Annotated in this window: 115 protein-coding genes (1 of these 115 running past the window's edge); 61 read left to right on the plus strand and 54 right to left on the minus strand. The window is 72.8% G+C overall.

Annotated elements, in window-relative coordinates:
* Positions 1–272: 272 nt before the first annotated feature.
* From QI554_RS31095 to QI554_RS31115, 5 genes are all read left to right on the plus strand, one after another.
* Entirely contained in the window at positions 273–3,452 is a 3,180-nt protein-coding gene (locus QI554_RS31095) for an AfsR/SARP family transcriptional regulator (RefSeq protein ID WP_281474619.1), read from the plus strand.
* Positions 3,453–3,552: 100 nt separating this feature from the next.
* A complete protein-coding gene (locus QI554_RS31100; RefSeq protein ID WP_281474620.1) occupies positions 3,553–5,154 on the plus strand; it encodes an MFS transporter in 1,602 nt (533 codons plus the stop codon).
* Positions 5,155–5,373: 219 nt separating this feature from the next.
* Positions 5,374–6,249 carry an alpha/beta fold hydrolase gene (locus QI554_RS31105; protein ID WP_281474621.1) on the plus strand — a complete coding sequence of 292 codons (876 nt, stop codon included), beginning with the start codon at positions 5,374–5,376 and terminating at the stop codon, positions 6,247–6,249.
* Positions 6,250–6,336: 87 nt separating this feature from the next.
* Entirely contained in the window at positions 6,337–7,371 is a 1,035-nt protein-coding gene (locus QI554_RS31110) for an aldo/keto reductase family protein (RefSeq protein WP_281474622.1), read from the plus strand.
* Between the two features lie 458 nt (positions 7,372–7,829).
* The gene (locus QI554_RS31115) at positions 7,830–7,997 is read left to right on the plus strand and encodes a hypothetical protein (protein ID WP_281474623.1); all 168 of its coding nucleotides are present in this window, start codon (positions 7,830–7,832) and stop codon (positions 7,995–7,997) included.
* A gap of 26 nt (positions 7,998–8,023) precedes the next feature.
* Here the strand turns inward: QI554_RS31115 and QI554_RS31120 are convergent, their stop codons facing one another.
* The gene (locus QI554_RS31120) at positions 8,024–8,446 is read right to left on the minus strand and encodes a MarR family winged helix-turn-helix transcriptional regulator (protein ID WP_281474624.1); all 423 of its coding nucleotides are present in this window, start codon (positions 8,444–8,446) and stop codon (positions 8,024–8,026) included.
* Between the two features lie 173 nt (positions 8,447–8,619).
* Here QI554_RS31120 and eno point away from each other — a divergent pair, with 173 nt between their 5' ends.
* The gene (eno, locus tag QI554_RS31125) at positions 8,620–9,897 is read left to right on the plus strand and encodes a phosphopyruvate hydratase (RefSeq protein ID WP_281474625.1); all 1,278 of its coding nucleotides are present in this window, start codon (positions 8,620–8,622) and stop codon (positions 9,895–9,897) included.
* Positions 9,898–9,921: 24 nt separating this feature from the next.
* On the opposite strand, the gene QI554_RS31130 is transcribed toward eno, so the two are convergent.
* Positions 9,922–10,566: a hypothetical protein gene (locus QI554_RS31130; protein WP_281474627.1), complete on the minus strand. Its 645-nt coding sequence runs from the start codon at positions 10,564–10,566 to the stop codon at positions 9,922–9,924.
* Positions 10,567–10,746: 180 nt separating this feature from the next.
* Between QI554_RS31130 and QI554_RS31135 the strand changes: the two genes are divergently transcribed.
* Positions 10,747–11,106 carry an MmcQ/YjbR family DNA-binding protein gene (locus QI554_RS31135; protein WP_281474628.1) on the plus strand — a complete coding sequence of 120 codons (360 nt, stop codon included), beginning with the start codon at positions 10,747–10,749 and terminating at the stop codon, positions 11,104–11,106.
* 28 nt (positions 11,107–11,134) lie between these two features.
* On the plus strand, positions 11,135–11,857 hold the full coding sequence (locus QI554_RS31140; RefSeq protein WP_281474631.1) for a hypothetical protein: 723 nt from the start codon (positions 11,135–11,137) through the stop codon (positions 11,855–11,857).
* Between the two features lie 33 nt (positions 11,858–11,890).
* Here the strand turns inward: QI554_RS31140 and QI554_RS31145 are convergent, their stop codons facing one another.
* Positions 11,891–12,778, minus strand: a complete 888-nt coding sequence (locus QI554_RS31145) for a LysR family transcriptional regulator (RefSeq protein WP_281474633.1) — start codon at positions 12,776–12,778, stop codon at positions 11,891–11,893.
* A 94-nt stretch (positions 12,779–12,872) separates the two neighbouring features.
* Between QI554_RS31145 and QI554_RS31150 the strand changes: the two genes are divergently transcribed.
* Together QI554_RS31150 and QI554_RS31155 are read left to right on the plus strand one after the other, a co-directional pair.
* A complete protein-coding gene (locus tag QI554_RS31150) occupies positions 12,873–13,610 on the plus strand; it encodes an SDR family oxidoreductase (RefSeq protein ID WP_281474635.1) in 738 nt (245 codons plus the stop codon).
* Positions 13,611–13,976: 366 nt separating this feature from the next.
* On the plus strand, positions 13,977–14,354 hold the full coding sequence (locus QI554_RS31155) for a hypothetical protein (protein ID WP_281474636.1): 378 nt from the start codon (positions 13,977–13,979) through the stop codon (positions 14,352–14,354).
* 1,590 nt (positions 14,355–15,944) lie between these two features.
* On the opposite strand, the gene QI554_RS31160 is transcribed toward QI554_RS31155, so the two are convergent.
* Positions 15,945–17,459, minus strand: coding sequence for an MFS transporter (locus tag QI554_RS31160; protein WP_281474638.1), 1,515 nt, complete (start codon positions 17,457–17,459; stop codon positions 15,945–15,947).
* A gap of 101 nt (positions 17,460–17,560) precedes the next feature.
* On the opposite strand from QI554_RS31160, the gene QI554_RS31165 reads away from it, so the two are divergent.
* Positions 17,561–18,292 (plus strand): TetR/AcrR family transcriptional regulator, encoded by a 732-nt coding sequence (locus QI554_RS31165; RefSeq protein ID WP_281474640.1) that lies wholly within the window; start codon positions 17,561–17,563, stop codon positions 18,290–18,292.
* Between the two features lie 98 nt (positions 18,293–18,390).
* Entirely contained in the window at positions 18,391–19,224 is an 834-nt protein-coding gene (locus QI554_RS31170) for an ABC transporter ATP-binding protein (protein ID WP_281474641.1), read from the plus strand.
* 69 nt (positions 19,225–19,293) lie between these two features.
* Here the strand turns inward: QI554_RS31170 and QI554_RS31175 are convergent, their stop codons facing one another.
* Both QI554_RS31175 and mug read right to left on the minus strand, forming a co-directional pair.
* Positions 19,294–20,067: a hypothetical protein gene (locus tag QI554_RS31175; protein WP_281474642.1), complete on the minus strand. Its 774-nt coding sequence runs from the start codon at positions 20,065–20,067 to the stop codon at positions 19,294–19,296.
* Positions 20,068–20,251: 184 nt separating this feature from the next.
* On the minus strand, positions 20,252–20,827 hold the full coding sequence (mug, locus tag QI554_RS31180; protein ID WP_281474645.1) for a G/U mismatch-specific DNA glycosylase: 576 nt from the start codon (positions 20,825–20,827) through the stop codon (positions 20,252–20,254).
* A gap of 165 nt (positions 20,828–20,992) precedes the next feature.
* Here mug and QI554_RS31185 point away from each other — a divergent pair, with 165 nt between their 5' ends.
* Complete coding sequence (locus QI554_RS31185) at positions 20,993–21,739, plus strand: SDR family oxidoreductase (RefSeq protein WP_281474646.1); 747 nt, start codon at positions 20,993–20,995, stop codon at positions 21,737–21,739.
* Here the strand turns inward: QI554_RS31185 and QI554_RS31190 are convergent.
* Entirely contained in the window at positions 21,699–22,247 is a 549-nt protein-coding gene (locus tag QI554_RS31190; RefSeq protein ID WP_281474647.1) for an SRPBCC family protein, read from the minus strand. The two genes, QI554_RS31185 and QI554_RS31190, sit on opposite strands and share 41 nt — an antisense overlap.
* A gap of 89 nt (positions 22,248–22,336) precedes the next feature.
* A complete protein-coding gene (locus QI554_RS31195; protein ID WP_281474649.1) occupies positions 22,337–22,495 on the minus strand; it encodes a hypothetical protein in 159 nt (52 codons plus the stop codon).
* Positions 22,496–22,662: 167 nt separating this feature from the next.
* On the opposite strand from QI554_RS31195, the gene QI554_RS31200 reads away from it, so the two are divergent.
* From QI554_RS31200 to QI554_RS31215, 4 genes are all read left to right on the plus strand, one after another.
* A complete protein-coding gene (locus QI554_RS31200; protein ID WP_281474650.1) occupies positions 22,663–23,775 on the plus strand; it encodes a hypothetical protein in 1,113 nt (370 codons plus the stop codon).
* A complete protein-coding gene (locus tag QI554_RS31205) occupies positions 23,772–25,190 on the plus strand; it encodes a sensor histidine kinase (protein ID WP_281474651.1) in 1,419 nt (472 codons plus the stop codon). Before QI554_RS31200 ends, QI554_RS31205 begins: the two co-directional genes overlap by 4 nt.
* Positions 25,187–25,792 (plus strand): response regulator transcription factor, encoded by a 606-nt coding sequence (locus QI554_RS31210; RefSeq protein ID WP_281474652.1) that lies wholly within the window; start codon positions 25,187–25,189, stop codon positions 25,790–25,792. Before QI554_RS31205 ends, QI554_RS31210 begins: the two co-directional genes overlap by 4 nt.
* A gap of 172 nt (positions 25,793–25,964) precedes the next feature.
* Positions 25,965–26,369, plus strand: a complete 405-nt coding sequence (locus QI554_RS31215; RefSeq protein ID WP_281474653.1) for a DUF6461 domain-containing protein — start codon at positions 25,965–25,967, stop codon at positions 26,367–26,369.
* Here QI554_RS31215 and QI554_RS31220 read toward each other — a convergent pair.
* The 4 genes from QI554_RS31220 to QI554_RS31235 all read right to left on the minus strand — a co-directional run bounded on the left by QI554_RS31220 (position 26,276) and on the right by QI554_RS31235 (position 29,670).
* Complete coding sequence (locus tag QI554_RS31220; RefSeq protein ID WP_281474655.1) at positions 26,276–26,854, minus strand: GNAT family N-acetyltransferase; 579 nt, start codon at positions 26,852–26,854, stop codon at positions 26,276–26,278. The two genes, QI554_RS31215 and QI554_RS31220, sit on opposite strands and share 94 nt — an antisense overlap.
* A gap of 65 nt (positions 26,855–26,919) precedes the next feature.
* Positions 26,920–28,077, minus strand: a complete 1,158-nt coding sequence (locus QI554_RS31225; protein WP_281474657.1) for an ROK family protein — start codon at positions 28,075–28,077, stop codon at positions 26,920–26,922.
* A gap of 67 nt (positions 28,078–28,144) precedes the next feature.
* The gene (locus tag QI554_RS31230; protein WP_281474659.1) at positions 28,145–28,930 is read right to left on the minus strand and encodes a GntR family transcriptional regulator; all 786 of its coding nucleotides are present in this window, start codon (positions 28,928–28,930) and stop codon (positions 28,145–28,147) included.
* A gap of 200 nt (positions 28,931–29,130) precedes the next feature.
* On the minus strand, positions 29,131–29,670 hold the full coding sequence (locus QI554_RS31235) for a GNAT family N-acetyltransferase (protein ID WP_281474660.1): 540 nt from the start codon (positions 29,668–29,670) through the stop codon (positions 29,131–29,133).
* Between the two features lie 67 nt (positions 29,671–29,737).
* Between QI554_RS31235 and QI554_RS31240 the strand changes: the two genes are divergently transcribed.
* The 3 genes from QI554_RS31240 (at position 29,738) to QI554_RS31250 (ending at position 32,843) form a co-directional block, all read left to right on the plus strand.
* Positions 29,738–30,505 (plus strand): DNA alkylation repair protein, encoded by a 768-nt coding sequence (locus tag QI554_RS31240; RefSeq protein ID WP_281474661.1) that lies wholly within the window; start codon positions 29,738–29,740, stop codon positions 30,503–30,505.
* A 34-nt stretch (positions 30,506–30,539) separates the two neighbouring features.
* On the plus strand, positions 30,540–30,893 hold the full coding sequence (locus QI554_RS31245) for an MmcQ/YjbR family DNA-binding protein (protein WP_281474663.1): 354 nt from the start codon (positions 30,540–30,542) through the stop codon (positions 30,891–30,893).
* A gap of 333 nt (positions 30,894–31,226) precedes the next feature.
* Complete coding sequence (locus tag QI554_RS31250) at positions 31,227–32,843, plus strand: ABC-F family ATP-binding cassette domain-containing protein (protein ID WP_281474664.1); 1,617 nt, start codon at positions 31,227–31,229, stop codon at positions 32,841–32,843.
* 88 nt (positions 32,844–32,931) lie between these two features.
* Here the strand turns inward: QI554_RS31250 and QI554_RS31255 are convergent, their stop codons facing one another.
* Together QI554_RS31255 and QI554_RS31260 are read right to left on the minus strand one after the other, a co-directional pair.
* On the minus strand, positions 32,932–33,885 hold the full coding sequence (locus tag QI554_RS31255; protein ID WP_281474665.1) for an esterase/lipase family protein: 954 nt from the start codon (positions 33,883–33,885) through the stop codon (positions 32,932–32,934).
* Between the two features lie 159 nt (positions 33,886–34,044).
* The gene (locus tag QI554_RS31260) at positions 34,045–34,434 is read right to left on the minus strand and encodes a DUF2568 domain-containing protein (protein WP_281474666.1); all 390 of its coding nucleotides are present in this window, start codon (positions 34,432–34,434) and stop codon (positions 34,045–34,047) included.
* Positions 34,435–34,490: 56 nt separating this feature from the next.
* On the opposite strand from QI554_RS31260, the gene QI554_RS31265 reads away from it, so the two are divergent.
* Entirely contained in the window at positions 34,491–35,459 is a 969-nt protein-coding gene (locus tag QI554_RS31265; RefSeq protein WP_281474667.1) for an ADP-ribosylglycohydrolase family protein, read from the plus strand.
* A gap of 918 nt (positions 35,460–36,377) precedes the next feature.
* Here QI554_RS31265 and QI554_RS31270 read toward each other — a convergent pair.
* Entirely contained in the window at positions 36,378–37,688 is a 1,311-nt protein-coding gene (locus QI554_RS31270; protein WP_281474668.1) for a tetratricopeptide repeat protein, read from the minus strand.
* A 192-nt stretch (positions 37,689–37,880) separates the two neighbouring features.
* Here QI554_RS31270 and QI554_RS31275 point away from each other — a divergent pair, with 192 nt between their 5' ends.
* A complete protein-coding gene (locus QI554_RS31275; protein ID WP_281474669.1) occupies positions 37,881–38,525 on the plus strand; it encodes a maleylpyruvate isomerase family mycothiol-dependent enzyme in 645 nt (214 codons plus the stop codon).
* Here the strand turns inward: QI554_RS31275 and QI554_RS31280 are convergent.
* A complete protein-coding gene (locus tag QI554_RS31280) occupies positions 38,479–38,892 on the minus strand; it encodes a hypothetical protein (protein ID WP_281474670.1) in 414 nt (137 codons plus the stop codon). The genes QI554_RS31275 and QI554_RS31280 overlap by 47 nt on opposite strands.
* A gap of 97 nt (positions 38,893–38,989) precedes the next feature.
* Here QI554_RS31280 and QI554_RS31285 point away from each other — a divergent pair, with 97 nt between their 5' ends.
* From QI554_RS31285 to QI554_RS31305, 5 genes are all read left to right on the plus strand, one after another.
* Positions 38,990–39,409 (plus strand): RidA family protein, encoded by a 420-nt coding sequence (locus QI554_RS31285; protein WP_281474673.1) that lies wholly within the window; start codon positions 38,990–38,992, stop codon positions 39,407–39,409.
* Between the two features lie 62 nt (positions 39,410–39,471).
* Positions 39,472–40,254, plus strand: a complete 783-nt coding sequence (locus QI554_RS31290; RefSeq protein WP_281474675.1) for an MBL fold metallo-hydrolase — start codon at positions 39,472–39,474, stop codon at positions 40,252–40,254.
* Positions 40,255–40,407: 153 nt separating this feature from the next.
* The gene (locus QI554_RS31295) at positions 40,408–40,815 is read left to right on the plus strand and encodes a YciI family protein (protein ID WP_281474677.1); all 408 of its coding nucleotides are present in this window, start codon (positions 40,408–40,410) and stop codon (positions 40,813–40,815) included.
* An 8-nt stretch (positions 40,816–40,823) separates the two neighbouring features.
* Positions 40,824–41,969, plus strand: a complete 1,146-nt coding sequence (locus QI554_RS31300) for an RNA polymerase sigma factor (RefSeq protein WP_281474833.1) — start codon at positions 40,824–40,826, stop codon at positions 41,967–41,969.
* Between the two features lie 409 nt (positions 41,970–42,378).
* Positions 42,379–43,185, plus strand: coding sequence for a putative hydro-lyase (locus tag QI554_RS31305; protein WP_281474679.1), 807 nt, complete (start codon positions 42,379–42,381; stop codon positions 43,183–43,185).
* Between the two features lie 4 nt (positions 43,186–43,189).
* Here QI554_RS31305 and QI554_RS31310 read toward each other — a convergent pair whose 3' ends face one another.
* Together QI554_RS31310 and QI554_RS31315 are read right to left on the minus strand one after the other, a co-directional pair.
* The gene (locus QI554_RS31310; protein WP_281474681.1) at positions 43,190–43,762 is read right to left on the minus strand and encodes a hypothetical protein; all 573 of its coding nucleotides are present in this window, start codon (positions 43,760–43,762) and stop codon (positions 43,190–43,192) included.
* 3 nt (positions 43,763–43,765) lie between these two features.
* Positions 43,766–45,499, minus strand: coding sequence for a hypothetical protein (locus QI554_RS31315; protein ID WP_281474683.1), 1,734 nt, complete (start codon positions 45,497–45,499; stop codon positions 43,766–43,768).
* A gap of 1,171 nt (positions 45,500–46,670) precedes the next feature.
* Here QI554_RS31315 and QI554_RS31320 point away from each other — a divergent pair.
* The gene (locus tag QI554_RS31320; protein WP_281474686.1) at positions 46,671–47,570 is read left to right on the plus strand and encodes an aldo/keto reductase; all 900 of its coding nucleotides are present in this window, start codon (positions 46,671–46,673) and stop codon (positions 47,568–47,570) included.
* A gap of 124 nt (positions 47,571–47,694) precedes the next feature.
* On the opposite strand, the gene QI554_RS31325 is transcribed toward QI554_RS31320, so the two are convergent.
* The 3 genes from QI554_RS31325 to QI554_RS31335 form a co-directional block, all read right to left on the minus strand.
* On the minus strand, positions 47,695–48,480 hold the full coding sequence (locus QI554_RS31325; protein ID WP_281474688.1) for a GNAT family N-acetyltransferase: 786 nt from the start codon (positions 48,478–48,480) through the stop codon (positions 47,695–47,697).
* A 111-nt stretch (positions 48,481–48,591) separates the two neighbouring features.
* Positions 48,592–49,851 carry a phosphodiester glycosidase family protein gene (locus QI554_RS31330; RefSeq protein WP_281474689.1) on the minus strand — a complete coding sequence of 420 codons (1,260 nt, stop codon included), beginning with the start codon at positions 49,849–49,851 and terminating at the stop codon, positions 48,592–48,594.
* Positions 49,852–50,019: 168 nt separating this feature from the next.
* Positions 50,020–51,573 (minus strand): serine protease, encoded by a 1,554-nt coding sequence (locus QI554_RS31335; protein WP_281474691.1) that lies wholly within the window; start codon positions 51,571–51,573, stop codon positions 50,020–50,022.
* A 130-nt stretch (positions 51,574–51,703) separates the two neighbouring features.
* On the opposite strand from QI554_RS31335, the gene QI554_RS31340 reads away from it, so the two are divergent.
* Both QI554_RS31340 and QI554_RS31345 read left to right on the plus strand, forming a co-directional pair.
* Complete coding sequence (locus QI554_RS31340; protein WP_281474693.1) at positions 51,704–52,432, plus strand: RNA polymerase sigma factor; 729 nt, start codon at positions 51,704–51,706, stop codon at positions 52,430–52,432.
* Complete coding sequence (locus QI554_RS31345; protein ID WP_281474696.1) at positions 52,429–53,535, plus strand: CU044_5270 family protein; 1,107 nt, start codon at positions 52,429–52,431, stop codon at positions 53,533–53,535. The genes QI554_RS31340 and QI554_RS31345 overlap by 4 nt, the downstream gene beginning before the upstream one ends.
* 100 nt (positions 53,536–53,635) lie before the next feature.
* Here QI554_RS31345 and QI554_RS31350 read toward each other — a convergent pair whose 3' ends face one another.
* From QI554_RS31350 to QI554_RS31400, 11 genes are all read right to left on the minus strand, one after another.
* Positions 53,636–53,821: a KOW motif-containing protein gene (locus QI554_RS31350; RefSeq protein WP_281474697.1), complete on the minus strand. Its 186-nt coding sequence runs from the start codon at positions 53,819–53,821 to the stop codon at positions 53,636–53,638.
* 43 nt (positions 53,822–53,864) lie between these two features.
* Positions 53,865–54,242: a hypothetical protein gene (locus QI554_RS31355; protein ID WP_281474698.1), complete on the minus strand. Its 378-nt coding sequence runs from the start codon at positions 54,240–54,242 to the stop codon at positions 53,865–53,867.
* A 224-nt stretch (positions 54,243–54,466) separates the two neighbouring features.
* Positions 54,467–54,910 carry an NTP pyrophosphohydrolase gene (locus tag QI554_RS31360; RefSeq protein WP_281474700.1) on the minus strand — a complete coding sequence of 148 codons (444 nt, stop codon included), beginning with the start codon at positions 54,908–54,910 and terminating at the stop codon, positions 54,467–54,469.
* 1,169 nt (positions 54,911–56,079) lie between these two features.
* Complete coding sequence (locus tag QI554_RS31365; RefSeq protein ID WP_281474702.1) at positions 56,080–57,186, minus strand: DUF1214 domain-containing protein; 1,107 nt, start codon at positions 57,184–57,186, stop codon at positions 56,080–56,082.
* A 39-nt stretch (positions 57,187–57,225) separates the two neighbouring features.
* A complete protein-coding gene (locus QI554_RS31370; protein ID WP_281474704.1) occupies positions 57,226–58,389 on the minus strand; it encodes a sulfotransferase family protein in 1,164 nt (387 codons plus the stop codon).
* Between the two features lie 73 nt (positions 58,390–58,462).
* Positions 58,463–59,164: a response regulator transcription factor gene (locus QI554_RS31375; RefSeq protein ID WP_281474706.1), complete on the minus strand. Its 702-nt coding sequence runs from the start codon at positions 59,162–59,164 to the stop codon at positions 58,463–58,465.
* The gene (locus QI554_RS31380; RefSeq protein ID WP_281474708.1) at positions 59,161–60,450 is read right to left on the minus strand and encodes a sensor histidine kinase; all 1,290 of its coding nucleotides are present in this window, start codon (positions 60,448–60,450) and stop codon (positions 59,161–59,163) included. Before QI554_RS31380 ends, QI554_RS31375 begins: the two co-directional genes overlap by 4 nt.
* Positions 60,447–61,559, minus strand: coding sequence for a hypothetical protein (locus QI554_RS31385; RefSeq protein WP_281474709.1), 1,113 nt, complete (start codon positions 61,557–61,559; stop codon positions 60,447–60,449). Before QI554_RS31385 ends, QI554_RS31380 begins: the two co-directional genes overlap by 4 nt.
* Positions 61,560–61,736: 177 nt before the next feature.
* Positions 61,737–62,327 (minus strand): hypothetical protein, encoded by a 591-nt coding sequence (locus tag QI554_RS31390; RefSeq protein WP_281474711.1) that lies wholly within the window; start codon positions 62,325–62,327, stop codon positions 61,737–61,739.
* 92 nt (positions 62,328–62,419) lie between these two features.
* Complete coding sequence (locus tag QI554_RS31395; protein WP_281474713.1) at positions 62,420–63,064, minus strand: MBL fold metallo-hydrolase; 645 nt, start codon at positions 63,062–63,064, stop codon at positions 62,420–62,422.
* 23 nt (positions 63,065–63,087) lie between these two features.
* Complete coding sequence (locus QI554_RS31400; protein WP_281474716.1) at positions 63,088–63,531, minus strand: MarR family transcriptional regulator; 444 nt, start codon at positions 63,529–63,531, stop codon at positions 63,088–63,090.
* Between the two features lie 116 nt (positions 63,532–63,647).
* Between QI554_RS31400 and QI554_RS31405 the strand changes: the two genes are divergently transcribed.
* The gene (locus QI554_RS31405; protein WP_281474717.1) at positions 63,648–64,526 is read left to right on the plus strand and encodes an alpha/beta fold hydrolase; all 879 of its coding nucleotides are present in this window, start codon (positions 63,648–63,650) and stop codon (positions 64,524–64,526) included.
* On the opposite strand, the gene QI554_RS31410 is transcribed toward QI554_RS31405, so the two are convergent.
* Complete coding sequence (locus QI554_RS31410) at positions 64,506–65,186, minus strand: DUF4386 domain-containing protein (RefSeq protein ID WP_281474719.1); 681 nt, start codon at positions 65,184–65,186, stop codon at positions 64,506–64,508. The two genes, QI554_RS31405 and QI554_RS31410, sit on opposite strands and share 21 nt — an antisense overlap.
* 149 nt (positions 65,187–65,335) lie before the next feature.
* Here QI554_RS31410 and QI554_RS31415 point away from each other — a divergent pair, with 149 nt between their 5' ends.
* The 3 genes from QI554_RS31415 to QI554_RS31425 all read left to right on the plus strand — a co-directional run bounded on the left by QI554_RS31415 (position 65,336) and on the right by QI554_RS31425 (position 68,649).
* Positions 65,336–66,034, plus strand: coding sequence for a TetR/AcrR family transcriptional regulator C-terminal domain-containing protein (locus tag QI554_RS31415; RefSeq protein WP_281474721.1), 699 nt, complete (start codon positions 65,336–65,338; stop codon positions 66,032–66,034).
* Between the two features lie 186 nt (positions 66,035–66,220).
* Entirely contained in the window at positions 66,221–67,027 is an 807-nt protein-coding gene (locus QI554_RS31420; RefSeq protein WP_281474723.1) for a helix-turn-helix transcriptional regulator, read from the plus strand.
* Between the two features lie 449 nt (positions 67,028–67,476).
* Complete coding sequence (locus tag QI554_RS31425; protein WP_281474835.1) at positions 67,477–68,649, plus strand: outer membrane protein assembly factor BamB family protein; 1,173 nt, start codon at positions 67,477–67,479, stop codon at positions 68,647–68,649.
* A 77-nt stretch (positions 68,650–68,726) separates the two neighbouring features.
* Here the strand turns inward: QI554_RS31425 and QI554_RS31430 are convergent, their stop codons facing one another.
* Positions 68,727–69,557 (minus strand): class I SAM-dependent methyltransferase, encoded by an 831-nt coding sequence (locus tag QI554_RS31430; protein WP_281474725.1) that lies wholly within the window; start codon positions 69,555–69,557, stop codon positions 68,727–68,729.
* Positions 69,558–69,636: 79 nt separating this feature from the next.
* On the opposite strand from QI554_RS31430, the gene QI554_RS31435 reads away from it, so the two are divergent.
* Complete coding sequence (locus QI554_RS31435) at positions 69,637–70,242, plus strand: TetR/AcrR family transcriptional regulator (protein WP_281474727.1); 606 nt, start codon at positions 69,637–69,639, stop codon at positions 70,240–70,242.
* 99 nt (positions 70,243–70,341) lie between these two features.
* Here the strand turns inward: QI554_RS31435 and QI554_RS31440 are convergent, their stop codons facing one another.
* Positions 70,342–71,148 carry an NAD(P)-dependent oxidoreductase gene (locus QI554_RS31440; protein WP_281474728.1) on the minus strand — a complete coding sequence of 269 codons (807 nt, stop codon included), beginning with the start codon at positions 71,146–71,148 and terminating at the stop codon, positions 70,342–70,344.
* A 58-nt stretch (positions 71,149–71,206) separates the two neighbouring features.
* Between QI554_RS31440 and QI554_RS31445 the strand changes: the two genes are divergently transcribed.
* Positions 71,207–72,139 carry a LysR family transcriptional regulator gene (locus tag QI554_RS31445; protein WP_343230828.1) on the plus strand — a complete coding sequence of 311 codons (933 nt, stop codon included), beginning with the start codon at positions 71,207–71,209 and terminating at the stop codon, positions 72,137–72,139.
* Between the two features lie 122 nt (positions 72,140–72,261).
* On the opposite strand, the gene QI554_RS31450 is transcribed toward QI554_RS31445, so the two are convergent.
* Positions 72,262–72,573: a hypothetical protein gene (locus tag QI554_RS31450; protein ID WP_281474732.1), complete on the minus strand. Its 312-nt coding sequence runs from the start codon at positions 72,571–72,573 to the stop codon at positions 72,262–72,264.
* Positions 72,574–72,748: 175 nt separating this feature from the next.
* Here QI554_RS31450 and QI554_RS31455 point away from each other — a divergent pair, with 175 nt between their 5' ends.
* Both QI554_RS31455 and QI554_RS31460 read left to right on the plus strand, forming a co-directional pair.
* Positions 72,749–73,555, plus strand: coding sequence for an aminotransferase class IV family protein (locus QI554_RS31455; protein WP_281474734.1), 807 nt, complete (start codon positions 72,749–72,751; stop codon positions 73,553–73,555).
* A gap of 66 nt (positions 73,556–73,621) precedes the next feature.
* Complete coding sequence (locus QI554_RS31460; RefSeq protein WP_281474736.1) at positions 73,622–74,902, plus strand: trypsin-like serine peptidase; 1,281 nt, start codon at positions 73,622–73,624, stop codon at positions 74,900–74,902.
* 67 nt (positions 74,903–74,969) lie between these two features.
* Here the strand turns inward: QI554_RS31460 and QI554_RS31465 are convergent, their stop codons facing one another.
* Complete coding sequence (locus QI554_RS31465) at positions 74,970–76,172, minus strand: epoxide hydrolase family protein (RefSeq protein ID WP_281474738.1); 1,203 nt, start codon at positions 76,170–76,172, stop codon at positions 74,970–74,972.
* Positions 76,173–76,374: 202 nt separating this feature from the next.
* Here QI554_RS31465 and QI554_RS31470 point away from each other — a divergent pair, with 202 nt between their 5' ends.
* A complete protein-coding gene (locus QI554_RS31470) occupies positions 76,375–76,896 on the plus strand; it encodes a GNAT family N-acetyltransferase (RefSeq protein WP_281474740.1) in 522 nt (173 codons plus the stop codon).
* Positions 76,897–76,972: 76 nt separating this feature from the next.
* On the opposite strand, the gene QI554_RS31475 is transcribed toward QI554_RS31470, so the two are convergent.
* Complete coding sequence (locus QI554_RS31475) at positions 76,973–77,326, minus strand: zinc ribbon domain-containing protein YjdM (protein ID WP_281474742.1); 354 nt, start codon at positions 77,324–77,326, stop codon at positions 76,973–76,975.
* 93 nt (positions 77,327–77,419) lie between these two features.
* Positions 77,420–78,391: a GlxA family transcriptional regulator gene (locus tag QI554_RS31480; RefSeq protein ID WP_281474744.1), complete on the minus strand. Its 972-nt coding sequence runs from the start codon at positions 78,389–78,391 to the stop codon at positions 77,420–77,422.
* A 128-nt stretch (positions 78,392–78,519) separates the two neighbouring features.
* Between QI554_RS31480 and QI554_RS31485 the strand changes: the two genes are divergently transcribed.
* A complete protein-coding gene (locus tag QI554_RS31485; protein WP_281474746.1) occupies positions 78,520–79,485 on the plus strand; it encodes an NADP-dependent oxidoreductase in 966 nt (321 codons plus the stop codon).
* Between the two features lie 599 nt (positions 79,486–80,084).
* Here QI554_RS31485 and QI554_RS31490 read toward each other — a convergent pair.
* Positions 80,085–81,035 (minus strand): zinc-dependent alcohol dehydrogenase, encoded by a 951-nt coding sequence (locus QI554_RS31490; RefSeq protein WP_281474748.1) that lies wholly within the window; start codon positions 81,033–81,035, stop codon positions 80,085–80,087.
* Between the two features lie 126 nt (positions 81,036–81,161).
* Positions 81,162–82,025, minus strand: coding sequence for an ArsR/SmtB family transcription factor (locus QI554_RS31495; RefSeq protein ID WP_281474837.1), 864 nt, complete (start codon positions 82,023–82,025; stop codon positions 81,162–81,164).
* Between the two features lie 178 nt (positions 82,026–82,203).
* Between QI554_RS31495 and QI554_RS31500 the strand changes: the two genes are divergently transcribed.
* Both QI554_RS31500 and QI554_RS31505 read left to right on the plus strand, forming a co-directional pair.
* Positions 82,204–83,124: an oxidoreductase gene (locus QI554_RS31500; protein ID WP_281474749.1), complete on the plus strand. Its 921-nt coding sequence runs from the start codon at positions 82,204–82,206 to the stop codon at positions 83,122–83,124.
* A complete protein-coding gene (locus QI554_RS31505; RefSeq protein WP_281474751.1) occupies positions 83,121–83,366 on the plus strand; it encodes a hypothetical protein in 246 nt (81 codons plus the stop codon). The genes QI554_RS31500 and QI554_RS31505 overlap by 4 nt, the downstream gene beginning before the upstream one ends.
* Here QI554_RS31505 and QI554_RS31510 read toward each other — a convergent pair.
* Complete coding sequence (locus tag QI554_RS31510; protein ID WP_281474752.1) at positions 83,300–83,824, minus strand: hypothetical protein; 525 nt, start codon at positions 83,822–83,824, stop codon at positions 83,300–83,302. The two genes, QI554_RS31505 and QI554_RS31510, sit on opposite strands and share 67 nt — an antisense overlap.
* 114 nt (positions 83,825–83,938) lie before the next feature.
* Here QI554_RS31510 and QI554_RS31515 point away from each other — a divergent pair, with 114 nt between their 5' ends.
* Complete coding sequence (locus QI554_RS31515; RefSeq protein WP_281474754.1) at positions 83,939–84,337, plus strand: zinc-binding metallopeptidase family protein; 399 nt, start codon at positions 83,939–83,941, stop codon at positions 84,335–84,337.
* A 266-nt stretch (positions 84,338–84,603) separates the two neighbouring features.
* Here QI554_RS31515 and QI554_RS31520 read toward each other — a convergent pair whose 3' ends face one another.
* Together QI554_RS31520 and QI554_RS31525 are read right to left on the minus strand one after the other, a co-directional pair.
* Positions 84,604–85,059 carry a PPOX class F420-dependent oxidoreductase gene (locus QI554_RS31520; RefSeq protein ID WP_281474756.1) on the minus strand — a complete coding sequence of 152 codons (456 nt, stop codon included), beginning with the start codon at positions 85,057–85,059 and terminating at the stop codon, positions 84,604–84,606.
* A gap of 99 nt (positions 85,060–85,158) precedes the next feature.
* Positions 85,159–86,091: an NAD(P)-dependent oxidoreductase gene (locus QI554_RS31525; RefSeq protein ID WP_281474758.1), complete on the minus strand. Its 933-nt coding sequence runs from the start codon at positions 86,089–86,091 to the stop codon at positions 85,159–85,161.
* Between the two features lie 95 nt (positions 86,092–86,186).
* Between QI554_RS31525 and QI554_RS31530 the strand changes: the two genes are divergently transcribed.
* The 4 genes from QI554_RS31530 to QI554_RS31545 all read left to right on the plus strand — a co-directional run bounded on the left by QI554_RS31530 (position 86,187) and on the right by QI554_RS31545 (position 89,484).
* Entirely contained in the window at positions 86,187–86,591 is a 405-nt protein-coding gene (locus QI554_RS31530) for a MerR family transcriptional regulator (protein WP_281474760.1), read from the plus strand.
* A gap of 75 nt (positions 86,592–86,666) precedes the next feature.
* On the plus strand, positions 86,667–87,116 hold the full coding sequence (locus QI554_RS31535; protein ID WP_281474761.1) for a hypothetical protein: 450 nt from the start codon (positions 86,667–86,669) through the stop codon (positions 87,114–87,116).
* 219 nt (positions 87,117–87,335) lie between these two features.
* Positions 87,336–88,829, plus strand: a complete 1,494-nt coding sequence (locus tag QI554_RS31540) for a carboxylesterase/lipase family protein (RefSeq protein ID WP_281474762.1) — start codon at positions 87,336–87,338, stop codon at positions 88,827–88,829.
* Between the two features lie 82 nt (positions 88,830–88,911).
* Positions 88,912–89,484, plus strand: a complete 573-nt coding sequence (locus QI554_RS31545) for a DUF421 domain-containing protein (protein ID WP_281474764.1) — start codon at positions 88,912–88,914, stop codon at positions 89,482–89,484.
* Positions 89,485–89,493: 9 nt separating this feature from the next.
* Here QI554_RS31545 and QI554_RS31550 read toward each other — a convergent pair whose 3' ends face one another.
* Positions 89,494–90,105: a TetR/AcrR family transcriptional regulator gene (locus QI554_RS31550; RefSeq protein ID WP_281474766.1), complete on the minus strand. Its 612-nt coding sequence runs from the start codon at positions 90,103–90,105 to the stop codon at positions 89,494–89,496.
* A complete protein-coding gene (locus QI554_RS31555; protein WP_281474768.1) occupies positions 90,102–91,325 on the minus strand; it encodes a cytochrome P450 in 1,224 nt (407 codons plus the stop codon). Before QI554_RS31555 ends, QI554_RS31550 begins: the two co-directional genes overlap by 4 nt.
* A 220-nt stretch (positions 91,326–91,545) precedes the next feature.
* On the opposite strand from QI554_RS31555, the gene QI554_RS31560 reads away from it, so the two are divergent.
* A complete protein-coding gene (locus tag QI554_RS31560; RefSeq protein ID WP_281474769.1) occupies positions 91,546–93,120 on the plus strand; it encodes a cytochrome ubiquinol oxidase subunit I in 1,575 nt (524 codons plus the stop codon).
* Positions 93,121–93,155: 35 nt separating this feature from the next.
* Here the strand turns inward: QI554_RS31560 and QI554_RS31565 are convergent, their stop codons facing one another.
* From QI554_RS31565 to QI554_RS31575, 3 genes are read right to left on the minus strand one after another with little or no spacing between them, the layout of a single operon-like run.
* The gene (locus QI554_RS31565; protein ID WP_281474772.1) at positions 93,156–94,124 is read right to left on the minus strand and encodes an ABC transporter permease subunit; all 969 of its coding nucleotides are present in this window, start codon (positions 94,122–94,124) and stop codon (positions 93,156–93,158) included.
* A complete protein-coding gene (locus QI554_RS31570; protein WP_281474774.1) occupies positions 94,112–95,020 on the minus strand; it encodes an ABC transporter ATP-binding protein in 909 nt (302 codons plus the stop codon). The genes QI554_RS31565 and QI554_RS31570 overlap by 13 nt, the downstream gene beginning before the upstream one ends.
* On the minus strand, positions 95,017–95,409 hold the full coding sequence (locus QI554_RS31575) for a GntR family transcriptional regulator (RefSeq protein ID WP_281474776.1): 393 nt from the start codon (positions 95,407–95,409) through the stop codon (positions 95,017–95,019). The genes QI554_RS31570 and QI554_RS31575 overlap by 4 nt, the downstream gene beginning before the upstream one ends.
* A gap of 176 nt (positions 95,410–95,585) precedes the next feature.
* Here QI554_RS31575 and QI554_RS31580 point away from each other — a divergent pair, with 176 nt between their 5' ends.
* On the plus strand, positions 95,586–96,494 hold the full coding sequence (locus tag QI554_RS31580) for an aminoglycoside phosphotransferase family protein (RefSeq protein ID WP_281474778.1): 909 nt from the start codon (positions 95,586–95,588) through the stop codon (positions 96,492–96,494).
* Positions 96,495–96,558: 64 nt separating this feature from the next.
* Here the strand turns inward: QI554_RS31580 and QI554_RS31585 are convergent, their stop codons facing one another.
* Entirely contained in the window at positions 96,559–98,694 is a 2,136-nt protein-coding gene (locus QI554_RS31585; RefSeq protein WP_281474780.1) for a protein kinase domain-containing protein, read from the minus strand.
* Positions 98,695–98,880: 186 nt separating this feature from the next.
* Here QI554_RS31585 and QI554_RS31590 point away from each other — a divergent pair, with 186 nt between their 5' ends.
* The 3 genes from QI554_RS31590 to QI554_RS31600 are packed head-to-tail and all read left to right on the plus strand — an operon-like array spanning position 98,881 to position 101,126.
* Positions 98,881–99,183 carry a hypothetical protein gene (locus tag QI554_RS31590; RefSeq protein WP_281474782.1) on the plus strand — a complete coding sequence of 101 codons (303 nt, stop codon included), beginning with the start codon at positions 98,881–98,883 and terminating at the stop codon, positions 99,181–99,183.
* Positions 99,184–99,186: 3 nt separating this feature from the next.
* Entirely contained in the window at positions 99,187–100,425 is a 1,239-nt protein-coding gene (locus QI554_RS31595) for a putative T7SS-secreted protein (protein WP_281474784.1), read from the plus strand.
* 8 nt (positions 100,426–100,433) lie between these two features.
* Positions 100,434–101,126 carry a hypothetical protein gene (locus QI554_RS31600; protein ID WP_281474786.1) on the plus strand — a complete coding sequence of 231 codons (693 nt, stop codon included), beginning with the start codon at positions 100,434–100,436 and terminating at the stop codon, positions 101,124–101,126.
* 2 nt (positions 101,127–101,128) lie between these two features.
* On the opposite strand, the gene QI554_RS31605 is transcribed toward QI554_RS31600, so the two are convergent.
* A complete protein-coding gene (locus tag QI554_RS31605) occupies positions 101,129–102,058 on the minus strand; it encodes an EamA family transporter (protein ID WP_281474787.1) in 930 nt (309 codons plus the stop codon).
* 68 nt (positions 102,059–102,126) lie between these two features.
* On the opposite strand from QI554_RS31605, the gene QI554_RS31610 reads away from it, so the two are divergent.
* From QI554_RS31610 to QI554_RS31635, 6 genes are all read left to right on the plus strand, one after another.
* Positions 102,127–103,029, plus strand: a complete 903-nt coding sequence (locus QI554_RS31610; RefSeq protein WP_281474788.1) for a LysR family transcriptional regulator — start codon at positions 102,127–102,129, stop codon at positions 103,027–103,029.
* A gap of 61 nt (positions 103,030–103,090) precedes the next feature.
* Positions 103,091–103,423 (plus strand): VOC family protein, encoded by a 333-nt coding sequence (locus QI554_RS31615; RefSeq protein ID WP_281474790.1) that lies wholly within the window; start codon positions 103,091–103,093, stop codon positions 103,421–103,423.
* Between the two features lie 94 nt (positions 103,424–103,517).
* Positions 103,518–104,057 carry a GNAT family N-acetyltransferase gene (locus tag QI554_RS31620; protein ID WP_281474792.1) on the plus strand — a complete coding sequence of 180 codons (540 nt, stop codon included), beginning with the start codon at positions 103,518–103,520 and terminating at the stop codon, positions 104,055–104,057.
* 32 nt (positions 104,058–104,089) lie between these two features.
* Positions 104,090–104,542, plus strand: a complete 453-nt coding sequence (locus tag QI554_RS31625) for a nucleoside deaminase (RefSeq protein WP_281474793.1) — start codon at positions 104,090–104,092, stop codon at positions 104,540–104,542.
* Positions 104,539–105,381, plus strand: coding sequence for an HAD hydrolase family protein (locus tag QI554_RS31630; RefSeq protein ID WP_281474795.1), 843 nt, complete (start codon positions 104,539–104,541; stop codon positions 105,379–105,381). Before QI554_RS31625 ends, QI554_RS31630 begins: the two co-directional genes overlap by 4 nt.
* 90 nt (positions 105,382–105,471) lie before the next feature.
* On the plus strand, positions 105,472–106,329 hold the full coding sequence (locus tag QI554_RS31635) for a phytanoyl-CoA dioxygenase family protein (protein ID WP_281474797.1): 858 nt from the start codon (positions 105,472–105,474) through the stop codon (positions 106,327–106,329).
* Positions 106,330–106,359: 30 nt separating this feature from the next.
* Here QI554_RS31635 and bla read toward each other — a convergent pair whose 3' ends face one another.
* Entirely contained in the window at positions 106,360–107,286 is a 927-nt protein-coding gene (bla, locus tag QI554_RS31640; protein WP_281474799.1) for a class A beta-lactamase, read from the minus strand.
* A gap of 176 nt (positions 107,287–107,462) precedes the next feature.
* Between bla and QI554_RS31645 the strand changes: the two genes are divergently transcribed.
* Positions 107,463–108,215, plus strand: coding sequence for an N-acetyltransferase (locus tag QI554_RS31645; protein ID WP_281474800.1), 753 nt, complete (start codon positions 107,463–107,465; stop codon positions 108,213–108,215).
* A gap of 31 nt (positions 108,216–108,246) precedes the next feature.
* Here QI554_RS31645 and QI554_RS31650 read toward each other — a convergent pair whose 3' ends face one another.
* Positions 108,247–108,516 carry a DUF2795 domain-containing protein gene (locus tag QI554_RS31650; RefSeq protein ID WP_281474802.1) on the minus strand — a complete coding sequence of 90 codons (270 nt, stop codon included), beginning with the start codon at positions 108,514–108,516 and terminating at the stop codon, positions 108,247–108,249.
* A gap of 212 nt (positions 108,517–108,728) precedes the next feature.
* Here QI554_RS31650 and QI554_RS31655 point away from each other — a divergent pair, with 212 nt between their 5' ends.
* A complete protein-coding gene (locus QI554_RS31655; protein ID WP_281474804.1) occupies positions 108,729–109,049 on the plus strand; it encodes a hypothetical protein in 321 nt (106 codons plus the stop codon).
* A 12-nt stretch (positions 109,050–109,061) separates the two neighbouring features.
* Here QI554_RS31655 and QI554_RS31660 read toward each other — a convergent pair whose 3' ends face one another.
* Positions 109,062–109,550, minus strand: a complete 489-nt coding sequence (locus QI554_RS31660; RefSeq protein WP_281474806.1) for a hypothetical protein — start codon at positions 109,548–109,550, stop codon at positions 109,062–109,064.
* Between the two features lie 261 nt (positions 109,551–109,811).
* Here QI554_RS31660 and QI554_RS31665 point away from each other — a divergent pair, with 261 nt between their 5' ends.
* Positions 109,812–110,684 carry the 5' portion of an MBL fold metallo-hydrolase gene (locus QI554_RS31665; RefSeq protein WP_281474807.1) on the plus strand. The gene runs 111 nt beyond the window's last position, so the window shows 873 of its 984 coding nt (coding positions 1–873); the start codon lies at positions 109,812–109,814; the stop codon falls past the right edge of the window.

Here is a 110,684-nt window from a genome sequence, read left to right on the forward strand (position 1 = left end):
CCACGCGGGAGGGGGAGGACGCCACCATCGCGATGCGGATCGCGGCGGTGCAGGTCCCGGCCGTCCCCGCCGCGAGGCTGCCCGCGGCGGTGCGGGCCCGGGCAGTCCCCGAACCGACGGAGCAGCCCGACCGCGCGACCCCTGCTTACTGTGCCGTCACGTATGCGAATCACCAGAACTCCCTCATCGGGGGGTGTTCGCGTCACACCTGCGTCACCGCGCCGCCCGATCCCCACATACGTCGGTGCTGGCCATACGCCAGAATCGGCAGCATGTTGTTCGGCATTCTCGGCCCGGTCGAAGCCGTCCGGCCCGACGGTACCCCCGTCGCAGTCGGTGGCCCGCGTGTCCGCTCGCTGCTCGCGCTTCTGCTGCTCGACCCCGGGCGGATCGTGCCCACCGAGACACTCGTGGACGGGCTCTACGGCGAGGACCCGCCGGGGGACGCGGCCAATGCCCTGCAGTCGCAGGTGTCGCGGCTGCGTCGCGGGCTGCGCGACGACGCCGGGACGGACAAGCTCGTCGAGTTCCACGCCGCCGGGTACCGGCTCGCCGTCGAGGCAGAGCAGGTGGACGCGCACCGGTTCGAGCGGCTCGCCCGGGAGGGCCGCCAGGCGCTGGCCGCCGGCGAGCACGCCGACGCCGCCCGCCTCCTCGCCGACGCGCTCGCCCTGTGGCGAGGCCCGGCGTTCGCCGATCTGACGGACGCTCCGTTCGCCGCCACGCAGGCCGCCGCCTGGGAGGAGCGCCGGCTGGACGTCCTGTCCGACCGGATCGAGGCGGACCTCGCGCTGGGCCGCCACCAGGACCTCGTCCCCGAACTGCACCGGCTGGTGGGCGAGCATCCGCTGCGCGAGCGGATCGTCTCCCAGTCGATGCGCGCGCTGTACGGCGCCGGCCGCCAGGCCGACGCGCTGGCCGTGTACGAGGACACCCGGCGGCTGCTCGCCGACGAGCTCGGCACCGATCCGTCGGCCGAACTGGCGCGCGTGCACCTGGACATCCTGCGCGCCGCCCCGTCCCTGACCCCCGCCCCCGCGCCGGCCGCCGCGCCGCAGTCCGAACACCGAGGGCTGCCCGCCCAGTTCACGAGCTTCGTGGGCCGCGACGCCGAACTGGCCCGGATCGGCTCGTTGCTGACGACCGCTCGGCTCGTCACACTGACCGGGCCCGGCGGCACCGGCAAGACCCGCCTGTCGGTCGAGGCCGGCCGGCGCGCGTCCGGCGACGTGTGCTTCGTCGACCTCGCCCCGGTGCGCCGCGCCGACGAGCTTCCGCAGGCGCTGCTCGACGCGCTCGGGCTGCGCGAGGGCGGCCTGCTCCCCGGCCCGCCCGGCGCGCACGACGACGGCACCGAGCGGCTGCTCGCCGGCCTCGCGGCGCGCGACGTGCTGCTGATCCTCGACAACTGCGAGCAGATCGTCGCCGAAGTGGCCGCGCTCGTGCACCGCGTGCTCGCCTCGTGCCCGGGCGTGCGCGTGATGGCGACCAGCCGCGAGGCGCTCGGTATAACCGGCGAGTCGTTGAGCCCGGTGCCGCGCCTGCCGCTGCCGTCCGCCGACAGCGGGCTGGACGCGGCGCTGGAGTCGCCCGCCGTACGCCTGTTCGTGGACCGTGCGACCGCCGTCCGCCCGGACTTCACGGTCGACGCGGCGACGCTGCCGACCGTCGTCGGCGTGTGCGACGCGCTCGACGGCCTGCCGCTGGCGATCGAACTGGCCGCCGCCCGGCTGCGGGCGCTGCCCCTCGAACAGGTGGCGTCCCGCCTCGACGACCGGTTCCGGCTGCTGTCGCGCGGCAACCGCACGGCCGCCCCGCGGCACCAGACGCTGCGCGCGGTCGTCGAGTGGAGCTGGGAGCTGCTCGACGACGCCGAGCAGACCCTCGCCCGCCGCCTCGCGGTGTTCTCCGGCGGCGCGTCGCTCGACGCCGTCGCCGACGTGTGCGGGCTGGACGAGGACGAGGCCCTCGACCTGCTCGCCGACCTCGCCGACAAGTCGCTCGTCGACGCGGGCAACGGCGACCGCTACCGCATGTCGGAGACGATCCGGCTGTACGCCGTCGAGCGGCTGCGGGAGGCCGGCGAGGAGGAGCGGTTCCGCCGCGCCCACGTCCGGCACTTCCTCGACCTGGCCGACCGTGCCGAGCCGCGGCTGCGCACCGGCGAACAGCTCGAGTGGCTGGACCGGTTGAGTGCCGAGCACGCGAACCTGCGGGCCGCGATGCGCTGGACGATCGACGCCGACCCCGAGCTGGGGCTGCGCCTGGCCGCGGCGCTGGCCTGGTACTGGTGGCTGCGCGGGCTGCGCTTCGAGGCGTCGCCGACGGCCGAGGAGCTGCTGGAGGTGTTCCCGGACGGCGCGCCGCCGGGGCTGCACGAGGAGTTCCTGCTGTGCGCGCTGACGACGCTGTCGGGCAAGGACCCGGCGAGCGACGGCTACCCGCAGCGCCTGGCGATGATCTCGAGCCATCTGGCCGCGCTCGACCGGACCCCGAAGCGGCCGCAGATGTTCGTCATGCTGGGCATGGCGTTCGGCCCGCAGGGCGCCGAGGACCCGCATGTGTGGGAGCTGATCGGCGAGGACGCGTGGTCGGCGGCGATCGTCGAGATCAGCCGGGCGTTCCAGATGCTGTTCAGCGGCCAGGCCACGGAGTCCCGCGGGCACTTCGAGGCGGCGGTGGCCGGGTTCCGGGAGCTCGGCGACCGGTGGGGCATGGCCAACTCGATCGACCAGCTGGCGGTGCTCGCCGACTTCGCGGGCGACCTGACGGGGGCGATGGCGCTGATGGACGAGGCGCTGCAGCTCATGAGCGAGCTGGGCACCGTCGAGGACATCGTCGACCAGCTGGTCCGCCGCGCCGACGCCCACCTGCGTATGGGCAATCCGGCGGCCGCCCGCGTCGACTACACCTCCGCGGTGGAGTCGTCGCAGCGCATCGGCAACCCGCACACGCTCGCGGCGGCGCGCTGCGGGCTGGGTGTCCTGGCCCGGCACGAGGGCCGGTACGCGGAGGCCCGGCGCATCCAGGAGCAGGCGCTGGCGTCGTGCCCGCGGCACAGCTTCGGCAGCGACGACACGGTGGCGTACATCCTCAGCGAACTGGCGTGGACGGCGCTCGCCGAGGGCGACACGCACAAGGCGCGCGGCCTCGCCCACGCCGCCGTCGAACTGACGTACGGCCACTACAACCTGCTGACCTCGGCACTGGGCATGGAGAGCCTCTCGGGGGTCGCCCTCCAGGAGGACGACCCGGCCAAGGCCGCCGCGCTGCTCGGCCTCGCGGTCGCGGTGCGCGGCGGCGCGGTGACGGCCCAGCCGGACATCGCCCGCGTCACGGCGGCCGCGCGGGAGGCGCTGGGCGACGAGGCCTTCGACGCGGCGTACGCGCACGGGGCCGGGCTCGGGCAGGACGAGGTCCCGGCGTTCCTGGGGACCGCCCGGGAGGCGTAGGCCTTCACGCAGGCCCCGGCCGGGCCCGCTGACCGTCCCGCGCACGGGGCGGTCAGCGCTCGGTCAGCGCACGGTCAGCGGCCCCCGCGACGCTCTGGCCATGACTTCCACGCAGATCTCCCCGGCCCGCAAGTGGGCCACGGTGGCCGTCGGCTGCCTGGCGAACGTCGTGCTCGGCATCGACCTCACCGCCCTGCACCTGGCGATCCCGGGACTGGTGGCGGACCTCGACCCGTCCGCCAACCAGATCCTGTGGATCGCGGACTCCTACGGGTTCGCGCTCGCGGGATTCCTGATCACCATGGGCGTGCTCGGCGACCGGATCGGCCGCAAGCGGCTGTTCCTGTTCGGCACGCTGGCGTTCGCGGCGACGTCGCTGCTGACCGCGTACGCGTGGAACGCCGAGACGCTGATCCTGGCCCGCACGCTGCTCGGTGTCTCCGGGGCCACGATCATGCCGTCGGCGCTGTCAGTGACCCGGAACGTGTTCACCGATCCGAAGGAACGCACGACGGCCGTCGGCATCGGCATGGGCGTCGGCGCGCTGGGCGTCGGCCTCGGACCGGTGTTCGGCGGGCTCATGCTGGACCACTTCTGGTGGGGCTCGGTCTTCCTGATCAACGTGCCGCTGATGGCGGTGACGTGCGTGCTCGCGCTGTTCATCTGGCCGGAGTCGAAGGACCCGAACCCGCACCGCTTCGACCTGGTCAGCGTGCCGCTGTCGCTGGTCGGCGTGCTCGGGTTCGTGTACGCGGTCAAGGAGGCGGCGGCCAACGGGGTCATGCAGGGCCGCGTCGCGATCTCGCTGGTGCTCGGGCTGCTCGCGGGGATCGCGTTCGTCGTGCGGCAGCAGCGGATCTCGTACCCCCTGATCGACGTGAGCCTTTTCCGGCAGCAGGCGTTCACCGGCTCGGTGCTGGCGAACATGTTCTCGATGTTCGCCCTGATCGCGCAGTCGCTGCTGTTCGCGCAGTACTTCCAGCTGGTGCTGGGCTGGTCGCCGCTGAAGGCCGGGCTCGCGGGGCTGCCGGGCGGCGTGTGCGCGATGATCGGCGGCGCGCTGGCCGCCCCGCTGATCACGGCGTTCGGCCGGGCCCGGGTCGTCGGCATCGGCATGGCGGTCGCGGCGGCGGGCTTCGGGCTCTACATGCTGTCAGGGACCTCGGCCGACTACCTGGTGCTGCTCGTGGCGATGGTGCCGTGCGCGATGGGCATGGGCATGGCGATGACGGTCACCGGCGACACGATCCTCGCCTCGGTGCCGAAGGACCGCGCGGGTGCGGCGTCGGCGATCTCCGAGACCGCGACGGAGCTGGGCGGCGCGCTGGGCATGGCGGTGCTGGGCAGCGTGCTCAACGGCGTCTACCGCAACGAGATCGACGTCCCGGCGGGCGTGCCGGAGTCGGCGCGCGGGTCCGTCGAGGACTCGATCGGCTCGGCGCTGACCAGCGCCGTCACGATGCCGGCGGACGTCGCGGGGCGGGTCGTGGACGCGGCGCGGTCGGCGTTCGTGGACGGCATGCACATGGCGCTGCTGACGAGCGCGGCGCTGGCGCTGCTGGCGGGCGTCGCGGGGCTGGTGCTGCTGCGGGGCGTGCCGAAGGTGCTGGAGGACCCGGACCTCGCGGTGGCGGAGGGTGTGGAGACCACGGAGGTGCCGGGGCAGGGGACGGCGGCGCCGGGGGTCGCGCAGGTCGGCTGACGTCGCGCCGCGTAGGAGTTGCCAGGGGCCGTACCGGAGTTCCGGTACGGCCTCTGGCGTGTGCGGGCGCTTCGGGTGCTCGGCCTTGAGGGGCGTGGCCGCGTCGCCGCCGCCGCCTGCTCCGTCTTCCGCGTCGTCCCCCGGTCGCCGTACACTCGCCCCGACCCCGCTCGCTGACACGTTTCAGCGCCCAGGGGCACGGCACATCGAGGAGGACCCATGGCCGTCGCCGGCGCCGACCCGTCGCTGTACCCCACCCCGCTGCCCGCCGCCGCGCGCCGGTTCGAGCTGCGCACGTCCGGCGGCCCGCTCGCGGCGCTCGAGATCGCGCCCCCGGAGGGCACCGAGCCGCGCGGCACGGCGGTCCTCGTGCCCGGCTTCTCCGGCTCGAAGGAGGACTTCGTCCCGATGCTGGGGGCGTTGGCCGCCGAGGGCTACCGGGTCGTGACGTACGACCAGCGCGGCCAGTTCCAGTCGCCGGGCCCGACCCGCTGGCGGGACTACAGCGTCACCGGGTTCGCCGCCGAACTTGCCGAGGTCGTCACGTCCTTGGACGCCGGGCGCGTCCACCTGCTCGGCCACAGCTTCGGCGGCGTCGTCGCCCAGCGGGCCGTGACGTCCGCCCCCGACCTGGTGCGCTCGCTCACGCTGCTCGACACGGGCCCGGGCGGCACCGACTTCGACGGCGGCAGGTTCGTCAAGCCGATGGTCCTCGTCCTCAAGGTCGGCGGCGTACGCGGCATGTGGACGCTGATGCGCCGCCCGCTCGCCAAGGCCGGCCTCACCGTCGGCGCGCAGGCGTGGCTGCACCACCGCCTCATGCACACCCACAAGGCGAACCTCATCGGCATCATCAACGGCCTGGTCGCCGAGCCGTCCCGCGTACGGGAGTTGGCCGCCACCAAGGTCCCGTGCCTCGTCATGTACGGCGAGAACGACACCCCGTGGTCCCCGCCCACCCAGGCCAAGATGGCCGCCGAACTCGGCGCCCGCCATGTGGTCGTCGCCAACGCGGGGCACACCCCGAACGAGGAACAGCCGGAGGAGACCGCCAAGGCGCTGGCGGACTTCTGGCGCTCCGTCGACGAGGACTGATCCGCGGCGCCTGGACGGCTGTGCGTGCCGCCGAGGCGCCGTCTAATCCCGTGGCGGCCCGATCCCGTGATCACTAAGGTCCGAAGGATGGAACATCACGCCTTGGGCCGCAGCGGTCTGTTCGTCAGCGAGATCACGTACGGCAACTGGCTCACCCACGGCGAGGGCGTCGAGCGCGACGCCGCCACGGCGTGCGTCCGCGCCGCCCTCGACGCCGGCGTGACCACCTTCGACACCGCCGACGTCTACGCCCAGGGCGCCGCCGAAGAGGTCCTCCAGCACGCCCTCAAGGGCGTGCGCCGGGAGTCCGTCGAGATCGCGACGAAGGTCTGCCTGCCGACCGGGCCGGGGCGCAACGACCGCGGCCTGTCCCGCAAGCACGTCGTCGAGTCCTGCAACGCCTCGCTGCGCCGCCTCGGCGTCGACTACGTCGACCTGTACCAGGCGCACCGCTTCGACGACGAAGTCCCGCTGGCGGAAACCCTGATCGCGTTCGACGACCTGGTCCGCGCCGGGAAGGTGCTCTACCTCGGGGTGTCCGAGTGGCGGGCCGACCAGATCGCCGAGGCACTGCGCATCGCCGACGAACTCGGGCTGCGCAGCCGGTTCGTGTCGAACCAGCCGCAGTACAACATGCTTTGGCGCGTCATCGAGCCCGAGGTGTTGCCGCTGTGCGAGGACGAAGGCATCGGCCAGATCGTCTTCCAGCCGCTGGCCCAGGGCGTGTTGACCGGCAAGTACCTTCCGGGACGGGCCGCCCCCGCCGGCTCCCGGGCCACCGCCGACGGGCGTGCCCCGGCCTTCATCGCCCGCGTCCTCGGCGACGCCGTGCTGGAACGCGTCCAGTTGCTGAAGCCGATCGCCGAACAGGCCGAACTGACCATGGCCCAGCTGGCGATCGCCTGGACGCTCAGCCGGCCCGGCGTCGCCTCCGCCGTCATCGGCGCCACCCGCCCCGAACAGGTCCGCGAGAACGCCGAGGCCTCGAGCAGGCGCCTGGACGCCGAAGTGCTGAAGCAGATCGACGACGTCCTGGGCGACCTGGTCGACCGCGACCCGGCCAAGACCGCGCGGATGATGGACGTCAAACCGGAATGGCGCACCGGCCCCGCGTCGTCGTAGCTAGGAATTGCCTTTGGATTCCCCACGGTTCCCCCAAGCGCGTGCGCGCACGGCCGCAGCCACGATTAGCGTGACTGCGGCCAACAGGAACGGGGGGCTGTGATGAGGGTTCGGACTTCCGCGGTCAGCGGCCTGGCGGGCTGCGCGCTCCTGGCCGCGGTTCTCGTCGGGTGCAGCAGTTCCTCGTCGGACCATCCGGCGGCATCGGCGACCTCGGCACGACCAGGCGCCCCCGGTGAGTCGGGTCCCGGAGACTCGGCCGCCACCTCGGGCGGCGGCAAGCCCGCCACGGCACCGCAGTCCCCCACCGCCGCCTCCTCGGCCGATTCCGGTTCCGGTTCCGGCTCCGGCGCGGGGAACAAGACCGCCTTCTGCACCGACGCCGCCAAAGCCATGGCAACCGATTCCAACCTCGACAACGGCCTGACAAGGCGCAGACCGTCGAGGTGTGGGACCGCATGGACAAGGAAGCGCCCGGCGCGGTCAAACCCGACGTCGACAACGTCGACCGCCAGCTCCACCAACAGGCGGACCACGGCACGATGGACGACATCACCGGTTTCAGCATGTCGTACCAGTCCGTCCTGCAATGGGTCGTCGGCAACTGCGGACTGACCCCCTCGTAGCCGGACGGGGCACCACGCCGATCGGGCTAATGCGCCGCAAGCCTCTCGACGAGCCCGATGCCGCGCGCCAGCACCTCGCGTTCTTCCGGCGTCAGCTCCGCTTCGATCGCCCGCGCGAGCCAGTCCGCCCGGCGTCCGCGCTCCTCCTCCAGCAGCTCCTGCCCCGCGGGAGAGAGCTCGACCAGGCTCTTGCGGCCGTCGGTCGGGTGCGCCCGTCGCGTGATCAGCCCCTGGTCCATGAGGAGTCCCACGGCGCGGGCCATGGACTGCGGGCGCACCTGCTGGTCCGCCGCGAGTTCGCTGGTCGTCATCGCGCCGTTGCGATCCAGCGCGCCGAGGACGGCCGCCTGGCCGAACGGCATCTGGTCCTCGAGCTTCACGCGCCGCGTGAGCTTGCCGATCGCGGTGCGCAGTTCGGCGGCGACGGTGGCGGATTCCGGAACGGGCATGCCGGATGGTAACGCAGCACAGCTGCACAGCACGGCTGCGCAGCACAACTGAACAGTGAAACTGAACAGCATGACTGCACAGCATTGCTGTAGAGTTCCTCGCGCCGGAACCGGCGCCGCCGTCGCGACCCAGGCCGCAACCCGGACCTGACGCGACATCGAGAAGGGCTCCCATGACCGCCATCACCTCCGTCGTCGGCCGCAGCGTCCTCGACAGCAGGGGCAACCCCACCGTCGAGGTGGACGTGGAACTCGCCGACGGGTCCCTCGGCCGCGCCGCGGTCCCCTCCGGCGCCTCGACCGGCGCCCGCGAGGCCGTCGAGCTGCGCGACGGCGACCCGGACCGCTGGCACGGCAAGGGCGTCGACCGCGCGGTACGCCACGTCGACACGGAGCTCGCCGCCGCCGTCACCGGCCTCGACGCCGAGGACCAGGCGGGCCTCGACGCCGCCCTCACCGCCGCGGACGGCACCTCCACCAAGTCCAGGCTCGGCGCCAACGCGATCCTCGGGGTCTCCCTGGCCGCCGCCAAGGCCGCTGCCGCCGCACATCGCCTGCCGCTCTACCGCTACCTCGGCGGCTCGAACGCCCGGCTGCTGCCCGTCCCGATGATGAACATCGTCAACGGGGGCGCGCACGCGGACAATCCGCTGGACTTCCAGGAGTTCATGATCGCGCCGATCGGCGCGCGGACCTTCTTCGAGGCCGTGCGCATGGGCTCCGAGATCTTCCACACCCTGCGCCGCGACCTCCTCGCCGCCGGGCACTCCACGGCGGTGGGCGACGAGGGCGGCTTCGCGCCCGCCCTGCGTACCGCCGAGGAGGCCCTCGACTTCGTGACGGCCGCGATCGAACGCACGGGCTACCGGCCGGGCACCGACATCGGCCTGGTCATGGACCCGGCGTCGTCCGAGTTCTTCCGCGACGGCGTCTACGACTACTCGGGCGAAGGCATCCGACGTACACCGGCCGAACACGCCGACTACCTCGTCACGTTGATCGACGCCTACCCCGTCGTGTCGATCGAGGACCCGATGGCCGAGGACGACCTGCCCGGGTGGCGGGACCTGACCGCACGCGTCGGCGCGCGCTGCCAGCTCACCGGCGACGACGTGTTCTGCACGAACGAGACCATCCTGCGCGAGGGCATCGCCTCCGGCGTCGCCAACTCGGTTCTGGTGAAGGTCAACCAGATCGGCACCCTGACCGAGGCCCTGGCCACCGTCGACACCGCCCACCGCGCCGGCTACACCGTCGTCATGTCCCACCGCTCCGGGGAAACCGAGGACACCACGATCGCCGACCTCGCGGTGGCCACCGGCTGCGGCCAGATCAAGACCGGATCCCTGTCCCGCTCCGACCGCACCGCCAAGTACAACCAACTCATCCGCATAGAACAGCAGTTGGGCGCCAGCGCCCGGTACGCGGGCACCGAGGCCCTGCGCCGCTGACCACCTTCCGCCCGCGAACCCTGGTCAGTGCTCGCCGCCGCTCCGGAAGACCCCGTCACGGGCGAGCCAGACCAGGGCCGGGGTGCCCATCTCGTCGAGCCACGCCGGCGGTTGTTCGGCCGTGAAAGCCGCGGCCATCGCCTCGAACCACGCCGCGAACGACGGGAAGTCGGGTGCCGCGTCGGCCTCTTCCTCCCAGGCGCCGTCCGCGAGGTAGCGTGCCCGCGGCTCGTCCTGGTGGTGGTAGTAGACCGGGTACTCGCCGTCCGCGCCGGGCTGAGAGACGTCGAAACACCACACCGCCTCGTAACCGGCTTCGGCGAACCCGACCAGGTGATTGGTCGACAGGTCCCGCCCCGGCTCGCGGGCGACCCCCTCGGGCATGTGCACCAACTCCGCGTTCAGCTCGACGAGTTCCTTCTCGTCCACGAGAACGAACTCGCGCTCGCTGTCGTCGTCCTCCCGACAGCAGCGCAGCCGATTGTGCTCCGCCAACACCGCCCGGTAGCTCGGCGGAACCGACCAGGCGACGCTGCCGAAGTGCGGCTCCAGGAGCGTCTCCCGCGCCCGCACCGCCTCACTCGACGCGGGCCCGGCCCCGTCGAGTTCGAGCAGCCCCTCCGAAGCGGCCCGGCGCAGCTCCAGGAGGGCGTCGAGAGGTACAGCCATGTTCTGACTCCTGATGTCCTTGGATCCTCTTGGCCTCGACCGAACGCCGGACAACGCTACATGCGGCAACCGACAAGCCGGTCGACCCAGAAGGCGTCTCCGTGCACTGAGGTGGCCGCGGCCGTGCGCGCATGGTCTGCTGTACCCACGTATGGGCAACCAGACCAAGAGGTTCCGAGCATGGCGGCAATCGAGGACGTCCGGACGCTGGGCACGGAGTTGGAGCGCTCCTATCCGGTGTACGTACGCAATAGGTTGAAGTTCCGCGTCGGGCAGATCGTCTACGTGGCGTTCTCCCTCGATGAGACCGTGATGGGCTTCGGCTTCCCGAAGGAGGAGCGCGAGGACCTCGTCGCGAGCGCCCCGCACAAGTTCCAGATGCCGTCGGAATCAGACATGCGCTTCAACTGGGTCCACGCCACGCTCTCGGAACTGGACCCGACCGAGGCTCGCGAACTGGTCGTCGACGCCTGGCGCATGGTCGTCCCGAAGAAACTCGCCCGCGCCTACGACCTCACCCACCCCGACGGCCCGGGCTGAGCCCAGATCGACCTGCTTGGATCAGCCCATGACGAATTGGTCGGCGCTCAGCGACGCATGCGGTTCGGCAGACCATGTTCCGGCGCTGTTGGACCGCTTCGAAGCCGATCCGAGCGGCGTCTGGTCGGACCTGATGGACCACCTGTGCCCGCAACTGGACACCGTGTACGCGGCAAGCTTCGCCGCTCTCCCCCGACTTGCCGACATCGCGTCACGCAGCGACGGTGAGCACCGCCGGTGGGTGCTCCTGGCAGCCGGAGCAATCATGTCCTGCGCCCCCACCGGAGACGACGTATTCGAAGCCCTCTCGGCCCCGATCGCGATCCTGCACCAGCTGACCGACCAGTCCCTTCGCGAAACCCCAGACACCGAAACCTACGTCGCCCTACTGCAGTCCCTTCTCTCCTTCGAAGGCGTCGAGATCTGGGACCGGTGCCTCGAAGGACTGGAGACCGGCGAGTACGAAGTCGACTGCCCGTACTGCGGCGTCAACCTGTTCATCGTGATCGGCAAGGCCGACTGCTTCGCGGCCAGTGACGACTATTCACTGCGCGAGGTGGAGAAGACACCTCTCCACCCTCTGCGGCCAGATGAGCAGGAGGGCCTGGCAAAACGTCTCCACGACCGAACCTTCGCCGATGGCCAGCACGTCATCTCCCGCGGCGTGCCATACCTGTTCGGCCGAGCGACCTGCCCCGACTGCGGGACGGCCTTTTCCGTATCCGACCGGATCGTCTCCCGCCACCACTGAAGAACCGCTGGTCGGGGTGCCGGCATGGGCCACTCAGTGCGTCGGCGCGGTGTCCGGAATCAGCCGCGTGGCGGTGCGGATCAGGCTGGCGAGCGCGAGCGAGCGGCTGTGCGCGGGCCAGGCGATGTGGGTGGAGACGGGAGGTGCGTCGATCAGGGGTACGGCGGCGTGCTCGTGCCACAGCCAGGTGCGGGCGGAGTCCGGGAGGACGGCCATGGTGCGTCCGAGGGCGATCAGCTGGGCAAGCTGCGTGTGGTCGCGGACTTCCGGGCCTGGACCGGGCGCGTAGGTGCCATGTCGTGGCCAGCGGGCGATCGGGAGATCGGGGACGTCGCTGATGTCGGCCATGGACAGAGCGTCGCGCGCCGCCAGCGGATGCCTCGCGGGCACGACGGCGATCCGCCCTTCGGTCGACAGCTCTTCGCTGTCGAACCCGGCCAGGGAGTGGAACGGCACGATGAGGAGCGCGACATCGGCGCGGCCGTCGCGCAGCATCTGCTCCTGCTCGTTGAAACCGCCGGCCAGCACCTCGACTTCGGCGGCGTCGGGCTCGGCTGCGTAGGCGTCGAGCAGCCGCCGCAGCAGATCGTGGGACGCGGCGGCTTTCACCGCGATGACCAGGCGTTCGCGGGAGGCGTCCGGACGGTCCGTGCCGCCGGAGCGGCGGGTGCGTCGAGCGGCGGCGGCGGTCGCGTCCAGGGCCGCGCGGCCTTCGTGGAGCAGCACCTGTCCGGCGCCGGTCAGGCGCACACCGCGGCGGTCGCGTTCCAACAGGCAGACGCCGAGGCGCCGTTCGAGCTTCTGGATGGCTCGGGAGAGCGGCGGCTGGGCCATGCCCAGGCGTTCGGCGGCGCGGCCGAAGTGCAGTTCCTCGGCGACGGCGACGAAGTACCTGAGCTCGCGCGTCTCCAACGCTTCCACGGCCGTCCCTTTCCTGCGCTCATACCTGACAGGTATCACAGGATACCGACTCGGCGTTGGACGCTCCGCTCGGACGACGGCGAGCATCAACGCCATGAGCAACACGAAGATCGCGCTGGTGACCGGCGCGAACAAGGGCATTGGCTACGCGATCACGGCCGGTCTCGGCGCCTTGGGACACCGCGTGGGCGTGGGAGCCCGCGACGAATCCCGGCTCGAGGCCGCCGTCGAGAAGCTGCGCGCTGCCGGGATCGACGCGTTCGGCGTGCCGCTGGACGTGACGAGCCGACTCAGCGTCACCGGCGCCGCCGAACTGGTCGAGCGGGAGGCCGGGCGCCTCGACGTCCTGGTCAACAACGCCGGGATCTCAGGCGAGATGGGGCCGGGGTGGTTCCAGGATCCGACCGGCCTCGATCTCGACGTGGTCCGCACGGTGGTGGAGACCAACGTGCTTGGCGTCATCCAGGTGACCAACGCGATGCTGCCGCTGCTGCGGCGCTCCGGATCGCCCCGCATCGTCAACGTCTCCAGCTCCGTGGGCTCACTCACCCTGCAGGCGGACCCGGACACCGAGATCGGTCCGGTCATGGCGGCCTACGCGCCGTCGAAGACGTTCCTCAACGCCGTCACCGTCCAGTACGCCCGCCAGTTCGCCGGCACCGGCATCTTGATCAATGCCGCCTGCCCCGGCCTGGTCGCCACCGACTTCACCGGCTTCCACGGCCCCCGCACCCCCGACCAGGGCGCAGCCACCGCAATCCGACTCGCCACCCTCCCGAACGACGGCCCGACCGGCTCGTTCTTCGACGACGACGGCCCCATCCCCTGGTAACCCCACGCCACCACCCTGACGAACAAGGCCGCAGAATCCCCGCACCAGTCCTCACCTGACCCACCAGCCGGTAAACACTCCCCTTCCGCCCCCGGAGGCGCGTTCGCCGCCACGAACTGGGCTCGGCCGTTCGGCTCATCGCACGAAGCACCGATGGCCGACGCATGTACGGCGGCGCCGCCCCAACAGGCGGCGCCGCAACACGCATTCGACCTAGGCCACGCACGGTATGACAGCAAGACACGTACCAGGCACTGCCCTACGCGGCGCGGCCCACCGCCGCGCCGCGCAATTCCGAGGCGCCGGTGCGAGAGGGGGGCACGAACCCTATGGATCCTCGGCTCGCAGTCGTGATCGACTGGGTCCATGAGCTTGGCGGTGGATGTGTTTGTCCTCGGCGGGGACGACAAGATGGTCCTGCTGGACGTCCCGGCAGGCAGCTCAGACCTCGCGGGCTTTGAGCGCTGGCGTACTTACGTGTGGGGATCCGAGGCCGTGCGCTCCCTGGGCGCGAGGTTCTTCCCGATCCTGGCCAGCGGTGACCTCATGGTGGCGCCGGACCAGGTGGCGGACTTCCTGGGCGAGTGCTCCTTGATCCGGAACAGCCTCGAACTCGTCGCCCCCAACGCTGACCCGGGGAAGCCGCATGGGGAGTACGTTCGGCAAATCTCGGAGCGGCTGCGGAACATCGAGGATGCTGCTGAGCGCGCGCGGAGCGTCAGGGGTGGTGTGGTCATCTGGTAGATGTCCGTCCACGAGGAATATGACGGTGGGCCTTGCCCGCGGCGTGGCAGCATGAGGCCATGACGTTGATCCGAAGGGGCGATGCCGCGTAAGTCGCCCGGCGCTGTGCGCGCCCAGACGCGGTTGGTTCGAGGACAGCCCCGAACGTTCAGCCAGGTTCGGGGCCTGCGAAAAAGCGCTCAGGCTGCCGTCAGGCGGCTTGAGACTCAGAGGTTTTGGCCCGGTTTCTTGAGCGAGGCGCTCGGCCAGTACGAGCGGTTCTTGCGCCGACCTGGCCGGTGGCTCTATGTGCCGTTGGCGGATTGCCCCTGCCGTGATCCGGTGGGAGGTCGGGACAATGTGCAAGCCATGCTTGAGGTGTTGCCGCCGACTGCACGCCGTGAACTGAGTCGGATCGTGGCCAGGCTCGACGCCGAGTTCGAGCGGCGGACGTTGCCCGATCCCTATGCGGTCGAGTGGATGAGCAGTCCTTGGTTGGACTCGCCGACCGCCCCGTGGTGGCACCGGCGCTTGACCAAGCCCTAGCCGACGACGGCCGACGCACGCAATAGCGGCGCCGCCCGAACAGGGCGGCGCCGCAACATGCGTTCACCACAGGCCGCACACGGCAAGACAGTGGCTCGCCCGATACTCCGATGTGCGCGGCGCGACCATGGGCCGCGCCGCGCAACCCGTCGGCCCTCCCCATCGATGCATCGGACCAGCTCGTCAACATCACCCGCAGCGTCCGATGGCGGACGGCCACCCCACGCCGCCACAGGGGGCGGCGCCAGACACGTTCACTACCGTCAACGACGCGGCGGAGGGTGTTCGCACATGGGTTGCCAGTCTCGATGAGCGCGCCCGCGGTTCGCGGGCGCGCGGGCGTTCCGTGCCGTCACAGTGGGAGGTGGTAGCGCCGCACGCGCGAAGCGTCGTGGGTGTCATCACCCTTCAGGCCGAACGTCCATACCCCCCGGCGGCGCGGCCCACGGCCGCGCCACGCAAGCCCGTTCGTCCTCCCCCATCACACGAACTGGCACCAGCGCCCGTCGGCCCATCGCGCAAAGCGCCGATGGCCGACGCAGGCAATAGCGGCGCCGCCCGAACAGGGCGGCGCCGCAACATGCAGTTGCCTCCAGCCGCGCGGCAAGACGAATTGTCGTAACGAACACTGTTTGGACGAGGCGCGGCGCACATCAGCGCCGCGCCTGCCCGCCGTGCCCTTACGAACAGGAACGCCGCGCGGCAAGACGGCAACACACGTACCTGGCACTGCGCGGCGCGGCCCACGGCTGCGCTGTGCACCCGGTTTTCCCGCCCGCCGACGCGCGGGCCCAACTCGTCCACCCATAGCCCGCAGCACTCGGTGGCGGACATACAGGGGTGGCGCCGGACACGTTCACTCCCGTCGACCAGACGTAGGCACCCCATCGGCTGGCATTCGCACACGAGTTGTCGGTCCCGATGAACGCGCCTGCAGTTCGCGCGCGTTGAGTGGCGAGGCGGCAGGAGGTGGTGGCGCCTCACGCGCGAAGCGTAGGCACCACCCCCTCAGGCGCGGTCAGGCGTCGGAGGCCACGCCTCACCGGCCCGAACGACGGGCTTGGGCTAGGCGTTCGCTGACTCGCGGGTGTCCGTGGGGGTGTCGGTCTGGGTGCTTTTGGCGATTACCGGGGAGGCGGCGGCGCTGGGGCGGGCCAGTAGTAGGGCGACGGCGGCGCCTGTGGCTGTGATGATGGCGGCTACCCAGCCGCCGAGGTGGATGCCGGTGAGGAGGGCGTGTGGGGTGGAGGCGTCGCCGGAGCGGGCGTTGACCACGGCGATGATGATGGCGAGGCCGATGGCGCCGCCGATTTGGCCGGCGGTGTTGGCGAGGCCCGCGGCGACGCCCTGTTCCTGTGGGGAGACGCCGGCGCCGGCGGCGACGAACATGGCGACGAACGTCCAGCCGCCGCCGAAGCCCCAGACCATCGTGCCCGGCAGCAGGGCCCAGAACGATCCGCCGACGGTCATGACCGCGAAGGTCAGGCCGATGCCAAGGCCGGTGACGAGCATGCCGACCGCCAGCGTGCCGCGCAGGCCGAAGCGTCCGATGAGCGCGGGGGCGGTCTTGCTGGCCGCGACGGCGCAGACGAGGGTCAGCGGGACGAACGCCAGCCCGGCCTGCAGCGCGCTGTAGCCGAGGACCGGCTGCAGGTACATGGTGAACAGGTAGTACCCGGCGCCCAGGGCGCTCTGGAAGAGCAGGATCAGCAGCATCGACACCGAGAGCGTGCGGTTGCGCAGCATGCGCAGCGGCATGAGCGGTTCGCGGGTGCGGGCCTCGACGAGGAGGAACAGGCCGAGGAGCGCGGCGCCGACGAGGATGCCGCCGAGGGCGCGGGGCGACGTCCAACCCGCGTCGGGGCCGCTGACCAGGCCGAAGACGAGCAGCGACGATCCGGCCGTGGCCAGCAGCGCGCCGGGCAGGTCGAAGCCCCCGCGGGCGCGTGCGGGAGGGGCGTCGTCGCGGAGCAGCCAGGCGGCGCCGGCGAGGACGACCGCGACCAGCGGGACGTTGACGAAGAAGATCGAGCGCCAGCCCAGCCATTCGGTGAGCAGCCCGCCGCTGAGCGCGCCGACGGCGAGCCCCGAGCTGCCGGCGAGGCCCCACGCGCCCATGGCGCGGTTGCGGGCGGGTCCTTCCTCGAAGCGCGCGAAGATCAGCGCGAGGGTGGCGGGGCTGAGCAGTGCGCCGCCCAGGCCTTGGACGGCGCGGGCGGCGATGAGGAACCCGGAGTTCCCTGCGAGGCCGCCGGCGAGCGAGGCGGCTCCGTAGATGGCGAGGCCGAGGGTGAACATGCGGCGTGCGCCGAGGCGGTCGACGGCGCGTCCGCCGAGCAGGAGGAAGCCGCCGATGCCGACGGCGTACGCGCTGACCACCCATTGCAGGGACTGGGCGGAGAAGCCGAGTGCGTCGCCGATGTCGGGCAGTGCGACGTACACGATGTTGTAGTCCAGCGCGACGATCAGCTGGGCGAACGCGATGAGCGCGAGGGTGAGGCCGGGCCTCGCGGCACGCTCGTCGGCGGCCGGGCGGGGCCGTCGGGACGGTGTGCGGGCAGGGGACTCCGAAGTGACCACAGGGACGACTCTTTCCCGAGTTCAGTACATGCCGTTGATTTACTACACGGCGTTTAGTGAGTGCACGCTGAACAGTAATCGAACCCTGTAAGCTGTCAAGCGTGAAATCCGCGACGCAGCCGCCCCAGCCCCCGACACAGACCCGGCGCGAACGCCTGCGCGCCGAGACCTCGGCCGAGATCAAGGCGGTCGCGCTGCGCCTGATGGCCGACGGCGGGCCCGACGCGATCTCCCTGCGCGCGATCGCCCGCGAGATGGGCATGACGGCCGGCGCCATCTACGGCTACTTCGACACCCGCGACGCGCTGGTCACCGCCCTGATCGTGGACGTCTACAGCGAACTCCTCGCCGCCGTCGAGGGCGCCCGCGACCGCCTCCCCGCCGACGACGTCGCGGGCCGCATCGTCGCCTGGGGCGTCACCCTGCGCGCCTGGGCGATCGCCAACCCGGAGGGCTTCCGGCTCATCTACGGCGACTCCCTCCGCGGCTACGAACCGCCGTTGCAGGAGGCCGTCACAGCGTCTGAAAAGCGTGCGTGCGAAGGGCTGACCGCCCTCATCGCCGAGGCGTGGCCGTCCGCCGCCAACCGCTACTGCGACGAGGTGTACGCCTGGGCCGACTTCGACGAGGCGCTCGTCGAGAAGGTCCGCACCGCACACCCCGACCTGCCGCCCGCCGGCGCGGCCGTCGCCATGCGCGTGTGGGGACGCATGTACGGCCTGGTCGCCCTCGAGGTCTTCGGCCGCCTGAGCCCACTGGCCCACGACCCGGCCCGGCTCTACGAGGACGAACTCAAGGCCCTCGTACGCGACTTGGGCCTGACCCCCGCCTGAGCCCGGTCAACGACAGCCACATCGTCCACATACCGGACGCCCATTCCACCTACCGGACGCCGCAGACGCCACGCACCGCCCCCGGCTACCGTCTGCGGATGAGCACCACGCCGCAGCCCGAGCAACCCGTCGTCACCGCCCTGACCGACGTCAGCGTGCGCCTCTACACCACCGACCAGATCATCCTCGACAGCGTTGACTGGACGGTACGCAGAGGCGAGCACTGGGCCCTGCTCGGCCCCAACGGCGCAGGCAAGACCACCGTGCTGCGGCTCGTCGGCGCGGTCACGCACCCCACGACCGGCACCGTGGACGTCCTCGGCAACCGCCTCGGCCGCGTCGACATGCGCGAACTGCGCGCCCGCATCGGGTTCGTCTCCAGCGCGCAGAAGGTCCCGCTCGACGAGACCGCGCACACCGTCGTCCTCACCGGCGCGACCGGCACCATCCAGCCGCTGTGGCGCAAGTACGACGAGGAGACGCGCCACCGCGCCCACGAACTCCTCGCCGAGCTCGACCTGAAGGACCTCGCCGACCGCCCGTACGGCGTCTGCTCCGGCGGCCAGCGCGCCCGCGTCCTCATCGCCCGCGCCCTGATCGCCGACCCCGGACTCCTGCTCCTCGACGAGCCGTTCAACGCCCTCGACCTGCCCTCCCGCGAGGACCTGATCGACGCGCTGCACGGCCTCGCCGCGAGCCGCCCGCACCTGAGCACCATCACGGTCACCCACCACCTCGAGGAACTGGCGCCGAACATCGGCCACGCCCTGCTCCTCCGCGACGGCCGCGTCCTCGCCCAGGGCCGCGTCGAGGACGTCCTGACCGGCGCCACCATGACCGCGTGCTTCGGCCGGCCCATCGAGGTCACCCGCCACGCCGACCGTTGGCTGGCCCGCTCGGCCCGCACGCCGGGCCTGCCGCCGCTCGACTGATCCCGGGCACGGGCCGACCTGTCGTTTCGGCGCCCCCGCACGTACAGGCCGCACCCACCAGCACAGCCCCTACTCACATGACCCGGCGCCCTCCGCCCGATACAGCGAATCCGCGAGCCCACCCAGCTCGTCCAGCTGATCAGGGCTCAGGCGCCGTGCCTCCCAAACGAGTTGCGCCAGCTCCGAAGCCGCCGGATGCAGCGGAATCGGAGTCTCCGGCAGGGCGACACCGGCCAGCGCCGCCAACTCCCGCACGGGCAGGCCGATTGCAGCCGCACTTGCCGCGACGATTTCCGGTTTCGGGCCGCCGTTTTCGGCGCCCATCGCCGGGATCGTCGCGCCGGAGACGTACACGTGCCCGAGCGTCAGGACATACAGCGCCTTCGCCGCCGCGGCGTAGCGCAGGTTCCGGTTCTCCAACAACCGGACCACAACCGCCCGCGGACCCGGCCGCGAAACGGCGAACAACCGTCGCGCAAGCGCTGGTTCGAAGCGATCCAACGGCATCGCCCGAGCCGCCTCCATGACCCGGCCGCGCGACTCCGCCTTCATGCGCGCCGTGGAGTGGAGCAGTGGGGCGACGCGTGCCTGCGCGATCGCGGCCCGCGGCGCCAGATCCGCCGGCAACTCCGCACCCACAATGGCGAACACGTCGGAAGCATGCAGGCCGAGCGCAGGCGCGAGCCGCCGCAACAGCTCCTCGTCGCACACCGCGTCACCCCCGAGGAGCCCCACGAGCCGCCCCTCCCGCACATCCGCCCGCTCAGCCACCACCCCCACACCGAGCCCGCGGCATTCCAGCAGCCGCGCCAGCAACGGACCGGTCTCCACCATCGTCGTCATCCCAGCAGGCTAGGACCGCGGGGCCACCGCCGCTCGACCGAGGGGAGGCGTTCATGCCGGTGCACGGTGCTGTACGCCGACGGCGCCCCGGACGCCATCGCCGTCTGGGGCGCGTCCGGCGACTGACCTGCGCGTTTGACGACACGCCCGCGCGGCGGGCCGCTACGGAATGGGCAACAGGCCCTCACTCCGAGGCTACGCCGCCCTCCTTCTCCTCCTCGACAGCCGCGCGCAGGTGGGCGAACTCCTCGGCCAGCGTCTCGACCGTGAAATGGGCGTTCAGGCCGCTCGGGTTCGGGAGGACCCACAAGCCCGTCTTGCCGAGGGTGTCGGGCTGGCGGCCCAGGACGGCCTTCGGTTTGGCGAAGGCGGTGCGGTAGGCGCCGATGCCTACCACCGCCAGCCAACGCGGTTGGTATTCCTCGACCTTCGCGCGGAGGATCTTGCCGCCGGTCTTGTACTCGTCGGCGAGGAGTTCGGCCGCGCCGGCCGTGGCCCGGGCGACGACGTTGGTGATGCCGAGGCCCAGGGCGACCAGTTCGTCCTGCTCGTCCGGGCGCATCAGGCGCGGGGTGAACCCCGAGCGGTGCAGTGCGGGCCAGAACCGGTTGCCGGGGCGGGCGAAGTGGTGGCCGGTGACCGCCGACATCAGGCCCGGGTTGATTCCACTGAAAAGTACGTCGAGATGGGGCCCGATGACGTCGGGAATGGTCCGGCCGGTCGCGGCGGCCAGTTCCTCGCGGGTGTAGCGCTTGGTCACGGGGACAGTCTCCCCGATGTTCCGACAAGGCCCGGCGTCGGGCTCGCGCAGCAACACACACCGACGCCACGGCGGGCGGCTATCTCCTGGACGGAGGCGCGGCCGTCGACCTAGCGTGCGTCGTGACGATGCCGGGTCCACGGCATCCCGGACACGGGGAGAACATTGAGCACGTCGCACGACAACACGTCCGGCGCGGCCGCCGACAGCAGCGGGCCCGTCACGCTGATCACCGGTGGTTCGACGGGGATCGGTGCCGCCACGGTGAAGGCGCTGCTGGCGGCCGGGCACCGGGTCGCGGTGACCGGGCGGAGTGAGAAGAAGCTGGACGCCCTGCTGGGCGAACTCGGGGCGGGCGAGCGGCTGGTCGCGCTGCCCGGGGACGCCGCGGACTGGGCCGCGGTGAGCGGTGCGGTCGCCGCCACCGTGGAGGCGTTCGGACGACTGGACAACGCGGTGTCGAACGCCGGGTTCTCGGTCGAGGGCAACGTGGAGACCGCGGACCCGGACGGCATGCGCGACATGGTGCTGACCAACGTGCTGGGCCCGAGCCTGCTGATCAAGGCCGCGCTGCCGCTGCTGCGGGAGACCAAGGGCCGGATCGTGCTGGTCGGCAGCAGCGGAGGACTCAAGCACAGCCCCGGCAACCTGTACTCGGCCACGAAGTGGGCGGTGACCGCGCTCGCGGAGAACACCCGCATGCTGGCGACGCAGGACGGCGTCGGCGTCACGCTGATCGCGCCGGGCCGGGTGCTGACGCCGTTCTGGGAGGACCGTCCGGGCGGCGCGGCGGCGGCCGGGCCGATGCTGACGGCCGAGCAGATCGCGGACACCATCGTGTGGGCGGTGTCGCAGCCGCAGGGCGTGGACGTCAACACCGTCCAGTTGAGGCCGACCGGGCAAGCCCACTAGGCAGTCCCCAGGGGGCGCCCCGCATGGCCGGGACGGGCATCCCGCCCGGCCCGCCGTCCGGGCGCGCCCCCTCGGGCCGTTTCGCGGCCTGTTCCTCGGTGAGCAGCGCCAGGGTCCGCATGGAGACGGGCAGCGCCGCGGCGACGCCGGGCCCGAGCCGGCGCCCGTAAAGACCCGACAGCACGCCGACGATCGTGACCGTGTGGGTGAACCGGCAGCCGGCGCCGGCCGCGTCGGCGCCGACGCGGTACGCGCGATAGATGCGTGCCCCCGGCAGGTCGGTGACGGCCATGAACGACACGAACGGCACGACGTGCACGATCCGGAAGCCGGTGCCCCGTCCCCGCGTCGGCCACAGCGTCCCGGTGCCGCCGGACCCGAACGCGCCGTCGAGTACTGCGCCGCGCAACGAGACGTCCCACAGCGGCCATTCGTCGACTGCCGTGTACTGCTCCCACAGGTGCGCGACCGGCGCTGCGGTGTGGTCGCTGTTGCGGTACGTCCACATGGAGCGGGTTCCCTTCCTGAGGTGTCTCTGCAGCCGGCTCAGCGGCCCTGGCACACTCGGCGTGCGGGTGAGCGTGAGGTGTGTCGGCGTCATCGCACGATGCCCAGCCGAATCAGTACGGCGACCACGCCCGCGCAGCCGAGGCCGAGCCGGATGATCGAGGCCGGTGGGTTGCGCGGCAGTGGTGGCATATCCGAAAGCATGCCGAGCGCGGCGCCCGCGGGGCAGATACCGATGTCGCCGGTCACCGATGACAAATGTCATGGTCGGGCGGGGATATCGGCATCTGGTTGGTCGGCGGGAGCGCGGCGAGACTGCGGGAATGGTCTCGGCTCACGTACGCGCAACGATGGCGACCGGTGTCCGCCTCGGCGCGGACCGGCCGCATATGCCCCGCTCCCCCGCACGTCTATCGTTGTCCCCCGACGATCTTCGCTGGGGGGCGGAACTGGACGGGAGAGCGACGACGAGCGCGCGCGGCCACGCTGCCCGCGCCTGGACGCACGCCCGCAGCACGGCCCGCCGGCTGGTCGGCCGCGGCGCGTCGGTCGCCGACGAGCGCACCCCGTACGAGCGCTATGCCCGCCTGGTCGCCCCCGCCGCACTCCTCTACAACCTGACCGTCCCCGTGGTCGGCGTGACCCGCCTGACGGGCGTCGTGCCGCGCACGCACCTGGAGCTCGCCGCCGCCGCGATGACGGTGCTACTCGTCCTCCACGTACGCCACGTCCTCGCCGCCCTGCGCGGCAGGCGGCCGCGCGGCGCGGTCTGGACGCTGGTCCTCATGGCGGTGGTGACGGCGGTCCCGATCCCGTACCTGGCCGGGCGCTGGTCGATGTCGATGCTGGCCGCGTCGTGTCTGTTGGTGCTGCCGCTGCGGTGGGGCGCCCCGGCCGCGGCGGGGGTGTTCGCCGCGCAGCTGCTGACGGGGCTGCGCTACGGCGAGTGGCACTGGACGGTCTACATCGCGCTGAGCGTGGTCGCCACGACGGTTTCCATGACCGCCATCGTGTGGTTGGCCCGCGCCGTGCGCCGCCTGCACGCCGCCCGGCAGGACCTGGCGCGCGCCGCGGTCCTCGGTGAGCGGCTGCGGATCGACGCCGAGCTACGCCACCGCATAGAACCGGCGCTCGCGGGCCTGGCGGCGGACGCCGCCCGGGCGGCGCGGTCGGCCGAGCACGCCCCGGAGGCGGTCGCGGCGGAGGTCGGTGACCTGTCGGCGCGGTCGCGCGGCACGCTCGCGGAGACCCGTGCGTTGCTGGCGGGCTATCAGGACTCCTCGCTGCGGGCCGAGTTGGCGACGGCGGCGACGCTGTTCGCGGCCGCCGGCATCTCGGTGGACCTGCTCGTACCCGTCGCGGAGGACGGCTCGGCGGTCGGGCTGACGGCCGATCAGGACGCCGCGCTGCGGATCGCCCTGCGCGAGACGGTCGCGCGGACCCTGGCGGTGGGCGCGGGCCGGCACTTCGTGGTCACCCTGCACGGAACGGCGCTGCGCGTCGAGTCGACGGCGGAGGTGGTCGTGTGACGGCCGCACCGCAGCTCACCGCGCAACCGCCCGCCGCAGCAGACGCACAGGCGGCCGACACCCCGACCCGCTCCCGCGCCGCGGAGACCGGCGACGCGCTGGTCGGCACACCGCGTCGCCGCACCTGTCTGGTCTTCTTCGTCACGGCGCTCTTCACGACGCCCGCGCCGTTCGCGACCGGGTACGCCATGGACGGCCCCAAGCCGGGGCCGTGGTGGCTCCCGGTGCTGCTGGGTGTCGTGCTGCTCGGGCTGCAGATGCGGCACTCGCTGGCGTCGGCGCGCGGGCTGGTGCCGCGTTTCGGCTGGTGGTCGTACGCGGCGATCACCACGCTGACGTTCGCGCCCCTGCCGTCCTACGGATGGACGTGGGCGATGACCGCGTACATGTTCGCCGCGACCACCCTGATGATGCTGCCGACCCGGCTCGGCCTCGCCGCCGTGGCCGCGACGGTGTTGGGCTACGGAACCGCCGCCGGACTTGCCGGGTACGCGTTCGACGGCGGGATCGTCGACACGGTTTCGCTGGGCCTGCTGTGGGTGTTCAGTCCGCTCGGCGCGGCGATCGCCGTGTACGGCGTGACCGTGCTGGCCCGCCTGGCCGACCAACTGCACGCGACACAGGCAGAGTTGGCGGAGATCGCGGTGGGCAGGGAACGCCTGCGGGTGTCGCGCGACCTGCACGACCTGCTCGGGCAGAGCCTCTCGGCGATCTCGCTGAAGGGCGATCTGGCGCTGCGTCTGCTGTCCCGCGACCCGGCGGCGGCACGCGACCAGTTGGCCGACATCACCGAGGTCGCGCGCGGCGCCCTCGGCGGGGTGCGGGCGGTCGCGCGCGACGAGCACGCGGTGTCGCTGGCCACCGAGACGGCGGGTGCGCACGCGCTGCTGCGGGCCGCGGGGGTCACCGCTTCGGGCGACCTCGCGGCGGCGGACGGAGCGGGGCCGGCGACCGCCGAGGTGCTGGCGTGGGCGGTCCGCGAAGGCGTGACGAACGTGCTGCGGCACAGCACGGCGACGGTGTGCGAGCTGACCGCGGTGCGGCGCGGCGGGCTCGTCGTCCTGTCGATCGTGAACGACGGGGTACGCGACGGCGGCGACGACCCGTCGCGGCGAACCGGCACGGAAGCGGGCACGGCGACGGAACCACGGACGGACACGACAGCAGTCGCAACGGGCTCCAGACCCACCGGCACGGCGACCGCAGCCACCGACGCCCCCACTGCCTCCGCCGCCACCGCGCGCTCCGGCCGGGGCCTCCAGGGCCTCGCCGGCCGCGCCGCGGCGCTCGGCGGTCGGGCGTACGCCGGTCCGGTCGGCGGCGGCCGGTTCCGGGTGACGGTCGAACTCCCGTACGCCGTAGGCCCGTCCGGCCCCGCCTCCACCGCCCCACCCCCTGAAAGGACATCGTCGTGATCCGCGTCCTGATCGCCGAGGACCAGCACATGATCCGCGGCGCTCTGGTCGCGCTGCTGTCGCTGGAGGACGACCTCGAGGTCGTCGCCGAGTTGGACCGCGGCGACACGATCGTCGACACGGCGCTGCGCACGCGGCCGGACGTGGCGGTGGTCGACATCGACCTGCCGGGCATGGACGGACTCACCGCCGCCGACGGGCTGTTCCGCGTCCTGCCGTCGTGCCGGGTGCTGGTGCTGACGGGCCTGAGCCAGCCCGGCCACCTCCTGCGCGCGCTGAAGGTGCACACGCGCGGGTTCCTGGTGAAGGACGCCCCGGCGGCGACCCTCGCCGACGGCGTGCGGAGGGTCGCGGCGGGCGAACGGGTCATCGACCCGGGCCTCGTGGCGGCCGCGTTGGAGACCGGCGCGAGCCCGCTGACCCCGCGCGAGACGGACGTCCTGCGCGAGGCCAGAGCCGGCGGTTCGACGGACGAGATCGGCCGACGCCTCGGCCTGTCCCCCGCCACCGTGCGCAACTACCTGTCGAACGCGGTGGGCAAGGTCGGCGCCCGCAACCGCCTCGACGCCATCCGCATCGCCACCGACGCAGGGTGGCTCTGAGCTGACCAGACGCTCCTGACCCCCGCGCGCCCCAGGCCCGTCGGCCGCCCCCGCCCCTGACCCCGCCCCGAACCGTCGTCAGGGCGTGCGGGCGTGCCGCCGACCGGCCGCGCCCGAGCCGTCCCCACCACGCCGCGACGCGGCGCGATCCGACCATGCCCTTGGAGCAGTCATGCCTGGATTGTCCTGGCGCTACGCCCACCTCACCGACGCCGTGACCCTCGTCTTCACGCGCGGCACGGCCACCCTCGCCCTCCACCTCGACGACAGCTGGTACGCGGAGTTCTCGTACGCCGAAGACGGCCGCCTCGTCACCGCGTTCGACACGGCCGCGGGCCTCGCCGACCGCAAGGGCGACGACCCGTCCCGCTTCGACGAAGCCCTGCGCGACCTCGGCGCCGACCCGCTGACCGGCGACCTCGGGGCGCTCACCGCACGGGAGTTGGTCCTCGCCCTCGCCGAAACCCTCGGCGCGAGCACGCCTTACGACGGATCCGCCTGGTCCCTGAGCCCGACGCAGTCCAGCGCCCAGAACACGTCCCTGTACACGAACGTGCCTGTCATCCAAGGCTCGTAGCCGTCGAGCGGTGCGACCTGGAAGGCCGCCTGCGGGATGCGCGGCGAAGGACTGCGGAACCCGAGCTCCTCGGCGCCGCGGAACCCGCGCCGGCCGTAGTAGTCGGGCGAACCTTCCAGGAACACCAGCGGCGCGCCGGCCGCCCGCGCGGCGTCGAGCGCGGCCGCGACCAGTCGCGTGCCGACACCGCGACGCTGCCACGCGGGAAGCACCGACAGCGGCGACAGGACGAGCACGTCCACGAGCCGACGGGGCGCGTCGAGGCGGGCGGCGCTGAGCATGACGTGCCCGACCACGCCGTCATCGGCAACAGCCGTCAGCGAGATCGTCCCCGCCGCCACCCGCAACGCGTCGACGAGCGGCGCGATGCGGGCGTCCCCACCGAACGCAGCCTCACAGACCCGCCGTACGGCCGCCACGTCGCGCGGCCCCTCCGAACGGATACCGAACCACGCCGCACCGGAGCCGAGTTCGTCGCCGACCAAGCTCCACCGCCTAATGTCCAGAAGCCCGTAAGGAGTTGATGATAGACGGGCCGCAAGGCAACCCGTCAGGAATGCGGCGCGCCCTCGTACGACACCGCGAACAGCCGCTGTTCGGCGTGGTCGAGCGCGACCCGCAGGGCGCCGAGCCCGATGCCGTCGCTGCCGAGCGCGGACAGTTCGACGCGCGGCAACCGCAGGCAGAACTTCGCCAGTTCGGCGCGCAGCGGCTCGACGACGTCGTCGATGCCGGCCGCCCAGCCGCCGACCACGACGATCTCCGGGTCGAGGGTCAGCACCATGGCGGTGATGTCGTGGACAAGGCGCTGCACGAACCGGTCGACGGCCTCGCGGGCGACCGCATCGCCGGTGCGGGCGAGCCGGAAGACCTCGGCGACGGCCTCCTCGTCGAGCGGGACGAGCGGGGTGCCGGTGGTGGACAGCAAGGTCTCCGGCGGGGCCTGTCGGCCGAGCAGGTGCAGGGCGCCGATCTCGCCCGCGGCGCCGCCGAAGCCGCGGTGGACGCGGCCGTTGATGAGCGAGCCCGCCCCGGGGCTGAGCCCGGCGAGGATGTAGACGACGTCGTCGGAGCCGGCGGCGACGCCCTGCCAGCGTTCGCCGATGGCGGCGAGGTTGGCGTCGTTCTCGACCAGCACGGGGCAGCGCAGCGATCGGCTGAGCCGGCCGCCGAGGTCGGTGCCGGTCCAGCCGGGCACCGCCGCGCTGTAGGTGACCACGCCCTTGCGGTCGACGATGCCGGGCGAGCCGACGCCCGCGGCCCACAGCAGGTCGCGGGAGACGTGGGCGCGGCGCAGGAGTTCGGTGACGGCGGCGCGGGTGCGGTCGAGGCGTTCCTCCGCGTCGACGCCGTGCACGGGGCGGGAGTGGCGGGCGACGACGGTGCCGGTGAGGTCGGCGAGCAGGCAGCGCACCTCGTGCATGCCGATGTCGACGGCGAGCAGGTAGCCGGCTTCCGCGTGGAAGCGCAGGCGGCGCGCGGGCCGGCCGCGGCGCCGTCCGGCCGGGCCGGACTCGGGCTCGGCCTCGACCACGAGGCGTTCGCCGAGCAGGCCGTCCACGACGCCTTCGACCGTGGGCCTGGACAGACCGGTGGCGTCCATCAGCTCGGTGACGGTGAGCGCGGCGCCGCCGCGCAGCGCGCGCAGCGTCGCGGCCGAGTTGATGCGCCGCAGCAGGGACGAGTCCCCGCCACCTGATGCCGCCACGGCGCTGTCTCCTTCCCGTGCCACACGATGCGCGTCGGCGGATGCTATCCGACCGGCACGTCGTGGATCACGAGGCCGAGCGGGTTCTGCCGCCCGAGGTGCCGACGGGGCCCACCCCGACGGGCGCCGGTCCGGAGTCGGCGTCGCCGAACGCGAGCCGGCAGGTGTCGGCGCGGTAGGTGGTGACGACGAGCGCCGCGGTGCGGCCCTGGGCGGCGTACGCGGTGGTGACCACGAGCACCGCCGTACCCGGCGGGCGTTCGAGCAGCCGGGCGTCCTCGGGCTCGGCGACGCCGAGTTCGACCGACCGGCTCAGGCCTTCGAGCGGGTGGTGCCGCAGGTGCCGCAGCACGAGCGCGGCGCGCCGGGTGTCGCCGAGGAGTTCGGGGACACGCGGCACGACGGCCCGCGGCACGTACAGGCATTCGAGGCCGACGGTCTGGCCCATCGACAGCTGGCGGCGGCGCACCCGGTGCACCATGGCGCGCGGCCGGACGCCGAGCCGTGCGGCGAGCCGGGCGGGCACGGCGGCGGTGGTGCCGTCGACGAGCTGCCGGTCGCCGAGGTCGATGCCGGGCCAGCCCTCGTCCTGCGTGCTCATGGGGATCTCGAGGCGCGGTCCGGCGACCACGGTGCCGGCGCCGCGCTTGCGGTGCAGCCGGCCCTCGAGCTCCAGCTGCTCCAGGGCCTGCCGCAGTGTGGCGCGGGCGACGCCGAATCTGGCGGCGAGGTCGCGTTCGTTGGGCAGCGCCTGGCCGGCCTCGAACTCGGAGTCGATCGCCTGGACCAGCACCGTGCGCAGGTGCCAGTACTTCGGTTCGGCCGCCACCTCGACGGTCGCCGTCGTCGCCATGCCGCCCCCCTACGGGAATTACGCTTCCCGCTTTACTAAAGGTGCTTGACTTATCTCCGGCGAAGATACGCAGGTCCAGACCAATGGTCAAGGAAGCGTGTGACAGCCGTGCCAACACCTCGTGAAGCCCGCGGCGCGGCCGGGCGACGTCAGCCCGACGGCTGGGTGGGCCGGATCACACCGCCCGCGCCGCCCGGCTGTCAGGGGGCGAGCTCGCGCACGAAGCACACGCGCGGCAGGCCCTCGCCGTCGTAGTCGGACTTCACGGGCACCCCGTCCACCTCGGTGTCGCCCTTCTCGATCGTGAAGCCCATGCGCGTGTGGTACGCGATCGAGTCGCGGTTGGCGGGGCCGGTGATGCACTTGACCCGGGTGCGCCCGGCCTCGCGCGCGCCCGCGAAGAACCGCTCGTACAAGGCCGCCCCGACGCCGCCGCGCTTGCGCTCGGGGTCGACGCCGACGAAGTGGATGTACGCCTCGTCGGGGTGGTCCTGGGACAGGAAGCCGACCAGGAACGCGACCAGCCAGCCGTCTGTGTCGTCTGGGTCCTCGGCGATCCAGCTGGTGCCGGTGAAGTGCTGCAGGAACAGCCGCGGCACGAGGAGCCGGCGCTGCTGCGCGCCGGCCTCGCCGCCGAGGCCGCCCCACCAGTGCGTGAGGCCGTGCTGGATGCGCGGGTAGTCGTCCTCGACCGGGTGCCGGAAGGTCAGGCCTTCAGGTGCGGGCCGCGCGTTCGTCATCGGGGTCCTTTCGATCGTTCGTGCGGATGTCCGTGATCTTGTCCGACGTATGCGGTAGGCAGGACACATGGGTGCACGGGGAAGCGGCGGGGACGGGGACGACACGCCGGCGGGGATCGCCGCCAGGCTGGACGCGGAGCTGGCGGCGCTGGCCGACCCGGTGCGGGCCGAGGCGGCACGGGCGTACCTGCACAGCGAGCGGGTCCACTACGGAGTGTCGGTGCCGCAGGTCCGGGCGGCCGTGCGCGGCATGCACCGGGCGCACCGGGGGCTCACCCGTCCCGAGATCCTCGCCGTCGCGCACACGCTGTGGGCGCCCGAGGTTTTCGAGACACACCTCGCCGCCTGCGTGTGGCTGGAAGCGTACGTCGACCGGCTCGAGCCGGAGGACACGGACCTGCTGGCCGAGATGATCGGCGACGCGGGCACCTGGGCGCTCGTGGACGTACTGGCCGGCGACGTCGCCGGGCGCATGCTGCTGCGGCTGCCCGAGCTGGAGCACGTCCTCAGGGCCTGGGCCGCGCAGGACGAGATGTGGCTGCGCCGCTCCGGCGTGCTGGGCTTCCTGCGGGGAGTCCGTGCCGCGGAGACGTACCCGCGCTGGTTCCCGGTGCTGGGCGAGGTCGCGGACCCGCTGCTCACCGACCCGCGGTTCTTCGTGCGCAAGGTGATCGGATGGGTGCTGCGCGAGGCGACGAAGCACCACCCGGACGACGTGGTCGACTGGGTGTCGGGGCGGCTGGACCGGATCTCGGGGCTGACGCTGCGCGAGGCGCTCAAGCGGGTGCCGGACGACCGGAAAGCGCCCTTGCTGCGCGCCCACCGCGCCGGATGAACCGCATGCTCGACGAAACGAGGAGGATCCCCGCGTGGTGACGAACGCCCAGCTCAAGAAGATGCTGCTCGCGCTGCCGGAGGCCGAGGAGGTCATGGTCGAGGCGTGGGGGCATCCGACCTACCGGGTGCGCGGCAAGATGTTCGCGTCCACCGCGGACGGCTCCCCGACCGTGACCCTGAAGGCGACGAAGGACACCCAGCAGGCGCTGCTGGCCTCCGATCCGGACACGTTCACCTTCCCGGCGTACGTCGGGCGCCACGGCTGGGTGGAGGTGGCCCTCGCCACCGTGGACCGCGCCGAACTGACCGAACTCGTCGCCGAGGCATGGCGGTTGACCGCGCCGAAACGCCTGGTGAAGGCGTACGACGAGACGCACGCGCCGTAATCGCCCGGCGACCCGCGCCCCGGGCCCGGAATAAATCCGGTTGCGCGCCCGCTGAGCACCTCGTACGTTCACTGTCGTGATCACGCGCCGAACCGGCGCGGGTCACGGACTGTCGTCGAAGAGGAGAAGGCCGTTGCTCGTCTGAGGTAGGAGACCCGCACCGCACCGTGTGTCACGGTAGCGGCGGCGCGCGATCTCGACCTCGGCACGGAGCCGCCTTCTCCTTTTGCTTTTCCTCTCTGGGCTGCCCCACTCGACCTGCCGGTTTCGTACGCCGCGCCCGCGTGTGTCTCCAGACGCCGCCCCCATCCAGCGAGCGCCCGGAGGTTCCGTATGTCTATTTCCACGTCCGCCCTGTCCGTCGTGTGCAGCGACCTCGACTTCGCCTGGCCCGACGGACGCGCGGTGTTCACCGGCTTCCAGCTGGCGGTGGGCCCGGGCCGCACCGGCCTGGTCGGCCTCAACGGCGCCGGAAAGTCCACGCTGCTGCGCCTGATCGCCGGCGAACTGGCCCCCACCGGCGGGGCGGTTCGCGTCACCGGGGAGCTGGGCTACCTGCCGCAGAACCTCACCCTCGACGTCGATGCGCGCGTCGACGAGATCCTGGGCATCGCGGAGATCCGGACGGCGCTGCACGCCGTGGAGGCGGGCTCCGTCGACGAGGCGCACTTCACGGCCGTCGGCGACGACTGGGACGTCGAGGAGCGGGCCCAGGCGGCTTTGGACCGGCTCGGCCTCGGCCGGCTGGACCTGGACCGCACGACGGGCGAGCTGTCCGGCGGCGAGTCCGTACTGCTGGCGCTGGCAGGGCAGTTGCTGCGGCGTCCCGACGTCCTGCTGCTCGACGAGCCGACCAACAACCTCGACCTGGCCGCACGCGAGCGCCTGTACGACGCGGTGCTCGCCTGGCCCGGCGTGCTGATCGTGGTCAGCCACGACCGCGAACTGCTCGACCTGGTGGACCAGATCGCCGACCTGCGGGACGGCGACGTGCGCTGGTACGGCGGAGGCTTCTCCGACTACGAGCACGCGCTCGCGGTCGAACAGGAGGCCGCCGAACGGATGGTGCGCGTCGCCGAGGGAGACGTGCGCCGCCAGGAGCGTGAACTCGCGGACGCCCACGTCAAGTTGGCGAGGCGGCAGCGCTACGGCCAGAAGATGAACGCCCAGAAGCGGGAGCCGAAGATCGTGATGGGGCTGCGCAAGCAGCAGGCCCAGGTCTCGGCGGGCAAGCACCGCACCATGCACACGGAACGGCTCGCGGGCGCCCGCGACCGACTGACCGAGGCGGAACGGGCGGTGCACGACGACGACGTGATCCGCGTCGACCTGCCGCTCACCGCCGTGCCGGAGGGCCGCAACGTCCTGTCGCTGCCGGGTGTGCGGCTGCAGTACGGCCCACGCGTCGGCCTCGAGGTCCGCGGCCCGGAACGGATCGCGCTCGTCGGGGCGAACGGCTCGGGCAAGACCACGCTGCTGCGGACCGTCGCGGGCCACCTCGAACCGCTGACCGGGGAGGTACGGCACGGCGTCCCGCTGCGCTATCTGCCGCAACGCCTCGACCTGTTGTTCGACGAGCTGACCGTGGCGGAGAACATCGGCCGCTTCGCCCCGACGGCGACCGACAACGAGATCCGGGCCCGCCTGGCCCGCTTCCTGTTCAAGGGCCGCCGAGCGGACCAGAAGGCCGAGACCCTCTCAGGCGGCGAACGCTTCCGAGCCACCCTCGCCGCTCTGCTCCTGGCCGAACCGGCACCACAACTCCTCATGCTCGACGAGCCGACCAACAACCTCGACATGGCGAGCGTCCGGCAGCTCACCACGGCGCTGGAGTCCTACCAGGGCGCCCTGATCGTGGCCAGCCACGACGTCCCGTTCCTCCGCGACATCGGCGCAACACGGTGGCTGCGGCTCGACGAGGAGGGGCTGACGAGGATCGACCCGATGTAGGAGAACCTGTCCGCGACGCGTCACAGCGGTCCCCCGTCCCACCCCGGCCGGGGCGGGGGACCGCTGTGCGTGGTGTCGGTACGGCTCGTCAGCCGCCGAGCACCGGCAGGACCAGCGCGCACGTGTGCGTGGCATGCGCGGGGTCCAGGGCGTTGAGCACTTCGCGGAGCGCGACGCGGTCGTAGATGACCGCGAGGTGGTCGGCGAAGTCGGTCCAGCAGCCGTTCTGCAGAAGGACGTTGGTCGTTCCAGGACCGTGCATCCAGGCGTTGGTGTACGGCGTCACGACCTCGTCGTAGCGGGTCTGGATCACCGTGTAGTGCACGCCCGGCACGGTGTCGCCGTTCGCGTTGAGCGCGGTGAGGAAATCGGACCCGGTCGCCTGCTGCGTACACGCGACGCACAGCGAGGTCAGGAAGTCCGTGCCGCCGGGGAACGCCTTGAGCAGGCCCAGCAGCCCCCAGAAGTCGGTGCCGTGGTTCGACGGCGACAGGCCGACGAGCTCGTGGACCTTGTCCTGCCCGCCGAGGTTCTGGATGAAGTAGCGCGGCATCATGCCGCCCTGCGAGTGGCCGACGATGTCGACCTTCGGCGCTCCGGTGGCCGCCAGCACGCGGTCGACGAAGGCGCCGAGCTGGGCGGCACTGGTCGGGATGTCGCCGTACCCCTGGAACAGGTTGCCGGGCGAACCCCCGTAGTTGAGCGCGAAGACGCAGTAGCCGTTGTTCGCGAGCAGCGGCGACAGCCCCTGCCAGCTGTCGGTCATGTTGCCGAACGTTCCGTGTACCAGCACGACGGGGTACGGGTGCGCGCTGGTCGGCTCGCAGCCGAAGTCGTTGGCGCCGACCGGGTCGGAGCCGGGGTGGAGCAGTTGGGCGGCGATGCCGGCGCTGAACGAGTAGGGGACGGGGTAGTTGTGGGACGCCGCCGGCTGCGCGCCCGCGGTGCCCGGCAGCGTCCAGGCCAGGCAGAGGGCGAGCAGGGCGACGCAGGCGCGAAGCGCCTTCCGTGGTCTACGGGGGTTCCGGATCAGGTCGGGCACGGGACGACCTCCACATCGACGGGAACAGCCGAACTGCCGTACTGCCGAGTGACACCGGCCGGGGGGTTACCGGAGGTTACATACGGCGTGCGGCGACTTCAATGCGTCCCGCCGGTTGGTTTCGCCGGGGCCCGCGCCCAGGTTTTCGGCAGCGCGGCGTCAGCCCTTGAGCCCGTTCCCCACCGGGTGGCCGGGGTCGGATCCGGACGCGACCCCGCTCTCCTCCCGGTACGCCGCGAGCACCACGACGCCCGACGCCGCCCCGAACACCAGCGCGACGATCCACTGCCCCATCGCCGCCAGCCCCACCGTCGCCACCGCCAGCAGCAGCGCCTCGAGCGCCAGGCGTCCGAGCGCCGAAAGCGGCTGCGGCGCCCACGGCGACGCGAAGTTGCCCCAGGTCACCGCCGCGAGCGCGGGGAACCCGACGGCCAGGATCAGGCTGCCGACCCAGCTGCGACCGAGGTCGACGCCCCACCACGCGAGCGCCCCGCACGCACCCGCTACCAGCACGTACCGGCCGACCGTAGAGATGCCCCGAATCATCATGCGGCCATGGTGACAGCGCGGTTCGCCGGGCGGCAGACCTGGCAGGATATGAATCAATGACCGTTGATTCGCCACACACTTCACCGACGAACACGACCGAAAACCACGACGCGCGCCGCGAGCGCGCCCGAACCGCCCTGCTGGGCCTGGCCCTCGGAGACGCCCTCGGCGCCCAGCACTTCGTCCCGGCCAACCTCCCCGCGCTGCGCGCCCGCACCCTGCCGCCCGCCCCCTGGCCGTGGACCGACGACACCGAAATGGCCTGCGCCGTCTACGCCGAACTCGCCGCACACGGACGGGTCGACCAGAATCGGCTGGCCGCCGCGTTCGCCCGACACCACGACTTCGACCGCGGCTACGGCCCCACCGTCAACCGCATGCTCCGGCTGATCCGCGCGGGCGGCTCGTGGCGCGAACTGGCGGCCGAGCCGTTCGACGGCCAGGGCTCGTGGGGCAACGGCGCCGCGATGCGGGTGGCCCCGCTGGGCGCCTGGTTCGCCGACGACCCGTCGCGTGCCGCCACCGAGGCCGCCCGTTCGGCACAGGTCACCCACACCCACCCGGAAGGCGTCGCGGGCGCGATCGCCGTCGCTGTAGGCGCCGCGCTGCTGGCCGCGCGGGAGCCGGTCGACCCGACGGGCTTCATCACCGCCGTACGCGACCACACCCCGCCCGGCCTGGTCCACGAACGCCTTGGCGCCGCAGTCCGCCTGATAGACCGTCAGGACCCAGCCCAGGTAGGCCGCATCCTCGGCAACGGCCGCCGCGTCAGCGCGCCGGACACCGTCCCGTTCACACTCTGGATCGCGGCCCGGTACCCGGACGCGTTCGAGACGGCCTGCTGGCACACCGCCTCGGCCGGCGGTGACGTCGACACAACGTGCGCGATCGTCGGCGGAATGCTGGGCGCGCGCGTCGGCCTGGACGCGCTGCCCACCACGTGGTTGAACGCAACAGAGCCACTACCCGCGTGGGCTTCCGAGACCAAGCCAGAACCGCAACCTGGCGCGGTGACGCAAGTGTGACGCGAACTACCCCCGATGAGGGAGTTTCGTTGATTCGCATACGTGACAGCACAGTGACCTTGGGGTCCGGGGGCTGGGCTGTCGCGTTGCGGCGTGGGAGTCGAAGACCACGCACCGTCCCGGACCTGCATGCCGGCGGTGGCCACCTCCCCCTCCCGATTTGTGATTGTCCGCGCGGCCGGTCGCCTGTCAAGGCGCGGTGGATCTTCCACGGACAGGTGGCCTGTCGCGTGGTGGTGGGGGCGCCTTGACAGCCGCCCGGCCGCGCTTAAAACCGCGGCAACTATCGGGAGGGGGAGGCGGTGTGGAGGCGCAATGCGTGCTTCGCGTCGCCGTGTTGCGGTTCCAGCGTGGGGCAGGCGGCCGCCTTGGACGACCGGTGACCACGCTTCACGGTTCTCATATCGCACCAAATCGGGCATTAGGGCGCCGAATCCCTTATTGGCTTTGCGTCAAAAGAACCAAATGGCCACATGTTGCCATCTGGTTCTTTTGAAAACCGTTGTCAGTGAGAGGTGAGAGGTCGGCGACCGCAGCCCGGCGGCGCGACCCGTCCCGGCACCCGGCCGACACCGACCGGCAGCGCCGGGCGCCCACCACGCTGGGACCGCAGCCCGGCGACGCGTAGCGAGGGAGCGGCGCCACACCTCCCGCCCCTCCCGCAGGTGCCAAGGATGTTCAGCGCGGACGGCCCGCGGGTCAAGCCGCCCCCTCCAGCACGGGACAGGCCACCGGTTCGTCGATGGCCCCACCGCGGCTTGACGCGCGGGACGGCCGCGCGAAAATCGAAAGCGGGAGGGGCGGGAGGCCACCGAACGCGGCGCAGGCCAGGAACGGTACAGCCAGAAGGCCGCTTCCCTCGTCGGAGCAGCCCGACCTCAGTACAGCCAGGCTCAGGCCCAGCCCCGAGTCAGCCCGCTACCACTTCCACGCATCCTCGTCAGTCCCATGCCGAGCCTGGTACTCATCAGCCGTCAACGAACTGTCAGGCCGATCCGCCGCAGGCGGCCCCATCTGCGGATAGGCAGCCGCCTCAGCCCCCGCCCCGAACGCCGCGTCGACATACGCCTGCGCGAGCGCGACCCGCGGCATTCCCTCCCCCAACTCCCGCGCGTCCCGCAACGCCCGGAGCGCCGGTTCGCGCCTCCGCAGCAGGCTGTACGCGATCGCCGCCGTGCAAAGCCCGTGCGCGGCAATCGGCTTGGACCGCGCATAAAACGCCGTCCGATCCCCCTCCCGCGCCGCACCCGCGAAGTCACCACGTACCAACAGGTACAAAGCAGTAGCGTCGCTCGTCGGATACATGGGTTGCAGAGTCAGCCCCACCGACGCCGCAAAATCGACCTCGTTGGGCCCCCACCGATAGGCACCCGGCACAACACCTGTGCCATCGCGCGGCGCCTCCCGGATGTAGCAGGCCGCCCGCACGAACTGCTGGGCGATCTGCGCCCGGTCGGGCCCAGCGGGCATCCCAGGGAACAACGCAAAAGCAAGCTCCGCAGCCTCCTCGTACCGCCCCTGATGCACCAGCAGCTCAGTTTCGAAAACCCGAGCCGCAGCCGTCCCCGGATCAAGCTCACCGAGCGCCCTCTCAGCAGCCTCAAGCTCCCCGGTCGCGAGCAAGTTGCGCACCCGGACCTCCGCCGTCGAACGGGCCAGCAACACGAAAGCGTCCCGTCGGGCGAAAGGCATGGCGAACAGGAACCAGCCAGGCGTCGACGACACCCCATACGGCGAAAAAACCTGCGTCGCGCCCAACACCGCACCCACCGCGAGCCCGACGCCCTTGCCGTCCGGCACGGCGAAAGCCGCAGCAACGGCCACACCCGCGAACACCAGCAGCTCCAGCGCGACACCGAGCCAGACCCGGACCCGCCTCGTCGACTCCGTCCGCGGCGCGATGTCGAACGCCGACCCGATGCCGATCTTGCCGGCCACCAGCAACCGGTCGCCCTTGATCCGCACCACCGCCGGCCGCCCAGTGCCCCGCACAACAGCGAGCACACGCACACCGAACGGCTTGGCGAACGCCCGCCACCACCCCTGGTGCAGCCACTTCCGAGTGATCCAGGACCCGAGGAGCAGTCCGAAGACGTTCTGCCACACGTGCTCCCCGAAAAGACCGAGGAGCGACACCGCAAGCGGCAGTCCGATCAGTGCAGGCGCGTTGCGCCAAAACCCCGCACGCCTTGCGCGGCGGGTCTGTTCGACGAAGCTGAGCGTGGTCACGGCCAGCATGTTCCCAGCACTGAGAAACGACCGAAGCGTTGGGGGGCGCACGACACCGAAAGCGTTGAGAGCACACGACACCGGAAGCGCTCGGGGCACACGACACCGAAAAGGTGGCGAGCCACCAGGTCGGTGGTCTCGCATGCCCGCATATCAGGGGCACCCCGTCGAGCCCTCCGGCATGATGGCGCGATGACGTCCAGGGATCCCCGCCTCGGTGCCACGCTGCTCCTCAAGGAGCGCGACGCGCTCCTCCCCATTCTCCGCGCGACCGACACCGATTCGTTCACGCGTCCGACCGTCCTGCCCGGCTGGAACGTCCGTGAGGTGCTGGCGCACTGCGCGGCGGCGCTCAACATGGCGGCGAGCGACTCGCTCCATGGGTTCAGTGACGCGGAGAACGCCGCCGACCTCGCAGCACGCGCGGACTGGCCCGTCTCGGCGGTGCTCGACGAGCTGGAGGCGGGCTATGCGGGCGCCGCCGAGGAGATGGGGCGGCGAGGCACGCTCTGGGACGGGCTCGCGCTCGGTGAGTGGGTGCACGGCGGGGACGTCCGGCACGCCCTCGGCGTCGCCGACGCCTGGGCGAGCGCCGGCATCGACGACGCCTTGGTGCTGCTGGTCGAACGCACCGCGCAGCCGCAGCGAGGCATTCCCGCGACCGAAGTCACGCTGCCCGACCGCACGTTGCACCTGGGCGACCCCGACGAGGCCCCGGTCGCGACGCTGGTGACGGACACGGCGACGCTGGTCCGGCTCTGTTGCGGCCGCGAGCCGGAGCCGGAGCGGTTCAGGCTGACGGGCGCGGACCCGAAAGCGTACGTGTGCTTCCGTTGAGCCTCAGCAGCCAACGCCAGCGCGGCAGTTCGGTCCACGCCGTGGCGAGGACCAGTGCTCCGACGACGGCGACCGCCCACACCGGCCACAGCACCCAGGCGGCCGCGACGGCCGCGGCCATGTGGACGACGACGATCGCGATCGTCACGTAGCCCGGCACCGGCACGATGACCTGCTGCTTGTCACCCGGCGTCGAGAACACCGTCGGCACGCCGATCAGCAGCACGAGCGCCAGGACCGCGAGCAGCACCGAGTGCCGCTCGAGCGCCCACGGCGTGGCGACCCACGCCACCAGCTCGGTCGCGAAGCGGAAGACCGAGGGCAGTTTGTCGTCGGGCTTGCCCAGAGACTGATCATTCGTCGTCACGGCGGAGTAGCGTGCCACAGCCCGGGCCCAGCGCCTACCCCTGGCAACCCGGAAAACCCCGTGCGGAACGCACCCCGTCCCCACCAGACTCCCCCGCATGCCCACCGAACCCACTCGTCTGACCCGCGTCAACCCGCCGGAGCTCCACACACCGCCCGGCTACAGCCACATCACCGTCGTCGAGGCGGGCCGCACCGCCCACCTCGCCGGGCAGTGCCCCATCGGCCCGGACGGCGGGCTGGTAGGCGACGGCTCGTTCAACACACAGATCGACCAGGTCGCCGCGAACGCACTCGTCGCGCTGCGGGCCGTCGGCGCGGAGCCGAGCAACGTCGTCCGCTCGGTCATCTACGTCCGCAGTGACGACACCGCGGTCCTGGCCTCCGCGTGGGAGCGGCTCAACGCGTCGGTCATCGGTGCCGCGTTCACCAGCGCCTCCACAATGCTCGGCGTCACCCAGCTCGGCTTCCGCGGACAACTCGTCGAGGTGGACCTGACCGCCGCGCTGCCGGACTGAGCCGCGCGCGAAGGCCCCCGCGAGACCGGAGTCAGGCCGCACCCCCTCGTTAGGATCCCCGCATGAGCGCCGCCGTCCCCCTGCTCCTCACCGTCCTCGGCTCGGCCACCCCCTACCCCGCCGCCGACAACCCGTGCTCCGGCTACCTCGTCACGCACGGCGACACGCGGATCTGGGTGGACGCCGGCACGGGCACGCTCGGCGCGCTGCAGCGGCACACCCCGCTGGGGTCGCTCGACGCGGTCTGGATCTCGCACCTGCACGCCGACCACTGCAGCGACCTGCTCACCGCCTACTACGGCCTGCTCTACGCCGACATCGAGCTGCCCGCGCCGCTCCCGCTGTTCGGCCCGCCCGGGATCGCGGACCGGCTCGCCGGGTTCCTGACGAACGGACCGCGCCGCAGCCCGATCGAGGCCGCGTTCGACGTCCACGAGCTGGCCGACCACCACACGGCCGAGGTCGGCGACCTCACGCTCACCAGCCGCGCGGTCTCGCACGGCGGCCTGTCGGCCTTCGCGCTGCGGGTCGACGCACCCGCGGGCGCGTCGCTGGTCTACTCAGGCGACTGCCGCCCCTGCGTCGAGCTGACCGAGCTGGCCGCCGAATGCGACACGCTGCTGTGCGAGGCCGACCTCGACCACGCCCCGGCCGACGAGCCGCAGGTGCACCACACGCCCGAGGACGCCGCCGACACGGCAGCGTCCGCCCGCGCCCGGACGCTCGTCGTCACGCACGTCGGACGCGGGCTCGGACCGCAGAACGCCGTGTCCCGCGCCGCCGCCCGCTTCGCGGGGCCGGTGCGGCACGCGGACCCGGGGGCGACGTTCACGATCGGCGCATAGCGTCCTCCCGTAGCCTCCCCGAGGCACCCGGCCGGCGCCGAAAAACAAAATCAAGAAATCCCCGGCACCGATGTCGAGAACGCGTCGCCGGCTCCGTCCCCGAGGTGAACGCGACCAGAATGGGTGGTCGCGACAGCACCGAGGAGAGCGATCATGGCCAAGTACCTGCTGCTGAAGCACTACCGCGGCGCCCCTGCGGCGGTCAACGACGTGCCGATGGACCAGTGGACGCCGGAGGAGATCTCGGCCCATGTGCAGTACATGCAGGACTTCGCGGACCGGCTTGAGAAGACCGGCGAGTTCGTCGACGGCCAGGCCCTCGCGCCCGAGGGTGCCTGGGTCCGGTACGACGGTGAGGGCCGCCCGCCGGTCACCGACGGCCCGTTCGCCGAGACGAAGGACCTCATCGCCGGCTGGATGGTGATCGACGTCGACACGTACGAGCGCGCCGTCGAGCTGGCCGGCGAACTGTCGGCCGCGCCCGGGGCGGGCGGCAAGCCGATCCACGAGTGGCTCGAGGTGCGCCCCTTCTACACCGCGATGCCGACCGTCACGGAGTGACCACTCCCATGGATGAGGCCCTGCTCCGGAGCCTCACGCCGAGCGTGCTCGGGATCCTCGTCCGCCGCGGAGCCGACTTCGCGGCGGCCGAGGACGCCGTGCAGGACGCGCTGGTCCAGGCCGTCCGCGTGTGGCCCGACGACCCGCCCCGCGATCCGAAGGCGTGGCTGATCACCGTCGCCTGGAACCGTTTCCTGGACGCGACCCGGGCGGACACCGCGCGCCGCCGACGCGAGGACCTCGTCGACGAGCAGCCCGCGCCCGGGCCCGTGCCGTCCGTCGACGACACGCTCCGGCTGTACTTCCTATGCGCCCACCCGTCCCTGACCCCCGCGTCGGCGGTCGCGCTCACGCTGCGCGCCGTCGGTGGTCTGACCACCCGCCAGATCGCCGAGGCATACCTGGTGCCCGAGGCGACGATGGCGCAGCGCATCAGCCGGGCGAAGCGCACGGTGTCGGGGGTGCGGTTCGACCAGCCCGGCGACGTCGCGACCGTGCTGCGCGTCCTCTACCTGGTCTTCAACGAGGGCTACTCGGGCGACGTCGACCTCGCCGCCGAGACAATACGCCTGACCCGGCAGCTGGCCGCCGTGATCGACCACCCCGAGGTCGCGGGGCTGCTCGCGCTGATGCTGCTGCACCACGCGCGGCGCGCCGCCCGCGTCGCGCCCGACGGTGAGCTGATCCCGCTCGCCGACCAGGACCGCCGTCTGTGGGACACGCGCCTGATCGCCGAGGGCGTCGAGATCCTCCAGGCCGCCCTGGCCCGCGACCGGCTGGGCGAGTTCCAGGCGCAGGCGGCCGTCGCGGCCCTGCACGCCGACGCGCCCACCGCTGAGGAGACCGACTGGGTGCAGATCGTCGAGTGGTACGACGAGCTGGCGCGCCTGACGGACAGCCCGGTCGTCCGGCTCAACCGCGCGGTCGCCGTCGGTGAGGCCGACGGACCGCGCGCGGGCCTGGCGGCGCTCGCCGACCTGGACGACGCGTTGCCGCGCTACACGGCGGTGTCGGCCTACCTCCACGAACGCGACGGCGACCTGAAGACCGCGGCACGCCTGTACGCCGAGGCCGCCCGCAAGGCCACCAACGTCGCCGAACGCGACCACCTGACGCGCCAAGCCGCCCGGCTCAACGCGCGGCTGCGGGGCTGACGGGCGCCGCGCAGCGGAGCAGGGTGAGGCGCAGGGGACGGCTTCACCGCGGCCAGGTCGATCCCCGACGGGGGCACCCAGCAAGCACTGTGCCGAAGTGCACCGGTGGCAGCGGCCGCGCAGCGCCGGTCTCGGTGAACGACACGCGCAGCCTCGCGGCGCGGCGGGACGCGTCGCGGCGGGGCGGGACGCGTCGCGGCGGGGCGGGACGCGTCGCGGCGGGGCGGGACGCGTCGCGGCGGGGCGGGACGCGTCGCGGCGGGGCGGGGGGCCACTGGCCACCCTTCCTCGACCACCTCAACGCCCACCCCGCCGACGCCGGGCGTCAACCCGGTCCGCCGCACCGGAACCCCCGGCCGCCGTCCCCCGCCAAAGGTGTCCCAGCCCCCGAACCGGGCACCATCCCTCCATGCCGCCCGACACCCCCGCCCCCTCCGAAGCCGCCCGCCTGACCCCCGTCGAGGCCCGCGCGCTGTTCCGGGCCGGGGCCGTCGCGCCGACCAGTGGCTGGTGTCGGGGGACGACGCAGGCGAACCTGCTGGCCGTGCCCGCCGATTGGGCGTACGACGTGCTGCTGTTCGCGCAGCGCAACCCGAAGCCGTGCCCGGTCCTGGACGTCACCGACCCCGGTGTCCCCGAGACCGTCCTGGCCCCGGGCGCCGACCTGCGCAGCGATCTGCCCCGCTACCGCGTGTGGGAGCACGGTCGGCTCGTCGCCGAGCCCTCCGACGCGACCGACATCTGGCGCGACGACCTGGTCGCCTTCCTCGTCGGGTGCAGCTTCACGTTCGAGTTCGCGCTCGACGCGGCCGGGATCCCCCTGCGGCACGTCGAACAGGGCCGCAACGTCCCGATGTACGTCACCGACCGCCCGACCCGCCCAGCGGGCCGGATGCGCGGCCCGCTCGTCGTGTCGATGCGTCCGATCCCGGCCGCACGGGTGGACGAGGCCGCGCGGGTGAGCGGGCTGATGCCCGCCGTGCACGGCGCGCCCGTCCACTCCGGCGACTTCGCGGGCCTCGGCATCGCCGACCCGGGCAAGCCCGAGTTCGGCGACCCGGTCGACGCCCACGACGGCGACGTGCCGGTGTTCTGGGCGTGCGGCGTCACATTGCAGACGGCCGTCATGGCGTCCGGGATCCCGTTCGCGATCACGCACTCCCCCGGACACATGTTCGTCACCGACACCCCGGACAGCGCCTACCGGGTCGGCTGACCGCTCAGACCCACTCCTCGGCGATCGGCGGCAGGACGGCGCCCAGCAGGTCGCGGTGTCCGGCCGCGCGCCGGGCGATCTCGGTGACGGCGGCCGCACGGTCGTCCGTGCCGCGCGCGGTGTCGATCGAGGCGAACTGTTCCGCGACCTCGGCGCGTTCGACGGGGCCGGGGCGCGGCGCGTCCGGGTCGACCTCGTAGTCGAGGTTCTCGTGCAGGTTGAGGCTGTGCGCGCACACCCGCACCGCCTCGGCGGCCGGCTCCTCGGCCTCGGTCAGGATCAGCGCGCCGACGAGGACGAGCGCCGCGTGGTAGACCCAGTAGGCCTTCTCCTCCGCGGACTCGCCCTCGTTCTCCGGCACGGCGCGCAACGCCCTGGCCAGTTCGGCACGTTCAGCCGCCGGGCCGAGGGTGCGGGCGGCGGCCAGGCCGCGCCCGTACAGCTCGGCGGTCTCCGGTTCGGCGCACAGGTCCACGACCGGGGCCAGGCGCAGCGCGCAGCCGTACGCGTACAGCTGGGCCTGCGCGGCGGTCAGTCCGGGCAGCACGCCGCGCAGGTCGGTGTAGTCGTCGCTCATAGGTCACTCATCGAACCAGAAGGACCGGTAGTCGGACTTGACCCCGGGCCGACGCCACGGGAACTTCTGGCCGCCGATCGTCATGCCCTCGTTCCACAGCGCGGACGCGCACGCGCCGGTGCGGTGCTGGATGCAGACGTTCCAGCTGGCGCCGCCCTCGACGATCTCGTAGATCTTGTTGCCGTCCTTGTCGTACAGGTTGTTGACGATGGTCTGCTCGGCGTGGCCCTTGCCCTCGATGTACTTCTCGTCGGGGCGCAGCTTGCCGTTCATGTCCTTGGGCATCGTCGTGTTGGACGACGCGATCCACTTCTCGATCTCGCCGGTCTTCTTGTTCTGGACGCGGACGGCGGCCACCGTCGTGCTGTTGAAGGGCAGTCCCTGCTGCAGTTCCTTCGACCGCTCGTACATCTCCCGGGCGCCCTGCTCGGTGCCGGGCTTGCGCGGCACGGCCTGGAACGTCGCCTTGCCGGCGGCCGTGGGGTTCTTCTTCTGCTGCTGGAGCCGGTCGACCTGCGTCGTGACGTCGACCTTCGCCATCGCGAGGACGTACGCGTAGGTCTCGTACGGGACTCGCCACCGGTAGGTGCTGCCCGGCGCGGCGCCGGCGGCGGCCGCCGCCTTCGCCTTCGCGTCCTCGGCGGTGAACACCGCGCCCGCGGCGCCCTGGCTGCAGCTCAGGTCGCTGGACTGGCCGAGCGACAGCACACCCGCGGTCTCGCACGCCCCGGCCGGCGTGCCCGCGATGGTGAACGTCGCGGTCATCTGCGCGTCGATCGGCCCGACGGAGGTGCCCTCGGGCGCACCGCTGACCAGGGTCGGGGTGACGTGCGCGACGGCGGTGCAGCCGCCCGCGCCGCACTGCACGTCGGCGCTGCCGTTGAGCTTGAGCGACGGGTCGACGGCGGAGCCGAGCTGCTTGGTGCTGTCGATGAGCGCGTCGACGTCGCGGTCGAAGTCCGGTCCGGTGACCGGGTTCATGTCGAGCTCGGAGTCGTCGCCCTCGGCGCGGGCCGGCGCGGCGGCGCGCGTGGTCGAGAGGGTGAACGCGCGCGGCGCGGCGTGCGGTCCCGAGTGCGGGCCCGCGTACGGTCCCGCGTACCCCGTGCGGGCCGGACCGGCACGGGCCGGGGCCGACGTGCCGGGAGCGGTCGAGGACGCGCCCGGGTCGTCGTCGCCCTGCGACGGGTCGAAGCGCAGCAGCCGGTACGGCGCGTCCTTCGCGATGTAGAGGTCACCGGCCGGGGTGGTGGCCTTGTAGGCGGGCGTGCTGCCGACCGTGGTGCCCGGGTCCGCCTTCGCGGGGAAGGTCTTGGCGTCGTTGACCGCGCCGCGCAGCAGGGCGGCGAGCGACGGGGGCGCGGCCCAGCCGTACGACGTTCCGGTCAGTCCGACGGTGTCTGCCATCCACCGGTCGGCGAGCGCGGTCGGAGGGAGGTCGGGGCGGACGGCCTTGACCATGTCTGCGGTCGGCTTGAAGTACGTGGTGCCGTCGACGGTGATGACCGGCACCTTCGTGCCGTCGATCGTCGCGGTGCCGACCTCGTCGCCGCGGCCGGTGACGGTGCGCTCGGACTCCTTGCCACCGAAGTGCAGTGCGGGGAGCGCGGCGAGGTCGTCCATCGACTTGAGGAAGAACTGACGGGTGTCGTCAGGCTTGGCGCTCGGCTGGCCGCTCGCCGGACCACCCGCAGTGTCGTTCGACGAGGAGGTCCAGTCGACGATCAGATACGCCATCAGCGACAGCACCATCGCGACGGCGACCGCGACCAGCGCACCGGTCCGCCGTCGCCACCAGGGGCGCGCGGCGGCGAAGGGGGCGGTGGCGGCGGTGGGGGGCAGGCCGTAGGGAGGCTGGGGGGCGTACGGGCTTTGGGGGCGCGGGGGTTGGGAGGGGAAGGGTTGCGGCGTGGGCTGCGGGGTGGGCTGCGGGGTGGGCTGTTGGTCGGAGCCGAGGGGTTGGTGGGGTGGTTGCGGGGCGGGCTCGGGTACCGAGCGCTGTGGGGTGGGCTGAGCTGCCGGTTGCGGGAAAGGCTGCGCCGCCGAGGGCTGCGGTGCCGGAGGCTGGGGTCCCGGGGGTTGCGGTGACTGCGCCTGCCATGGCGTCGGTGCCGGCCCCGGCGAATTCACCTGTGGCTGCTGGACGTTCGGCTGAGGCGGAGTCGGCGGCTGCGCCTGCTGAGCGTTCGGTTGAGGCGGAACCGGCGGCTGTGTCGTGGCCGGTGGGGTCTGGCTGCGGGGCGGCCCCTGCGGCGGTGGCGCCGTCAGATACGCGGGCGGCTGCGGCGGATTCGGCGGCGTCTGGCCCCGTGGCGGCCCCTGCGGGGGCGGTGCCGTCAAGTACGCGGGCGGCTCAGGCTGTTGCGGAGTCTGCTGCCGCGTCGTGTGGCCCCGCGGCGGTCCCTGAGGTGGGGGGGCCGTCAAGTACGCGGGTGGCTGCGGCGGTTGCGAAGACGGCTGCGATGGCTGCTGCCGCGGCGCGTGCCCTCGTGGCGGCCCCTGCGGCGGAGGTGCCGTCAGATACGCGGGTGGTTGCGGCTGTTGCGGCTGTTGCGGCGGTTGCCCCGCCGCCGGGCCGCCGCCCGGTGCGCCCGGCGTCACGCCCGCGGCCCAGCCGCCCTCGTTGCCGCCCTGCGCCGCTTGCCCGCCTTGGCTGCCTTGGCTGTCTTGGGCGCCTTGGGCGCCTTGCTCGTGCCGCGAACCCTGGCCGCCTTGCGCCGTCCGCTGGTCCTGGCCGTCCGGTGCCTCCGGCCGACCGTCCCCATGGTTGTCCGAACCCGTCATGTACTCGCCCCCGTAGCGTGACCATGCCGTCGCGTGCGGCCACACCCTAAACGGTCGCCGTTCCCGCACCGCAAGGGCGGTTTCCCTCACGCCGCGGCCGTCCGCCAGATGGCAGACTCCGATCATGACTCCCGCACCGATATCCGCCGCTGCCGCCGGAACATGGACGCTCGGCGATCTGACCGTCAACCGCCTCGGCCTCGGCGCCATGCGCCTGCCCGGGCGCGTGGCATTCGAGGACGGCGCCGAGCCGCGCGGGCGCGACCAGGCGATCCGCGTGCTGCGGCGCGCGGTCGAGCTCGGCGTCAACCACATCGACACCGCGGCCTTCTACTTCAGCCCGCTCCGCTCCGCGAACGAGCTGATCAACTCGGCTCTGGGCGGCGCGTACCCCGACGATCTGGTGATCACGACCAAGGTGTGGCCGGGCCGCGCCGCGGACGGCGAATGGTGGTGGGCGTCGCCGAAGCAGCTGCGCGGGCAGGTCGAGGAGAACATCCGCCAGCTGGGCCGCGACCACCTCGACGTCGTCAACCTGCGGGTGCCGCCGAGCCGGGCGAACGGGTCGATCGGCGAGCACTTCGCCGCACTGGCCGACCTGCGCGACGCGGGCCTCGTCCGGCACCTCGGCGTGTCCAACATCACGCCCGAACAGCTCGCCGAAGCACAGGCGATCGCGCCGGTGGTGTGCGTCCAGAACCCGTACGGCATCGGAGCATCCCTCGCCGACCGGAAGTTCGTCCGGTCGTGCGGCGAACAGGGCGTCGCCTTCGTGCCGTTCTTCGCCATCGCCGGCCCGGGCGGCGCGCGCGGCGCGGGCGACGACCACAGCGACGCGATCCACACCGTCGCCCGCGCCAACGACGCCACCCCGGCGCAGATCCGCCTCGCGTGGACGCTCGCCCAGGGCCCCCACGTGCTGGCCATCCCGGGCACCGGCGACCCGGAGCACCTGGAGGACAACGTCGCGGCGGGGGCCATCCAGCTGACCGCCGAGGAGCTGGCTCTGCTCGACGAGGCCTGAGGCCTCCGCGACGCCCGATTGCGTGCAGGTCAGGTCGGTCCGTGGCCCAGAGCCACCCTGATCTGCACGCATCGCGTCGCGGCGTGCGGCGCGCGGCTCGCGCCTTGCCTGTTGCGGCGCAATCCTACTCGGCGCTGTCCCGTCGCCGCTCCGGGATCAGCACCGTCGTGCTGCTCTCCGCGTGCACGAACCCGGCCTTCTCGTAGGTCGCGCGCGCCGGGTTCCCCTCTGTGACCGCCAGCCCCACCGAGGCGAGGCCGTCACGCGCCGCGCGTCCCACCGCGGCCTTCAGCGCGACCGTGCCGAGGCCCGCGTACGCCGGGTCCGCGTCGCGGAAGACCTCGGCGATCCACGGGCCGCCGAGCGGCGGTTCGCCCTGCCGGCCGTTGACCAGGCACGCGGCGACGGGCCTGGCACCGTCCTGGATCACGACGCTGCACGGCAGCAGCGGGCCCAGGCTGATGCCGTTGATCAGGGTGGCGAGCTGCTCGCGGGCGGTCTCCCGTGTCACGCCGTTCGGGTTGTCGGGGTGGCCGGGCCGGTACGCCGTCATCCACGCACCGACGAGGTCGGCCGGCTCCCGCTCGTGCGCCGGCACCAGCGTCAGGCCGTCGACCAACTTCGGCTCGGCCCAGGCTCCGTCGGGCGGCGAGGCGGACAAGTCCCAGGTGTAGACGTGTGCATGTCGAAACTTGATCGCGCCGTCCGCGACCAGCCGCAGCCCGATCTCGTCCGACGAGCTGACCAGCCACCCGCCCAGCCGCGCGCGCACCGCCTCCACCACGGCGTCGATTCCGGTCCCCTCAAGGACCGTCAGCGCGTCGGCCCACGGCCGCCCGCTGCGCACGCCTTCGACGTACTCGGCCAGTGCCCGCCCGTCGCCGTCCCGCAAAACCCGTCGTGCAGTCATCAGTGGATCTTAAGCGCGGGGTCCGCGGGTCCCGGCGGATTATCCGCTGGGCTCGCGTCCGGTGGCTACGAAGATCGCGGCCGCCGGTACCCGATTCCAGAACACCTGACGTCACTGCCCGGCAAACACCGCGATCCCGTTCGGGACTTCGCGTTCCGCGCCGCCGTCGAGGGTGTTCCGCACGGCGACCTTGCCGGTGCCGCCGTCGCGGGTTGCCATCGTCACCGATCCCCCGCCGTCCAGGTAGCCGGCGTCGGCGCAGCCCAACGGCCTGAGTGCGGCGGCCAGTTCGGACAGTGTCAGCCCTGCGGACCGGCCGCCACGGCCGTCGGTCGCCAGCAGCCGGAGGCCGTGCCCGTCCGCGGCGACACAGACGGCGGTACGGGGTGCGGCTGCCTTCGCGTCCAGGCCCGCGAGCGGTGAGCCGCCGCGGATGAGCGTGGACACGCCGAGCGCGAACGCGAAGCGCGTCCCGCTCGCGGCGGCCAGGTCGTAGTCCACCTGCACCGGAGTCCCGGGGGCGAGTGCGCGTAGCGCCCGGGCGCCGGCGTCGCGCCCGAGCAGGACCATGGTGCCGGGTGGGATCGCGCCGCTGCCCGCCGCGGCGGACACCGCCTCGACCTTCCCGTCCCGCACCGCGACCTCCTGCACGTCGGTGCTGCACGCCCCGGCCCGGCTGGTGTCGGTGCCGCACACCGCACGCGCCCGCGAGGTCGCGCCCCAGCGTGAGTCGAACACGCCGACGGCGCCGACGGGCAGGGCGTACTGGTTGAGTCCGCCGACGGCGAGCGGGCCGGTCGGGGTCTTGACGGTGCCGCTCAGCGTGAGGCGGTCCAGGCGGGCGACGCCGTCCGTCCCGACGCCGAACACGTCCTCGGGGGTCGCTCCGGGCGGCGGGCGCGGGCCGTAGCGCTGGCCGAGCGGCACCGCGCCTTTCAGCGGGCTCCCGTCGACGACCGCGGGCCCGGTCGGCGACCCGGTCGCGGGCACACCCGGGTGCTGCGTCTCCTCCACGTGGAAGAAGTCGCCGTTGACGCCGGCCACCGCGTTGCGCGCACCCACCATGCGGCTGACGGTGCTGCGGGCCGCCACCGTGCCGGGGTACAGCAGTTCGGCGTGCGGACCGCCCGAGGCCGGCACCACGGCGAGTTCGTGCATGCGCGTGTCGCCGCGCGGGGTCGGAACCTTGAAGGCGCGGTAGGTCACGCCGGGCGCGACGGTCTCGGTGGCCTCGGCCGACTCGGCGGTCTTCGCGATCTCCGCGGACGACGGGACCCGAGCGGCCGGCGCGGCCTGCGCCGCCGGGCACGCGAAGAGCACCGCCTGGGCCACGACCGTCAGCACCGCGGCGGCCCTGGCTGCGACTTTCATACCGCGTAGTCTGTGCGGCCGTTCCGCCCGGCCCGCGCCAGGCACGCCAGGCTTCGCGGGCATCCCACCCGCACGGCGCACTGGCTGAGGGCGGGCACCGAGGCATCCGCCACACCGCCCGTCCATGGCGTTCGGGCGCACGGCCAGCGAGCGAGGCCCGTGTCCGCTTCAGCACACGTACGCGTTCAGCAGCGTCTCCGTCAGCGTGTTCCCCTGACCGTCGATCAGGTCCGCCCGCAGCGACACCGCGTGGCCCGCCGCCGGGTTCCGGATCGTCACCGCCCCGTCGACGACGGGCAGGCGGCTCCACGTCCGGCCGCCGTCCGTGGACACCGTCACGCTCAGCGACCTGACCCGCCCCTGCGCGGCCGCGCCTTGCAGCACGACCGGGACGCGCCGCGTCGCCCATGGCTCGGCGGTGCCGGACAGGCTCAGCTCCGGAGCGAACCGCACGACGCTGACCGGGAGCGGCGTGGGGCCGCCGGTCGTCGCGGAGCGGAACGTCCAGGACGCCGTGATGCTCCCCTGGAAGCCGGGCGCCGTCTGGCGGGCCACGTGCGTCGTCAGGCGGTACACCCCGCGCCCGGGCGTGGTGGTGAACTGCGCCCGACCGGGGTCGCCGTTGCTCTTCCCGACCAGGACGCCGTCGCGGTGCAGCGTGGTCGTGGCCCGGTCGTACCGCGGTCCGGCGGGCGCGTGCCCGGCACCGTCGGCCAGGACCGGGATGTCGACCGTGAGGGTGTCGCCGTCGCGGGTGACACCTGCGCCCGCAGGCAGCGCCGGGGCGAAGACCGGCGTGTCGAACGTGTGCGTCGACGTGGCACCGGCCGCGACCGCGATCCCGTATGCGCCGTAACGGCTCGACCGCGTCCCCGGCGCGGCGGAGGTGAAGTATGTGATGTCCCATGTCCCACGCTCGGGCGTGACCATATAGGTCGCGCTCCCCGGCACCGGGAGGGTCTGCGACAGTCCGGCCGTCGGCCCGGCGGTCGGCTGGAGTTCGACCGACGCGGTGCCCGTCGTCCCCGGGCCCGCACCCCCGCGGACGACGACCGCGGCGAGGTCTCGCGGGGCCGGATGCCGGACCAGCCCGGTGAGGGCCCGCTCGCCGGTGAAGGTGTAGCCGAGCGCGTACGCCGCCGGGCCAGGGCCGCCCGGCCCCACCCAGTACGCGTCGAACCACTGCCGCACCAAGCCGGGCTCGGCGTCGGGCCCGAGGTGGGCGACGCGCAGGTTCGGCGAGCCGTTGAGCAGGTTGGTCGTGCGCGTCGCGCCGGCGTGCGTTACCTCGACGAACATCGCGCTGTGCGAGAACCGCGCCGCCGGGTCCGGCGGCCGTACGTCGACCGGGCGGGTGGTGCGCGCGTCGACGGTCACGGCCGTGTCGCGGTCGAGGTCGAGGCGGGGGCGCACGATCCAGTCCGTGCCGCCGGTCAGCCGGCTGTCGAGGAGGTAGCGACCTCTGGGCAGGCGGACGGTGACGGTGCCGGAGGCGTCGTACGGGCGCACCGACACGTCCGCGCCCGGGCCGGACACGCCGGTGACCGTCGTCGCATAGGCGTCGGCCGCCGCGCCGTCGCGGCCGATGTGCGTGATGGTCAGCGCCACCGTGGCGGGGTCGGCGACGCTCGTGAAGCCCGTCAGCGAGGCCCCGGCGACCAGCGCGAGGGCGACCACCCCGATGAGGCCGCGGCGTCGGATGAGATGTTGGTCCATGTCCATGCCCTGACCGTGGGCCGCGCACCTGTTCCCGTTACGTGGCTCACAGCACGCGCCCGAACCACGGGGCGAAGTGGCGTAGATCACCGGAACGCGGACGGGCGCGGAGCAAGGGCAAGACGTGGAACCAACTTTGAGGAACCGTTTCCGCGACGGGGATCGCGACGCGTTCGGCGAGCTGTACGACCTGCACGCACGCGTGCTCTACCGCTACGCCCTGCGCGTGACCGGCGACTGGGCCGCCGCCGAGGACGTCGTCTCCACGACGTTCCTGGAGGCCTGGCGCAGCCGCGAACGCCTCCAACCCGACGCCGGCGACCTGCGCCCGTGGCTGCTCGGCATCGCGACCAACGTCATCCGCGGCAACGCCCGCTCCCGACGCCGCCGCCACGAGGCACTGGCCCGCATGCCCGAACGCGACGCCGTACCGGACTTCTCCGACGAGGTCCTCGGCCGGATCGACGACGCCGAACGGCTGCGCGCCGCCCGCGCCGCACTCGAACGACTCCGCCGCCGCGAACGCGAGGTCTTCACCCTCGTGGTGTGGGCCGGGCTCGACTACGCCGCGGCCGCCGAGGCCCTCGGCGTCCCGGTCGGTACCGTGCGCTCCCGCCTGTCGCGCGCCCGCGCCCGCCTCAGCGACCTCGCCGACGCGGAACTGCGGGCCGAGCGCGGGCGGTTCGCGCGGCTGCGGGGCGGGCGCCGTACGGCCGCGAAGCCCGCGCCCACCGCCCCGCCGCACGGCGCGTCGGACAGCGCGGCGGCCCCTTCCGAAACCGACATGGAACGCGTGCCGCGCTCCGGCAAGCCAGTTACAGGCCGCTTCCCGGCGGCCCGGTCGACCCAGGAGAACCAGGCGTGAACACCAACCACCGGCACCCGCAGCCCCCGCGGCCCGACGAGCGCGAGCGCCGCGAGCTGGCGGCCCTGCTGCCGCCGCCCACGGTTCCCGACCTGGCGCGCGACCGCGAACTGCTGCTCAAGGAAGACCTCATGCGCAAGACACACCCGGCCTCGCCCGACTCCGGTACGCAGGCCACACGCCCCGCCGCCCGCCCCCGCCGCTGGGCGTGGGTCGCGGTCCCGGTCGCCGCGTGCGCCCTCGCCGGCGGCCTCGTCGCGGCGAACCTCGGCGGCGGCTCGGACGACACCCCGGTCGCGTCGCCCACGTCGCAGCCCGCCCCCGGCGTCCCGGCGCCGAACCCGGCCGTCCAACTCCTCACCCAGGTCGCGCACGCGGCTGCGGGCAACCCGCAACCCACCGTGCGCGCCGACCAGTTCGTGTACGTCGAGAGCAAGGTCGCCTACGCCGCCCAGAGCGCCGACGGCGGCCCGGCCACCGTCCCCCAGGCCCACACGCGCCGCGTCTGGCTGTCCGCCGACGGCTCGCGCCCCGGCCTGATCCGCGAAGACGGCAAGCCCGACAGCACCACCGGCGACCAGACCGGCCAGGTCTTCACCCTCGAAGGCCCGGGCGCGACACCGAAGCCCAGCACCCTCACGACCCCGCCGTCGATCACCAACCCGACGCACCAGTACGTCGCTTCGCTCCCGACCGACCCCGACACGCTGCTCCAACGCGTCTACGCCGAGACCAAGGGCCAGGGCCAGGACCCCGACCAGCGCGCCTTCACCGCCATAGGCGACCTCCTCACCGAAACCTGGGCACCCCCACAGGTCACCGCCGCCCTGTACCAGGCCGCCGCGAAGATCCCGGGCGTGACAGTCGTCGAATCCGCCACCGACGCGGCGGGCCGCGAAGGCATCGCCGTCGCCCGCACCGCCCACAACGAACAAACCCAGTGGATCTTCGACCGAAAGACGAACACCTTCCTCGGCGACCGCACAATCCTGACCGCCCCCACCGACGCAGGCCCGACCGGCACCGTCCTGGGCACCTCAGCCATCCTCACCAAGGCCGCAGTATCCAAGGCAGGCGAAACCCCGAAGCAGCCCACCACGTAACCCCCAACGCGACCGCCGACCACGAGCAGACCGCACCCAACGGCACCCCCGCCCACACCACACGGCGGGGGTGACCCGTTTCCGGATCCGGCAGACGAGGTCAGGCGATCTTGACGACGGTCGACACGGGCACCTCGACATTGGTCGGATCGCCGAAGATGTCGACGATCAGCCGCACGCGGCCCCGATCAACGTCGAATGCCGTCACGGGACTGGTGAAGTCCGCGAACGGTCCTTCCGTGACCCGCACCTCGTCACCAACCTGGATCTGCGTGTCGCTGGACATGCGTTGCCTTTCTCGTCGCGCTTTCGCTGGGCAACCTATTCGGTCACCCCTGGGACGGAGCACGACCGACGTTCCTCCCCGCCTCGGTCACGGCCAAAGTCACCGCGCCGATCCAGTCGTCGTTGTCCGGGTACTTCCAGTTGGCCGGGTCCTCAAGCACCGCCGGAAGCTGCTCACGGGGCACCAGTTCGCCGTGCTGCAAGCCGGCCTGGCCGGTCGGTGAGATCCACGGGGCGAGGCGGCGCACCTCGATCCACCCACGGTCGATGAGTGGGAGCAGGATCTCCACCAGCTCGCCGACCGTCCACGGCTGGTCGAGATCGCCCCAGACACCGGCCAATATGTCGATCTCGTACGAGTTGACCATGAACGCCCGCTCGACGTCGGTCAACTCGTGCGACCCGCCGGCGTCGTGGGGCATGCCTTGCCTTTCTGGTCGTGCTTCCGTCGTGCGCGTGTGCCACTGACGTCGTGCCGCGATCGGGCGCATATGCATTTGTGCTGTCGGGCGCGGCGACCCGGGAGACTGCCTGCTCGCGTGTGATCACCGGGGTATGGTGGCCGCCCTTGGAGCCACCCGGCCAAGGGTTTTCAGCGTTGCACAGCTCTCAGGTGGTCCCCGAGGTCTCGGCGCAGCCTGCCGTTCTACCTCGGGCGGACCGAGCGGGGGCCGATTACCTCGGCGCCCAAGGCGGTGACTCTTGTGCGCAGGCCTCGGTCGGCGGTCACCACCAGGCAAGGGCGGTTCGGGGTGGTGGCGAGAATGTTCGTCACTACCTCGACCATCTCGTCGTCGCCGCTGGCCTTTGCGCTGATCACGCGGACGCCGGGGATCGACTCGACGCCGCGTGCGGCGCCTTCGACGACCAGTAGGACCTCGACTCGGTGGCCGACCGCCCAGGGTGGGGCTCCGCTCGTGGTCGGGAGGCCGGTCTCGCCTAGGGCGGCCAGGCTGTCGCGTAGGCGTTCGGCGGCGGCTCGGCGGTTCTTCCACCAGCCGTCGGGGACGGAGCCCACGACGTTGGCCGCGTCGACGACGACGAGCGGGAGCAGGTCGCCCGTCGTGTCGTCCGGCATCTGGTCAGCCATCCACCCGCCTCCTCAGCCCGGCAGCCGTCCGCCACCCCGGACCCACCGCGCGATGCTACGCGTTGACACGGCTCGCCTCGGCGAGGACAACGAGCGCGCCGCCGGATGGTAGCGCGGGCAGGTACGCGCAGGTGCGGGCCCACGGCAGGCGGCCTCGGGCCGACTGGGGTGGGCCGGACCGGGGTTGGGCTAGTGGGGGTGTGGCCCACTCCGTCGCGGGGCGGGTCGTCGGCGGGCGAGCCAGTCGCCATGTGCGGGGCGGGCCTCGGCCGTTGCGGCGTGGAGACCGTCGGCCATGCACGGTCCCCTGGCCTGTCTGCCGGCGGCGGCCATCTCCCCCTCCCGATTGTGGATTGTCCGCGCGGCCGAACGGCTGTCAAGGCGCGGTGGATCTCCCCTGGAACGGCGGCCTGTTCCGTGCTGCAGGGGGCGCCTTGACAGCCGCCCGGCCGCGCTTAAAACCTCGGCAACTATCGGGAGGGGGAGGCGGTGTGGAGGCGCATCGGGTGCGTTGCGTCGCCGGGCTGCGGTCCCAGCGTGGGGCGGGCGGGCGACCACCTTTGACGACCGGTCACCGCACGTCACGGTTCTCATATCGGACCAAATTGGGGCATTAAGGCACCCGAATCCCTATTGGCTTTGCGTCAAAAGAACCAAATGGCCACCTGGTTGCCATATGGTTCTTTTGACAATGGTTTCCAGTAGTCCGGGCGGTCGGGACCCGGCGCGCGACTCGGGCCCGGACCCGACCCGGCACCCGACCGGCACCGGCTTGGCGCGCACCACGCTGGGACCGCAGCCCGGCAGGACCAGCGCCGCCGAAGTGTCTCCACACCCCGCGCCCCTCCCGATAGCTGCCGGGTTTTCTGCGCGGACGGGCGGCTGTCAAGCCGCCCCCAACAGCACGCGACAGGCCACCTGTTCATGCAAGATCCACCGCGGCTTGACAGCCGTTCGGCCGCGCGGACCATCAAAAATCGGGAGGGGCGCCAGGACACCGCCACCAGCCAGGTCAGGAACGGTTCATGGCAAGGGACTTCCACGCCGCAACGTGCGAGCCCGCAGCGCAGATGCCGGCACGATCGCAACCCGACGACGCGCCCCCGCACCGAACCGGCCCCTCCCGCTGAGCCGGATCACCGGCACGTGCAGCCCCCTCCGGCGCCTCGTCAGCGGTGCAGCCCCGCCAGCTTCACCACCGTAGCCGTCGGCGCCACCGGTTCGTGGTTCGGCAGGAGCCAGCGGCAGAAGACCACGCCCGTGTGCAGGCCGGTGGTCGGCAGCCAGTCGGGTTCGCCCGGGCCCGGGTCCTCGTGGGCGACGACGACGCGGAAGCGGCCTTCCGATGTCAGCTGCGCCGTACGGGTGTTGCGGGAGACCGGGCCTGCCGGGCCGTCGGTCGACTGCATGAAGGAGTTCCACAGCTGGATGCCCCAGTAGACGCAGTCCCCCGCGTCGCCCTCGATCACCAGCGCCTCGTCCGGGGCGAGTTCGTAGCGGGCGCGGCAGTACACGTTGTCCGGCGTCCCCCACCCGGGCATCGTGCGGGTGAACCGGAACGGCGGTGCCATCTCGTTCGGTTCGACGTAGCGCTGGGGCTGCGCGAGCACGGTCTGGGCGACGAAGGAGCTCGCGGCCCGCAGGCCTTCCGCCACCCGGTCGACGTCGAACACCGTTTGACCCGAAGGGGGTTCGGTCGCGGCGATGGAGAATGAGGGACGCCGCGAAGTGTCCTTGTCGAAGTAGTACTCGCGGGTGATGACGATCGACGCGTCGTCGGTCAGCGGGATCCAGTCCCCGGTGTCCGGCTTGTCGCGGGACAGTGTGATGCGGAACGACCCGTCCGGCTCGGTGGTGATCCCCCGGTGGTTGAGGTCCCCGACGGTGCGGTGCCCCAGGTGCGCGGCCGGGTCGGGGCCGCCGTGCACGGTGAACGACAGGTAGCACTCGTCGCCGCGGCGGCCGGTGACGACGTAGTCGCGGCTGCCGTCGATGACCGCGATCGTGTAGTGCGTGTCCGTGTTGTCGCCGAGGATCCGCGCGGTCGGTGTGGCGAGCGGGATGAACCGCGGTGCGGCCGGGTCGGATTCGAGGTAGATCTCGAGCGCGTAGCGCATCACGTGGCTGAGACTGCGGTAGCCCTCGGCCACCGTGCGCTGGTCGAACACGCCGCGCGCCGGGTCGAGGAAGCTGTTCTCCGCGTCGCGCAGGGTGTCGCACAGCGTGTGCCACAGCGCGGACAGCGGCCCCGCGTCGTTGCGTTCGGGAGTGGTCATGGCTGCTCCGATCGTTCGTGTCAGCAGCGGAAGAAGCGCCTACCGGCGCCGTTCGAAGGGGATGCCGTACGCCTCGCGGTACGCGGCGAAGCGGTCGTTCACCCACTCATCCGTGAGCCCGAAGTCGTCGAGGGCGTAGGTGTGTCGCCCGAACTTGTGCTGCTTGTTCTCCTGCGTGTGCGCCCGCATCGCGGCCTCGGTGTCGGCGTCGAGTTCGCGCCCGAGCCAGCCGTACACGGTCCGCACGGTGCCGATCGGGTCGCCGACCAGGTCGGCGTACGCGACGTCGAGGAACCGCCCGTCGCCGTGCCTGGCCCGGTGGTCGAGCACCCGGTCTGCCATCGTGGCGAGGTTGCCCGACCAGGTACGTCCGATGGTCGCGCTGTGGTCGGTCTCGGTGAAGGTGCCCGACAGCGACCGGACGAGGCTGCACGTCGAGGCCACCGTGACCGCCGGGTCCCGGTGCGTCACGACGAAGCGCGCGTCCGGGTAGCGGGCCACGACCTCGTCGAGCGCGTGGCAGTGCACGGGCGCCTTCAGGTACCACGTGCCGGGGCAACGTGACTGGAGCAGCCGCAGCATGCGGTGGTGGTGGTCGTACGCCGCGGTCATGTCGCTCGCGAGCAGCCACGCGTCGTACTCCGGCACCGTGTACATCGTCGACAGCATCAGGCTGGCGAAGTGCTGCGCGAGCAGCACCGTGCACTCGACGGGCGCCTCGGGCGGGTCGTGGTGGATCGCCTTGAAGCCGGGGTTGAGTCGGTCGACCAGGCTCGGCGCGGAGCGGGCCGCGTGCAGCCGCGGGTCGTCGTGGTACGTCGCGGTCTCCGGCGGCGGCGTGGGGCTCTGTGCCTCCCAGCCCAGCAGCGACCGGTTGGCCGGGTCGGCGGCGAGGAGGTGGCTGAGCGCGGTGGTGCCGCTGCGGGGCAGGCCGATGACGAACACGGGTGCGGTGACCGGCTCGTCCGCGAGTCCGGGGTGCCGCCGCTCCCAGTCGGCGACCTTCGCGCGGGCGGTGAGCGCCGCCTTCGTCTGTCCCTCGAAGACCATGCGGCCGATCGGGGTGAGGTCGGCGGTCTCGTCGACGGCGGCGGCGATGCGGTCGAGGCCGGTTCGGAAGGACGGGTCCCCGAAGTCGTCGAGGCCGGTCTCGGCGGCCACCTGGTCGAGCAGGCGGCCGAGCGGTTCTTCGGTGCGCGTCACGCGGTCCCCCATACGATCTCGGGTCGGCGCAGTCGGTTGTACCGTAAAACGATTCAAGGGGACAGACGCGTGATCAGCCCGCGCCCGGCCCGACGAAACCGCTCTCGTACGCCGCGATGACCGCCTGCGTCCGGTCGCGGACCTCCAGTTTTCCGAGCACCCGGGCCACGTGGGTCTTGACCGTCTCGGCGCCGAGCCCGACCCGTTCGGCGATCTCCGCGTTGGTCAGCCCGGCCGCCATCAGGCGCAGCACCTCGCCCTCACGCGCCGTGAGCCGGTCGACGCGGATCCGCGCCGGGTTCGCCGACGCCGGGCCGCCGCCCCCGCCCTCCCGTCTCGGCGCCTGACGCAGCGCCAGGTCCCGTACGGCCGACGGGAACAGCAGCGAGTCGCCGCGCGCGACGACGCGGATGGCGTGCACCATCTCCTCGGCGCGGGCCCGCTTGAGGAGGAAGCCCTGCGCGCCGGCGCGCAGCGCGTCGTAGACGTACTCGTCGTTCTCGAAGGTGGTGACGACCAGGACGCGCGGCGGCTCCGGCATGCTGCGGAGCAGGTGCGCCGTGGCGTCGATGCCGTTGAGCTCCGGCATGCGGACGTCCATGAGGACGACGTCGGGTCTCAGTTCGCGGATCGCGCCGACGGCCTCGGCGCCGCTGCCGGCCTCGCCGACGACCTCGAGGTCGGGTTCGGCGGCGATGATGGCGCGCAGCGCGGTGCGGACCAGGTGTTCGTCGTCGGCGAGGAACACCCGTACCGGAGCGGCGGTGTTGGTCATGCGGTGCCTCCCAGCGGTATGTCGGCGGTGAGCCGCCAGTGGCCGTCGCGTGCCCCGGCGTCGAAGCGACCGCGCAGCACGGCGACGCGTTCGGCGGCGCCGCGCAGTCCGCGTCCGCCGCCGCGCCGCCGGGCGAACGCGGCCTTGCCTTCCGGCGCCGGATTGCTGACCGCGATCCGCAGTTCGCCGTGTTCGACGGCGATCCGCACGTCGATGGGCACCGCGCCGGCGTGCCGCAGCGCGTTGCCGAGCCCCTCCTGCACGATGCGGTATGCCTCGCGGGAGACCAGCGTGGGCAGCGCCGCCACGTCGGTGCCGCCTGTGTCGAGGACGACCTCGGCGCCCGCGGCCCGGGTCCGGGCGACCAGGTCGGGCAGCTCGGCCAACGACGGCGCGGGCGCCCGGCTCGCGTCGCCCTCCTCGCGCAACAGCCCCAGTACGTGGTCGAGTTCGGCGACAGCGGCGCGGGCGGTGTCCTCGATCGCGGCGAGCGCCTGGGCGACAAAGGCCGGGTCGCGCTCAAGCAACCGCCCGGCGGCGGACGCCTGGAGCGTCACTGCGCTCAGCGCGTGACCGACCGAGTCGTGCAAGTCGCGGGCGAGCCGCGTGCGTTCGGCCATCCGCTCGGCGCGCTGCTCGGCGAGCGCGAGCCGGTCGGCGGGCGTGGGACCGAGCAGCACGGGCGCACTGCGGGCCAGCCACGCGCCGGCCGCGGCGGAGGCGGCGACCGGCAAGGCGAACAGCAACAGCCCCAGGGCCGCGCCCACCGCGGGCCACGCGTCGGCGAAGTGCAGCCACTCCAGCCCGCGTTTCCCGTCGTCCAGGAGGTCGGGGGCGAACGGCAGGGCCAGCAGCAGCACTCCGGCGGGCGGCGCGGCGATCGACATGCCTGCGACGATGCCGCCGAGCACGGTGTGCAGCGTGAACCAGGCGGAGGTGCGGCGCCGCGCGGGCCAGGTGTCGGTGGGCCCGCCGAGGATCTCGCCGGAGGCGTCGACCAGGACACGCGCCGCGCTGCCTTCCAGGGTGCGGACGAGCGGCACGAGCCCGGCGAGCGCCAGCAGCGGGACGTCGAGGACGAGCGACGCCAGTTGCAGCGTGTAGGCGGATCCGGGAGTGCCGTCGAAGACGCCGACCATCGCGACGAGGGTGCCCGTCAGCAGGTGAAAGGGCATCAGGAGCGCGCCGCCCAGCACCAGATGGACCCAGCGCAGCCGGGCCCGGCGGCCGACCCCGGCACGGACGACGGCCCGAGGGACGGCCCGGAGCGCGGCGCGCGCGGTCATGCGGCGGGTATGCCCGCGGACGACGGGAGCGGCGAGGAACCGTCCGGGAGGCCGCCCGTTCCGGGTGCCGCTGCCGCGTCCCGCTGCTCCCGCGCGGCATACAGCGCGGTGTACCGCGACAGGGCGTACCAGCCGGCGGTCAGCGCGAGCAGCCCGATGATCATTTCGGCAGTGTAGACAACACCCAGGAGCGTCGAGGTGCGCTGCACGATCGGGCTCTCCGACGAGGACGTCGAGACGATCAGTGCCATCCATCCGCCCCACCCGAACACGCCGCCGGTGCCGAGCCAGGCCAGCGCGAGCGGCGTCCGCACCCGGCCGCGGCCGATCCGCAGGGCGAGCACGACCAGTCCGACCGCACCGGCGGCGGCGAGCACACCCTCGGTGCAGTCGAGCCAGTACCCGTCGGCGTCGCGTTCGGCGATCCACTGGTCCGTCATGCCCAGCGACGAGCCCGCCGCCCAGATCAGGTGCAGCGTCGCGCTCACCGTCATCAGCAGCGCGGCGGTCAGCGCGGCCGCCCGAACGGGAACGCGGCCGCCGAGCGGAGGCAGGTCGCGCACCCGGGCGCGCAGGAAGCCGCCCCACCGCTCGTTCGCGTACAGGACGAACGCCCCGACCAGCACCGTCCCTTCGACGATGAACCCGGCGTACACGACGGCGTACACCCAGCCGTACAGCAGATCATCGGTCACGAACGGGTTGTGCCCGTCGGTCACCAGGGCCGCGACGCAGGTCAGCGGCACGGCGAGCATGATGACGCCGAGCAGCCCGGTGGCCACCCACATCGGCAGGACGACGGGCCACGCGCGGCCCCGGCCGACGCGCGGCTTGGTGAGGGTGTGCGCGATGAGCGCGGCCGTCCCGTCCATGAGGAAGGTCAGGAGGTTGCCGACGACCCACTTGGTGCGGTTGATGTCCGCGCCGTCCACGACGCCGACGTCGACGCCGACGACCCACAGCAGTTTGAGCATGAGGTAGGGCGCGCACGCGATGACCGCCCACCATGCGAGCCGCCTGCGCAGTCGGGCGGAACGCTCGTGCTCTGGGCCGGGTTCGGGGGTGCGGACGTCGGTGTCGGGGCGGGCGCCCGCGGGCTCGGAGGTCATGGGACGAGCCTCGCGCCGAGGCCCTGCCGACGGCGTCCGCCTGCACGCCGGACCGGGTCCCCCGCGTGGGGGACCCCTCGGCCTCGGCCTCAGCCCACGGCGCCCGCGACCAGCGGCGGCCGGACCATGGTGACGTCCCCCCAGGTCCCGGCCGCGACGTCGCCGTCAGGGTGAGGGTCAGGGGACGGTGCTCGTGCAGGCCGTTCCGACCGGCACCATCAGGACCTGTTCGCTGCCGCCGGACCTGACCTTCAGCGGTACGCACATCGGGCGTTCGGCGTAGAACCCGCCGGCGAAGACGATCCACGCCTTGTCGCCGGGGCGCCCCGGGCAGGCCGGTATGCGGATCTCCGAGGCGGGCTCCTGCATGTTGCCCCACAGGATCGCGGGGCGTTCGGCCGCGTCGGCGGGCACGCTGAGTTCGGCGCTCTCGCCGACCCGGATGACGAGCCCGGTCTTGGCGAAGCGGCGCCCTTCCGCGTCGGGGTCGGGGGTGTCGCCGAGTTGGAGGACTCCCGCGCTCGTCGAGAACGCCACGGTGTCGAGGGCCACCGCGTAGCCGGCGCTCACGGCGCCGAGGGTGTCGACGGCGGTCGAGCAGTCGAGGCCGGTGTCGGCGGCCTGCGTGGTGGGCGCGGTCGGGTGAAACTGCGACGGAGTCTCCTCGGCGCTGCCCGGCCCGCCTTTGGCCGCGCAGGCGGCGACGGCGATGGCGCTCACGGCGAGCACGGCCGGCAGTCGCAGACGACGTGCCTGTCCGATCTTCATACTGGCATCGTGCCAGCGCGGCGGTGCGGGCGGAACGGTCTCGTCCGGCGTGTCCGTACCTGCGTGCCCCGGGCCCGGTCCGGGGCGCCTCGTCAGCCGGACGCGCCGAGTTCGACGACGGCCCCGGCCGCAGGGCGGACGAACTCCGTGCCGCCCTTCGCCTCCATCCAGCCCTCGAAGTAGTCCTGGCCGAGGTCGTTGAGGGTCGCGTCGTGGATCGGCAGCGCCCGTGCGGGCTTGACCGCGCGCACGAAGTCCAGCGCCTCGGCGAGCTTGAGCCACGGCGCGGCCGCCGGGACGAGGAGCGTGGTCACGGGGGTTTGGGGGACGTACAGCGCGTCGCCGGGGTGGTACACGGCCTCGTCGACGACGAAGCCGACGTTGGCGCAGCCCGGCAGCCCCTCGTAGATCTCGGCGTGTTGACCGCCCACGACGTCCACGGTGAAACCGGCCGCCGTGAACCGCTCCCCGACCTCGACGACGACCGCCGCGCCGCCGAGTTGCGGCAGCAGCTCGGCGGCCGACCGCGGCAGGTGGACGCGGAACGCGGAGTCCCGGGCGGCCGCAGCGACCAGCGCGTCGACGTCTATGTGGTCAGGGTGTTCGTGGGTGACCAGCACGTCCGTCACCCCGTCGAGGGCGGCGGCGCTGTCGGAGAACACTCCGGGGTCGACGACGAGGACCCGGTCGGCGGACTCGAGGCGTATGCAGGCGTGCCCGTGCTTGATCAAGCGCATGCGCCCACTATGGCAGCCCGAGGTCAGGCCAGGCGCGTGCGCGGGGCCAGGTGCCGGGCCAACACCTCTAGTGCCGCGCCGACCTCGGCGAGGACGTCCGGGTCGTCGGTGCCGAGTGCGGCGGCGAGCACGGGAGTCGGGTCGGCGGCGCGGACGGCGGCCACGCGGCCGGACACCGTGGACGCCTGCCGCACCAGCGTGCGGCGCCGGTCCCGCGGGTCGGGCCCGGTCTCGACGGCGCCGGCTTCCTTGAGCCGGGCGACGGCGGTGGACACCTGGCTCTGCGGGAGCCCGGTGCGGGCGACGATCTCGGTGACGGTGGTCTCGTCGTGGGCGGCGAGGTCGCTGGCGACAATGAGCGCGAGGCGGGCGCCGCCGTCCAACGCGCCGCCGGGCGGCGCGGGGATGGCGTCCTCACCGATCTTCATGAGGGTGCGCCCGAGGAGGAAGAGTCCGACGGCATCCATGGAGCGCAGCGTATATCCAATTCAATACATTGGATTGAATGCATCGAATCCGATGAGTTATGGTCGACGTGCAGCGCGGGGCCGACGGGGCTCCGCCGCGGGGAGGGGACACGACCATGGACGGCGCGAGGCACCCGGCGACCGACACGCGGGCCGAGACCACAACCGTCACCACCGGCACGCTCGCCGTCGACGGCGCCACGCTGCACTACCAGCTCCGCGGCACCGGACCCCTGTTGCTCATCTCGCAGAGCGGCGAGGGGGACGCCGACCGGAGCGCCGACCTGGTGGCGGGGCTCGCCGACGCGTACACGGTCCTGACGTACGACCGCCGCGGACTGTCCCGCAGCCGCGTCGAGGACCCGGCGTCGGGCGCGTCCATCGCGCAACACGCCGACGACGTCCACCGATTGCTCGCCGCCGTCACCGACGAACCCGCCCTCATGCTCGGCTGCAGCCTCGGCGCCTCGATCGGCCTGCACCTGGCCACGACCCACCCCGGGCAGATCGCGCTCCTGATCGCCCACGAGCCGGTGAGCCCGTGCCTGCTGCCGACCGCCGACCGGGCCCGGCACGAGCACGAACTCGCCGAACTCCAGGGCATCTACCGGCGCGCCGGTCTCGCGGACGTGTTCCCCGCGATCGCCGGCGTGCTCGGCATCGACCCGCACAGCCGCGACGTGGAGCCGGACCTGACGCCGTTCCCGCTCGACGCCCAACGGCGGGCGAACTTCGACTACTTCATTCAGCACGACTTCACCGCGATCATCGAGGACACCCTCGACGCCGCCGCCCTCGCGGCCTCCTCGACGCGTATCGTCCCGGCCTTCGGCGCCACGACCCCGCACACGGTGTTCGACTACCAGTGCGCCCTCGCGCTCGCCGACCTGACCGGCACGCCGGCGGTCACGCTGCCGGGCGGCCACAACGGCAACCTCACCCACCCGCGCGCGTACGCGGCCCTGCTGCGCGAACTACTGGCCGGCGCCGCCTGACGGCCGGAACCCCTTCACCAACAGCCATCCGGCGAGCGCCAGTTCCCACGCGAAGACCGGCACCGCCGCGAGCCCGCCCCACGTGGACACCTGGCCGTACGCGCCAAGCAGCACGGCCGTCGCCGAGCCGAAGATGAGCACCCCGCCGGCGACGCCGAGCCCGGCGATGACGCGCGGCACGAGCCGCGACCGGTACAACAGCCAGGCCAGCAGCACCGTGTTGGCGCCGAGGACGAAGTTCGGCCCGACCAGGAACGTCCAGTCGTGGACCGCCACCAGCCCGCGCGCGACGGTGCGCAGCGAGACGGAGTCGGCGCCACCGGGCGGGTCCTGACGCAGCGTCACGACGGCGAGCAGGCTCACGATGCCGACGCATATGACGGCGGCCTCCAACGTGCGCAGCCCCAGGTAGCCGGCCGCCCCCGCGCGACTGTGCCGGCGCACGACCGGGAACAGCGCGACGGCCGTGCCCACGACCGACAGGGCGAGCAGCACCTCGCACAGCGCGCCGAGCAGCACGCGGGTGTCGGAGCCGGTGCCGACGACGTAGTCGCTGTCGTGCAACACCGGCGCGTAGAGCGCCAGTCCGGCGATCGAGGTGACGTGGGTGACGAGGTAGCACGCGCCCGCGGCGCGCGCGGACGTTCGGGCTGGGGCCACGGGGGCTCCTTAGGTCGTGAGCGGTCGAGCGAGGGCACGCAAGGCGAGGTGTACGCCGTACACCTGCCTTCGCCACGCTAAGGTGTACCGCGTACACCTGTCAACGAACGGCCGCCCAGGCCGCCCGCACCCCGGAGGCCGCGCGCCGCATGACCCCGCAGCCGGACGCCGCCCGCCGCACCCCGCTCAACCGCGACCGCGTGCTGCGCGCGGCCGTCGCGCTCGCCGACGCGTCCGGCATCGACGGGCTGAGCATGCGGTCGCTCGCGCAGGAGCTCGGCGTCGTGCCGATGGCGCTCTACAAGCACGTCGCCAACAAGGACGAACTCCTCGACGGGATCGCCGACATCGTCGTCGGCGAGTTCGCCGCGCCGGTCGGCGGCACGGACTGGCAGGCCGACGTCCGGGCGCAGATCCTGGCCGCGCGCGGCGCGCTGCTGCGCCACCCGTGGGCCGCCCGTGTCATCGAGACGCGCACCCAGCTCACGCCCGGCGCGCTCGCCTACCTCGACGCGCTGATCGGGACGTTCCGCGCGGGCGGCCTGTCAGCGGACCTGACCCACCACGCGATGCACGCACTCGGCAGCCGCGTCTGGGGCTTCACGCAGGAGCTGCTGCCCGCCCCGCCGGAGGTCGAGGGGGCACAGCGGGAGGCCGCGCTGCGGGAGATGGCCGCACGCTACCCGCACATCGCGGAGATCGCCGCGGCCGCCGCGCACGAGGACGACACGGTGGTCGGCGGCGGCGGATGCGACGACCAGTTCGAGTTCGAGTTCGCCCTCGACGTCCTGCTGGACGGGATCGCGCGCCTGCACGCGGCGGGATGGAGCTCGAAGACGGCGGGGTGACGGGGGCTCGGCCCGCCGCGCCCAGTGGCCCCGGAGCAGCGCCTCGGCCCTCCGCGCGGACTTGTATGCGTCGATGTCGTCGACGGCAGGCGTGACGTTCGGCCGTGCGGCTCGGGACCTCGGACCCTGCCGACAAGAGCCGGGCCGCCCTGCCGACGAAAACCAACCGCTCAGTAGGGTTGAGGCATGCTCCCTGACCTCCGACTCGGCGACTTCCTGAAGTCGCGGCGCGCCCGCCTGCGGCCGCGCGACGTCGGGCTGCCCGCGGTGGGAGTGCGCCGGGTACCGGGGCTGCGCCGGGCCGAGGCCGCGAAACTGGCCGGGGTGAGCGTCGACTACTACGTCCGCCTCGAGCAGGACCGCGCCGGAAGCGTGTCCCTCGGCGTCCTCGAGGCGGTCGCCGCCGCGCTGCGGATGGACCCCGACGAGCGGGAGTACCTGGTCAACCTCGCGCACCCGCCGATCCGGCACACGCCGCCGCTCGAGGTCGACACCGGCGTCCGGCAGCTGCTCGACGGACTGACCGGCATCCCGGCGTACGCGCTGGGCCGCAGCGGTGAGGTGCTGGCCTGGAACGACCTCGCGGCGCGCGTCTTCCTCGACGCGTCGGCCGTACCGCCCGAGCGGCGCACCACCTCCCACCTGCTGTTCTGCGACGACGCGCTGCGCGGCCGGCTCGGCGACTGGGAGGACACCGCGCGCTCGCACGTCGGTCGCATGCGCCTGAAAGCCAGCCGCTGGCCCGACGACGACCGCCTGCGCACGCTGATCGGGCACATGCGCGACGCGAGCCCCGACTTCCGCCGCCTGTGGGAGCGCCACGACGTCACCGACCGGATACCGCCCGCGCCGGTGCTGCACCACGCCGACGCGGGCGCGCTCCCGCTGCTGTGCCGCGCCATGGCCGTCACGGGCCGCCCGGGCCTGGAGGTCGTCGCGTACCCGCCGCACCCCGGAACGGACGCCCGGGCGCGCCTGGACACACTCCGCTGACCGTCCCCGCGAAGGTGGGCCCGCGAGTACCACCCAACCAAGGCTATAAATCAGCGGGTACGCCCCCCCGTCCCCTACGACACGGGCGACACTCCCCCGCGCCCTTGGTCGGACGGCATTCCCCTGGACGCGGCCGGGAGGCGACACCCGCGCGGCACCTGCTGCCGCACGGGCTCCGGACCGGAGTGGATCCCGGCCCCGGAGGGCGTCGGGCGGCCCCTCTTCTCCTCGGACGGGGGTCCGCCCGATCGCCTGTCCGTCACCCGAGGGACGGCTTCCCCGAGCGACGGCGCGCACAGCACCCGGGCATATCTGATCTTCGACGCCTCAGGCGCGGCGGAGACACCCTTCCAAACGCCCCGTCGCAGCGCATACGCGGCCTTCCGCGCACCTCAGACCCGCCGCCCCCTCCCCAACCCGTTCGACGAACTGGCATGCTGCGGCGCGTGATGACACCGGACAGCAGCGGCTCAGGCCGGTTGTGGACCGTTCCGTTCGCCGACGCGCGGTCGGTCTACGCCGCCGACGGGGTCGTCTACGCGAGCTCGTGGGGCGAGACGGTCGCCTTGGACGCCGCGACCGGCGAGCAGCTCTGGCTCACCCCGGGAGGCCTGCTCGCGCCCCCCGGCGAACGCACCTTCCACGTAGGGCATTTCGGGCGGATTACCGCGCGCTCCCGATCCGACGCCCAAGTGCTGTGGGCCGGTCGGCCGGACACGTGGCTGCCGGGCCTGTGGGAGCTGTCCCGCTTCCGAATCCCGGTGCGGCTGCCCCGGTTCGGCGGGGTGCTGCGCGAAGTCGTCGCCACGGTGGGCGGCGTGCTGATCGGCACCGCGTCCAACGCCGTCTTCGCCCTCGACGCCACCTCCGGCGCGTGCCTGTGGGGACGTGCGGTGGACCCGCGCGCGACGGTGCGCGTGGCGGGGCCCGACGGCCCGGTCCTGGTCGCCGAGGCGCCGTACGGCCCGACGATCGCGCTCGACCCGCGGACCGGGTCGATGCGGTGGACGCAGCGGGACGCCCCCGCCGGGGAGCCCGTCGACGGCATGGCGCCGTTCCGTGGCCGACGTACGTCCCTGACCCTGCACGACGCGGCGACCGGCCGACCGGCGCGCACGCTGGACCACGGCCAGGAGGTCGCGTTCGCGGTGCTCGGTGCGACCGGCGGGCTGGTGTACGCCTCCACCGCGCACGGCGTCGCGGCCTTCGACCCGGGCACGGGCGAACCGCGCTGGCAGTCGGACGGCGCCGAGCGCTGGATCGAGGGCACGTGCGTGACGGAGGAGGCCGTGTACATCTGCACCGGCCAGAACGTGGTCCAGGCGCTCGACGCGGCGGACGGGAAGGAGCTGTGGCGCACCGACCCGATCGACATCGGGGAGCTGCCGATCCCCTGGTACACGTCGTTCACCATGACCGTGGACGGCGACCTGGTCCTGCTGGCGGCGGACGGCGGCTACACGGCGGCCTTCGACCGCACGTCCGGCAAGCCGCTGATGTCCTGGGTGGACCCGCACGCCGACGAGGAGGCCGGGCCCTCACCGGTCGCGGTCGACGGGCGCACCGCCTACTGCGTGGGCAAGCGGCATGTGTACGCGGTGCGGCCGCACGAACGGGGGTGAGCCGCACCAACGGCTTTTCAGGACAGGCCTGTTCGGGATCAGCCTGTTCAGGAGCGTCCTGTTGGGGATCAGCCTGTTCAGGAGCGTCCTGTTCGGGTCGCCGTGAGGCCGATGGTCGCGTACGTCATCGTGAACGCGCCGCCCATCGCGTCGACGGCCGCGCCGACGCCGTCCAGCAGCCGCGCGAGGACGGGCGGCGGGGTGCGGGTGAAGGCCCCCAGGGTGGGCATCTGGTCGAGCCAGGCGTCGCGGGTGTAGGTCCACTCCCAGTCGGCCTGCCAGTGCTCGGTCTCGCCGAACTCGCCTGCCTTGCGCACCCCTTCGGCCGCTTTGGTGGTCAAGTCGCGGTAGCCGTCCACGGTGCGGGTGGCCGTGGCGGCGATGTCGAACGGGGCGTCGGGCATGACGCGCCGGCACACATCGGTGACCGCGTCGGCCAGGGCGGGCGGAAAGACGAAGGCGTTCCAGAACGGCGCGAACACGCCGCCGGGGTGCAGCACGCGGGCGGCCTTGGCGGCGCCCGCGACGGGGTCGATCCAGTGCCAGGCCTGGGCGGCGACGACGGCACTGAACGTGCGTCCGACCGGGTCCCAGTCCTCGAACGTCGCGACGTCGACCTCGAGTCCGAGCCCCCGGGCGACCTCGGCCATGCGCGGGTCGGGCTCGACGCCGAGCACGCGCCGTCCTGCGGCCCGCAACTGACGGGCGGCGATGCCGGTTCCGGTGCCGACGTCGAGGATGTCCCCTTCGGGGGCGGCCGCGGCGATGCGTTGGACGACCTCGTCGGGATAGCGGGGCCGGGCCCGGTCGTAGCGCGTGGCGTCGGCGCCGAAGGACTCGGCGACGTCGCGGCTGCGGTGGGGTTCGGTCGCGGGGAGCGGGGGCTGCCCCGAAGGTAGAGTGGGCATGCGCCCACTATTAGTGGGCGACCGCCCACTCGTCAACCTCGGTGGGCCAGCCCACCCCACGACCGCGAGGAGACCGCACGTGCCCACCGGCGTCGCGATCCAGGACGCACGCGAGCAACTGTTCGCCGCCGCCGAGCGGATCCTGCTCCGTGCCGGGCCCGACGGGCTGACCAGCAGGGCGGTGACCGCGGAGGCGGGCTGCGCGAAAGGCGTGCTGCACCGGCACTTCGCGGACTTCGACACCTTCCTGGCCGAACTCGTCCTCGACCGCACGGCGCGGCTGGACGACCAGGCCGCCATCCTCCGTGAAGCCGCCGCCGCAGGGACCGGCACGGTGGCCGGCAACGTCGCGGACGCGCTGACCCAGGTGTTCGGGCCGGTCGGGGTGGCGATCGTCGCCCTGACCATCTCCCGCGACGGCCTCCGCGCCCGCCTGCGAGAGGCCGTCCCCACGGGCATCCCGCTCCTGAACCCGGCCACCACGATGATCGCGAACTACCTGGCCGCCGAACGGGAGCGAGGCCGGATCGCCCCGGAAGCCGACCTCGAGACGCTCGCCCCGACGCTGATCGGGGCGACGCACCTGCTGTTCGCTGACCGGCAGGCCCCGCGCCCCGAGGTGGAGGCGGTGGAGCGGACGGTGGGGGCCGTGCTGGCGGGGGTATTTCAAAGGACGTCGGGCTGAGGGGGTGCGGCCAGGGGGGAGTGCGGGGGACGCAGTGACGGCCTGCCGGCACGCCGAGCGGGCGGCTGAGCGGGCCCCCGGCACTCCCGCTTCGGCACCTCAGCCGCGGGCGGCCCGGACCGCGTCCGTCAGCTTCGCCAGGTCCTCGTCCGCGATCGCCGGGAAGGCCGTCAGGGTCTCCAACACCGCTGCGGCGATGGGCAGTTCCGCGGCCTCCGTCGCGAGGCGGACGTCCTTCGCGGCCAGGCTCACCGCGAAGTCGCTTTTGGTGTCGGTCGCCCTGCCGTACGGGAAGGCGAGCGGGCCCGCCGCCAAGGCGCGTTCCGCGGTCCCCGGCGGGAGTTCGAGGGCGTCGGCCAGGGCCAGCGCCTCGCCGACCAGGGCCACGCTGCCGACGACGGCGTTGATCATGACGAGCTTGAGCGCCGCTCCGTTGCCGAGCGCGCCGCACGCGGTGACGTTGCCCAGGTGCCCCAGGATCCCGGCGACCCCGTCGACGTCCCCGGCCGCGAAGATGCCGAGTTCGCCGGCGGCGGCGCGGTCGACGCTGCCCATGACCGGGGCGTCCACCAGCGGCACGCCGTCCGGCAGGGTGGCGGCGAGGTCGCGGACCGCGTCGGGGCCGATGCTGGACATGTCGACGACGCGCGTGCCGGGGCGCAGCGCGGGCGCGAAGGCGTCCGCGACCTGCCGCACGGCCGCCGGGTCGGCCAGCATCGTGATCACGACGTCGGCGTCACGGACGGCGTCGGCGGGGTCGGCGGCGAGTCGGGCGCCCGCCGCGACGAGCGGTTCGGCGCGTGCGGTCGTGCGGTTCCAGACGGTGAGCGGGTGCCCGGCGTCGATCAGGCGGCGGGCCATCGGGAGGCCCATGCGGCCGGTGCCGAGAAAGGCGATGCGTTCCATGGCCTTGACGTTAGTTCGGCCATGACCATGCGACCAGCGAATGTCTAGCATGGGATCCATGCCGACTCCGCATGACTTTTCCATCGGCTGGCTGCGCTCCTTCCTGGCCGTCGCCGACGCCGAGTCGTTCACGGCCGCCGCGGTCGCGCTCGGGTATACGCAGTCCGCGGTGTCCCGTCAGGTCGCGGCGTTGGAGGACGAGGTGGGGTCGCCGCTGTTCGACCGGCTGCCGCGCGGCGTACGGCTGACCGACGCCGGGCGGGCGTTGGTGCCGCGGGCCCGGGCCGTCCTCGAACAGGTCGACGGCGCGCACCGCGACCTCGCCGCGCTGCGCGGGTTGGCGAGCGGTCGGGTGCGGGTGGGGGCGTTCGCCACGGCCGGCGCCGCGCTGGTGCCGCGGGCGGTGGCCGCGTTCGGCGCGGCCCACCCGGGCATCGCGGTGACGTTGGTGGAGGGGCTGACCCCGCGCCTGCTCGCCCGGCTCGAGGCCGACGAGCTCGACGTCGTGGTCGTCAGCGGCGCGGCCGCCGACGCCGCGCCGCCCGAAGCGACCCTGCACCACCTGCTCGACGAGGTGATGCTGGTCGCGCTCCCGCCCACCCACCGGCTGGCCGGCCGCCACCGCGTCCGGCTTGCCGAACTGGCCGACGACGCCTGGATCGCGGGCGGCGCCCGCGTCGAGGACTCGCTGCTGGCCCCGTACATACGCGACGGGTTCACGCCGCGGACGGGCTTCGTGGCGTCCGACTGGATCGCCAAACAGGGCCTGGTCGCGGCGGGCCTCGGCGTGACCCTGGTCCCGTCGCTCGCGGCCCCGGCGCTGCGGGCCGACCTGGCCTTGGTGTCGCTACGCCGCGACGGCGTCCCCGCCCGCAAGGTCTACGCGGCAACCCGCCGCGGCGTGGCCCCTTCGGCGGCGGGCGAGGCCTTCCTCACCGAACTCCGCACGACGGCAAAGGCACTGGCCCGCGAAATCAACGAGCGGTACTGATCGTCGGTCCTGTCCGTGAGGAGACCCGCTGCCGCGTGACCAGGCGCGGACGGTCGCGTTGCCGCGCTCGGTCCGGGGACAGCCGGCGCGAGCCGTGGGCGGCCCGTCTTACGAGCGCAGCATCACGGCGTAGCCCGCGACGTCTCGACCGTCCCCGTCTGTCCGGCCCACGGCACCGGCCCGGTCCCCGCCACTCTCAGCACGCGGTCGCCGTCGACCTCGACCACCGTGAACGGCCCGCCTCCCCCGTCCAGGCGCAGGTGCGGCTCGGCCGCGTCCCGCACGGCCCGCACCACGTCGGGCTCGTCGACGGACAGTTCGCCGCCCCATGCCGGTCCGCCGGCCCTGCCGTTGTAGGCGTGGTGAAGGGTGGCCTTGCAGTCGTAGGAGGCCCCGTCCGCGAGGATCGTGGCGGTGCCGTTGAAGTCGTCCATGGTGCGTCCTTGCCGGTCGGATCGGCCCCCGAGCGGAGGGCGGGTTCCCGGTAGGCGCGCGTGGAAAACGGGTCCGGTCGGGCGAGCCGCCGACGGGCGCCGCCATCGAGGCGCGCGGCCTGTCGCTGATCGCGTTCGCGTCCTCCTCGGCGGCGTCAGCGCGTAGCGTCCCCCCATGAGCACGAACGTTTCTGTGGTCCGGCGCAACGGACGCCCCGCCACCGCCGAGGACCTGGCCCCGCTCGCCTTCGCCGGCTACGCGCACTTCACCGCCATGCAGGTACGCGGCGGTCGCGTGCGCGGACTCGACCTGCACCTCGCGCGGCTGCGCTCCGCGTCCGTCGAACTGTTCGGGCGCGCGAGGCCGGACGAGCAGGTGCGGGAGTGGCTGCGCGAGGCGTTGCGGGAGGCCCCCGAGGACGTCTCCCTCCGGGCCGCCGCGTACCTCCCGTCGGGCACCCTCGACCCGCGGACCTCCGCCGAGCCCGACCTGCTGGTGCGCGTCGGGCCGCCGTCCTTCGCGCCTGCGGGACCGCTCGCGCTGATGTCCGTCGAGTACGAGCGTCTGCTCCCGCACATCAAGCACACCGGCGAGCTCGCCAAGACCCACTTCGTCCGCCAGGCGGTGGCGCGGGGCTTCGACGACGTGGCCTTCGTCGACCGCCGGGGCCGGCTCGGCGAGGCGTCCATCTGGAACCTGGCCTTCTGGGACGGCACTTCGGTGGTGTGGCCGGACGCGCCCGTGCTGGTCGGCACCACGATGGCCGTCGTCCGCCGCCGCCTGGACCGCCTCGGCGTACCCCAGCGCGTCGTTCCGCTGACCCGGGCAGAACTACCGGGCCTGGCAGGCGGCGTGGTGATGAACTCGTGGTCACCCGGCGTCGCGGTCGGCCGTATCGACGACGTCCCGCTGCCGGACGCAGCGGAGTTCGTCGCGCTGCTGCACCGGGCGTACGAGGCGGAGCCGCCCGTGACGCCGTAGCCCTCGCCGGATCGCCCGACGGTTTTCTCCAAGACAGGGCCCCACCACACGCAGCACCGTGTCCGCATGAGACGCCACCTGCGCCACCTGCTCACCGCCGCGCTGATCGCCGCGGCGGCCGTGCTGCCGACGTCCGCCCCGGCGGCCGCGACCGAGCCGCCGCCCGCGCCGGTGTACCCGCAGTGGTGGGCGGACAGCCACGCCAAGCAACTCGACGTCCTCGACTACTGGACGGGCGACAACCTGGCCCGCTGGAACTTCACGCACACCGACTACCCGGACGGGCCGCTCTACACCGACAACGACCGGGGCCGGAAGTGGTCGGCCACCGACCCGGCGCGCACCGCCGCGGTGACCAGGACCGTCGGCCGGCTGTTCTCCCGGCAGACCGCGACGTGGCAGAAGGTGTCCCGGCCGTCCGTCGCGGGCGACGTGGTCGGCAAGGTGTACGAGACACACGCGTACCGCGCCTGGGACGACACCAACAAGGTTCTGATACCGGCCGATCCGACGAAGCCCGAGGAGCGGCACTTCGTCGAGACGCAGGAGATCATCGACGTCTCGAACGGCCAGACCACCGAGTACCGCCACCTGTCGTGGCCGTCCACCTGCTCGGCGAACGCCGTCGACGGCGACAACGGCCGCACGGTCGTCACCGCCGGGCACTGCGTGCTCGTTCCGATCCCGATGATCGCCCAGGCCGTGTGGCTGGGCTCGAACTGGGCCAAGGACGCGATCGACATCACGAACGACAAGCAGGTGTTCGTGCCCGGATACCTGGGCGACGCACCGGACTTCGCGTCGCAGGCACCGTACGGCGTGTGGGTGGTCGACAAGATCTACACCACCGGCCAGTGGTCGGAGTTCTCCCGGGTCGGCGGCGCGGGCGTCAACATGTTCAACTTCCAGTACGACGTGGCGATGCTGACGGTCCTCGACCCGCTGCGCCCCGGCGTGCGGCTGACCGACGTGACCGGTTCCCAGCACATCGCGTTCACCAGCGGCGTCGACAAGCTCACGTACGCCTTCGGTTACCCGGCGGCACCGTCCTTCGGCTCCGCGCCGCTCGCCCGCTACGACGGCCGCAACCTCGTCTACGCGAAGAACCCCGCCCGCCGCGACCTGCTGATGTCGCTGAACTACACCGTCAGCGCGAACCTTTCGGGCGGGGCGAGCGGCGGACCGATGCTCCAGGACTTCGACCCGGTCACGGGCATCGGCACGCAGGTGTCGGTGAACTCCTTCAATTACAGCCAGTGGATGCCGTTCGGGAACGCGGAGAACATGGTCGGCCCGTCGTTCACCGAGACCACCCGGATCCTCTACAACCTGGTACGCCTGGCCTGACGCCGGTCGGCGGCGGCACCGTTCGGGCGATGCCGCCGCCGACCACCGAAATCCCTTTACCTTGCCGCTACTTCACAGTCCGAAAGAACTCCCGAATATCCCCCACCAACAAATCCGGGGCGTCGTGCGCCGCCCAGTGGCTGCCGCGCTCGTACTCGTTCCAGTGCACGATGTTGGCGTGGTCGCGCTCCGCGAACCGGCGGATCGGCCGGAAGTCGAACGCGAACGACGCCAGCCCGATCGGGAACGTCGTGGGCTCGGCCGCCTTCTCCCCGTGGTGGTTCTCGTAGTAGAACCGCGCCGACGACGCGGAGCTGTTCGTGAACCAGTAGATGGACGCCGCGGTCAGGACCACGTCCGGATCCTGCACCCCGCCCAACAGCTGCCCGATCCAAGCCAGTTGCCCGGCCGGCGAGTCGGCGAGCGCGTGCGCGAGCGTCTGCGGCTGCGCCTGCTGGGCGTGGTCGTGAATCGCGTGCGCGACGAACCCCTGGAGGAACTCCAGGTACTGCATGTCCTCAGGGCTCAGCCCCGCGAACTCGGCGGGGTCACCCGACGGGAACGAGAAGATCTGGTTCACGTGGACCCCGATGACCCGCTCGGGATGCCGCCGCCCGAGCTCCGGGCTGATGATCGCACCCGCGTCGTTCCCGTGCGCGCCGAACCGCTCGTAGCCGAGCCGACGCATGAGCTCCGCCCAAGCGTCCGCCGTACGTGCCGCGTTCCAGCCCCTCTCCCGCGTCGGCCCGGAGAACCCGAACCCGGGCAACGAGGGCATGACGACGTCAAAGGCATCCGCCGGGTCTCCCCCGTGCGCAGCCGGATCCGTCAACGGCCCAATGAGCCCCGCATATTCGGCAAACGTATTCGGCCATCCATGCGACAGGACCAACGGCGTCGCACCCGGCTCGGCCGACCGCACATGCGCGAAGTGCACGAGCTGGCCGTCGATTTCGGTGGTGAACTGCGGAATCGCGTTGAGCTCGGCCTCCTTGGCCCGCCAGTCGAACGCGGCCCACTGCTCGACGAGCGGCCGCACCCACGAACCGGGCACGCCGTACTCCCACCCCGGCATGACGGGACCGCGCTGCACACCGTCGGTCACCTCCGACTCGGGCAGTTCGTCGGCCCAACGGGTGCGGGCAAGGCGGTCGCGCAGGTCCTCAACGTCCCGCTGCGGAACGGCGATACGGAACGGCCTGACGGCCTCGCCCGCCTCATCCGTGTCGTTCGGTTCTCGGTTCACGCTGTCGTTCGCGTGGTCGCTCACCGGGAATCTCCCTGAATTGCTCGTGGTTCGTCGCCCACCGCCCGGCACTCAAAGCTCCGGCCCGGCGGCGACCTGGCGGACGTGATGCTTCCGACGCGGCCTGACAAACGACGCACAAAACACGCACACAACACTGCCAAAACGCGCACGCCACGCTGACATTTCCCTGACACGCAAATCGCCCAACCGGTACGGTGGGTGGATGCCCGAACTGATCCGTCCAGACGTCCGGTTGCGCACGTCCTGGCTCGACGCGCACGCCGAATGGGGACCCGGAGCCCACGAAGACGGCTTCGGGCTCACACCGGACGACGACGTCCAGTCCCCCGAGGGCTTCGCGGCCTGGGTGCGAGACCTTCACGCCGCCGAGGATCCGACGGGCCCGGCACCCTGCACCTTCCGCTGGATCGCCGAAGGCGACACCGTCCTCGGCGGCATCGCCCTCCGCCACGGCCACAACGACTACACCCGCTGGGCCGGCCACATCGGCTACGGCATCCGCCCAAGCGCCTGCCAACGCGGCCTGGCCACCTGGGCGTTGGGCCAGATGATCGCCGAAGCCCACACACTCGGCATGCCGCGGCTCCTCCTGGTCTGCGCCGCCGACAACGAAGCCTCAGCCAAAACCATCGAGCACAACGGCGGCACCCTGGACCGCGTCGCAGAGACCCCCTTGGGCCCGGCCCGCCGCTACTGGATCACCATCGCCGCCGGCCTGACCTGACTCGCCCCATGGTGGGCCTTGCGTGTGTGAAGGCTGCCACCGCGGTGTGCCCCGCCAAGGTCATGCGGCGGGTGGGTCAGGCCTTCTTGACCACCGAGGACTTGAGTTGCATCGCGCCGAAGCCGTCGATTTTGCAGTCGATGTCGTGGCCGTCGACGCCGGTGACGAGGCGGATGTTGCGGACCTTGGTGCCGGCCTTGATGGCGGTCGGGTTGCCCTTGACCTTGAGGGTCTTGACCACGGTGACGGTGTCGCCGTCGGTGAGGACGTTGCCGACCGCGTCCCGGATCACGCCGTCCTCCGGGGCGGCGTCCGAGGTGGCGGCGGTCGGGTCCCACTCGTGGGCGCACTCCGGGCAGACCAGGAGGGGGCTCATCTCGTAGGTGTACTCGCAGGAGCACACGGGGCAGGGCGGCAGGGCGTCGGACATGGGGAGATTCTAAGGGGTTGATGAATTGAAGATTTCTTCAAGCGGGTCGGCGCGGCGTGGCGTTCGGGGGGTCCGGGGTGGGCCGGGTTCTGGTCAGACCGCGGCGGCGGTGGGGCGGAAGGTGCGGCGGTAGGCCTGGGGGCCTACGCCGATGGCGGCGTGGAGTTGTTGGCGGAGGGAGACGCCGGTGCCGAAGCCGGCGCGGCGGGCGACGAGGTCGACGGGCCAGTCGGTGGTTTCGAGGTAGTGGCGGGCCAGGTCCACGCGCTGGCGGATGAGCCATTGGACCGGCGTCGTGCCGGTCTCGTCGCGGAAGCGGCGGGTGAAGGTGCGGACGCTCATGTGGGCGTGGGCCGCGAGTTCGGCGAGGGTCAGGGGTTCGTCCAGGCGTTCCATCGCCCACGCCTGGGTGGCGGCGGTGCCGGGGGCGGCCGGGTCGGGGACCGGCCGCTGGATGTACTGCGCCTGGCCGCCCTCACGCCACGGCGGGATGATGCAGCCGCGGGCCACGTCGTTGGCGATCTGGCTGCCGTGGTCGCGGCGGACCAGGTGCAGGCACAGGTCGATGCCGGCCGCGACGCCGGCCGAGGTCAGGATGTCGCCGTCGTCGACGAACAGGACGTTCGGGTCGACGCGGGTACGGGTGAACAGCCGTTGGAGATGGTCGGCCTCGAGCCAGTGGGTGGTGGCGGGCCGGTCGTCGAGGAGCCCGGCGGCGCCCAGGACGTAGGCGGCGGTGCAGATGCCGACGATGCGGGTGCCGGGGCGGATCATGGCGAGCGCGTCGCGCAGCACGTCCGGGAGGACGCCCTCGTCGCGGATCGGTCCGAGGGCGTGTGACGGCGGGATGACGACGGTGTCGACCTCGGCGAGCAGGCCCGCGTCGCGGCCGACGGTGATGCCGAAGTCGGCCGACGCGCGGACCGGGCCGCCGTCGAGGCTGCAGGTCGCCACGGTGTACAGCGGGACACCATCGGCGTCGCGCGCCGCGCCGAAAATGCGCGCGGGGATGCCGAGCTCGAAGGGGAGGACGCCGTCCAGGGCCAGTACGCCGACACGATGCATGGCCAGATCCTTTCATCCTGTGGCCATCGGGCCACCACACAGGGCCTCGTGCGTGCGGGAGTCTGGGGACGTGCCCGGCGGAACGGGTACAGGACCCTGCAAACCATCATGAAAGCGAGCAATACGCCATGGCCCAGGACGTCTCACCCACGATGCGCGCCGTCTCCCAGGACACGGCCGGCGGCCCCGAGGTGCTCAAGGTCGTCGAGGTCCCGCGCCCGGCGCCGGGGCCGATCGAGGTCCTGGTGCGGGTGCACGCGGCGGGCGTCAACCCGGCGGACTGGAAGACCCGCACCCGCGGCGTCTTCACCGGCGGCGCCAAGCCGCCGTTCACGCTCGGGTGGGACGTGTCGGGCGTCGTCGAGGCGGTCGGCGGCGGCGTGACGCTCTTCCAGCCGGGCGACGAGGTGTACGGCATGCCGCTGTTCCCGCATCCGGCCGGCGCCTACGCCGAGTACGTCGTGGCCCCGCCGCGGCACTTCGCCCGCAAGCCGCGCGGCCTCAGTCACCTCGAGGCGGGCGCCCTGCCGCTGGCCGCGCTGACCGCGTGGCAGGCGCTGGTCGACACGGCCGACGTCCAGCCCGGCCAGCGGGTGCTGGTCCACGCGGCCGCGGGCGGGGTCGGGCACCTGGCGGTCCAGATCGCCAAGGCGCGCGGCGCGTACGTCATCGGCACCGCCAGCGCCGCCAAGCACGACCTGCTGCGGGGCCTCGGCGCCGACGAGCTCGTCGACTACCGCAGCGTGGACTTCGCCGACGTCGTCTCGGACGTCGACGTCGTCCTCGACCCGGTCGGCGGCGACTCGTGGACGCGGTCGCTGCGCACCCTGCGCCCCGGCGGCATCCTGGTCTCGATCCTCCCGCCCGACGAGACCTTCCCCGCCGCCGAGGCCGAGGCGCAGGGCAAGCGCGCCGTGTTCATGCTGGTCGAACCCGACCACCACGGGCTGGAGGAGATCACCGCCCTGGTCGAGTCCGGCCGCCTCCGGGTCATCGCCGACGAGGTGTTCCCGCTGGAGCGGGCGGCCGACGCCCACCGGGCCGGCGAGACGGGGCGCACGACGGGGAAGATCGTGCTGAGCGTGGTCTCCTGAGCCGGGGGGCAGCCAGACGAACACCCAAACGCGTACGGCCGACGGGGGCGGCTGTCGAGGAGGAGCCGGGTCACGTCCGGGCGGGCGTGGTGCCCGTCCGGGTCGGCCGCGTTCTTGGCGAGGACGATGGCCTCGGGGTCGAGAGGTCGGCGGCCGCAGCCCGGCGCCGCGACCCGACCCGGACCCGACCCGCCCACCACGCTGGGACCGCGGGTCGGCGGCGCGAAGCACCCACCGCGGCGCCACGCCTCCCGCCCCTCCCGCAGGTGCCGAGGATGTTCGGCGCGGACGGCCCGCGGGTCAAGCCGCCCCTCCGCCCCGGGGCGGGCCGCCGGTTCGTCGATGGCCCCGCCGCGGCTTGACGCGCGGGGCGGCCGCGCGAAGATCAAAAGCGGGAGGGGCGGGAGGCCACCGAACGCGGCGCAGGTCAAGGTCGGTGCGGCCAAAGGCAGTTCACGCCTCGGCGGGTCAGCTCCGCCCCGCTCCCTGACGCTTACGGCCCGAGGAGGCCCACGCCGACGTCCGGCGAGCCGCGCGCGACGGCTGCGTTGCGAGGCGCAGGAGGTCGCACCCGAGGCCGGCGCGCCGACGTCGCCGTCCTACGGTTCGACGACCACCTTGATCGCGCCGCTCCCCCGGTCCGCCGCCACGCGGAACGCCTCGGCGGCGTCCGCCAGCGGGAACCGGTGGGTGATGACCGCGGCGGCGATCCCGGGTCGGGCTGCGAGCATGGCGGCCGCGCGGTCGACGTCCCGTACGCCGGACGGGTCGTCGCCGTAGGCCATCGACGTGACGACCCGCGCCTCCTTCACGAACGCGGGGAGAAACGGCAGCGGCAGCGTGTCCCCGTGCAGCGCCGCGATCGACAGCGTGCCGCCGGGCGCCAGCAGCCCGACCGCGTCGCGCAGCGCGTCCGGGGTGCCGGCGGCGTCCACGACCACGTCGTACTCCCCCTCGGCCGGGACCGCGCCGAGGCGTTCGCCCGCGGCGATCCGTTCGGCGCGCCGTGCGACCAGGGCCACCGCGGACGCGCCCTGCGCCTGCGCGGCGGCCGCCGCGAGCAGCCCGATGGCTCCGCCGCCGATAACCGCGACCCGGGTGCCCGGGCCGGTTCCGGCGAGGCGTACCGCGCGCCAGGCGACCGCCGCCGGTTCGACGAGGCACGCGTCGCGTGGGGCGAGCCCGTCCGACAGCGGGACCAACGACGTTGCGGGAACGGTGTATTCGTCGGCCATGCCGCCGTCGATCGTCATGCCCGGCACGCGCATGTGCACGGTGCGGCACAGGTTCCGCCGCCCCGCCGCGCACTGGTCGCACGTCCCGCAGCCGAAGATCGCTTCGACCGCGTACGCCTGCCCGTCGGGGCCGAAGCCGGCCAGCTCGTGGCCCAGCAGCAGGGTGCTCCCCATGGCCAGGTAGCCGAGGTCGGAGCCGCAGATCCCGGCGGCGGCGACGGTCAGCCGCGTGTCCGCGTCGGGGACGGCCGGGGCGTCCGCGACGTCCACGACCTCGACCGACGTGGGCGAACCCTGGCCTCGTACCGCGCGCATCGCTGTCCCTCCGGAGAATCGTTCGGCGTCCGGAAGCTAGCGGGTGGCGGAGACGAAGACAAGGGCTTCCATTCGGCTATATGGACTCGCAGTTCGAATAATCGAACCATCGGGGCGAGCCGCGCGTCAGCCCGCCGCCGCCAGCAGCGCCTCCCCGACCGCCGTTCGCGCGTACAGCACCGACCGGCCCGCGCGGTGTGCGCTCACCAGGCCCGCGTCGCGAAGTGCCGTCAGGTGCTGGGACGCTCCCGGGGTGGTCAGGCCCGTACGGCCGGCCAGGTCGGTGGTCGAGGCCGGGGTCTGGAGTTCGGCCAGGAGGGCGGCCCGGGCGCGGCCGAGGACACCGGCCACGGCCTCGGAACGGGGTGCGCGGCGGGCCTCCCACAGCGCGCCGACGCCGCGCGGGGTGTAGGCCATCTGCAACGGCTCGTCCGGAAGGGTGCGCAGCTGCGGCTGCGTGACGAACGTCGCGGGGATCAGCAGGAGCCCGGTGCCGGCGGCCGTGCGTGCGAGAGTGCGCGGGCGACGGTCCACGCGCAGCGTGCCGGTGGTCCAACTCACGTCCGCGTGCAGGTCGTTGAGGACGTGCCGGACTCCGCGTTCGGCCACTTGGCGGGCGCGGTGGAACACGTCGCCTTCGAGCAGCGCGCGGATGCGCGCCCAGTAGGGGCCCAGCGCCAGCTCCCAGTACGTCTCGATCTCCTTCACGAGCTTGGGGAGTTGGGACGCGGGGTCGGCTCGCATCGCACGCAGCCGGTGGTCCGCGGCACGGATGGCGTCGAGCTCGGCGGCGAGAGTGGGCGCGGGCCCGTCCGGCAGCGGGTTGATGAAGTCCGGGACGTACCCCGTCGGCCCGACGATCTCCGCGAGCAGCCCCCGGTCGAGCCCTGCGGCCGCCACGCGCGGCCGCACCTGGTCGAGCCACGACCGGTGGACGAGGGGCGCCGCGCCGGAGCGCAGCAGGCGCATGCTCGGGCCGACCTCCCACATGGGCGACACGGCGAACCGGGTCTGGGCGAGGTCGTCGGCGGAGAAGGGCAGTTCGGCGCGGATGCGGGGCCTCCAGACGGCTGGGCACGGGGCAATCCATCAACCCCGCGAGGCCGAGAAGATTAAGCCTGTACTTAATCAATAGCCGCCAGCGTACCGGGGCCGTGATCCTTCCGGCATGTCTACGACCTCCTCCACGCACGCGTCCGCCGCCGGCACCTGGCGGCTCGGCGACCTGACCGTCAACCGTGTCGGCCTCGGCGCGATGCGCCTGCCGCAGACCGGCTCGGCGTTCGCGCACGCCGGCCCGCCGACGGACCGCGACCGGGACCAGGCGGTCGCCGTCCTGCGCCGCGCCGTCGAGCTCGGCGTCAACCACATCGACACCGCGTCGTTCTACTTCTCCCCGCTGCGGTCGGCGAACGAGCTGATCGGCCGCGCCCTGGCGCCGTACCGCGACGACCTGGTCGTCGCCACCAAGGTCGGCCCGTCCCGCAACCCCGACGGGAGCTGGCGCGCGCACGCCACCCCGGGCGAACTGCGCGCGCAGGTCGAGGAGAACCTCCGCCAACTCGGCCGCGACCACCTCGACCTCGTCAACCTGCGCATCGTCGGCACCGACTCCATCGCGGAACGCTTCGCCGCACTGGCCGAGTTGCGGCAGGCCGGGCTGATCCGCCACCTCGGCCTGTCGAACATCCGGCCGCACCACCTCGCCGAGGCGACGCCGATCGCGCCGGTGGTGTGCGTGCAGAACCAGTACGGCGTCGGAGTCCGGCCCGAGGACGACGAGTTCGTCCGCACGTGCGGCGAACAGGGCGTCGCCTTCGTGCCGTTCTACGCGATCGCCGCCCAGGGCACCACGCACGGCGCCTCGACGCACGACGCCCCCGAGGTCGAAGCCGTCGCCGAGGCGCACGGCGTGAGCCCGGCGCAGGTACGGATCGCCTGGACGCTGCACCAGGGCCCGCACGTCCTGGCCATCCCGGGCACCGGCGACCCGGCCCACCTCGAGCAGAACATCGCCGCCGGCGCGCTGCGGCTGTCCGACGACGAACTGGCCGCACTCGACGCGGCACACTGGCGCGAGGCGGAGTGAACCCGCGGCGGGCCGACCTCGACGCGCTGGTCGCCCTCGTCTGCGGCATCGTCGTGGACGCCGTGCTCGACGCCGTCCTCGACGTCCTGGTCGACCTCGCCGTGGACCTCGCCGTGGACCTCGCCCTCGACGCCCGCTACGCCTCAAGAGACGCGGACGCCGCCCCAGCAGCCGGTCAGTCGTCCGCGGCCACCAAAAGCACCAGCACCCCGGACGAGCGGTCGACCAGCACCAACTCGTGAAACTCGATGTGGATCGGCCCGTAGTCGTGGCGCGCGTCGTCCGACAGCGGGCCGAGCAGATAGCGGCTCGTCGCACGCTCGACGATCGCGTAGACGTCCTCACACAGCCGCTGTTCGAGGTCGTCCGGGACCGGCCCGCCCCCGTAGCCGGCGCATCCATCCGCCCACGCCCGGATCGTCCCGACGGCCGTCGCCGCGTCGACCGGCCGGTAGTCGTCCGGCGTGACGCGGTGCAACCACCACTGCCCGTGCCGGGGCTCGCCCGGCTGCCCGTCGGCGCCGTCGTACGTGTCGCGGAACTGCGGGTGCGCGAGCAGCGCCGCGAGCAGCGCCCGGTCGTCCGCACCCGCCTCCTCCATGTGGAAGCGCTTCATGTCGACCCACCGGTACCCATGCGGCCAGTCCTCGCCACCGAAATGCTTGAAGTTGATGAACGGACTGTCCAGGTGCGCGAGCATCCCCGCAGTCTTCCACCCCCCCGTCCTCCGTCCCCCGTCCGCCGCCCACAACAGGCGGATCCGCGTGCCCCTTCCTACCGTGGAAGCGACCCGCGCGATCCGCCTGGAGGAGCCGTGAGCGACGCCCTGTACGACGACCTGGACCGGCGGGCCTCCTGCCTGATCAAGATCGTCCTCACCGGCCGGCAGGCGCCCGGCTCGCCCCAGCCGGAAGGCGATGACCTGCTCCCAGCCGCCGCGGCGATCACCACGAGCATCGGGCATCTCTACCGTCAGGTCGACGCGTTCGACCCGACGTCCGTCACGCTCGGCGACGCACGCGACGCCGGGGACACCGGACACTTCGACACCACCGGCGACACCGTCACCCTGTGGGGCACCATCCGATGCGCCGCCGAACCCGACCTGCCCAAGCTACAGCGACGCCTGACCGTACTCGCCGAGAACATGGCGCAGGCGTACCACTGCACCGCAACCGTCGACTACCCAAGCGGCCGCACCAACCCGACCTGAGTTCCCGACACAGCAGGTGGCCAACGCAGTGACCACGAGCGCAGCCCCGAGCAGTCCGCCGTACATCCGCGGCATCCGCTCGCTCCCCGCCGCGAGCGGATCCTCCGACGCCTCGCCGCGCCTTGCGCCGTTCACCATGCCAAGCCCCCCTTGACCGAACGCTTAAGCAATCGCTCAAAATCAGGCTGGCAAGCGGTATGACGCCGCGTCAGCCGGGTTCCCCTGCCGAGGGGGCCGGCCGACGCGGCATCAGATCGGACCAGGCGTCAGCCCACGCGGGCTCCGTACACGTGATCGACGGTCATCGTCATCAGCACGCGCCGGTCGGCGACCATCACCGCGCGGTACTCCTCCCAGTCCGGGTGCTCGCCCGCCGCGAGGCGGTAGTAGCGCACCAGGGCCTCGACCTCGGGGCCGTCCGGGTCGGTGCCGGGGCCGGTGAGGGTCGCGGTGCCCTCGGCGGTCGCCCAGCCCCAGCCGTCGGGGCTGGTGACCTCCAGGGCCGCGCGCGGGTCGCGGCGCAGGTTGGCGGTCTTGGCGCGGCCCTCGGTCATCGAGACGTAGAGGAGCTGGGTCTCCGGGTCGTAGTACGGCATGACGGGCGACATCTGCGGCCGCCCGTCCGCCTTGATCGTCGCGAGCACGCCGAGCCTGCTCTCCGCGAGCAACGCGCGCGGGTCGAAGGGCTTGGCGGGCGTGGCGTCTGTCGTGTCGGTGCTCATATCTGCGCCAAAGCGCACCCCCACACCTCGTATTCCCTCATCAGTCGGCACCCCGCCGCACCTCACCGCATCGGCTCAACCAGGGCGCACCGAGCACGGTCACGCGAGGGCCTCCGGGGACGGCTTGCGGAACTGGTCGATCAGGGCGGTGTAGCCGTCAGCGCCGCGGCCGTCGCGCACGGCCCGCTGGGCGAGGGTCTGGATGAGGCGCGGCAGTTCCGCGTTCAGCCCGAGGGTCTCGCTCTCCTCGACGAGGTGGGCCATGGCCCCGAGGTGGGTGGAGAGGGTGGCGTCGTCGCCCGGGTGGACGCCCGCGTCGAGGTTGCGGGCGTAGCCGGCGAGCCAGCCGACGACGGTGCCTATGCCCTGGCTGGCGACCGGTTCGTACGCCGCGGCGCCGACGCCCGCGGTGCCGAGCAGCGCGACGCCCTGCAGGAACCCGTTGAGCAGGTTCCACATGAGGCTGAGCATCGCCGCGTCGTAGAGCGAGGCCAGGCCGTGGTCCTCGCCGACGTACGTCGAGCCGCCCGCCAGCGTGCGCAGCGCGGCCTCGTGGAGTTCGTACGTCGACGCCGGCCCGCTGTAGAGGACGGCGGTGTCCGCACCGCCGATGGCCGCCGGCGCGGCCATGATCGCCCCGTCCAGGTAGGCGGCGCCGCGGCCGGCCGCCCAGTGCGCGGTCTCGCGGGCGTCCCGCGACGTGCCGGAGGTCAGGTTCACCAGCACCCGGCCGGCGAGGATCTCGGCGTCGAGCGGGTCGAACAGGTCGTGCGCGGCGTGGTAGTCCGAGACGCAGACGACCACGAGCGGGCTCGCCGCGACCGCCTCCGCGACCGATCCGGCGCGCCGTGCGCCGCCTTCGACCAGCCGGTCAGCCTTGTCCGGGGTGCGGTTCCAAACGGTCACCGGGTGCCCGGCGCGCAGGAACGCCTCCGCGAGCGCGTGGCCCATCACACCGAGCCCGACGACCGTCACTGCGGTGTGCGGGGTCTCGTGCGTGTCCGTCGTCGTGTCCGTGGTCTTGTCCGTCATGGCGTGTTCCCTCCAGGAAGTCGGAAGTCCTGAAGGGATCGTGAACGTTCACACCGGTATGAAGGTCAAGCACCACACCACGGGAGGACGGGGCCGTGCTGATCGGTGAACTCAGCCGCCGGACGGGCGTGCGCACCCACCAGCTGCGCTACTACGAGGCCCAGGGCCTGCTGGAGCCGCGCCGCAGCGCGGGCGGCTACCGCGAGTACGGGGAAGACGCGGTCCTGACCGTCGGTCAGATCCGCAGGCTGCTGGCGGCCGGGCTGTCGACCGAGGAGATCGCGTTCATGCTCCCGTGCGTCGCCGGCCCGGACCCGGACCTGCCCTGGTGTCCGGAACTGCTGGACGTCCTGCACACCCGGCTGCGCGGGCTGGACGAGCACATGGACGCCCTGACGCGTTCGCGCCTCGCGCTGAGCGAGTTCATCGAGGCCACCGAACGGCGGTCCCAGGAGGTCGCCGAGATGCGACCCGCAGACATAGCGGGTCGAATGGGGTGACCGAGCAATCGGCTCATGCGGCGCCGGCACCTGCCTGCCACGCGCCGCGCCGCGCCGCCCCGAGGAGTCCGCCGCATGTACCGTCGCACCGCCGCCCTGGCCGCCCTGCCCGTCGCCGCCGTGCTGGCGCTCGCCGGCTGTTCGGACGACAACAAGTCGGGAGGCACCACCTCGGCTCCGCCGTCCCCGACGACCGGGTTCGCCGCGACGTGCAACTACCTCCAACAGCTGAAGACCGACCTGGGGGCGCTGAAGACGGCACGCAAGGACAACCCGGCCGACTCGCAGGCGGTCAAGGACGCGAAGGCCAAGGTCGACGCCGACTTCCAGAACGTGACCAATTCCGTCTCGGGTGCGAAGCAGAACGTGGTCGACGCCCTGAAGAGCGCCTACGACGGGCTGCAGACCGCGCTCAACAACCTGCCCAGCGGTCTGCCGACCGGCATCAGCTCGGTGATCGAGGTGCAGATCACCGCGCTGGAGCAGGCGGTCACGGCGGCCTCGACGCAGTTCGCCTGCAAGTAGGCGGCACCGGCCCGTAGCCCGGACGGCGCGGCCTCACCCGGAGCCCGGGTCGAGGCCGCGCCGAACCGCGTCTCCGTCGAACCGCCCCACCGCACCGCCCGACCGCCGCACCCCCGACGGGATCGGCCGTTCCCGTGGCCGGATCCGTCACCCCACCGTTCGGTGTTGCCTCGCCACGCCGGCCGCCGGATCCTTCCAGCACACAGCGAAGGGGGCGGCGTGGCACCGACGGTGGCGACGACGAGCGGGCGGGTCGAGGGCGTTTTCGAGAGTGTGGACGGGGGCGTGGTCGCGGTCTTCCGCGGCGTTCCGTACGCCGCCCCTCCCGAGGGCGCGTTGCGGTTCGCCGCTCCGGCGCCGCCCACACCGTGGGACGGGGTGCGCCCCGCACACGCGTTCGGTACCGCTCCCCCGCAGTCCGCGATGGTGCCCGGCACACCGGCGCCGTGGGAGCCCGAGGACGGCCTCGACTGCCTGACCGCCAACGTCTGGACGCCCGAGCCGGGCGCGGCCGGGCTGCCGGTGATGGTGTGGATCTACGGCGGCGCGTGGCGCTATGGCCACTCCGGCGAGGCGATGTACGACGCCGGGCGGCTGGCCCGCGCGGGCGTCGTGGTCGTGTCGTTCAACTACCGCGTCGGGTTCGAGGGCCTCGGGCACGTGCCGGGCGCGCCGGAGAACCGCGCGCTGCTCGACCAGGTCGCGGCGCTGCGCTGGGTGCGCGAGAACGTCGCGGCGTTCGGCGGCGACCCGGACCGAGTGACGATCTTCGGCGAGTCGGCGGGCGGTACGTCGGTGGCCACGTTGACGGCCGCGGAGCCGTACACGCGCGGCCTGTTCCGCCGCGCGATCGCGCAGAGCGTCGCGGGGCGTCCGGTGCCGCTCGCCGACGCGCACCGGGTCACCGCGATGGTCGCGACGGCGGCCGGGGTCCCGGCGACCGCCGAGGGGCTGCGCTCGCTCAGCCCGGCGCGGCTGCTCGCCGCGCAGGACGCGCCGCTCGCCGCGATCGAGGCGGACCCGGACGGCTGGTCGTTCGGCGACACGGTGACCTGCTACGCCCCGGTGGCGGACGGCGACGTCATCACCGGCACGCCGTGGGAGCTGCTGCGCGCGGGCGCGCGGCCCGACGTCGATCTGCTGTGCGGGTACACCACCGACGAGTACACGCTGTTCGCGGTGCAGTTGGAGACGATGGGCGACGCCGCGGGAGTGGCCGCGCGGATGGGGCTGGACGCCGCCGCCGTGGACGCCTATCGGGCCGCCAACCCCGGCCTGGACGACCGCGCGCTGGCCGTCGTGATGCGCTCCGACCAGGTGTTCCGCATGCCTTCGACGTGGGTCGCCGAGGCGCACGCGGCGGCCGGTGGACGCGCGTTCCTGTACGAGTTCGCGTGGCGCAGCCCGGCCCTGGGCGGCGCGTTGGGCGCGTGCCACGCGATCGACGTGCCGTTCGTGTTCGGCAACGCGCAGGGGCCGTTCGCCGAACTGGTGCTCGGCGCGCCGGTGCCGCCGGAGTTCGAGGAGCTGTCCCGGCAGGTCCGTGAGGCGTGGGTCGCCTTCGCCCGTACGGGTGACCCGGGCTGGCCGGCGTTCACCACCGCCGACGCGAAGACCCGGATCTGGGACGTGCCGCTTCGCATGGAGAGCGATCCGCAGCGCGCCTCGCGGGCGATCTGGCGCGCGGCGTCGGGACTCGCCGAGGAGCGATGACACTCGCGGAGCACCCGTAGAGGGCGGTGCCGCCCGGCGTTGCGCGGTACCGCGCCCCCGCACGCCTAGTACCGTCCGGACGATGTGGCATGACATGTTCGCGATGGCCATCCCGGTGTCCGAGAAGGTCCTCCGCACGGTGCTGGTGTACGCCTCGATCGTGGTGCTCATCCGCGTGGTCGGCAAGCGCGACCTGGCGCAGATCGACACCGGGGACCTGGTCGTCATGCTGCTGCTGTCGAACGTCGTGCAGAACGCCATCATCGGCCCGGACGATTCGGTGACCGGAGCCGTGATCGGCGCTGTCACGCTGCTCGCAACGAACGCCGGCCTCGTGCACCTCGCGGCGGAGTGGGAGCCGCTCGGGCGGTTCCTCGAGGGCACGCCGACCGTGCTCGCGAAGGACGGCGTGTACGACCGGCAGGCCGCCCGTCGGCTCGGCCTGCGCCGCGCCGACGTGGATGTGGCGGTCAAACGCCAGGGCGGCGAACGCGTCGAGGACACCACGCTGGTGAGCCTCGAGCCGGGCGGCTCGCTGCTCGTCCAACTCAAGCCGGGCGAGGAGGCGGCGACCAAGAACGACGTCGCGCTGATCCTCGCCCGGCTGGAGGAGTTGGAAGCACGGCTCGCCGGGGCGGGCCCCGCCGAGCGGTAAGCCGGTAGGTCAGCGGCCGTCCGCGGCGGCGACCGTGCCGCCGACGACGACGTCCGCCGGGTCCTCCGCGAACAGTCCCGGCACCACGAACCGCCGAAGCATGGCGCGTTCGTCGTCCTCGTCGCGGCCCGGCAGGGTGAGCAGGGACAGGATGACGCGCACCAGCCAGCGCGCCCGCTCCGGCAGGTCCTCGCCCGGGTCGTCGGCGCCGAGGAAGGCCGCGCACAGCGACTCGATCACCTGCGAAGCCGCTGCCAGCTGGGCACTCGCCGCGCCGCCGCTCGGTGCGAACCAGGCAGCCAGCACCGGGGTTTCGCGGACGATACGGAGCGCACCCAGCACGGTCTCGGTCAGCTGGGCGCCCGGATCGTCGTACGCGGCGGCCTCCCTGACGACCTGTTCGGCGACGCGGCGCGCCTCGCGGTGCATGTACGCGGTCTTCAGGGCGTGCCGGTTCTCGAAGTAGCGGTACACCGTCGCGCGTGAGCAGCCGGCTTCGGCGGCGATGTCGGCCACGTCGGCCTCGTGGACGCCGCGGGCGAGGAAGACCCGCCCGGCGGCGTCCAGGATGCGTTCGGCGGCCAGCGCGCCGCGGGCGCCGTCCAGCCAGTCCCGGGTCACGCGCCGTCCTCCCGCGGGCCGGCGTCGGGGCCGGGGGTGAACGGCAGGGTCCCGTAGCGGCGGACGAAGCTGCCCCCGGCGAACGTTCCGCGCGCCGCGTCGACGCTGAACTCCGGGAACCTGGAGAGCAGTTCCTCCAGCACGACGCGGCCCTGGAGTCGTGCGGCGGCCGCGCCCAGGCAGTGGTGCGGGCCGAACCCGAAGGCGGCGTGCTGGTGGCCGGAGCGGGTGACGTCGAGCCGTGCGGCGTCGGCGCCGTACTCGCGCGGGTCGCGGTTTGCGGCGCCGTAGAGCAGCAGCACCTTGCGCCCGGCGGGGACCGACCTGCCGTGCAGGGAGAGGTCTTCGGTGAGCGTGCGGGCGAGGGCCTGCACGGGCGAGGCCAGGCGCAGGAACTCCTCGACGGCGCGCGGGATCCGGTCCGGCTCGTCGACGAGCAGCCGCCGCTGGTCGGGGTGTGCGGTGAGCAACTCGGCGGCGCCGCCGAGCAGTCCGGTGGTCGTGTCGTTGCCGCCGGCGACCATGGTGAACGCGAAGCCGAGGATGCGGATCATCGCGACCATGTCGTCGCCCATGATCTGGATCAGGTCGGAGATGGTGTCGTCGGCCGGTGCGGCGCGGCGCCGTTCGATCAGCGCGGTGAAGTAGTCGAACAGGCCGGACACCGCCTCGCCCGCGCCCAGCGGGTCGCCGGACGCGTTGGCGGCGACGATGCCGTCGGTCCATTCGTCGAAGCGCGCCCGGTCGGCCTCGTCCACGCCGAGGTAGTGCGCGACGACGAAGCTCGGCAGCGGCTTGAACAGCTCGGCGACGATGTCGACTTCGCCGCCCGCGGCGGCTATTCGGTCGAGCCGCGCGCGGACGAACCGGCGGACCTCGGGCTCGATCGACTCGACGCGGCGCGGCGTGAAGCCCTTGGTGATGAGCCGCCGGAAGTCGGTGTGCTCGGGCGGGTCGAGCATCACCATCGGCGCGGCCTCGTCGAGGCCGATCGCCTCCATGTCGCCGTAGGTGAAGGTCAGTCCCTGCCGCGAGGAGTAGACCTCGGGTGTGCGCAGCGCGTGCGACACGTCGGCGAACCGGGACAGCACCCAGTAGTCGCCGTCCTCGACGTGGTGCAGCGGGTCGGTGTCCTGGAGCGAGGCGTACATGCCGTAGGGGTCGCGCCAGGTGTCGGCGCCGCAGGGCACGAAGCGGGCTTGCGACATGCTCGTTGACATGGCGCGACTGTGAGACAGATCGCGTGAAGTGTCAAGAGAGGTGCGGACGGCCTTGCGCGCTGCTCCGTCCCGGTCACGCCGTTCCCCCGAACGGGGCACATCGGCCGCAGGGGGCCCGCCGCTGCCGGGCGCGGCGCCCGCCGGGTGCTTGATTGAGCGTGGTGCCCGGTGCCTGCCGCGTACCGCCGCCCCGATCCCCGGATCCGTGAGGGAGCCACCGGTGGAGCTCGCCCTGGCCCACGAGACGTTGGCACGCTGGCAGTTCGGCGTGACGACCGTCTACCACTTCCTGTTCGTGCCGCTGACGATCAGCCTGTCGGCGATCACGGCGGTGATGCACACGGCGTGGGTGCGCACCGGCAAGGAGCTGTACTTCCACGCGACGAAGTTCTGGGGCAAGCTCTTCCTGATCAACATCGCGATGGGGATCGTGACGGGGATCGTGCAGGAGTTCCAGTTCGGGATGAACTGGTCGACCTACTCGAGGTTCGTCGGTGACGTGTTCGGGGCGCCGCTCGCCATGGAGGCGCTGGCGGCGTTCTTCCTCGAGTCGGTGTTCATCGGCCTGTGGATCTTCGGCTGGGGGCGGCTGCCGAAGCGGCTGCACTGCGCGTGCATCTGGATCGTCGCGGTCGGGACGCTCCTGTCGGGCTACTTCATCCTGGCCGCGAACTCCTGGATGCAGCACCCCGTCGGCTACAAGATCAACCCGGCGACGAACCGGGCGGAGATGACCGACGTGTGGCACGTCCTGACACAGAACACCACGCTCGTGCAGGTCTTCCACACCTTCTCCGCCGCCTACCTGACCGGCGCCGCGTTCGTCGTCGGCGTCGCGAGCGTGCACCTGTGGCGCGCGGCCCGCATCACGCGCGCGGGCGGCACACTCGACGAGCGCCGGCGGCGGCAGGTCGCGGTGATGCGGCCGTCGCTGCGGCTCGGACTGGTGCTGGCGACAGTCGCGGGCCTGCTCGTGGCGGTGAGTGGCGACCGGCTCGGCAAGGTCATGTTCCGGCAGCAGCCGATGAAGATGGCGGCGGCCGAGGCGCTGTGGGACACCACCGACAGCGCCCCGTTCTCGGTGTTCGCCGTCGGCAACGTCAACCGCGGCCGCAACGACGTGGAGCTGTCGATCCCCGGCCTGCTGTCGTTCCTCGCGTACGACAACTTCACCGAGGCGGTGCCGGGCATCAACAACATCGCCGCCGCCGAGGCCGCACAGTTCGGCGGCGAGCCCGACCACTACATCCCGAACATCTTCGTGGCGTTCTGGGGCTTCCGGCTGATGATCGGGTTCGGCATGACGTCGTTCGTCGCCGGCTTGTTCGGCCTGTGGACCACCCGCCGAAAACTGTGGCTCGACCCGGAGTTCCGCACCGGCGACGACGAGACGCCGCGCCTGATGCTCACCAGGCGGCACGAGCTGAAGCCGTGGTTCACCAAGTGGTCGTGGCGGCTCGGCGCGTGGACGCTCGCGTTCCCGGTGATCGGCAACTCGTTCGGCTGGATCTTCACCGAGATGGGCCGCCAGCCGTGGGTGGTCTACGGCGTCCTGCAGACCCGCGCCGCCGTCTCCCCCACGGTCTCGCAGGGCGAGGTGATCACCTCCCTGGTCGTCTACACGCTGCTGTACGGGGTGCTGGCCGTCGTCGAGCTGAAGCTGCTGTTCAAGTACGGCGGCGCAGGCCCGGACGTCGACGAGCGCCCGCCCGGCAGGGAGCCCACCCTGCGCGGCGGCCCCGACGGCGAGGGCGCGGCCGCCGACCAGGACAAGGCGCTGGTGTTCGCGTACTGACGCGCCCCGCGCCCCCGCGCCCCGCGTCGGAACGGTCAGCCGGTCCTGCGGCGCAGCGCGACGAACAGACCCGCGACGAGGCCGGCCGACAGCACCATGTACAGGCCGGCCTCGACGAGCTGGAACGCGCCGAAGCGGCTCGCGGGCTGGTAGGTCTGCCACCAGACCACGCCGTGGTCGCGGAGGAAGGCGGCGAAGCCGCCGGGGTAGTCGGGCGTCGCTCCGTCGGCGATCGCGCGGTACGCGTTGTGGGAGAGGTTCCTGCCCGACAGGTCCTGCCAGCCGTGGGCCAGCGTCCAGTCCCCGGCCTGGACTCCGGTGGGCGCGAGCTCCGGGTCGCCGACGCGGCTGACCGGCGACCAGTAGTGCGGGCGCACGAGGGTCTCGACGGACAGCCGCACGACGACGAACACGCCGACGGCCAGCGCCACGGCGGCGACGGTGCGGCGGAGCAGCAGGCCCGCGAGGGCGCCGAGGGCGACCGCGAAGACGGTGTACGCGGGCAGGACGACGCCTTCCAGGTCGAATCCCGCGGACGCGAACCTGCCGTCCGGGCGGATCTCGTCGAGCGGGGCCCGGTACCAGCCGACCAGTGCCGCAAGCGCCGCGGAGAACCCGGCCGCCACCACGACGACGAAGCCGAGCTTCCAGGCGAGCCAGCGGGTGCGCGGGACGGCCTGGGTCCAGGCCATGCGCCACGTCCCCTGCTCGAACTCGGGTGCGACGAGCAGCGCGCCGAGAAGTGCTCCGACGACGCCCGGCACCACCATCATCCAGTCCAGGAACTGGTCGGTGACGTCGGCGCGGTCGAGGAAGTCGCGCAGGGCGGCCTTGCACGCGGGGGTGCCTTCGCCGAGGTGCCGCGCGCACGCGCCCACGCCGTCGTCGGTGTACTGGGTGTGCAGGCTGTACCCGTCGTAGCCGAGGGCCAGGGCGGCGACCGCGAGCAGCGCCAGGCAGGACAGGAGGTGGGCGCGGTGCTGCCGCCAGGTCATCCAGAGCATGCCGGTGCCGTTCCGTAGGTCGGGGCCGGGGCCGCGAGATAGGCGAGGACGAGGTCGTCGAGTCCGACGGGCTGGGACTGCCAGCGCGGATGGGGTTCGGGGCCCGGGCCGACCCTGACCAGCGCGCGCGTGTAGCGGTCGCCGTGCTCGACGTTGACCACGCCGGGTATCCCGTCCGCGTCGCCCGCGGCCGCGACCCCGGCGCGCGGACCGGTGAACAGCCGGTGCTCGTCGATCAGTTCGTCGATCGGGCCGGCCACCTGGAGGCGGCCGTGCGCCAGCACCACCAACCAGTCGCACAGGCGCCCGAGTTCGGAGACCACGTGGGACGACATGAGCACGGTGATCTCGTCCTCGGCCACCGCCGCCATGACCTCGCCCATGAACTGCCGCCGCACCAAAGGGTCCAGGCTGGCGGTCGGCTCGTCGAGGACCAGCAGGGGCGACCGTTTCGCGAGCGCGAGGGCGAGCGCGACCTGCGCGCGCTGGCCGCCCGAGAGCCGCCCGGCCTTGCGGTCGAGCGGGATGCCCAGCTCCGCGAGCCAGCCCTCCGCGAGGAGTTGGTCCCATTCGCGGTTCAGCGCGCGGCCCATCTTCAGCAGCTCACGCACCGTGAAACCCTTGTAGAGCGGCTGCTGTTGACCAACGAATCCGACCTGTGCCAAGGCCTCGGAGCTACCGGGCCGGGCCGTCTCGCCGAGGACACGGATCGTCCCCTCGGTCGGCCGCACCAGGCCGGCGACGGCCTCGAGGAGGGTGGTCTTCCCCGCGCCGTTCGGGCCGACGACCGCGACGGTCGCGCCTACCGGGATCGTGAGCGTGCAGTCCCGCAGGGCCCACGTCTGGCCGTAGCGCTTGCCGAGGCCTTCGACGTGCAGCGCCGGCACGCCGGTCACGCGGCACGCTCCGCGCGCACGGCCTGCCGGGTGTCGGCGAGCATCGCGTCGATCATCGCCTCGTCGAGACCGGCTTCGTAGGCGCCGCGCAGCCACTGGGCCAGCGAGCGCCGCAGTTTCGCGCGCGCCGCCGCCGGGACCGGCTCGACCTCGCCGACGACGAACGTCCCCGCGCCGGGCCGGGCCGACACCAGGCCTTCGTGTTCGAGCTGCCGGTAGGCCTTCACGACGGTGTTCGGGTTGACGGCCAGGTCGCCCACCGCGTCTTTCACGGTGGGCAGCCGGTCCCCGACCGCCAAGTGCCCCATCAGCAGCGCCTGGCGCACCTGGTGGACGATCTGCAGGTAGGGCGGCACACCCGAACCGGCGTCCAGTCGAAAGCGGAACACGCGACCCCTTCCTCTATTTCACTAGGAAGACAGTAAAACTTTCGTGCGCCCGACCGCCACCCAACCGCCGCGTGTTCGTGACTGGCCCCGCGCCAAATGACCCGGCCGCGCTCCCGGACCGGGCGGGAGCGGATATGCGGTGGCTCCCCGGAGGGTCGCGCGGAGAGACTGCCGGGGTGACGCTGCACGAGAACGAGGTCCCGGTCGACGAGGCGCTGGTCAGGGCGCTGCTGGAGGCGCAGCGCCCGGAGTGGTCCGGCCTGCCGCTCGCGCCCGCGGGCGCGGGGACCGACAACACGATGTACCGGCTGGGCGACGACCTGCTGGTGCGGCTGCCGCGCACCGCGGGCAACGCGGGGGCCGTGCGGAAGGAGCAGACGTGGCTGCCCCGCCTGGCACCGCACCTCCCGCGGCGGATCCCCGAACCGGTCCACGCCGGCACGCCCGCCGAAGCGTTCCCGCTGGCCTGGTCGGTCTACCGGTGGATCGACGGCGCCGAACCGGGCCCGGACACGGTCGCGGACTGGGCCGCCTTCGGTGCCGACCTGGCGGCGTTCGTCACCGACCTGCACGGCGTCGACCTCATGGGGGCCACGCGCGCGGACGACCTCAGCTGGTACCGCGGCGGCACGCTCGGGCCCTGCGACGCGTGGGTGAGCCGGGACTTCGACGCCTGCCGGGCCGTCGCGGGCGCCGATCTCGACGTCGACACCCTCGAACGCCTGTGGCGCGCCGCGCTCGCGCTGCCCGAGCCCGCGGGACCGCACGGGTGGCTCCACGGCGACCTCAAGCCGACCAACCTCCTGGTCCGGGACGGCGGGCTCCACGCGGTCATCGACTTCGGCGGCCTGTCGGTCGGCTTCCCCGACGCCGAGCACGCGACCGTCTGGGACCTGCCGCCGCAGGCGCGGCGGGCGTACTGGGACGCACTGGGCCTCGACGAGGCGACGTGGACCCGCGCTCGGGCGTGGGCGATCGCGGTGGCGGTCAGCGGGCTCGCGTACTACCGGGACACGTTCCCCGCGTTCGCGGCCGAGTGCCGGGCCAGGCTCGACGCGGTCCTCGCGGACGCCGCGACACGCTGAACCGGCGCGGCGCCTGGGTGGGCGACGGCACGGTGCGGGCGACCGCCCGTCCGACCGCCGCGCGTCACGCCTTCTGCTCGCCGGTCTTCTGGCCGAGCACGAGCCGGCCCGTCGCCTCCGCGTCGCCACGCCGGTAGGTGAACGGCACGGACTCACCCGGGCGGTGGGTTCCCATCGCGCTGAACAGGCTCTGGGGCGACGTCAGGGCCAGGTCGCCGAACTTCGTGATCACGTCGCCTTCGCGGAGGCCCGCCTTCTGCGCGGGGCCGCCCGAGGAGACGGCGGGTGAGGTGCCGTCGCCCTTGATCTTCGCCGCGTCGCTCGTGTCGAGGTCGAGCGAGGCGCCCAGCAGCGGGTACTGCGGCGTGCCACCGCGGATCAGCGCGTCGGCCTCCCACTTCGCGTCGTTGATCGGGACGGCGTAGGCGGAGTCGCCGTCCAGCCCGGTGGTGATGTAGTGGATCGCCGTGATCATGCCGATCACCCGTCCCTGCGCGTCGAAGACGGGAGCGCCGGCCGCGTGCAACGGGACGGCTTGGCTCAGCACGAGTGCGCTGACGTACGAGACCGCGGTGGTGTCCGCCGCAATGACGGGCACGTTCTTGCCTCCGACGGTCTGCTTGACGACCTTCGGCGGGTAGCCCGGCTGGGCGGGGACGACGGTTCCCGTCGAGCAGCTGTCGCGGGCCGCGACCGCCGAGCTGTCGCCGAGCCGCGGCGGCTTATGTGTCGCGGCGCCGGTGGTCTTGAGGACGGCGACGTCGTAGCCCGCGGCGCGTCCGACGATGGTGGCCGGGGCCCTCGTCCCGTCGGCGAATCCGACCTTGAGGTCGACTCCGGCCGCGGTCGCGGGGGCGATGACACGGGCGCTGGTGAGGACGTGGCCTTCGGCGTCGAGGAGGAAGCCGAGTCCGGACGGCTCCGTCGCGCCGCCGATCAGGATCGACACCGCGCCCGCCATGGCGTCGAGGGCGGGATCGCCGGACGCGCCTTGGGCGGGCCCGCTTTGGCCGGCGTTGTCGGTGCCGGCGTCGGTGCCGGCGTCGGCGCCTGGGTCGTCGTCGCGGTCGAGCAGCAGCGCCGCGGCGGTGCCGCCCCCGGCGACCACCGCGACCGCGCCGGCCGCGAGCCACAGGGCGCGACGCCGGCTGACGGGCGTGCCGGGCGTCCCGGGCGAGCCGCGGTCGTCGAACCGCGGTGTCCGGTACGCGCGGTCGGGCGCCGTGAGCCGTACGGCCTCGGCGTAGGACGGTGGGACGTGGGGGCGCACATCCGGCGGCGGCACGTCCGACGGCACCGCGGCGGGTGGCGCCGGGCGGGGCGGCGGCATGTCGTGTGTCACCGCGCCCACCACGGCGTCGCCCCAGGCGTGGCCGGGTGCGCTGTCCTCGCGGCCCATCGCCTCGAGCCGGACCGCCACCTCGCTCGCCGCGGCGGGTCGTTCCGCAGGGTCCTTGGCCAGCAGTCGCATCACCAGCGCGTCGAGTGCCGCCGGAACACCTCGGCGCCGCTCCCCCGGCGGTGTCGGCGCCTTCCTCAGATGGGCGTTCATCATCGAGACCGGCCCGGTGGCCTGGAACGGCGTGCTGCCGGTGAGGAGTTCGTGCAGGACGCAGCCGAGCGAGTACAGGTCGGAGCGGCCGTCGCCGGGCTGTTCGTCGAAGCGCTCCGGCGCCATGTAGGCCAGCGTGCCCATCACCTGGCTGGCGCCGCTGCTGGTGGCGGCCATGAAGCGGGCGATGCCGAAGTCGAGGACCTTGACGGTCCCGCGTGTAGTCAGCATCAGGTTGGCGGGCTTGAGGTCGCGGTGCACGATCCCGGCGTCGTGGGCGGCGGCCAGCGCGGCCGCGGTCTCGGCGGCCCAGCGGACGGCGACCGGTACAGGGGGCGGGCCGTCCTGCCGCAGTACGGCGGCCAGGTCGCGGCCGTCCACGAACTCCATGACCAGGAACAGCGTTCCGTCGTCCGCGTCGTGGCCGAGGTCGTGGAGGGTGACCACGCCGGGGTGGTTGAGGCCGCCCGCGGTGCGGGCCTCGCGGCGGAAAAGGTCGACGGCGCCGCCGTCCTGCCGGTCGTACGGGAGCAGCTTCACGGCGACCCGTCGGCCGATCAGCGTGTCCTGGGCGGCCCACACCTCGCCCATGCCGCCGCGCCCCACGAGCGCGACGAGTTCGTACCGTCCCGCGATCACGCGCGCCATGCCGCTCCCCGTCGTGCGCCGCTGCCTCGTCGAACCTCCCACACGTCCTCCTGCCGTGGCAGGGCAACGGCCGAAATCGGGGCCGCACCGGCCCGTTGGCGATTTTGCCGCCTTGATCTGGCCGCGGCGCCCGTGCAAGCATCCGTTTGATTCATACGCTTGATTGATTTCTTTACGGGGGTCGGGATGACGGACTACGCCGTTTCCCTGGACGAACTGACCAAACTGCTCAACGGCGTCGCGCAGAGCTCGGACACCATGCGCACCGCCGCCGACCAGATGAAGTCGGCGCAGGAAGCCGACCTCGGCCACAAGAAGCTGGACGGTGCGTGCGAGCACTTCCGCTCCGAGTGGGGCGAGGGCATCAGCAAGCTGAAGAAGGCCGCGGACGACGTCCACGAGGCGCTGGAGAAGATCAGCAAGCAGTACGGGGACGCCGAGCAGATGCTCAAGCAGGCGCTGACCGCCCAGCAGAAGCAGGGCGGCTGACGCATGGCCCCCAACGGAAACTGGCCCGGCCTCGGCTTCGACCCGGCGCCCGGCAACCCGGCGGCCATCGGCGCCCTCAACACCCAGCTGACCAACGCCGCGACGACGCTCACCGACGCGCACGGCCGCCTCAAGGCGGTCCTCGACGGCACCGGCGTGTGGACCGGCAAGGCCGCCAACGAGTTCAAGGAGCACGCCGGCAAACTGCCCGAACAGCTCGACAAGGCCGCCCAGTCGCTCCAGAAGGCGCTCGGCATCCTGCGCTCGTGGGACACCGACCTGACGGCGTGGCAGACCACCGCGAAGGGCTACGAGGCCAACGCCGTCGAGGCCCGCACCAAGGTGTCGCAGGCCGAGACCGCGTACCAGAACGCGAGCAACGCGCCGGACCTCAAGCTCGAGGGCAAGCACTTCGACACCGACGAGGCCAAGAACGCCGCGCAGAACAAGTACGACACGGCCAAGCGCGAGCTGATCGCCGCCCACGACAAGGTCGGTGCCGCGCAGAAGGCGCTGCAGGACATCATCGACGACGCGAAGCGCCTGCAGGACACCCACGACGACACGGGTGACAAGCGGGCCAAGGAACTCAAGGACGCCGCGGACGACTTCGCGCCGCCGCACCCGAGCTTCTGGTCGAAGCTCGGGAACTGGTTCAAGGACCACGGCGCCGACCTGCTGACCGTCGCCGCCACCGTGCTGGGCATCGCGGCGATCTTCTTCCCCGTGCTGGCACCGTTCGCGATCATCGTGAGCCTGCTCGCGTTCACCGCGCACACCACCCAGTTCGCGCTCGAAGGCAAGCTGTGGCCGCCCAGTTGGGACACGTACGGGACGCTCGGCGGCGACCTGCTCGGCGCGATCCCCGGCATCGGGCCGCTCAAGGCCGGGTTCAAGGCGAGCGAGGGCCTCGAGGGCGCGCTCAAGGCCGCGAAGGTCTGGAAGACGTTCCGGTACCAGTCGATCCTGGCCAACCCGGTCAACCCGCTCTTCCGGCTCACCGAGAACAAGTTCGTCGGCCTCGCCACGCGGGCGGGCCTGACCGACCCGCGGTTCAAGGTGCAGTTGGGCCAGGCCGCCGTGCACACGGCGGTCTCGGGGCTGATCGCGACCCCGTCGGTGATCAAGCTCTGGTCCGACGACCCCACCGTGCAGAAGCTCGACGGCATCGGCACCCATGTCGGCAACGGGCTGGGCACCGTGGGCAACCTGCTCGACAAGTTCGCCAAGGTCCCGGTGTAGGAGGAGCCGTGGAACTGTCCGATCAGGGGCGGCACGTGCCGCTGTGGTTCGAACTGCCCGAGGGCTTCGTCGCCGTCGACCTCGACGAGGACCCCGAGACCCGCGACGCGCGCGTCGCCGAGATGACCGCCCGCCTCGCCGGCGACGCCGCGACCCCCGACCAGGTCGACCTGTTCGTGGCCGGCACCGGCATGGGGCTGGCCCGCATGCGGCGGGCCGGTCTGACGCACATGTCCTCGCTGCTGGCCACGACCGAGGACGGCGGGCTGACGACGGCGATGCTCACCGTCATGGTCACCGACTCCGAACGCCCCAACCCGCGCACCTTCGCGCGGGACAACGTCGGCGCGTTCGGCGACGAGGGCCCGAGCCGCCAGGTCGGCGTCGTCGACCTGCCGTGCGGCGAGGCGATCGCCGTGTTCGAGCTGCTGGAGTCCACCACCAAGGGGATCATGTTCGGCGTCGCGGAGGACGTCGTCCAGTGCTTCGCGCAGGCGCAGGTGATCGTGGCGTTCCCGCAGGACATGAAGATCGCGGTCTTCACCCTGGCCACCCCGGACCTGGAGAACTGCGACGACCTCCTGGCGGTCTTCGCGGAGATCTGCAAGACCATCACCTTCACCCGCCCCGCGGAACGCCCGGACGGCACGGCCGACCCGGCGGCGAAGGTGCTCGGGAACATCACCTCCGTGCTGGGCTGAGTTCAGTCGCGGCGGCTTGGACTCGCGGTCACCGCAACGGTGTTCGCGGCCACGATGACGGTCACCGCGAGCCATGCCGCCGCGTCGAGGCGCTGTCCGAGGACCACGAGCCCCACCAGCGCGGCGAAGAGGGGATTCACGCTCATGAACACGCCGAAGAACCGCGCCGGAACGCGCCGCAGCGCGAGTACGTCGGCCAGGTACGGGACCGCGGAGGACAGCAGCCCGGCGGCCACCGCGTACCCGAGCGCGGCCGCGGTGGGCGGACGGTGCCACAGCACCAGCGCGCCGACGGGCAGGTACAGCAGGGCGGACACGGCCCCGGCGGCGGCCGGGCCCTGGAGGCCGGGCAGGGTGCGCCCGAGCGTGCGGTTCAGCACGATGTACGAGCCCCAGCACACGGCCGCGAGCAGCGCCGACGCGATGCCGGCGTAGTCGGTGGACGGCGTTGGGCGGGTCAGCACCACGACGGCGCCCCCGACCGCCACCGCGCACAGCGCGTCGACGCGCCGCCGGGAGGCGGCCAGCGCGATCGTCAGCGGGCCGAGGAACTCCAGGGTGACGGCGAGCCCGAGACCGACGCGGTCGACGGCGACGTACAACGACAGGTTCATCGTGGCGAACACCAGCGCCAGGCCCAGCACCGGACGCCACTGCGCCGCGGTGAACGCCCTGGGCCTAGGGCGGCCCGCGGCCCACAGCACGGCGGCGGCCATCCACTGGCGCACCGCGACGACCCCGACCGGGCCCAGCACGGGGAACGCGAGCGCGGCCATCGACGCGCCGACCTGGTTCGACAGGCCGCTGCCGAGCATGAGGGCGACCCCGCCGGCGCGCTGCCGCGTGTGACCGGGCGCCGCCTCGGCGGGTGCCGCGTCGACGGGTGCGGCGGGTATGCGCGGGGCGGCGCGCGGGGTCTCCTCCAGCGTCATGGCACCACAGTGGGCCGTGCACGCCTATACGCAAAATGCATCCGCGTCGCGATCTATACGCTGGACGCATGGACCGGAACGCCTCCCCACCCGATGCCGCCGCGCTGGAGCTGAAGCAGCTGCGCTGCCTGGTGGCCGTGGTCGACCTGGGGAGCTTCACCGACGCGGCGTTGGAGCTCGGCGTCTCGCAGGCCGCGGTGTCGCGGAATGTGCTCGCCCTCGAGCGCGTCCTCGGCGTGCGGGTGCTGCACCGCACGAGCCGCACGGTCGCCCCCACGACGGCCGGCGTGCAGGTGCTCGCCCGCGCCCGGACCCTGCTGGCCGGCGTCGACGAACTGGTCGCCGAGGCCTCCGGAGGCCACGCCCGTCTGCACATCGGGCACGCCTGGTCCGCGTTCGGCCGCCACACGACCGAGTTCCAACGGCGCTGGCACGAACGGCACCCGTCCACCGAGCTGCGGCTGATCCGGCACAACACGTCCACCGGAGGGCTCGCGGAAGGCCTGTGCGACCTCGCGGTCGTGCGTGGGGACATCGACCTGCGCCCGTGGTCGCACGCGCTGGTCGGCCACGAGCCGCGCTGTGTCGCGCTCGCCTCGGACGATCCGTGGGCCGCGCGGCGCGCCGTCCGCCTGGGCGAGGTCGCGGCACGCACCCTCGTCGTCGACCGCCGCACGGGCACCACCACGCTCGACCTGTGGCCGGCGGACGCCCGCCCGGCCGTCGAGCACACCAGCGACATCGACGACTGGCTGGCCGCGATCGCCACCGGGCGCTGCGTGGGCGTGACCCCGCAGGGAACCGCCGCACAGTACCGGCGGGACGGCATCACCTACCGCCCGCTCCGCGACGCCGCCCCGGTCGCCGTCCACCTGATCTGGCGCCGCCACGACCCGCACCCGGCCACGCACGCGGCGGTGGCGCTGGCGATGGAGCTGTACGGCGGGACGGGCCCGCTGCCAAACAGGTGAACCCGCGCCTCCCCCACCCCCTGACCCCGCGTCGTACAACCCGGCGGCTTACGGTCGCCCCATGAGGCTGACACAGACGATGATCACTGTGGACTGCGCGGACCCCCGCGGGCTGGCCGACTGGTGGGCCACCGCGATCGGAGGCGAAGTCGTGCAGGACTTCGGGGAGTTCGTGATGCTCGACGCCGAGCCGATCATGATGGGCTTCCAGCGCGTACCCGAACCGCTCGACGGCAAGAACCGCGTGCACATCGACTTCGCCTCGCAGGACCGCGTCACCGAGGTCGAGCGGCTCGTCGGACTGGGCGCGACCGTCGTCGCCGAGCACTCGGCCCCGGGGCTGACCTGGAACATCCTCGAGGACCCGGCGGGCAACGTCTTCTGCGTACGGTGACCCTCGCGCGCCTGGCGGGCCCGCCGACCTCGGCGCCGATTCGGACGAGCACGCCGTTCCGGCGGCACGCCACCGGGCTGACATGATCGGCGTCATGACCGACGTCACGATCCGCGTCGCCGGAGCCGAGGCCCTGGACTCCCTCGAACCGCTCTGGCTGGCGCTCCACGAGCACCACCAGCGGGTCGCGCCGCCCGCGGTCTACCAGCCGCCGGCCGCCTCGTGGCGGGCGCGCCGCGGCAGTTACGAACACTGGCTGGCCGAAGGCGGTTTCGTGCTCCTCGCCGAGCGCGGCTCCGACCTCGTCGGCTACGCCCTGGTCGAGATCCAGGACGGGCCCGACGACACGTGGGTCACCGGCTCGCGGATCGCCGAGGTCCAGACGCTGTCCGTGGCGCCGGCCGAACGCGGCCTGGGCACCGGCACGCGCCTGCTCGACGCGGTCGACGCCCATCTGGCCGAGCTGGGGATCGAGGACGTCTTCATCGGCGTCCTCACCGGCAACGACGACGCGCTCCGCTTCTACGAACGGCGCGGCCTGCGTCCGGTGATGACGTACGTGGCGCGCTTCAAGGCGGGCACGCCGAAACCCATGACCGGTCGGCGCGGGCCAGGGGGCGCCGCGCGTCCTTGATCCGGACGGAAACCGCCGTCCACAATGGCCGGATGGATCTGACCTTGGCGCGGTCCCTGCTCGCGGTCGCGGTCGACGAGGCGCGCAAGGGTCTCGCGGAGGGCGGCATCCCGATCGGTGCGGCGTTGTGCGCGGCCGACGGCACGGTGCTGGGGCGGGGCCACAACCGGCGCGTGCAGGACGGCGACCCGTCGATGCACGCGGAGACGGCGGCCTTCCGCAACGCGGGGCGGCAGAGGTCGTACGCGGGGACGACGATGGTCACGACGCTCGCTCCATGCTGGTATTGCAGCGGTCTGGTCCGCCAGTTCGGCATCTCGCGGATCGTCGTCGGCGAGTCGGTGACCTTCACCGGCGGACAGGGCTGGCTGGCGGAGCACGGCGTCGAGGTCGTGCTGCTCGACGACCCCGAATGCGTCGCCATGATGCGGGAGTTCACGGCGACGAACCCGGCACTCTGGAACGAGGACATCGGGGCGGAATGACCACAGGTCCGAGCCGGCTCCCGGCTCTGCTCGCCACCGACCTCGACGGCACGCTGCTGCGCGACGACCACACGGTCTCGCCGCGCACCGCCGCCGCGCTGGCCGCCGCCGAGGACGCCGGTGTGGACGTGCTCTTCGTGACCGGACGCCCCGCCTGGATGCTGGCCCGGGTCGCCGCGGTCCTCCCCCGGCACGGGATGGTCGTCTGCAACAACGGCGCGGCCGTGGTCGACGTGCGCGGCGGCACCGACGCGCCGCGGTTCGTGACCGTGGACCCGCTCGCGGGCGGGACGGCGCTGGCCGCCGTCGAGGCGCTCCGGCGCGCCGTGCCCGGCACGATGTTCGCGGTCGAACGCACCCACAGCTACCACCGCGAGGCCGACTTCCCGCCGGTGTACCTGACGGCCGGATCCGCGCCGCGACCGGTCGAGGAGCTGCTCGACGGGGACCACGACGACGCGCCGGTGCTCAAGGTCCTCGCGCACCACCCGGCGCTGGACCCGGCCGACTTCCTCGCCCTCGCGCGCGGCGCGGCCGGCGACCACGTCCAGGTGACGCAGGCCCTGCCGATGGCCCTGGTGGACCTGAGCGCGCGCGGCGTGTCGAAGGGCTCGGCGCTCGCCCGGCACTGCGCGGAGCGCGGGATCGCCGCCGAGGAGGTCGTGGCGTTCGGCGACATGCCGAACGACGTGGAGATGCTGGCGTGGGCGGGCACGTCGTACGCGATGGGCAACGCCCACCCGGCCGCGCTCGCCGCCGCCACGCACCGCACCGCCGACAACAACGGCGACGGGGTGGCCGTGGTGATCGAACACCTGCTCGCGACCGCGCACCGGTGACGCGGGGGCCCGCCCCGGTTCTGTGCACACGGCCACGGCGATAGGGTCGCGACGGAAGCGTGTAACGCCGTTACAGAAGGGATCGCCCCCGTGACCGACCTGACCCGCCTCGCCGCCTCGGCCCCCGCCGAGGACGTCGTCGCCGCGCTCACCCGCGACGGCGCCGTGATCGTTCACGACTTCCTCGGCCCCGAGGCGCTCTCCCGCTTCAACACCGAGCTCGACCCGCTGCTCGCGGCTGCGGAGCCGGACCACGGTGGGGAGTTCGTCAACACGGTCATCGCCGCGTTCTACGGCGACGCGGTGCGCCACGTGACCGGCCTGGCCGGCAAGTCCCAGGCCTTCGTCGACGAGGTGCTGCAGCACCCGCTGTACGACGCCGTCTGCCGGTCCGTGCTCGGCCCCGTCTGCGCGCAGCACCTCCTCAACGTCGGCCAGGTCATGGACCGCGGCCCCGGCGCCGAACGGCAGATCCTGCACCGCGACCGGCAGACCTGGAACCACGTTCCGCCCTCGCTCGGCGAGATCGAGGTCTCGTCCGTCATCGCGCTGCGCGACTTCACGGCGGACAACGGCGCCACCGTGCTCGCGCCCGGCAGCCACACGTGGCCGTGGGACCGCAAGGCCGAGGAGCACGAGCTCGTCGTCGCGGAGATGCCCGCGGGGTCGGCCGTCGTCTACCTGGGCAACACCGTCCACGCGGGCGGCGCCAACACCACCGCGGACACGTGGCGGCGCGGCATCCACGTCAGCTTCTGCGCCGGGTGGCTGCGCACCGAGGAGAACCAGTACCTCGTCACCGGCCCCGAGCAGGCCGTGCGCCTCTCCGCACAGGCCCGCGCCCTGCTCGGCTACACCGCCCACGACGCGATCATGACCGGCGGCGGCTACCTGGGCACCGTGGAACTGGTCAGCCCCGACACACTGCTGGACGCGGGACGCCTGTAAGCCCCGGCCGCCGGACGTGCGGCAGGTTCGTCACGTGTCGACGACCGCCGCCGACAACCACGCCGCCGCTTGTGCGACCAGGTCCTCGTCGGCGGCGGCCTGAGGGTCGCGCGGCTTGGTCGTGAGGACGGCCATCACCACCGGCGTGCCGTTGGGCGTCCACGCGACGGCGACGTCGTTGGTCGCGCCGTAGCCGCCGGTGCCGGTCTTGTCGGCGACCGACCAGGCCGTGGGCAGTCCGGCGCGGATGCGGCGGTCGCCGGTGGTGTTGCCGAGCATCCACCGGGTCAGCAGCCGGCGGTTGGCGGGGCGCAGTTCGTCGCCGAGCAGCAGGCGCGCGCAGGTACGGGCGATGGCGCGCGGCGTGGTGGTGTCGGTGATCCGCCCGGGCTCGGCGGAGTTGAGGGCGGGTTCGCACCGGTCGAGCCGGGTGGCCGGGTCGCCGACGGAGCGGCAGAAGGCGGTGACGGCGGCGGGACCGCCGAGGGCGTGGAGCAGCAGGTTCGCGGCGCAGTTGTCGCTGTACATGATCGCGGCGGCGCACAGCTCGGCGACGGTCATCCCGTGCGCGAGGTTGTCGGCCCGGCCGGTGATCGGCGCGTAGCCCGCCGAGGTGGCGTCCTGCGGTGTGTAGGCGACGCGCGTGGCGAGGAACCGGCCGTCGCGGTCCAGGTCGCGGAGGACGGCACCCACGACGGGCACCTTGCAGACCGAGCACAAGGGGAAGGCTTCGCCGGCGCGGTAGGCGGCGACGGCGCCGGTGGCGGTGTTCCAGGCGTAGGCCCCGATCCGTGCGTCGTGCTGGCGCTCGAGGTCCGCCATCCGCCGGGCGAGTCCGGCCTCGGCGGACACCGCGGCCTCCGCCCCGCTGAACGCCCCGGCCGCGCCGGACAGCGCCGCCCCGGCCCCGAGGGCCAGCAGCGCGCGGCGGCCCACTCCCGCTGACGACCGCTGCATGGCCCGGCGCCTCCCGTACGGACGGACGTCAAGAGTTGGTCGTGTTTCTCATATCACCCGCGACCCTCCGTCGTCCGCCCTGCGTACGCCCTTCGGACGCCCTGACCCTTGAGGTACCCCCGTGCTGCGCATCAGCCCCCTGAGGTGGCCCCGGCGCACGCCATAGGGTTTGCGCCATGGAACACCTGACCGTCACCACCCTCGCCGAGCGCCCCCACCTGGGCGCCGTGCTGTGGGACATGCCCGACAGCTGGCCGGCGTTCATGGGGCACGATCTGCTCGCGAACGCGTATGTCGGTCAGGTCGCCGTCGAGTTCCCGGACTTCGTGGTCGTGGCCACGGACGAGGACGGCGTGCTCGTCGGGCGCGGGCTGAGTGTCCCGTTCCGGCGGGTGCGCCCCAGCGGGCACGACACACTGCCGGACCGGGGCTGGGACGAGGTGCTGCTGTGGGCGTTCACCGACCGGCGCCGCGGCGCCGAGCCCGACCTGGTCAGTGCGATCGAGATCGCGATCCGGCCCGACCAGCAGGGCAGCGGCCTGTCCGGGCGGCTGTTGCGCGCGATGCGCGAGAACGCCCGCGCGCACGGGTTCCGCGAGGTCGTCGCGCCGGTGCGGCCGAGCGGCAAGCACGAGGAGCCGCACACGCCGATGGGCGAGTACGCGTTCCGGGTCCGTGAGCACGACGGGCTGCCGCACGACCCGTGGCTGCGCGTCCACGCGCGTGCGGGGGCGTCGGTGGAGAAGGTCGCTCCCGCGTCGATGGTGATCGCGGGGTCGCTGGCGCAGTGGCGGGAGTGGACGGGTCTGCCGTTCGACGCGACGGGCGAGGTGCTGGTCCCGGGCGCCCTGGCGCCGGTGCGCTGCGACGCGGCGGCGGACAGCGCGGTGTACGTGGAGCCGAACGTGTGGATGCGGCACCCGCTTTAGGAACCGGTCAGCGGCCGCGGCGCGGGCGGCGTCAGGGGTTCGGCTGCGTGTGCCCGTGCCGGTGCAGCAGCACCATGCGGACCTGGTCGGGTCCCACCAGCGGCGCGGCCGGCAGCGTCTCGAGGGCGCGTACGACCGAGCCGCACGCGTGGTTGCGGCGTGCGCACTCCGCGAGTTCGGCGGGCCACGCGGGGTAGCCGGCTCCCGCGAGCGCCCGGAACAGGAGTTCGGGTGTGAGTTCTTCGTCGCGTCCGGACCGCCGGACCGGGGCGGAGGGGAACGGCGTGCGCGGCTCGGTCATGGCCGTCTCCCTCCGGGCCGTCCGCGTCAGGCGGCCGCTGGGTGGGGAATCGCGCGTTGTCTCCCATCCTTCGCGCCGCCAACGGGCCCGTCAAGGAGCCCCGAGCACCTTACGGACGTACCGTTGAAGAACGGGTTCCGCGTCGGGGCGCCGTGGCGCGTCCGGGACACGGGGTCGCCATCGGGGGCCGTGTGACAGCGGAGATGAGTGCGATGGACGGCTCTGGCCTCTCCCCTCGGGAGACGCAGGCACTTGCGGAAATCGAAGCCGAACTGAGCGCCGACACGCGGCTGGAGCGCATGCTGGCCACCATGCGGCGGCCGAAGGCCGGGCCGCGGGCGCTGGGCGCGTTGCTGCTGCGCCCGCGCGGCTATGTGGTGGCGGTGTTCTTCGCGGCGTGCGTCGGTCTGCTGGCGGGCGTGATCCGCACCGGATCCCCGGTGTTGGTGGGCGTGTTGGCCGCCTGCTGGATCGTGACCGTGTCGCTCGGCCTGGCGCTGCTGTGCAGGTGGGTGCGCGTCTGGCGGCGGTGAGCCGGCCGGGCGTCAGGTCTGGCCGGACGACCGCTGAGGCGGCGGCGCGTCAGGCGGCTGCGTTCCCTGTGTGCCTGACGGCTGCGTTCCCTGTGTGCCCGACGGCTGCGTTCCACGAGCGTCTGACGGCTGCGTTCCGGGTGTGTCCGGCGGCTGCGTCGTGGCGGCCTGTCGGCGCTGCCACAGGGTGGGGTCCGCCTGCCATTCGCCGGCCTCGGCGTGCCGGGCGGCGCGGGCGCTGAGCTCCTCGTCCGTCGTGTGGTGGGCGTGCTGCCGGCTGCTGTGTATGCCGATCGCCGCCATGGCCACGCCGAGGCAGAAGATCAGCGCGATGGCGAGGCCGGTCACGAAGATCGCGAGCACGTTCAACGTGACCACGTTGTTGTCGAACATGCTTACGGTGTACTCCGGACCGCCGGAGGTGTTGTACGCGATCAGCAGTGCCGCGAAGGCGGCGCTGGCCGCGACCAGCAGGAACCCGAGAAACGCAATGATCATCATGGGAGCCACCTTTTCCGCTCCGGTGTGGGCGGGGTGCGCCTCGGCGCCGGCGATGGCGTGCATCTGTACGCACAGCTCAGCCACCCGCCCCTAGTGATCGGCTACCCGCAGGGCCGCTCCGCATGCGGCGCGCCCGCCCGCTATCTTCACACTCGAATCGAGGTACATCGACCAGATCACGGCGCGCCTGGTCGCGCCGGTGACTGCCGGGCGCGGGTAATTGCCGTGCCGGGGGCGGGCGGTGCCCCGTACGGTGACCCGATGACGCACCCGAGCGCCGTGCCGCCGCACGCCCGACTGCTGGAGCGAGGGCATCCGTTCCGGCAGTGGAAGACCTGGATGATGCCCGGCACCGGGCACACGCTGAACGGCTACTCGCGGGCCAACGACAAGACGTTCTTCCACATCCCGGAGCTGCGCTGCTCGCTCGACGCCGGGCTGTGCGAGGGACGGCAGGTGGACACGGTCCTGCTCACGCACACGCACCTCGACCACGTCAAAGACCTCGACTTCCTCGCGGCGAACCCGGCCGGGGCCGACATCTACGTGCCGGCCGAGGCGCTGACGCACGTCGAGGCGTACCTGCGCGCGTCGGTCGAGCTCAACCACGGTGCGGCGTACGACCCGTCGCAGGCACCGGACGTCCGGCTCCACCCGGTGCGGGACGGCGACGAGTTCGTCTTCGGACGGCGTCGCGGGCACCGCGTGCGGGTGGTCGGCTGCGACCACAAGGTGCCGTGCGTGGGCTACGCCGTCTCCGAGCTCGGCAAGGCACTCGTCCCCGAACTCGCCGAACTGCGCCGGGTACTGGCCGCGGAGGGCCGTGCGGCCGAGTTCGGCAAGACCGTCGCCGCGCGGCGCAAGGCCGGCGAGGTGGTCGAACAGGAGGTGTCCCGGCCGCTGTTCGCGTTCCTCGGAGACACGCACGCGAGCGTGTACGAGCGCAATCCGTGGCTGTTCGACTATCCGGTGCTGATCGCCGAGTGCACCTACCTCGACGACGCCGAGCGCGAACGCGCCAAGCGCGTCGGCCACACGCTGTGGAGCGAACTCGAGCCGGTCGTCGCCGCGCACCCGGAGACGTTGTTCGTCCTGACCCACTTCAGCCTGCGGCACTCGGACCGCGAGGTCGTC

It is taken from the genome of Yinghuangia seranimata, from assembly GCF_029953285.1.
In the GTDB taxonomy this organism is placed as follows: domain Bacteria; phylum Actinomycetota; class Actinomycetes; order Streptomycetales; family Streptomycetaceae; genus Yinghuangia; species Yinghuangia seranimata.

Bases quoted from the DNA above. Each gene is read 5' to 3' on its own strand.
- QI554_RS31650 (WP_281474802.1), bottom strand. From the start codon at position 108,516: ATGACCGAGCCGCGCACGCCGTTCCCCTCCGCCCCGGTCCGGCGGTCC.
- QI554_RS31355 (WP_281474698.1), bottom strand. From the start codon at position 54,242: ATGCCCCACGACGCCGGCGGGTCGCACGAGTTGACCGACGTCGAGCGG.
- QI554_RS31555 (WP_281474768.1), bottom strand. From the start codon at position 91,325: ATGTCAACGAGCATGTCGCAAGCCCGCTTCGTGCCCTGCGGCGCCGAC.
- QI554_RS31510 (WP_281474752.1), bottom strand. From the start codon at position 83,824: ATGCTCGCGCACCTGGACAGTCCGTTCATCAACTTCAAGCATTTCGGT.
- QI554_RS31660 (WP_281474806.1), bottom strand. From the start codon at position 109,550: ATGATGATCATTGCGTTTCTCGGGTTCCTGCTGGTCGCGGCCAGCGCC.
- QI554_RS31155 (WP_281474636.1), top strand. From the start codon at position 13,977: ATGAGCTTGGCGGTGGATGTGTTTGTCCTCGGCGGGGACGACAAGATG.
- QI554_RS31590 (WP_281474782.1), top strand. From the start codon at position 98,881: ATGACGGACTACGCCGTTTCCCTGGACGAACTGACCAAACTGCTCAAC.
- QI554_RS31405 (WP_281474717.1), top strand. From the start codon at position 63,648: ATGGACGGCGCGAGGCACCCGGCGACCGACACGCGGGCCGAGACCACA.
- QI554_RS31625 (WP_281474793.1), top strand. From the start codon at position 104,090: ATGGATCTGACCTTGGCGCGGTCCCTGCTCGCGGTCGCGGTCGACGAG.
- QI554_RS31190 (WP_281474647.1), bottom strand. From the start codon at position 22,247: ATGTGGACGTACCGCAACAGCGACCACACCGCAGCGCCGGTCGCGCAC.
- QI554_RS31615 (WP_281474790.1), top strand. From the start codon at position 103,091: ATGAGGCTGACACAGACGATGATCACTGTGGACTGCGCGGACCCCCGC.
- QI554_RS31605 (WP_281474787.1), bottom strand. From the start codon at position 102,058: ATGACGCTGGAGGAGACCCCGCGCGCCGCCCCGCGCATACCCGCCGCA.
- QI554_RS31365 (WP_281474702.1), bottom strand. From the start codon at position 57,186: ATGACCACTCCCGAACGCAACGACGCGGGGCCGCTGTCCGCGCTGTGG.
- QI554_RS31385 (WP_281474709.1), bottom strand. From the start codon at position 61,559: ATGACCTCCGAGCCCGCGGGCGCCCGCCCCGACACCGACGTCCGCACC.
- QI554_RS31455 (WP_281474734.1), top strand. From the start codon at position 72,749: ATGAGCACGAACGTTTCTGTGGTCCGGCGCAACGGACGCCCCGCCACC.
- QI554_RS31595 (WP_281474784.1), top strand. From the start codon at position 99,187: ATGGCCCCCAACGGAAACTGGCCCGGCCTCGGCTTCGACCCGGCGCCC.
- QI554_RS31395 (WP_281474713.1), bottom strand. From the start codon at position 63,064: ATGCGCTTGATCAAGCACGGGCACGCCTGCATACGCCTCGAGTCCGCC.
- QI554_RS31400 (WP_281474716.1), bottom strand. From the start codon at position 63,531: ATGGATGCCGTCGGACTCTTCCTCCTCGGGCGCACCCTCATGAAGATC.
- QI554_RS31250 (WP_281474664.1), top strand. From the start codon at position 31,227: ATGTCTATTTCCACGTCCGCCCTGTCCGTCGTGTGCAGCGACCTCGAC.
- QI554_RS31460 (WP_281474736.1), top strand. From the start codon at position 73,622: ATGAGACGCCACCTGCGCCACCTGCTCACCGCCGCGCTGATCGCCGCG.
- QI554_RS31445 (WP_343230828.1), top strand. From the start codon at position 71,207: ATGCCGACTCCGCATGACTTTTCCATCGGCTGGCTGCGCTCCTTCCTG.
- QI554_RS31610 (WP_281474788.1), top strand. From the start codon at position 102,127: ATGGACCGGAACGCCTCCCCACCCGATGCCGCCGCGCTGGAGCTGAAG.
- QI554_RS31420 (WP_281474723.1), top strand. From the start codon at position 66,221: ATGCTCCCTGACCTCCGACTCGGCGACTTCCTGAAGTCGCGGCGCGCC.
- QI554_RS31275 (WP_281474669.1), top strand. From the start codon at position 37,881: ATGACGTCCAGGGATCCCCGCCTCGGTGCCACGCTGCTCCTCAAGGAG.
- QI554_RS31235 (WP_281474660.1), bottom strand. From the start codon at position 29,670: ATGACGAACGCGCGGCCCGCACCTGAAGGCCTGACCTTCCGGCACCCG.
- QI554_RS31525 (WP_281474758.1), bottom strand. From the start codon at position 86,091: ATGACGGACAAGACCACGGACACGACGACGGACACGCACGAGACCCCG.
- QI554_RS31645 (WP_281474800.1), top strand. From the start codon at position 107,463: ATGGAACACCTGACCGTCACCACCCTCGCCGAGCGCCCCCACCTGGGC.
- QI554_RS31470 (WP_281474740.1), top strand. From the start codon at position 76,375: ATGCCCGAACTGATCCGTCCAGACGTCCGGTTGCGCACGTCCTGGCTC.
- QI554_RS31390 (WP_281474711.1), bottom strand. From the start codon at position 62,327: ATGAAGATCGGACAGGCACGTCGTCTGCGACTGCCGGCCGTGCTCGCC.
- QI554_RS31655 (WP_281474804.1), top strand. From the start codon at position 108,729: ATGGACGGCTCTGGCCTCTCCCCTCGGGAGACGCAGGCACTTGCGGAA.
- QI554_RS31230 (WP_281474659.1), bottom strand. From the start codon at position 28,930: ATGGCGACGACGGCGACCGTCGAGGTGGCGGCCGAACCGAAGTACTGG.
- QI554_RS31500 (WP_281474749.1), top strand. From the start codon at position 82,204: ATGTCTACGACCTCCTCCACGCACGCGTCCGCCGCCGGCACCTGGCGG.
- QI554_RS31520 (WP_281474756.1), bottom strand. From the start codon at position 85,059: ATGAGCACCGACACGACAGACGCCACGCCCGCCAAGCCCTTCGACCCG.
- QI554_RS31130 (WP_281474627.1), bottom strand. From the start codon at position 10,566: ATGGCTGTACCTCTCGACGCCCTCCTGGAGCTGCGCCGGGCCGCTTCG.
- QI554_RS31260 (WP_281474666.1), bottom strand. From the start codon at position 34,434: ATGATGATTCGGGGCATCTCTACGGTCGGCCGGTACGTGCTGGTAGCG.
- QI554_RS31140 (WP_281474631.1), top strand. From the start codon at position 11,135: ATGACGAATTGGTCGGCGCTCAGCGACGCATGCGGTTCGGCAGACCAT.
- QI554_RS31100 (WP_281474620.1), top strand. From the start codon at position 3,553: ATGACTTCCACGCAGATCTCCCCGGCCCGCAAGTGGGCCACGGTGGCC.
- QI554_RS31375 (WP_281474706.1), bottom strand. From the start codon at position 59,164: ATGACCAACACCGCCGCTCCGGTACGGGTGTTCCTCGCCGACGACGAA.
- QI554_RS31095 (WP_281474619.1), top strand. From the start codon at position 273: ATGTTGTTCGGCATTCTCGGCCCGGTCGAAGCCGTCCGGCCCGACGGT.
- QI554_RS31170 (WP_281474641.1), top strand. From the start codon at position 18,391: ATGAGCACCACGCCGCAGCCCGAGCAACCCGTCGTCACCGCCCTGACC.
- QI554_RS31425 (WP_281474835.1), top strand. From the start codon at position 67,477: ATGACACCGGACAGCAGCGGCTCAGGCCGGTTGTGGACCGTTCCGTTC.
- QI554_RS31630 (WP_281474795.1), top strand. From the start codon at position 104,539: ATGACCACAGGTCCGAGCCGGCTCCCGGCTCTGCTCGCCACCGACCTC.
- bla (WP_281474799.1), bottom strand. From the start codon at position 107,286: ATGCAGCGGTCGTCAGCGGGAGTGGGCCGCCGCGCGCTGCTGGCCCTC.
- QI554_RS31335 (WP_281474691.1), bottom strand. From the start codon at position 51,573: ATGGACATGGACCAACATCTCATCCGACGCCGCGGCCTCATCGGGGTG.
- QI554_RS31535 (WP_281474761.1), top strand. From the start codon at position 86,667: ATGTACCGTCGCACCGCCGCCCTGGCCGCCCTGCCCGTCGCCGCCGTG.
- QI554_RS31495 (WP_281474837.1), bottom strand. From the start codon at position 82,025: ATGTGGGAGGTCGGCCCGAGCATGCGCCTGCTGCGCTCCGGCGCGGCG.
- QI554_RS31135 (WP_281474628.1), top strand. From the start codon at position 10,747: ATGGCGGCAATCGAGGACGTCCGGACGCTGGGCACGGAGTTGGAGCGC.
- QI554_RS31380 (WP_281474708.1), bottom strand. From the start codon at position 60,450: ATGACCGCGCGCGCCGCGCTCCGGGCCGTCCCTCGGGCCGTCGTCCGT.
- QI554_RS31585 (WP_281474780.1), bottom strand. From the start codon at position 98,694: ATGGCGCGCGTGATCGCGGGACGGTACGAACTCGTCGCGCTCGTGGGG.
- QI554_RS31240 (WP_281474661.1), top strand. From the start codon at position 29,738: ATGGGTGCACGGGGAAGCGGCGGGGACGGGGACGACACGCCGGCGGGG.
- QI554_RS31350 (WP_281474697.1), bottom strand. From the start codon at position 53,821: ATGTCCAGCGACACGCAGATCCAGGTTGGTGACGAGGTGCGGGTCACG.
- QI554_RS31490 (WP_281474748.1), bottom strand. From the start codon at position 81,035: ATGCGCGCGGTACGAGGCCAGGGTTCGCCCACGTCGGTCGAGGTCGTG.
- QI554_RS31150 (WP_281474635.1), top strand. From the start codon at position 12,873: ATGAGCAACACGAAGATCGCGCTGGTGACCGGCGCGAACAAGGGCATT.
- QI554_RS31315 (WP_281474683.1), bottom strand. From the start codon at position 45,499: ATGGCGTATCTGATCGTCGACTGGACCTCCTCGTCGAACGACACTGCG.
- QI554_RS31545 (WP_281474764.1), top strand. From the start codon at position 88,912: ATGTGGCATGACATGTTCGCGATGGCCATCCCGGTGTCCGAGAAGGTC.
- QI554_RS31480 (WP_281474744.1), bottom strand. From the start codon at position 78,391: ATGCATCGTGTCGGCGTACTGGCCCTGGACGGCGTCCTCCCCTTCGAG.
- QI554_RS31310 (WP_281474681.1), bottom strand. From the start codon at position 43,762: ATGAGCGACGACTACACCGACCTGCGCGGCGTGCTGCCCGGACTGACC.
- QI554_RS31265 (WP_281474667.1), top strand. From the start codon at position 34,491: ATGACCGTTGATTCGCCACACACTTCACCGACGAACACGACCGAAAAC.
- QI554_RS31475 (WP_281474742.1), bottom strand. From the start codon at position 77,326: ATGTCCGACGCCCTGCCGCCCTGCCCCGTGTGCTCCTGCGAGTACACC.
- QI554_RS31110 (WP_281474622.1), top strand. From the start codon at position 6,337: ATGGAACATCACGCCTTGGGCCGCAGCGGTCTGTTCGTCAGCGAGATC.
- QI554_RS31115 (WP_281474623.1), top strand. From the start codon at position 7,830: ATGGACAAGGAAGCGCCCGGCGCGGTCAAACCCGACGTCGACAACGTC.
- QI554_RS31620 (WP_281474792.1), top strand. From the start codon at position 103,518: ATGACCGACGTCACGATCCGCGTCGCCGGAGCCGAGGCCCTGGACTCC.
- QI554_RS31120 (WP_281474624.1), bottom strand. From the start codon at position 8,446: ATGCCCGTTCCGGAATCCGCCACCGTCGCCGCCGAACTGCGCACCGCG.
- QI554_RS31105 (WP_281474621.1), top strand. From the start codon at position 5,374: ATGGCCGTCGCCGGCGCCGACCCGTCGCTGTACCCCACCCCGCTGCCC.
- eno (WP_281474625.1), top strand. From the start codon at position 8,620: ATGACCGCCATCACCTCCGTCGTCGGCCGCAGCGTCCTCGACAGCAGG.
- QI554_RS31300 (WP_281474833.1), top strand. From the start codon at position 40,824: ATGGATGAGGCCCTGCTCCGGAGCCTCACGCCGAGCGTGCTCGGGATC.
- QI554_RS31440 (WP_281474728.1), bottom strand. From the start codon at position 71,148: ATGGAACGCATCGCCTTTCTCGGCACCGGCCGCATGGGCCTCCCGATG.
- QI554_RS31305 (WP_281474679.1), top strand. From the start codon at position 42,379: ATGCCGCCCGACACCCCCGCCCCCTCCGAAGCCGCCCGCCTGACCCCC.
- QI554_RS31330 (WP_281474689.1), bottom strand. From the start codon at position 49,851: ATGAAAGTCGCAGCCAGGGCCGCCGCGGTGCTGACGGTCGTGGCCCAG.
- QI554_RS31360 (WP_281474700.1), bottom strand. From the start codon at position 54,910: ATGGCTGACCAGATGCCGGACGACACGACGGGCGACCTGCTCCCGCTC.
- QI554_RS31565 (WP_281474772.1), bottom strand. From the start codon at position 94,124: ATGCTCTGGATGACCTGGCGGCAGCACCGCGCCCACCTCCTGTCCTGC.
- QI554_RS31295 (WP_281474677.1), top strand. From the start codon at position 40,408: ATGGCCAAGTACCTGCTGCTGAAGCACTACCGCGGCGCCCCTGCGGCG.
- QI554_RS31430 (WP_281474725.1), bottom strand. From the start codon at position 69,557: ATGCCCACTCTACCTTCGGGGCAGCCCCCGCTCCCCGCGACCGAACCC.
- QI554_RS31485 (WP_281474746.1), top strand. From the start codon at position 78,520: ATGGCCCAGGACGTCTCACCCACGATGCGCGCCGTCTCCCAGGACACG.
- QI554_RS31175 (WP_281474642.1), bottom strand. From the start codon at position 20,067: ATGACGACGATGGTGGAGACCGGTCCGTTGCTGGCGCGGCTGCTGGAA.
- QI554_RS31320 (WP_281474686.1), top strand. From the start codon at position 46,671: ATGACTCCCGCACCGATATCCGCCGCTGCCGCCGGAACATGGACGCTC.
- QI554_RS31285 (WP_281474673.1), top strand. From the start codon at position 38,990: ATGCCCACCGAACCCACTCGTCTGACCCGCGTCAACCCGCCGGAGCTC.
- QI554_RS31325 (WP_281474688.1), bottom strand. From the start codon at position 48,480: ATGACTGCACGACGGGTTTTGCGGGACGGCGACGGGCGGGCACTGGCC.
- QI554_RS31290 (WP_281474675.1), top strand. From the start codon at position 39,472: ATGAGCGCCGCCGTCCCCCTGCTCCTCACCGTCCTCGGCTCGGCCACC.
- QI554_RS31450 (WP_281474732.1), bottom strand. From the start codon at position 72,573: ATGGACGACTTCAACGGCACCGCCACGATCCTCGCGGACGGGGCCTCC.
- QI554_RS31415 (WP_281474721.1), top strand. From the start codon at position 65,336: ATGACCCCGCAGCCGGACGCCGCCCGCCGCACCCCGCTCAACCGCGAC.
- QI554_RS31215 (WP_281474653.1), top strand. From the start codon at position 25,965: ATGCCTGGATTGTCCTGGCGCTACGCCCACCTCACCGACGCCGTGACC.